This is a genomic window from Leclercia sp. W6 (assembly GCF_003336345.1).
Taxonomy (GTDB): Bacteria; Pseudomonadota; Gammaproteobacteria; order Enterobacterales; family Enterobacteriaceae; genus Enterobacter.
In genome coordinates this window covers 57,672-171,612 of sequence record NZ_CP031104.1, presented here as the reverse complement: position 1 = coordinate 171,612, position 113,941 = coordinate 57,672, and the positions used below count along the sequence as shown (strand labels likewise).

At 57.1% G+C, this 113,941-nt stretch carries 112 protein-coding genes and 2 pseudogenes (2 of these 114 only partly in view); 30 read left to right on the top strand and 84 right to left on the bottom strand.

Annotated elements, in window-relative coordinates:
- On the bottom strand, positions 1-2,240 hold the 5' portion of the coding sequence (locus tag DVA43_RS25015) for a head-binding protein (protein ID WP_246842257.1). Its footprint begins 358 nt before the window's first position; 2,240 of the gene's 2,598 nt are visible here — the first part of the coding sequence; the start codon lies at positions 2,238-2,240; its stop codon lies off the left edge, out of view.
- A gap of 195 nt (positions 2,241-2,435) precedes the next feature.
- On the opposite strand from DVA43_RS25015, the gene DVA43_RS00885 reads away from it, so the two are divergent.
- From DVA43_RS00885 to DVA43_RS00870, 3 genes are all read left to right on the top strand, one after another.
- The gene (locus tag DVA43_RS00885; RefSeq protein ID WP_114314285.1) at positions 2,436-2,696 is read left to right on the top strand and encodes a hypothetical protein; all 261 of its coding nucleotides are present in this window, start codon (positions 2,436-2,438) and stop codon (positions 2,694-2,696) included.
- Positions 2,697-3,012: 316 nt separating this feature from the next.
- A complete protein-coding gene (locus tag DVA43_RS00875; RefSeq protein WP_114314284.1) occupies positions 3,013-3,714 on the top strand; it encodes a BRO family protein in 702 nt (233 codons plus the stop codon).
- A gap of 147 nt (positions 3,715-3,861) precedes the next feature.
- The gene (locus tag DVA43_RS00870; protein WP_114314283.1) at positions 3,862-4,497 is read left to right on the top strand and encodes a hypothetical protein; all 636 of its coding nucleotides are present in this window, start codon (positions 3,862-3,864) and stop codon (positions 4,495-4,497) included.
- A gap of 83 nt (positions 4,498-4,580) precedes the next feature.
- On the opposite strand, the gene DVA43_RS00865 is transcribed toward DVA43_RS00870, so the two are convergent.
- From DVA43_RS00865 to DVA43_RS00790, 16 genes are all read right to left on the bottom strand, one after another.
- Complete coding sequence (locus tag DVA43_RS00865) at positions 4,581-4,937, bottom strand: Rap1a/Tai family immunity protein (protein WP_062677027.1); 357 nt, start codon at positions 4,935-4,937, stop codon at positions 4,581-4,583.
- Between the two features lie 2 nt (positions 4,938-4,939).
- Entirely contained in the window at positions 4,940-7,489 is a 2,550-nt protein-coding gene (locus DVA43_RS00860; protein ID WP_063959389.1) for a hypothetical protein, read from the bottom strand.
- Positions 7,489-9,186 carry a hypothetical protein gene (locus DVA43_RS00855; RefSeq protein WP_063959390.1) on the bottom strand — a complete coding sequence of 566 codons (1,698 nt, stop codon included), beginning with the start codon at positions 9,184-9,186 and terminating at the stop codon, positions 7,489-7,491. Before DVA43_RS00855 ends, DVA43_RS00860 begins: the two co-directional genes overlap by 1 nt.
- The gene (locus tag DVA43_RS00850) at positions 9,167-11,770 is read right to left on the bottom strand and encodes a transglycosylase SLT domain-containing protein (RefSeq protein ID WP_246842256.1); all 2,604 of its coding nucleotides are present in this window, start codon (positions 11,768-11,770) and stop codon (positions 9,167-9,169) included. Before DVA43_RS00850 ends, DVA43_RS00855 begins: the two co-directional genes overlap by 20 nt.
- A 62-nt stretch (positions 11,771-11,832) precedes the next feature.
- The gene (locus DVA43_RS00845; protein WP_114314281.1) at positions 11,833-12,399 is read right to left on the bottom strand and encodes a hypothetical protein; all 567 of its coding nucleotides are present in this window, start codon (positions 12,397-12,399) and stop codon (positions 11,833-11,835) included.
- Positions 12,399-12,863, bottom strand: coding sequence for a hypothetical protein (locus tag DVA43_RS00840; protein WP_114314280.1), 465 nt, complete (start codon positions 12,861-12,863; stop codon positions 12,399-12,401). Before DVA43_RS00840 ends, DVA43_RS00845 begins: the two co-directional genes overlap by 1 nt.
- Complete coding sequence (locus DVA43_RS00835; protein WP_114314279.1) at positions 12,863-15,340, bottom strand: hypothetical protein; 2,478 nt, start codon at positions 15,338-15,340, stop codon at positions 12,863-12,865. Before DVA43_RS00835 ends, DVA43_RS00840 begins: the two co-directional genes overlap by 1 nt.
- A complete protein-coding gene (locus DVA43_RS00830) occupies positions 15,340-15,945 on the bottom strand; it encodes a hypothetical protein (protein WP_114314278.1) in 606 nt (201 codons plus the stop codon). The genes DVA43_RS00835 and DVA43_RS00830 overlap by 1 nt, the downstream gene beginning before the upstream one ends.
- A complete protein-coding gene (gene gp10 / locus DVA43_RS00825; protein WP_114314277.1) occupies positions 15,945-16,268 on the bottom strand; it encodes a capsid staple protein in 324 nt (107 codons plus the stop codon). The genes DVA43_RS00830 and gp10 overlap by 1 nt, the downstream gene beginning before the upstream one ends.
- 52 nt (positions 16,269-16,320) lie before the next feature.
- Positions 16,321-16,665, bottom strand: a complete 345-nt coding sequence (locus DVA43_RS00820) for a hypothetical protein (protein WP_114314276.1) — start codon at positions 16,663-16,665, stop codon at positions 16,321-16,323.
- A gap of 10 nt (positions 16,666-16,675) precedes the next feature.
- A complete protein-coding gene (locus tag DVA43_RS00815; protein ID WP_114314275.1) occupies positions 16,676-17,116 on the bottom strand; it encodes a Bbp16 family capsid cement protein in 441 nt (146 codons plus the stop codon).
- A 53-nt stretch (positions 17,117-17,169) separates the two neighbouring features.
- Positions 17,170-18,156, bottom strand: coding sequence for a major capsid protein (locus tag DVA43_RS00810; RefSeq protein ID WP_114314274.1), 987 nt, complete (start codon positions 18,154-18,156; stop codon positions 17,170-17,172).
- A 13-nt stretch (positions 18,157-18,169) separates the two neighbouring features.
- On the bottom strand, positions 18,170-18,871 hold the full coding sequence (locus tag DVA43_RS00805) for a peptidase (RefSeq protein WP_114314273.1): 702 nt from the start codon (positions 18,869-18,871) through the stop codon (positions 18,170-18,172).
- Positions 18,872-18,873: 2 nt separating this feature from the next.
- Entirely contained in the window at positions 18,874-19,170 is a 297-nt protein-coding gene (locus DVA43_RS00800; RefSeq protein ID WP_114314272.1) for a hypothetical protein, read from the bottom strand.
- Positions 19,167-20,837 carry a portal protein gene (locus DVA43_RS00795; protein ID WP_114314271.1) on the bottom strand — a complete coding sequence of 557 codons (1,671 nt, stop codon included), beginning with the start codon at positions 20,835-20,837 and terminating at the stop codon, positions 19,167-19,169. Before DVA43_RS00795 ends, DVA43_RS00800 begins: the two co-directional genes overlap by 4 nt.
- Positions 20,838-20,851: 14 nt before the next feature.
- Positions 20,852-21,058 carry a hypothetical protein gene (locus DVA43_RS00790; RefSeq protein WP_114314270.1) on the bottom strand — a complete coding sequence of 69 codons (207 nt, stop codon included), beginning with the start codon at positions 21,056-21,058 and terminating at the stop codon, positions 20,852-20,854.
- 866 nt (positions 21,059-21,924) lie between these two features.
- Here DVA43_RS00790 and DVA43_RS00785 point away from each other — a divergent pair.
- A complete protein-coding gene (locus DVA43_RS00785; protein WP_114314269.1) occupies positions 21,925-22,344 on the top strand; it encodes a hypothetical protein in 420 nt (139 codons plus the stop codon).
- 88 nt (positions 22,345-22,432) lie between these two features.
- Here DVA43_RS00785 and DVA43_RS25010 read toward each other — a convergent pair.
- The 17 genes and pseudogenes from DVA43_RS25010 to DVA43_RS00705 all read right to left on the bottom strand — a co-directional run.
- Positions 22,433-23,659 (bottom strand): annotated as a pseudogene (locus DVA43_RS25010) (terminase); the annotation flags it as partial.
- Positions 23,660-23,881: 222 nt separating this feature from the next.
- Positions 23,882-24,322 (bottom strand): annotated as a pseudogene (locus tag DVA43_RS25005) (LAGLIDADG family homing endonuclease); the annotation flags it as partial.
- A 548-nt stretch (positions 24,323-24,870) separates the two neighbouring features.
- A complete protein-coding gene (locus DVA43_RS00770) occupies positions 24,871-25,470 on the bottom strand; it encodes a terminase small subunit (RefSeq protein WP_114314268.1) in 600 nt (199 codons plus the stop codon).
- A gap of 59 nt (positions 25,471-25,529) precedes the next feature.
- Positions 25,530-25,859 carry a hypothetical protein gene (locus DVA43_RS00765; RefSeq protein WP_114314267.1) on the bottom strand — a complete coding sequence of 110 codons (330 nt, stop codon included), beginning with the start codon at positions 25,857-25,859 and terminating at the stop codon, positions 25,530-25,532.
- Positions 25,860-25,936: 77 nt separating this feature from the next.
- On the bottom strand, positions 25,937-26,275 hold the full coding sequence (locus tag DVA43_RS00760; RefSeq protein WP_114314266.1) for a hypothetical protein: 339 nt from the start codon (positions 26,273-26,275) through the stop codon (positions 25,937-25,939).
- On the bottom strand, positions 26,268-26,495 hold the full coding sequence (locus DVA43_RS00755) for a hypothetical protein (protein WP_114314265.1): 228 nt from the start codon (positions 26,493-26,495) through the stop codon (positions 26,268-26,270). Before DVA43_RS00755 ends, DVA43_RS00760 begins: the two co-directional genes overlap by 8 nt.
- On the bottom strand, positions 26,495-26,761 hold the full coding sequence (locus DVA43_RS00750) for a hypothetical protein (RefSeq protein ID WP_210406693.1): 267 nt from the start codon (positions 26,759-26,761) through the stop codon (positions 26,495-26,497). The genes DVA43_RS00755 and DVA43_RS00750 overlap by 1 nt, the downstream gene beginning before the upstream one ends.
- Positions 26,751-26,891 carry a hypothetical protein gene (locus DVA43_RS24650; protein WP_168194631.1) on the bottom strand — a complete coding sequence of 47 codons (141 nt, stop codon included), beginning with the start codon at positions 26,889-26,891 and terminating at the stop codon, positions 26,751-26,753. Before DVA43_RS24650 ends, DVA43_RS00750 begins: the two co-directional genes overlap by 11 nt.
- Positions 26,888-27,619 carry a DUF551 domain-containing protein gene (locus tag DVA43_RS00745; protein WP_114314264.1) on the bottom strand — a complete coding sequence of 244 codons (732 nt, stop codon included), beginning with the start codon at positions 27,617-27,619 and terminating at the stop codon, positions 26,888-26,890. Before DVA43_RS00745 ends, DVA43_RS24650 begins: the two co-directional genes overlap by 4 nt.
- A complete protein-coding gene (locus DVA43_RS00740) occupies positions 27,616-27,885 on the bottom strand; it encodes a hypothetical protein (RefSeq protein ID WP_114314263.1) in 270 nt (89 codons plus the stop codon). Before DVA43_RS00740 ends, DVA43_RS00745 begins: the two co-directional genes overlap by 4 nt.
- A gap of 4 nt (positions 27,886-27,889) precedes the next feature.
- On the bottom strand, positions 27,890-28,204 hold the full coding sequence (locus tag DVA43_RS00735; RefSeq protein WP_210406692.1) for an ead/Ea22-like family protein: 315 nt from the start codon (positions 28,202-28,204) through the stop codon (positions 27,890-27,892).
- Positions 28,201-28,404 carry a hypothetical protein gene (locus DVA43_RS00730; protein ID WP_114314262.1) on the bottom strand — a complete coding sequence of 68 codons (204 nt, stop codon included), beginning with the start codon at positions 28,402-28,404 and terminating at the stop codon, positions 28,201-28,203. The genes DVA43_RS00735 and DVA43_RS00730 overlap by 4 nt, the downstream gene beginning before the upstream one ends.
- A gap of 107 nt (positions 28,405-28,511) precedes the next feature.
- A complete protein-coding gene (locus DVA43_RS00725) occupies positions 28,512-28,979 on the bottom strand; it encodes a crossover junction endodeoxyribonuclease RuvC (RefSeq protein ID WP_114314261.1) in 468 nt (155 codons plus the stop codon).
- Between the two features lie 118 nt (positions 28,980-29,097).
- Positions 29,098-29,883 (bottom strand): replication protein P, encoded by a 786-nt coding sequence (locus DVA43_RS00720; RefSeq protein WP_114314260.1) that lies wholly within the window; start codon positions 29,881-29,883, stop codon positions 29,098-29,100.
- Positions 29,880-30,650 (bottom strand): DnaT-like ssDNA-binding domain-containing protein, encoded by a 771-nt coding sequence (locus DVA43_RS00715; RefSeq protein WP_114314259.1) that lies wholly within the window; start codon positions 30,648-30,650, stop codon positions 29,880-29,882. The genes DVA43_RS00720 and DVA43_RS00715 overlap by 4 nt, the downstream gene beginning before the upstream one ends.
- Before the next feature lie 15 nt (positions 30,651-30,665).
- Positions 30,666-30,866: a hypothetical protein gene (locus tag DVA43_RS00710; RefSeq protein WP_114314258.1), complete on the bottom strand. Its 201-nt coding sequence runs from the start codon at positions 30,864-30,866 to the stop codon at positions 30,666-30,668.
- A gap of 149 nt (positions 30,867-31,015) precedes the next feature.
- Positions 31,016-31,246, bottom strand: a complete 231-nt coding sequence (locus DVA43_RS00705) for a hypothetical protein (RefSeq protein ID WP_114314257.1) — start codon at positions 31,244-31,246, stop codon at positions 31,016-31,018.
- A 154-nt stretch (positions 31,247-31,400) separates the two neighbouring features.
- On the opposite strand from DVA43_RS00705, the gene DVA43_RS00700 reads away from it, so the two are divergent.
- The 11 genes from DVA43_RS00700 to DVA43_RS00655 all read left to right on the top strand — a co-directional run bounded on the left by DVA43_RS00700 (position 31,401) and on the right by DVA43_RS00655 (position 37,223).
- Positions 31,401-31,985, top strand: coding sequence for a helix-turn-helix transcriptional regulator (locus tag DVA43_RS00700; protein ID WP_114314256.1), 585 nt, complete (start codon positions 31,401-31,403; stop codon positions 31,983-31,985).
- A 153-nt stretch (positions 31,986-32,138) separates the two neighbouring features.
- Positions 32,139-32,288 (top strand): hypothetical protein, encoded by a 150-nt coding sequence (locus DVA43_RS24645; protein WP_168194630.1) that lies wholly within the window; start codon positions 32,139-32,141, stop codon positions 32,286-32,288.
- Complete coding sequence (locus DVA43_RS00695; RefSeq protein WP_246842255.1) at positions 32,285-32,587, top strand: hypothetical protein; 303 nt, start codon at positions 32,285-32,287, stop codon at positions 32,585-32,587. Before DVA43_RS24645 ends, DVA43_RS00695 begins: the two co-directional genes overlap by 4 nt.
- Positions 32,584-33,483, top strand: a complete 900-nt coding sequence (locus DVA43_RS00690; protein ID WP_114314255.1) for a YqaJ viral recombinase family protein — start codon at positions 32,584-32,586, stop codon at positions 33,481-33,483. Before DVA43_RS00695 ends, DVA43_RS00690 begins: the two co-directional genes overlap by 4 nt.
- A 9-nt stretch (positions 33,484-33,492) precedes the next feature.
- The gene (gene recT, locus DVA43_RS00685) at positions 33,493-34,515 is read left to right on the top strand and encodes a recombination protein RecT (RefSeq protein WP_114314254.1); all 1,023 of its coding nucleotides are present in this window, start codon (positions 33,493-33,495) and stop codon (positions 34,513-34,515) included.
- A 48-nt stretch (positions 34,516-34,563) separates the two neighbouring features.
- Positions 34,564-34,812: an AlpA family transcriptional regulator gene (locus DVA43_RS00680; protein WP_114314253.1), complete on the top strand. Its 249-nt coding sequence runs from the start codon at positions 34,564-34,566 to the stop codon at positions 34,810-34,812.
- Between the two features lie 109 nt (positions 34,813-34,921).
- Complete coding sequence (locus DVA43_RS00675; RefSeq protein ID WP_114314252.1) at positions 34,922-35,221, top strand: PerC family transcriptional regulator; 300 nt, start codon at positions 34,922-34,924, stop codon at positions 35,219-35,221.
- Entirely contained in the window at positions 35,214-35,372 is a 159-nt protein-coding gene (locus DVA43_RS00670; RefSeq protein ID WP_114314251.1) for a DUF1317 family protein, read from the top strand. The genes DVA43_RS00675 and DVA43_RS00670 overlap by 8 nt, the downstream gene beginning before the upstream one ends.
- Positions 35,369-36,121, top strand: a complete 753-nt coding sequence (locus DVA43_RS00665) for a hypothetical protein (RefSeq protein WP_114314250.1) — start codon at positions 35,369-35,371, stop codon at positions 36,119-36,121. The genes DVA43_RS00670 and DVA43_RS00665 overlap by 4 nt, the downstream gene beginning before the upstream one ends.
- A gap of 5 nt (positions 36,122-36,126) precedes the next feature.
- Positions 36,127-36,840: an MT-A70 family methyltransferase gene (locus DVA43_RS00660; protein ID WP_114314249.1), complete on the top strand. Its 714-nt coding sequence runs from the start codon at positions 36,127-36,129 to the stop codon at positions 36,838-36,840.
- Entirely contained in the window at positions 36,837-37,223 is a 387-nt protein-coding gene (locus DVA43_RS00655) for a ParB/RepB/Spo0J family partition protein (RefSeq protein WP_114314248.1), read from the top strand. Before DVA43_RS00660 ends, DVA43_RS00655 begins: the two co-directional genes overlap by 4 nt.
- Here DVA43_RS00655 and DVA43_RS00650 read toward each other — a convergent pair whose 3' ends face one another.
- From DVA43_RS00650 to guaB, 3 genes are all read right to left on the bottom strand, one after another.
- Positions 37,224-38,477: a site-specific integrase gene (locus DVA43_RS00650; RefSeq protein ID WP_114314247.1), complete on the bottom strand. Its 1,254-nt coding sequence runs from the start codon at positions 38,475-38,477 to the stop codon at positions 37,224-37,226.
- A gap of 192 nt (positions 38,478-38,669) precedes the next feature.
- Positions 38,670-40,247 (bottom strand): glutamine-hydrolyzing GMP synthase, encoded by a 1,578-nt coding sequence (gene guaA, locus DVA43_RS00645; protein WP_114314246.1) that lies wholly within the window; start codon positions 40,245-40,247, stop codon positions 38,670-38,672.
- Between the two features lie 63 nt (positions 40,248-40,310).
- On the bottom strand, positions 40,311-41,777 hold the full coding sequence (gene guaB, locus DVA43_RS00640; protein WP_114314245.1) for an IMP dehydrogenase: 1,467 nt from the start codon (positions 41,775-41,777) through the stop codon (positions 40,311-40,313).
- A gap of 159 nt (positions 41,778-41,936) precedes the next feature.
- Between guaB and xseA the strand changes: the two genes are divergently transcribed.
- Complete coding sequence (gene xseA / locus DVA43_RS00635) at positions 41,937-43,310, top strand: exodeoxyribonuclease VII large subunit (protein ID WP_114314244.1); 1,374 nt, start codon at positions 41,937-41,939, stop codon at positions 43,308-43,310.
- Between the two features lie 5 nt (positions 43,311-43,315).
- On the opposite strand, the gene DVA43_RS00630 is transcribed toward xseA, so the two are convergent.
- A complete protein-coding gene (locus tag DVA43_RS00630) occupies positions 43,316-44,446 on the bottom strand; it encodes an MFS transporter (protein WP_114314243.1) in 1,131 nt (376 codons plus the stop codon).
- Positions 44,447-44,601: 155 nt separating this feature from the next.
- Between DVA43_RS00630 and DVA43_RS00625 the strand changes: the two genes are divergently transcribed.
- A complete protein-coding gene (locus DVA43_RS00625; RefSeq protein WP_103180701.1) occupies positions 44,602-45,621 on the top strand; it encodes a M4 family metallopeptidase in 1,020 nt (339 codons plus the stop codon).
- On the top strand, positions 45,622-45,972 hold the full coding sequence (locus DVA43_RS00620) for a protealysin inhibitor emfourin (RefSeq protein WP_103824635.1): 351 nt from the start codon (positions 45,622-45,624) through the stop codon (positions 45,970-45,972).
- Here the strand turns inward: DVA43_RS00620 and DVA43_RS00615 are convergent.
- The 13 genes from DVA43_RS00615 to DVA43_RS00555 all read right to left on the bottom strand — a co-directional run bounded on the left by DVA43_RS00615 (position 45,969) and on the right by DVA43_RS00555 (position 65,629).
- Positions 45,969-46,190, bottom strand: coding sequence for a zinc ribbon domain-containing protein (locus tag DVA43_RS00615; RefSeq protein WP_114314242.1), 222 nt, complete (start codon positions 46,188-46,190; stop codon positions 45,969-45,971). The genes DVA43_RS00620 and DVA43_RS00615 overlap by 4 nt on opposite strands.
- A 52-nt stretch (positions 46,191-46,242) precedes the next feature.
- Positions 46,243-47,277, bottom strand: coding sequence for a Gfo/Idh/MocA family oxidoreductase (locus DVA43_RS00610; RefSeq protein ID WP_114314241.1), 1,035 nt, complete (start codon positions 47,275-47,277; stop codon positions 46,243-46,245).
- Positions 47,278-47,338: 61 nt separating this feature from the next.
- The gene (locus tag DVA43_RS00605) at positions 47,339-48,892 is read right to left on the bottom strand and encodes a peptide MFS transporter (RefSeq protein ID WP_114314240.1); all 1,554 of its coding nucleotides are present in this window, start codon (positions 48,890-48,892) and stop codon (positions 47,339-47,341) included.
- A gap of 300 nt (positions 48,893-49,192) precedes the next feature.
- Positions 49,193-50,668, bottom strand: coding sequence for a ribosome biogenesis GTPase Der (gene der / locus DVA43_RS00600; RefSeq protein ID WP_103824707.1), 1,476 nt, complete (start codon positions 50,666-50,668; stop codon positions 49,193-49,195).
- A 110-nt stretch (positions 50,669-50,778) separates the two neighbouring features.
- Entirely contained in the window at positions 50,779-51,957 is a 1,179-nt protein-coding gene (gene bamB, locus DVA43_RS00595; protein WP_114314239.1) for an outer membrane protein assembly factor BamB, read from the bottom strand.
- Between the two features lie 10 nt (positions 51,958-51,967).
- A complete protein-coding gene (locus tag DVA43_RS00590) occupies positions 51,968-52,588 on the bottom strand; it encodes a YfgM family protein (RefSeq protein ID WP_114314238.1) in 621 nt (206 codons plus the stop codon).
- A gap of 13 nt (positions 52,589-52,601) precedes the next feature.
- The gene (gene hisS / locus DVA43_RS00585; protein ID WP_103824629.1) at positions 52,602-53,876 is read right to left on the bottom strand and encodes a histidine--tRNA ligase; all 1,275 of its coding nucleotides are present in this window, start codon (positions 53,874-53,876) and stop codon (positions 52,602-52,604) included.
- A gap of 91 nt (positions 53,877-53,967) precedes the next feature.
- Positions 53,968-55,086 carry a flavodoxin-dependent (E)-4-hydroxy-3-methylbut-2-enyl-diphosphate synthase gene (gene ispG / locus DVA43_RS00580; RefSeq protein WP_103824628.1) on the bottom strand — a complete coding sequence of 373 codons (1,119 nt, stop codon included), beginning with the start codon at positions 55,084-55,086 and terminating at the stop codon, positions 53,968-53,970.
- A gap of 30 nt (positions 55,087-55,116) precedes the next feature.
- Positions 55,117-56,130 carry a cytoskeleton protein RodZ gene (gene rodZ, locus DVA43_RS00575; protein ID WP_114314237.1) on the bottom strand — a complete coding sequence of 338 codons (1,014 nt, stop codon included), beginning with the start codon at positions 56,128-56,130 and terminating at the stop codon, positions 55,117-55,119.
- A gap of 291 nt (positions 56,131-56,421) precedes the next feature.
- Complete coding sequence (locus DVA43_RS00570; RefSeq protein ID WP_103180711.1) at positions 56,422-57,588, bottom strand: bifunctional tRNA (adenosine(37)-C2)-methyltransferase TrmG/ribosomal RNA large subunit methyltransferase RlmN; 1,167 nt, start codon at positions 57,586-57,588, stop codon at positions 56,422-56,424.
- Between the two features lie 169 nt (positions 57,589-57,757).
- Positions 57,758-58,189, bottom strand: a complete 432-nt coding sequence (gene ndk / locus DVA43_RS00565; RefSeq protein ID WP_114314236.1) for a nucleoside-diphosphate kinase — start codon at positions 58,187-58,189, stop codon at positions 57,758-57,760.
- 155 nt (positions 58,190-58,344) lie between these two features.
- Complete coding sequence (gene pbpC, locus DVA43_RS00560; RefSeq protein WP_114314235.1) at positions 58,345-60,669, bottom strand: peptidoglycan glycosyltransferase PbpC; 2,325 nt, start codon at positions 60,667-60,669, stop codon at positions 58,345-58,347.
- 1 nt (position 60,670) lies between these two features.
- Entirely contained in the window at positions 60,671-65,629 is a 4,959-nt protein-coding gene (locus DVA43_RS00555) for an alpha-2-macroglobulin (protein WP_114314234.1), read from the bottom strand.
- Positions 65,630-65,914: 285 nt separating this feature from the next.
- On the opposite strand from DVA43_RS00555, the gene DVA43_RS00550 reads away from it, so the two are divergent.
- From DVA43_RS00550 to DVA43_RS00535, 4 genes are all read left to right on the top strand, one after another.
- Positions 65,915-67,459: a PTS transporter subunit EIIC gene (locus tag DVA43_RS00550; protein ID WP_114314233.1), complete on the top strand. Its 1,545-nt coding sequence runs from the start codon at positions 65,915-65,917 to the stop codon at positions 67,457-67,459.
- 11 nt (positions 67,460-67,470) lie between these two features.
- Positions 67,471-68,838, top strand: coding sequence for a 6-phospho-alpha-glucosidase (locus DVA43_RS00545; protein WP_114314232.1), 1,368 nt, complete (start codon positions 67,471-67,473; stop codon positions 68,836-68,838).
- An 89-nt stretch (positions 68,839-68,927) separates the two neighbouring features.
- Positions 68,928-69,773, top strand: a complete 846-nt coding sequence (gene sseA, locus DVA43_RS00540) for a 3-mercaptopyruvate sulfurtransferase (protein WP_114314231.1) — start codon at positions 68,928-68,930, stop codon at positions 69,771-69,773.
- The gene (locus tag DVA43_RS00535) at positions 69,773-70,543 is read left to right on the top strand and encodes a MurR/RpiR family transcriptional regulator (RefSeq protein WP_114314230.1); all 771 of its coding nucleotides are present in this window, start codon (positions 69,773-69,775) and stop codon (positions 70,541-70,543) included. The genes sseA and DVA43_RS00535 overlap by 1 nt, the downstream gene beginning before the upstream one ends.
- A 19-nt stretch (positions 70,544-70,562) precedes the next feature.
- Here DVA43_RS00535 and sseB read toward each other — a convergent pair whose 3' ends face one another.
- From sseB to trmJ, 11 genes are all read right to left on the bottom strand, one after another.
- The gene (gene sseB / locus DVA43_RS00530) at positions 70,563-71,339 is read right to left on the bottom strand and encodes an enhanced serine sensitivity protein SseB (protein ID WP_114314229.1); all 777 of its coding nucleotides are present in this window, start codon (positions 71,337-71,339) and stop codon (positions 70,563-70,565) included.
- 94 nt (positions 71,340-71,433) lie between these two features.
- Positions 71,434-72,720 carry an aminopeptidase PepB gene (gene pepB, locus DVA43_RS00525; RefSeq protein ID WP_114314228.1) on the bottom strand — a complete coding sequence of 429 codons (1,287 nt, stop codon included), beginning with the start codon at positions 72,718-72,720 and terminating at the stop codon, positions 71,434-71,436.
- Positions 72,721-72,779: 59 nt separating this feature from the next.
- The gene (gene iscX / locus DVA43_RS00520; protein WP_032613119.1) at positions 72,780-72,980 is read right to left on the bottom strand and encodes a Fe-S cluster assembly protein IscX; all 201 of its coding nucleotides are present in this window, start codon (positions 72,978-72,980) and stop codon (positions 72,780-72,782) included.
- 1 nt (position 72,981) lies between these two features.
- Entirely contained in the window at positions 72,982-73,317 is a 336-nt protein-coding gene (gene fdx, locus DVA43_RS00515; protein WP_039029728.1) for an ISC system 2Fe-2S type ferredoxin, read from the bottom strand.
- A 1-nt stretch (position 73,318) separates the two neighbouring features.
- Positions 73,319-75,169 carry a Fe-S protein assembly chaperone HscA gene (gene hscA / locus DVA43_RS00510; RefSeq protein WP_114314227.1) on the bottom strand — a complete coding sequence of 617 codons (1,851 nt, stop codon included), beginning with the start codon at positions 75,167-75,169 and terminating at the stop codon, positions 73,319-73,321.
- A 14-nt stretch (positions 75,170-75,183) separates the two neighbouring features.
- On the bottom strand, positions 75,184-75,699 hold the full coding sequence (gene hscB, locus DVA43_RS00505; RefSeq protein ID WP_039029730.1) for a co-chaperone HscB: 516 nt from the start codon (positions 75,697-75,699) through the stop codon (positions 75,184-75,186).
- A 77-nt stretch (positions 75,700-75,776) separates the two neighbouring features.
- Positions 75,777-76,100 carry an iron-sulfur cluster assembly protein IscA gene (gene iscA / locus DVA43_RS00500; RefSeq protein ID WP_103180721.1) on the bottom strand — a complete coding sequence of 108 codons (324 nt, stop codon included), beginning with the start codon at positions 76,098-76,100 and terminating at the stop codon, positions 75,777-75,779.
- A gap of 15 nt (positions 76,101-76,115) precedes the next feature.
- Positions 76,116-76,502 carry a Fe-S cluster assembly scaffold IscU gene (gene iscU / locus DVA43_RS00495; protein ID WP_004866383.1) on the bottom strand — a complete coding sequence of 129 codons (387 nt, stop codon included), beginning with the start codon at positions 76,500-76,502 and terminating at the stop codon, positions 76,116-76,118.
- A gap of 23 nt (positions 76,503-76,525) precedes the next feature.
- Complete coding sequence (iscS, locus tag DVA43_RS00490; RefSeq protein ID WP_103180722.1) at positions 76,526-77,740, bottom strand: cysteine desulfurase; 1,215 nt, start codon at positions 77,738-77,740, stop codon at positions 76,526-76,528.
- A gap of 116 nt (positions 77,741-77,856) precedes the next feature.
- Positions 77,857-78,348: a Fe-S cluster assembly transcriptional regulator IscR gene (iscR, locus tag DVA43_RS00485; protein ID WP_103180723.1), complete on the bottom strand. Its 492-nt coding sequence runs from the start codon at positions 78,346-78,348 to the stop codon at positions 77,857-77,859.
- A 239-nt stretch (positions 78,349-78,587) separates the two neighbouring features.
- Entirely contained in the window at positions 78,588-79,316 is a 729-nt protein-coding gene (gene trmJ, locus DVA43_RS00480) for a tRNA (cytosine(32)/uridine(32)-2'-O)-methyltransferase TrmJ (RefSeq protein ID WP_114314226.1), read from the bottom strand.
- A gap of 124 nt (positions 79,317-79,440) precedes the next feature.
- Between trmJ and suhB the strand changes: the two genes are divergently transcribed.
- Positions 79,441-80,247: an inositol-1-monophosphatase gene (gene suhB / locus DVA43_RS00475; protein WP_103824616.1), complete on the top strand. Its 807-nt coding sequence runs from the start codon at positions 79,441-79,443 to the stop codon at positions 80,245-80,247.
- Positions 80,248-80,318: 71 nt separating this feature from the next.
- Here suhB and DVA43_RS00470 read toward each other — a convergent pair whose 3' ends face one another.
- From DVA43_RS00470 to DVA43_RS00460, 3 genes are all read right to left on the bottom strand, one after another.
- Positions 80,319-81,146 carry a hypothetical protein gene (locus DVA43_RS00470; protein WP_114314225.1) on the bottom strand — a complete coding sequence of 276 codons (828 nt, stop codon included), beginning with the start codon at positions 81,144-81,146 and terminating at the stop codon, positions 80,319-80,321.
- Positions 81,147-81,251: 105 nt separating this feature from the next.
- Positions 81,252-82,217, bottom strand: coding sequence for a nickel/cobalt transporter (locus DVA43_RS00465; protein ID WP_114314224.1), 966 nt, complete (start codon positions 82,215-82,217; stop codon positions 81,252-81,254).
- Positions 82,208-82,846 (bottom strand): DUF1007 family protein, encoded by a 639-nt coding sequence (locus DVA43_RS00460; RefSeq protein ID WP_114314223.1) that lies wholly within the window; start codon positions 82,844-82,846, stop codon positions 82,208-82,210. The genes DVA43_RS00465 and DVA43_RS00460 overlap by 10 nt, the downstream gene beginning before the upstream one ends.
- A 123-nt stretch (positions 82,847-82,969) precedes the next feature.
- Between DVA43_RS00460 and csiE the strand changes: the two genes are divergently transcribed.
- Positions 82,970-84,247, top strand: a complete 1,278-nt coding sequence (gene csiE, locus DVA43_RS00455; RefSeq protein ID WP_103824612.1) for a stationary phase inducible protein CsiE — start codon at positions 82,970-82,972, stop codon at positions 84,245-84,247.
- On the opposite strand, the gene DVA43_RS00450 is transcribed toward csiE, so the two are convergent.
- The 4 genes from DVA43_RS00450 to DVA43_RS00435 all read right to left on the bottom strand — a co-directional run bounded on the left by DVA43_RS00450 (position 84,244) and on the right by DVA43_RS00435 (position 91,084).
- Entirely contained in the window at positions 84,244-85,380 is a 1,137-nt protein-coding gene (locus tag DVA43_RS00450; protein ID WP_114314222.1) for a 3-phenylpropionate MFS transporter, read from the bottom strand. The genes csiE and DVA43_RS00450 overlap by 4 nt on opposite strands.
- Before the next feature lie 81 nt (positions 85,381-85,461).
- Positions 85,462-86,295 (bottom strand): aldose 1-epimerase, encoded by an 834-nt coding sequence (locus DVA43_RS00445; RefSeq protein WP_114314221.1) that lies wholly within the window; start codon positions 86,293-86,295, stop codon positions 85,462-85,464.
- The gene (locus DVA43_RS00440; RefSeq protein ID WP_114314220.1) at positions 86,295-87,737 is read right to left on the bottom strand and encodes a sugar porter family MFS transporter; all 1,443 of its coding nucleotides are present in this window, start codon (positions 87,735-87,737) and stop codon (positions 86,295-86,297) included. Before DVA43_RS00440 ends, DVA43_RS00445 begins: the two co-directional genes overlap by 1 nt.
- A gap of 71 nt (positions 87,738-87,808) precedes the next feature.
- A complete protein-coding gene (locus DVA43_RS00435; RefSeq protein WP_114314219.1) occupies positions 87,809-91,084 on the bottom strand; it encodes a DUF5107 domain-containing protein in 3,276 nt (1,091 codons plus the stop codon).
- Between the two features lie 114 nt (positions 91,085-91,198).
- On the opposite strand from DVA43_RS00435, the gene DVA43_RS00430 reads away from it, so the two are divergent.
- Together DVA43_RS00430 and DVA43_RS00425 are read left to right on the top strand one after the other, a co-directional pair.
- Complete coding sequence (locus tag DVA43_RS00430) at positions 91,199-92,395, top strand: ROK family protein (protein WP_114314218.1); 1,197 nt, start codon at positions 91,199-91,201, stop codon at positions 92,393-92,395.
- A gap of 127 nt (positions 92,396-92,522) precedes the next feature.
- Positions 92,523-92,945, top strand: coding sequence for a DoxX family protein (locus DVA43_RS00425; RefSeq protein WP_103180736.1), 423 nt, complete (start codon positions 92,523-92,525; stop codon positions 92,943-92,945).
- A gap of 48 nt (positions 92,946-92,993) precedes the next feature.
- Here the strand turns inward: DVA43_RS00425 and glyA are convergent, their stop codons facing one another.
- Positions 92,994-94,247, bottom strand: a complete 1,254-nt coding sequence (glyA, locus tag DVA43_RS00420) for a serine hydroxymethyltransferase (RefSeq protein WP_114314217.1) — start codon at positions 94,245-94,247, stop codon at positions 92,994-92,996.
- Between the two features lie 304 nt (positions 94,248-94,551).
- Here glyA and hmpA point away from each other — a divergent pair, with 304 nt between their 5' ends.
- The gene (gene hmpA / locus DVA43_RS00410; RefSeq protein WP_114314216.1) at positions 94,552-95,742 is read left to right on the top strand and encodes an NO-inducible flavohemoprotein; all 1,191 of its coding nucleotides are present in this window, start codon (positions 94,552-94,554) and stop codon (positions 95,740-95,742) included.
- 86 nt (positions 95,743-95,828) lie between these two features.
- Here the strand turns inward: hmpA and glnB are convergent, their stop codons facing one another.
- The 5 genes from glnB to purL all read right to left on the bottom strand — a co-directional run bounded on the left by glnB (position 95,829) and on the right by purL (position 104,252).
- A complete protein-coding gene (gene glnB / locus DVA43_RS00405) occupies positions 95,829-96,167 on the bottom strand; it encodes a nitrogen regulatory protein P-II (protein ID WP_053900797.1) in 339 nt (112 codons plus the stop codon).
- Between the two features lie 79 nt (positions 96,168-96,246).
- Positions 96,247-97,584 carry a two-component system response regulator GlrR gene (gene glrR, locus DVA43_RS00400; RefSeq protein WP_114314215.1) on the bottom strand — a complete coding sequence of 446 codons (1,338 nt, stop codon included), beginning with the start codon at positions 97,582-97,584 and terminating at the stop codon, positions 96,247-96,249.
- A complete protein-coding gene (qseG, locus tag DVA43_RS00395; RefSeq protein ID WP_103824605.1) occupies positions 97,581-98,357 on the bottom strand; it encodes a two-component system QseEF-associated lipoprotein QseG in 777 nt (258 codons plus the stop codon). The genes glrR and qseG overlap by 4 nt, the downstream gene beginning before the upstream one ends.
- The gene (qseE, locus tag DVA43_RS00390) at positions 98,354-99,787 is read right to left on the bottom strand and encodes a two component system sensor histidine kinase QseE/GlrK (RefSeq protein ID WP_114314214.1); all 1,434 of its coding nucleotides are present in this window, start codon (positions 99,785-99,787) and stop codon (positions 98,354-98,356) included. The genes qseG and qseE overlap by 4 nt, the downstream gene beginning before the upstream one ends.
- 577 nt (positions 99,788-100,364) lie before the next feature.
- A complete protein-coding gene (gene purL, locus DVA43_RS00385; RefSeq protein ID WP_114314213.1) occupies positions 100,365-104,252 on the bottom strand; it encodes a phosphoribosylformylglycinamidine synthase in 3,888 nt (1,295 codons plus the stop codon).
- A gap of 268 nt (positions 104,253-104,520) precedes the next feature.
- Here purL and mltF point away from each other — a divergent pair, with 268 nt between their 5' ends.
- A complete protein-coding gene (mltF, locus tag DVA43_RS00375; protein WP_103824602.1) occupies positions 104,521-106,071 on the top strand; it encodes a membrane-bound lytic murein transglycosylase MltF in 1,551 nt (516 codons plus the stop codon).
- Here mltF and tadA read toward each other — a convergent pair.
- From tadA to murQ, 4 genes are read right to left on the bottom strand one after another with little or no spacing between them, the layout of a single operon-like run.
- Entirely contained in the window at positions 105,959-106,498 is a 540-nt protein-coding gene (gene tadA, locus DVA43_RS00370) for a tRNA adenosine(34) deaminase TadA (protein WP_114314212.1), read from the bottom strand. The genes mltF and tadA overlap by 113 nt on opposite strands.
- A gap of 30 nt (positions 106,499-106,528) precedes the next feature.
- Positions 106,529-107,164, bottom strand: a complete 636-nt coding sequence (gene yfhb, locus DVA43_RS00365) for a phosphatidylglycerophosphatase C (RefSeq protein ID WP_114314211.1) — start codon at positions 107,162-107,164, stop codon at positions 106,529-106,531.
- 3 nt (positions 107,165-107,167) lie between these two features.
- Positions 107,168-108,520, bottom strand: a complete 1,353-nt coding sequence (locus DVA43_RS00360) for a PTS transporter subunit EIIC (RefSeq protein WP_114314210.1) — start codon at positions 108,518-108,520, stop codon at positions 107,168-107,170.
- 10 nt (positions 108,521-108,530) lie between these two features.
- Entirely contained in the window at positions 108,531-109,424 is an 894-nt protein-coding gene (gene murQ, locus DVA43_RS00355) for an N-acetylmuramic acid 6-phosphate etherase (RefSeq protein ID WP_114314209.1), read from the bottom strand.
- A 117-nt stretch (positions 109,425-109,541) separates the two neighbouring features.
- Between murQ and DVA43_RS00350 the strand changes: the two genes are divergently transcribed.
- Together DVA43_RS00350 and DVA43_RS00345 are read left to right on the top strand one after the other, a co-directional pair.
- Positions 109,542-110,390, top strand: coding sequence for a MurR/RpiR family transcriptional regulator (locus DVA43_RS00350; protein ID WP_114314208.1), 849 nt, complete (start codon positions 109,542-109,544; stop codon positions 110,388-110,390).
- 56 nt (positions 110,391-110,446) lie between these two features.
- Positions 110,447-110,707 (top strand): YfhL family 4Fe-4S dicluster ferredoxin, encoded by a 261-nt coding sequence (locus DVA43_RS00345; protein ID WP_103824596.1) that lies wholly within the window; start codon positions 110,447-110,449, stop codon positions 110,705-110,707.
- Here the strand turns inward: DVA43_RS00345 and acpS are convergent.
- The 5 genes in view from acpS to rnc are tightly spaced (at most 23 nt apart) and all read right to left on the bottom strand, a layout consistent with a single transcriptional unit that may run on beyond the window.
- Complete coding sequence (gene acpS, locus DVA43_RS00340; protein WP_114314207.1) at positions 110,704-111,084, bottom strand: holo-ACP synthase; 381 nt, start codon at positions 111,082-111,084, stop codon at positions 110,704-110,706. The genes DVA43_RS00345 and acpS overlap by 4 nt on opposite strands.
- Positions 111,084-111,815, bottom strand: coding sequence for a pyridoxine 5'-phosphate synthase (gene pdxJ, locus DVA43_RS00335; protein ID WP_103181123.1), 732 nt, complete (start codon positions 111,813-111,815; stop codon positions 111,084-111,086). Before pdxJ ends, acpS begins: the two co-directional genes overlap by 1 nt.
- A gap of 23 nt (positions 111,816-111,838) precedes the next feature.
- Positions 111,839-112,549: a DNA repair protein RecO gene (gene recO, locus DVA43_RS00330; protein WP_114314206.1), complete on the bottom strand. Its 711-nt coding sequence runs from the start codon at positions 112,547-112,549 to the stop codon at positions 111,839-111,841.
- 11 nt (positions 112,550-112,560) lie between these two features.
- The gene (gene era, locus DVA43_RS00325; RefSeq protein WP_103180752.1) at positions 112,561-113,466 is read right to left on the bottom strand and encodes a GTPase Era; all 906 of its coding nucleotides are present in this window, start codon (positions 113,464-113,466) and stop codon (positions 112,561-112,563) included.
- On the bottom strand, positions 113,463-113,941 hold the 3' portion of the coding sequence (gene rnc / locus DVA43_RS00320; RefSeq protein WP_103180753.1) for a ribonuclease III. The gene runs 202 nt beyond the window's last position; 479 of the gene's 681 nt are visible here — the last part of the coding sequence; the start codon falls outside the window, past its right edge; the stop codon is at positions 113,463-113,465. Before rnc ends, era begins: the two co-directional genes overlap by 4 nt.

Below are 113,941 nucleotides of genomic sequence, written 5' to 3'. Positions count from 1 at the left end.
CCGTCAGCCTGGCCAGTGACGGCGCGAAATTCCGTGCGCGAATTTCCTGGCGTGCGATCAACTCTCCATGTAGACGGCGCTGCGTTATCTGCCCCCGGACGGCTGTCGAAAATCTGGAGACCCTGCCCGGTGAAATTAAAGCCGTTGTAGTAAATTTGCAGCTGCTCAGAGAAATATCTCATCTGCCACGCAGTGCCAGCCCGACAGACAAAATCCGTTGCGTTACCGGCAGAGTTGAACTGCGCGCCCGGCGGCTGCATGGCGTTACCGGTTTGCAGTGAAACAAGATCAGCAGCACCAATATCACGGGTGATTGTCATCAGCACTTTTGCACGGCGGTTGTAATTGCCGGGCCCGCTGTACGCTGTCGTCGCGTTCCATGCCCCTATGGTGGCTGCTTTCGTTGTTTCAACCCATGCGGTGGAGCTGTCCGGTGAAACACCCGTGCTGTCAACCAGTGCTGCCCAGTTACGACCTGAATAACTGACGATGTCGCCGGGGACGCGCCAGGAATCAGCAAAAATCACATGAAGGTCGTCACCGTCAATGGCGATACCCTCTGGCTCCAGTTGTACCGGGATCCCGAGCGTGGCGTTATTTAGCATCTGCCCCAGGGTGTAGGTAGCCAGCACCCCGTCAAAGCGGTAGCGGTTCACTTCCTCGCCATCGAGCGTATAGGTCTGGATGGACTTCGCGCCGAATGGCTGTATATTCCCGCGGACAATGTGAATGAGCGTGCCATCACAGGCCGGGCCCTGGTTGGAGTTCAGCCCTTCTTCTGGCGGGTAAATGTGCGGGAACTGATACAGTGGTGAAACCTGTAATGGATCTGCAGCCGCCTCCACCTCCAGCCGGTCATAGACAAATACCGTCTGTCCAGAGTCATTGATTGCACCTCTCTTAGAATCATTGGCAGTGAGAACTAAAAGCCTGCCATCAATAGACACGCATGGAGTAGCAGTAAAGAAAGATTCAAAGCGATGACCGGAGCCAGCATATCCCCACAGCCGGACGGATTGCACATCTGCATCTGAAGTCGCTGCGCCGCGCCAGTGGATCTTTGTGAACCCCTTCCCGGCATCATTTCCCTCATGACCGGCCTCAGTGCGCATTGCGCTGTAGAAATACACCTCGCCATTCTCAACGATGCCACTGAACCCCTGGTGTCCAAGATGAAGCTCTTGGCTGAAAGCAACAGCGTTACCGATCGTACCGTCATCCTTAAAATTAAACTCAACGATGCGCATCACTTCCGCCGTCGTCCAGCTTGCGCCGCCTGGTCTCTGCAACACAAAGAGCTTTTTAACCCCACCTAAAGTCAGGACGGCCAGACCCTGTGGCGTAGCTCCTGCACCAGGATAGATCTCCGTATTGGTTGTTCCGTTATCAAAACCAAAAAACATCTCCATCGACTTACGCTGGGCTTTGCGATGTGCACCAGTCACTGGCAGTTTCGGCATCGTGTGACCGGTTCTGGTGTGCAGCCGACCGGGGCCAACAAAGTCGTTCGAATCGATCTGCGTCGAGTCGACAAGGTAATCACCCGCCGGGATGTATGGATGAGGTGAGACACCTCGCGCAGCTGTAAATGATGGGGTGCTGTCAGAGTCACCTGTCGGGTCTGAATTCACAAAATCGAGAACACTGACAGTATCGCGCATTTTTGACTGGAATGTACGCTGAATTGCGCCCGCCCCGGACTGGATAAACCAACCAAAACCACCGACCACACCAGCAATAGCCGCATCAACATAATTGCGCATTGTACGGTTGTTAACAGCGTCTTGATCAGCAGCAGCGTCGGCGAGATTAGATATTTTGTTCTGCTTTGCGTCGTAGTATTTAGCCAGAAAATTCGGCTTGAGCAACGCCAGACGCGCCCACCCAAAGCACTGCTGGATCAGCATCGTCAGGTAGTCAAACGCTCCTTCATGCGTTTCAGCAAAGAACTTACCCTGGTTGCGTAGGTCTGTTTCCTGAACGACAGGCAGCGAACGCTCAATGGAAATTGACCATGCGTTGGCCAGCGGCAGCGGCAGAACAACAGCCCCGCCTGAGTACGAACCCACGCCTGTAACCGTGTAATCGGTGTTCAGCATAAGGGTGCGTAGCGTGCCATTCGTATCGCTGGTCACCACCACCAAATCACTGGCTTTGAAAACCCTGAACGTATAGGGGAAGGATGTGGTAACACCGTTGCCTGTGTACTCATTATGGTTAACTTCGGTCGAGACCGTCATCGTCAATTCTCCAGATAAGCACCGCCCGGCGCGCTGCATCATCTGGTCATTTTATTACCCATTAATCCTTATATGAATTGAATGAATAACAAACTGGAAAGTTATTACCTTTTAGGTAATAACCAATGTGTGCTGGATAAGATGCCTCGCATCTGATACTGTTTATATATACAGTGATTGCATGGAGAAGAAGAGATGCAACGTCAGTATCATCACCCGCTGGAAAAAGGATTTGCAGAACGAATACACACGCCGGGAGGCGTCAGATCCCTGGTTGAAGACTCACACCTGATGACGCTGCTGCGCCAGTTGAATGAAGATGGCTTTAACGTTGATGGGCCGATGGCAGAGTTGTCAGCTCTGGTGAACTATGTCACCAGCTCGCAGATGTCGATGCGAGATCTGCAGTCGCATCTCGATTACTGTGCGGAGATTCTGAGGAAAGAAACCAGATAGGGTTTGTAATTACCTAAATTCCGTGCAATTATTACCTGATAGGTAAATTTACATCGCATAAAACTTGTGCCATAGTGATCAGGCACTGGCAAAATCCAGTGCCGGGATTGGTCTCCCGGATTACTAAGTGGCGCATACCACGCCAGACGTGGTTTTTTTATGCGCGTTGCACAGCCATATCCGAATTATGGTGGGCTGGGCGGGGGTCCGAAAGGACGCCGGTACCACTTAGGCCGGTAGACCAACTCTGTTCAGCTCACCACCACTGATTGGTCTCAGTGATGGTGATTAAAATCACTAAGTGGAGATCACCGCCATGGCTAATTCTCAAACAGCTGTATTCAAGTTCGAATCTGATAACCCTATCCGCTCCGTCATCATCGCTGGCGAACCTTGGTTTGTAGCCCAGGACGTTTGCACTGCTCTTCGCATCCAGAACGTCACCCAAGCACTCGAAAAACTTGATGATGATGAAAGGTCTATGTTCAACATAGGGCATGAGCATCGAGCAATTTTCGATAGCCGCGTGAAGGAAATCAATATCATTTCCGAGTCAGGACTCTACACTCTGATCCTGCGCTGCCGCGACGCGGTTACGCCGGGGACTATCCCCTACCGTTTCCGTAAATGGGTAACTTCTGAGGTGCTGCCGCAGATCCGCCGCACCGGGCGCTACGTTCGTGATGAGTTATCCCCAGCAGATAAAGCGCAGAAGGTCGTCGCCAGCTTCATGCCGGCGATACTCGAAGCGATGAAGTCGGAAGAGAAGCAGGAATACAGCTACCCGCTTAAACCAGGGTACCGCGAGCACATCCATTCACCGGAAGGCGTGGCTGGGCTAACGGAGCATTCTCTGCTGATGAACCTGCTGAACAAGATGCATGATGACGGGCATGATGTCTCTGGTGCCGCCGCCGAGTTCACCACCATGGTGAGTTACATCGTCGGTGTCACACAGTGTCTGAGCGAAATCCGTAGCCACGCGCAGTACATCAGCACGAACGCGGCCAAATTTTGAGGCGGCTGGCGCAGGGATGCGCCTTTGTTTAAAGGGGAATGCGTGTCTCAAATAATTCTGTACAGATTGCAGGCAGGCCAGCAATAGCGTAATATTACCTTACGGGTAAATCTCGTTTGATGAAGTTTCTATATTATGAGGTGATGTATGCCACAACAACTGCTGAATCCGGCAAAGGTAACTGAGGTTTTCGCTCATCTGAACGAAACTCCAGACAACCGTGCTCTGTATTCAGAGTTAGTGAACGGCAATGACGTCACATCTGATGTCAAAGGCGTTTCTCTGGCTCCTGGATACCGCGTTGTCCGTGTGGACGATCGCAAGAAAGGTGAGATACCACAGGCGCACTTTGAACTGGCATTGATAAACGACCTCACTGAAGAAGTAGTGTATTACAACCGTGTCATTATCCAGCCTGACAGCTATCTGAACTGCCGACCTGTCACGCAGATTCTGGTATGGAGAACACAGAAGCCTAAGCACCGTGCGGTGCTTCATGACTTCGCCGGCATCATTTTCATGAACTACCTTCTGGAGCGATACGATATCATCGTATCTGATCGTAACCAGACTCATGAAGGTATGTCATTCTGGCAGGCGCGTATGTATGACGCTCTGGAGCTTGGACTGCACCTTTATGGTTACGACATGATGACATGCGAACTGATAGAGATGCACAACGAAGCAGAACTTGAGAAGGGTGAAACTTGGTTGTGGGGCGACGCTGAGCATTACCAAGACAGATTAGCTATCATATCCAAGAACAAATTGCCGTTAGAATAACTAAGAAGCCCGCATAGCGGGCTTTTTTGTGGGCGTTAGTCGGGCTTTGTGACAGGTCACGCTAATTGTTGCGCATCTGATGGCTACTTGCACCGAAACGAATCCTGCATGGCGGCAATCACCAAACTTTCAGCTGAGTTAACTCTTTTATCAGGATTAGCATTTAGGTATTTATAAATTACATCGGCATAAGTTTGAATTTTCCCGTTTGGCTGGCAAAAGACCCGGGCCCCCTCAGTACCATAAGCATCGATCATTGATGCCGCATACCCTATGAAAACACCAGCCTGAAGTTGATTGTCTGGCGTTCTGCTGGAGGTCTGTTCGGCTTTTTTATATTCCTGGGCATATTGATATAACTGCTGGCCATCGTAGAATTTCGCTTCTGCTGGAACCAAAAACGAGCCGAAAAGAAAACAAGCAATATATTTAACATTCACTATTATTTCCCTAACATAAACTGTGACGGTGGGATCAGGAAGTCGTTACCCTGCTCACGCTCAACCCGGCGCTGATATCGCTCCAAAGAGCCAGGGTCAAGCGCATCCTGTATGCGGTTCAATATGAGACCGTTCATTGCTGTGCGCAGCCAGAATACGTTCAGGAACGGCGTATTGTCCAGAGAGGTACGATACCAGTCGCCCAAGTCTGCATCACCACGTGTTGTGCTCTGCAGTAGTGTGATTATGCTGTCGGCATTAGATGCCGCCGGGCCCATCAGGGAGGTAACCGGCCCTGCCCCCATACGGTTTACTTCGCCAAACATGAAATCACCCAGGATACCCAGACCACCTCCCTGAGCCGCAGCAGCGAGGAAAGTTTTGGCATCAGCCGGGCGCGGTGTCTGCCCCTTAAGCAGAAGCTTTGCCTGCATTGACGTATAACCAAACAGCGTCGCCCACACAAACAGGTTAGCAGCGCCAATGAATGCGCCACTGCCGTTCCGCATGAGCGCATTGGTCATCGATGTAGTTTTCGATTCGCCCAGCCCGGCGGGGGTATAGCCGCGGCCAAACACCTCACGGCCCAGCACGTTCTGCATGAAGCTGGCGGTAAAGGATTTGTACTGGCCGGCGAAACGGATCGCCTCCCCTGCTACTGTTCCCGGCACGGTGCCCATCTTCATAAATGCCTGCGTACGATCGCCAGGCTCTGACATGGCGATGTTCAGGCGATCGAGGATGTAGCCTCGCAGCTGCCCCTCCAACTGGTCACGGGCATCTGAGATGGCGCGCTCGGTTGGCTTCATCCCTTTGCTCTGCACATACCCGGAGATCACATCGTCCGGCACGCCACGGATACCGCTGGTCGTCATGAACTTCCGGCCCTCGCTGTCGGCCATATCCATATGACGGAATATCTCCCATTCACTATCTCTAATACCATGCAGGTCCAGCACCCGGCGCAAGTCCTCCGGTAGTCGAGCGTGCGCCTGGTCGGCGTTCTGCGCCAGCCAGTTGGTGATCATCATGGCGTTGCTGTTGCGCCCGCTCTCCGTCCAGAAGTTCATCAGGTTGTACTTGAAGAACAGCTGCTGGGCGCGGCCCATTTTCCCGGTCATGCTGTCATCGCCTGAGATACGACGGATGATCTCCTGCGTCATCGCATCGGAATAAACGCCGATCGATGAAAGAATTTCCTTTTGCTCAGCACTGGTATAGCGGGTAAAACGCCCTTTCATCGCGCCCAGCACTGCCTGCATGAAGTTCTGGCCCTGGTAACGCATCTCGGTAGCGGAGATAGGCACGTCGTTGAATGAGGAAATCACCGCGCCGCCGAGTTGACTCATACGCAGCCAGCCGCGCACGTTAGCTGAAGCATTGGCCCAGCCAACACTACCTGGTATGTTTAGAGAACCATCAACCTGTGGCATTACAGTACGGTTAATACGTTTTACTTTGGTATTAAAGTCAGCCAATGCAGCAGGATTTCCTGACTTTTTGATATCTTTTTCAATGGTGCTAGCCAGATAATTGAACATATTTTGCGGGTTAGTGCCCAGCACCCTCATCATACCCGTCGTGCGCGCCGCGCTGTTCAGGCCTCCGAATACTGCCTCGCGCAGGCTGCCAGTACCGAATTGCTCATTGTATTCGTGCCATGTCACGCCGTCTTTAAAGTGCAGCACGCGCTCCTGGCTGGCTCGTTTCGCCGCGTTCGCCGATCCCTTGAAGCCATTCATCCAGTCAGGCTTTTCAGAGGTCAGGTGCACACCAGATGCCAGTCCATCATAAACGTCACTCAAAAAACTTTCGCGGTCGGTGATCCCGTCAAAGGTGACATCATCCAGACGAGGGAGAATAGCATTGCGCCAGGACTCATACCCGGCGGCTCGGATTTTCAGGATGTCATGCGACTGCCGGACGATGTAGCCAGGCATCTTGCCGATCCAGGCGCCAGCGCGGTTTTCATCTACGCGAGCAGTTTCCTGCCACTTCATGATGATCTTCGCAGCGCTGACTGATTGCTGTGTCATACCGTCTGTTTTCTCCCCGCGCCCGATGCGCCACATAGCGTCGGCGATCTCGCGGTCGTTGCTGCCGCTGGCGATAAACTTCACCAGGTCAGCTCGGTCGAAATCGTAGTTGATCCCGGCATGGTACTTGCCGCGCAACTGGGCCACCTCGGAAGATACAGAGCGGCGGGAGCCGGTGCGGGCATCGTTACGCCCCACCAGCAGCGCTTCCAGACCGATATCAGGGCGGTCTTTCCATGTGGTTCGCAGTTCTCCCAAGCGCTGGGCAGCGATGCGGGTGTTGATAGCCTTGTTGCGGGCCTCTATCTGCTTCGCCAGCACGTCGGCGTTACTCAGCTCCTCTGCGGCCCGCAGCGCAGCCTCTTCAAGAGACAGCGCCTCGTTACCCGCCATAATCCGCTCAGTGGTATTGCGCATGTCGCGCACCAGCGTCTCCATTTCATCAGGTGACAGGTCACGCCCGGCGGCGGCGTTAACTGTGCGCTCACACTGCGTTAAAAAGTCATTGGCTGCCATCAGATCCCCCGGTTAATCATACAGGCGGCAAAGGCCCGGAAAGCGTTGCTCATGCTATTGTCGCTGGCCTCGGCCCGAATAGCGTTGAGGTTTTCGCGCATCGTGGCCGCAAGCTCCGGGTTGTCGACGGCGATATCGTCCAACAGCGCGTTGCTCAGGTTAAACTCGTTTTCGAGATCGGCAGCGGCGGCGGTGACCTCGTGGTCTGCCTGTTGGGTTTCGCGGTAAACACGATCAGCGGTTTCGCTGACCGGGCGCGCGGCTTCATCCATCTGGCGCACCGGGTTCTGTATGCGCTGAATGGCGCGCTCACGCAGCGCCGGAGTATGCAACTCATAGAACGGCTCAACGTCCGGGCTGCGACCTTCCATCATGTGCGCCAGCGCGGCGCGGTACGCCTGCTGGTTAACCGCCCAGTCAGCCTCGCGTATAGCTCCGGCTGCTGTACGTACAGCACCTGCCACGGGCGACATCTGCATGCCATCCCGGATCTGCTGCGCACGCTCAGCAATACGCACCTTCAGGTCGTCGGGGATCTCGCCCTTATTAACCTGAGACTGGCGGCCACGCGCCTGCTCGGCGGCGGCATTCTGCTCCAGCGTGCGGTTGATTTCATCGTTGCGCGAGGTGAATTTATCTTTTTCGGCCTGGACATCTTTCAGTGCCCGCGCCCGCGCATTCTTGAATTTCATCCGTTGAGACTGGTAGTCGATAGTGCGCTGCTGCACGGTAGCGTCCAGCTCGTCCGCCTGGCGCTGGTTGGCAGTAAGCTCGGTGCGCAGATCAGCCACGTTATTGATCTGCCCTGTCTGTAGCTCCCGCTGCTGCGCCATATACTCCGGCACAACATCATCATAGGCCCGGCTGTATGCGTAGTTCTCCGCGTCGCTGGAGATGGCAGCAGACAGATCTGAATTGGTACCGCGCTCCGGGATATTGACGCCTGCAGGGATGTTATCGGGGGTCAACACTGGTGTAGGCTGCGCGTCTGTGGCAGGCATCGCTGTTTCAGCTGCGGCAGGTTCAACTGCGCGCCGGGGGCGTACTACGTCGGCAATAAGCCCGCCGCCTGCGTGCATCAGGCCACCCGCCAGCGTGTTAAAAAACGTGCTCTCCAGTGCGTTGCCGTATGTGAAGTCATCGCCGTCAGCAGCGGCAGCCATTGCGGTAAACGGTACGGTAGCTACTGCCTGCGCAGCACCCAGGCGGGATCCGACAACAAAGCGTTCGCCAAGTCGCCCCAGCATGGAGGCCGCCCGCGCTTCACCAGCAAAAGGCACAAACGCCAGCGCCACGTTGCCGGGATCGGCCATTGACCCGGCTAGGCTGGCAGCGAAGTTAAGCGGGGTCGCTACCCAGCCAGAAGGTGCAGACGCGGCGATCTGCTGGCGCGCTAACGAGTCTTTGCGCTCAGCAACAACGTGGTCAAGAAATGCCTGGGTAACGCCTTTCTCCGGCACATTGATGCTCTTCACGCCGTATTGTTTCAAACGCTCGTCGGCATCAGCTTTGCTGACAACTGCAGAGTTTGGATCGTTCGCCAGCGCGTCGGCCTGCGCAAAGCGGTAGCCTGATATGACGGGTCCCTCCTCGAAACCTTGCTTAAGGGAAGACAGCAGCGATTCACCCATACCGGATGGAGCATTGCCGATTGGCTGGTTAATCCCCAGCCCAGGATCATCGGTATAAATTGGCATTTGCGTCCCTCATACCTTCGGCCATATTTGTCTGAGACGAAGAAGGCTGACGGCCCAACTCTTCAACAAATTGCCTGTTTCTTTCTTCTGATCGCTGCATTGATTCGCCAGGTGTATAGGTGTTAACTCTCGATAGGTCTTTGCTCAGATTATTGAAGTAGGAGCGATTAACCGCACCCAGCTTAGACAGGTCCTGGAACGAGACAGAAACAGGTCGACCATCTGAACCGTTAACGATCATACCGTTGAGCATCAGCGTCAGACCCGTCTCGTTGCTGTTCGTGACCCACTGGGCGCTTTCTTTGATGCGTGACAGGCTCTGATGGCGGTTCACGTCCTCGGGCAGTCTGGGATCGCCTATTAACGGCATGATCTGCTCAGCTGTCAGCGACTCAAGGTATTTGTCCGCCCCGTCGTTGACGTCGCGCAAATCCACCCCAGCCCGGTTAGGCAGCCGCCACGTGCCGCTGGTCTGGTACTGTTCGCCGAGAATGTCTTGGTATGCCTGTGTCGCCGCGACAGAGGCTGACATGCCGCGCTGCATGTTGATGTAGGTCAGGCGCTTGCCCTGCTCGTTGAAGTTATTCCAGACGGCAGTGCCGCCGGGCTGTACGACCATCGTGCTGGCAAAGCCTTTCGCCTTATCATTCCAGGATGAATCGGCACTATCGGCGTCGGTTTTTTCAAAGCTGCCTCGTAGGTCTGAGGTTTTAACACTTCGGCTCTGCCAGAGCGCATTGGCGGCGCGAGGATTCTCTGTGGCCATGATCACCTGCAGCGCCGGGTACGCATTTTTCTGGACCTGCTGCATGACCTGATCGGAGTATTTCCCAAACGACTGCGCCACCGCCTGAATAGCCGTAACGCTGGATTCTTGCGTGTTGTCGATGCGCTGCAACAGGCTGTCGATCATGGTATCTGGAAGCACTTTTTTGCTGTTAATGCCCAAACGGTCTTTCTCCGCCTGGATGCGCGATACCAGGTATTCCCCTGACTGCTGATTATTCTGGTACTCAGCAAACGCTGATTTAACCACTGGGGAGTTCAGCTGCAGCCAGTTGCCGGGATCGGCTTCGCGGGCTTTCTGCACCTGGTTTAATTTCGCTTGGGCAGATGAATAAAGTTCGGCTTTGTATTTGAAGTCAGGATCCGCCTCTTTCGGCATCATGGCCTGTACGGCTGCTATGCCCTGCTGGGCGCTGCCCTGCACAATGGTCTGGTAAACGGGTTGCAACGTCATCGCCTGCTGATACTGCTGGTAGGTTTTCTCCATCTGAAGACGTTCGGCGGGGGCAGCCTGCAGCGGCATCACCGCCGCCCACTCGCGGGCAGAGATCGGGTTCACCGGCTGGCCAGCTTCGAGCTTCGCGAGATCGTCCTGCATGCGGCCCTGAATTGCCACGCGACCGGCAGCGGCCTGCATGTCGTACAGACCGGCAACCTTACTCATCATCTGCGATTTTTTATCAGGACTCATGGCGTTCCAGAATGGCTGAGCGATGAGGTTTTCCATCGTCGCGGAACCAGGGATTGCTCCCGCGCTGCCAGTGATTTTTGCAACGTAGTTACGCGTCTCTTCGTAGGGGATAGCAGCGGCAAACTGGGCATTAGTGATTTCGCCGCTGCGCGGGTCGCCTATCTGTTTTATCCATCCATCAACCGCGCCAGGACCAGCGTTATACGCGGCCACCGCCAACACGGGATTATTGTCATATTTCTGCATCTGTGCGCCGAAATATGCCTGGCCCAGCTTCGCGTTGTAGCGAGGGTCGTTCAACCACTGATCCCGATCCCATGGTAGGCCAGCCAGTCGGGCAGCTTCAGGGCCGGTATCTTCCATCACCTGGGCAACGCCTACAGCACCTTTTGGTGACACAAGCGGGGTTCCATCTTTTCCGAACTGGTTCCCACCGCTTTCCTGCCAAATCATCGCGGAGAATAGTTGAGAAGCCGAAGGGGTATCGGTAACTTCAATCTTACCGTTTGGACCCATCATCTGCTGATAAGTAGGCGTGTACCAGGATTCACTTGCCCTGTTAGCAGCTTGTTCACGCCACTGCCCCCAGTTAGCCTCGATCTCTTCAGGGCTTTGTCCATGAGCCTGTCCAAACGCCATAATTGAGGCTCTGGCATTTAAAGAAGCTTGGTTGAATAGGGCTGGATTGGATATGGCTTGCTGGGCCTGTAATGACAGGTATCCTTTTTGCTGCCCAGTTTCATATTGCCTACGCTGACCTAACTCGTACCGTTCGGCCTGGGTAGCAAATTGCATTCGCTGCTGTTGGGCCTGCTTTAAAAATACGTTTCTTGCGGATTCAGGTAACGAGCCGGCAATACTTTGCACCTCGTTATCAAATTTCTGGATATATCCAGGAGCTTGGCCAATGGCATTTTTACCTTGGCGGGACAGCAGCCCTTCATTAGGATCATCCATCAATCCGCTTCCGACTGCATAAAGCTTTTGGGTTGCGTCTTGAGTTAATGCGAGATCGGCTTGTTGCTTGGCCTGACCGAAAACATCAATCGCTTTTGGCGCCACCTCCGAAATAGCATCGCCGATGTTTGGCTGATCAAAAGCCTGCATGCCCGGGGCCTGAACCCCACGACTCTCTACCTGACGACCGGATACGGTTGGTACTGTTGGCATCAGTAACCTCCAATTTTGAAGCGAGAGTCTGATCCCATCGCGCCAGATTGCAGCATTGGAGTTGTTCCCGTTTTAGTCTTAAACGGGTTCCATGTACCTCCGGCCATCTGATATGCACCGTACGCCTGTAGCGGGGTAGTCAGCAGCGTTGTCGCAGCACCCATATTTCCCTGTTTTCGTGCAGATACAGCCTGGGCGTCATAGTTCGCAGACTGCGCCTGATAGCCGTACGCTTCGCGCTGGGCATTGTTCACAGTCGTCAGCGCGTCGAGGGTTCCAAACTGGGCCGTATCTCCGAATACATCCAGCGCGCCACCAGTGGATAGATCCGCTCCGGTAGCACCCATGATTGCCGCCTGCGTGCCAGCCGCCTGACGATTCTGGCGACGAACTTGCTCAGCCTGGGCATTGCCCCGGTTGATTGAGTCCTGTGCCTGCGCTTCTGAAACGTCAGCATTCCGTTCTGCCACCGCTGCCGAATACTTGCCAGTCTGATACTGGTTGTAAGCGGATAGTGCGCCAGCGGCCAGGGTCGCTCCGGCTAAGATTGTGGTGGGTTCACACATTATTTTCTCTCCATGTGGAAGCGGTGAAACTGATGGCCGTGAATGCCGTATGGCTGCGGTTCTTCGATAGTGAAGCCAAGCCAGTGCAGCCATACGCGCGCGGTGTGGTTGCGGGCATCGACATAATTTTCAAGATACGGATAAACAGTCAGCATTGCATTGACCACTTTTCCGCAGCGGCGCAGGAACGTGCGCTGATATTTCACCAGCGCGTCGGTGCCTACCAGCCATGGGATCCCGCTGCCGCCGAGCATTGAGGCCGGGGCCACGCCGAAGATGGCGATCACCCTGCCGTTAACCAGCCCGGCACAGGCGAATGTCGAGGTGCGCAGGCCAACTTCCAGCACCCGGCGCGCATCCCAACCATTGGCAGCAAGAAACTCGTCAATGTCAGCCTGGCGCACCTGAGGCAGCATTTCTTCAATGTGGCTGGCGGTGGCCGGTACGATCTGAGCATCAATCATCAGAACCCCCCCACGGTCAGGCGAGGCAGTACAGCCAGCACAGATAGCGGTAGCGGGTCGAGCTGGCGGATCTTCACTCTCCCGTTCTTATCCCAGTTGCTGTCGAGCTTCACTTCCACCTTGCCGGTGGCGTCATCAACCGGGTCGTCATAGAACTCGAATTCGCGCTGCGGGTATTCGTACCAGGCACCGCCGGGGGTCGACGCCCAGATACCGCGGCTGGCATTAACGACCAGCGTTACGGTCGGGATCAGCTGCTTCTTATCCAGCAGCGTTTCCTGCCCGTTGATATTGATGTCCAGCGTCTCGAATTCTGCGGCTATTGGCAGGCCGATATGCACCACCGCGCCCGGTGATTCCAGCGCGACAGAGCCGCCAGTGACGACCTTCTGTGGTTCCACGTTGGCGTCAGAAAGGATGTTGACCGTCTGGCCTTCAAGATGAGAAAGACCGCTGAACGTCGACCTGGCCATCTGCCAGTTTGTGGTGGCCGCGTTGCGCAGAACAGGCGGGACGTTACGGTTAGCACGGATGACAACTGCGTTTGAGCTTGTCACTGAAACGATGTCGCAGCGCAGCTCCATTGCGACCGGTTTCCCGCTATCGGGATCCGTTCCTGTGTACGGGAACTGCAGCTGAGAACCGACATCTGCGCCGGTAAAGTACGCCCCGTCGCTGGCGGTGATGGTGTAATCGACGCGGTAATCCCAGCCTCCGGCGCCGCCGCTGATCGTCATGGTTCGCGATGACGTATTACGCCCGTCGTAGCTCAGGCCGCAGTCAACGAAAAAAGCATCCTCTTCGTTGGTGAACAGGCGGCTTGAAAGGCGCTCAATGTAGCGTTTCACCTGGCCATTGATCGTCCGGTTAACCACGAAGTACACCGCGTCCTCGCTGCCTTCGCTTATCGAGCAAGTGCTCTCATACTTGCCAGTGCTGGACTGCGGGGCCCAGGCGAACACCTGCTGCTCGCGCAGGTAGGTCATGACCAGCAGTTTCCCATCATCACGGATGCAGAACGCGCTGCTGTAGGGCACGATGCAGAATGACCAGTCGATGATGCTGCGCTTCTGAAAGAGGTGGTTTGCGAGGATAGTCAGGTCAGTGCCCTGATACCCGTCCACATCGAACGAATACGCCAGATCCCGGACGGCGCTCCCCTTCTCCTGGATAAACAGCGCAATGTTTGCCACGGCGATTGGCGGAACGTTGCTGGAGCCGCTATTTCCCTGCGAGCTGAACGAGAATGAGGCCGGATTTAGGACCTTATTCTGGTCCCCGGATATCGTATATTCCCCGCCAGATGTCAGCGCAATCAGGTTACCAACGTCTATCAGGTGGCGGATCTCGTTCACCTGGCGCCCGGCGTAGGTGTAGATGATGCGGTCATCATCCTGCAGCGGATTGCTCTTGCCGAAGTCCTTGTAATCGCCTGTGCGGCTGGCCCAGATGGTTTGCGGGTACGCTGTGGATGCGGCGAAATACAGGCGCTGCTGGTAGTACACGACAGTGCCAGGGTAGCCGTTGACGCTGTTCCAGGCGAAGCGTGCCCACTTGTAGCTGGCGTTGGCAGATCCGACAACCTGTGACGGAATGTAGCTGATCACCGTGGCTGTGGCGGTCAGGCCATCACTTGCAACAGCAGTAATGCGGACAATGCCGAACCCGCTGTGCAGGTATTCCCACTGGATCCCGGTGTCGTCATCGCCGGTGCCGCCCCATCCGTCCCACGACATCCCTTCGGTATGAGACGGGCGCAGGGTGCCTGTCTTCCCGGCAGTGTTGGCGCGGTAGTAGTTGCTGTCAGCGCGGCGTACATCGTCGATCACGGTGGTCTTGCTGGTTTCCCAGACCGGCACGGAATCGATCACTGGCTGCTCGAGGTAGAACAGCTTGCCTACCTGCTCAGCACCGAATATCGCAGAGCTGGCCGTCAGCGTAACGGTTCCGGTACTGGCGCTGGCGTAGACAGTGATCGCTTCGTCGATGTTGATATCTTCGAACGGCCCGTTTTTCGTTTCGACATCCACGATCTGCCAGTTGTCATGCGCGTAACGGCGCAACTCTTTTGGCGGATAAGCCGGGTGAACCAGCGTGAGAACGTCAGCGCTCTGAGTGAATTTGATGCGGAACAGATCGGAATCGGCATACGGCATCGCCAGTTCGTAAATCACGTTGCTGCTGTTCAGCACATACGCACCGTCTTTAATGACGCGCATATAGTTGTGGCCGAACTCCAGCGCATACGTCTGTATCGTGGAGAACTGGAACGGTATCAGCCTACACTTGCGGTCTGCGTATTTCGCCTCGCCGATAAAGCGCGTGCCCGGGCGGTTCTCCACCCCGCCGTACTGCCGGACGATAAAGTTATCGCACTTGCGCAGCGCCACCTGATACTTCGACATGTCGATGCGGCCATACAGTGATGGGCCGATCTCCCCGCCGGCAAAGCTCGGCTGTATCCAGCTAAATGCCATTACGACAACCTCGCTGCTGTGAATTCATCCATTGGCGGCTGCGGCTCCTGCGACTCGTTCAGGCTGTGCGATCCGGCACTGAGGATCACGCGGTTGTACATCGACAGGGCGTTATTGCCGAGGTCAGCACTACCGGTCAGTGGCATGTTGATGGCGGCAGCCAGACGCCAGGACAGCGCCTCGATGAAGATGGCATCGAACATGTTCACGTCGGTGACGCGCCCGACATACTTCAGCCAGGCCGCAGGCTGGTCTGTGTAAATCAGCTTCCCTGTTCCTGCCGCATCAGCGCCAGTCACATACGGAACGCGCATAGCCGCGGTTGGGTTGCGGATACCCGGCAGCATGATTTCAGTGATGCGCATACAGTCAGTTGGGTACTGATAGGCGTACTGCCAGTCCGGTGGCGGATTGTTGGTGTCTGCCAGCGCCACGCGTTTGGTGGCAAAGTTCCAGTCGAAGTCTGCCAGCGCGGCATCGCGGCACGCGTCGAAATGCAGGGAGCACTGCCCGGCTTCCTTGCTGGCTTCATCCAGGCTGTTAATGCTGCGGCTGTTGCCGATGTTGCTCAGCGCGCGGTTGCAGATCTCGATTACGGAAGCCATTACTCACCGCCGTTTCCGTAAAGGGTTTCAGCTGCGGTTTTCTGCGGTTCGCTGGAATCAGGAGCCACAGCCATGTCGGTGATTTGCAGTTCAGCGCGGCGGTAGGTGCCGTCGTCGTCCTGGCGCTCTGAGGTTGATTTAACAATCGCTTTGGCGGTGATCATCACCACTGAGCCAACGGCAGGCGTGCTGATGCCGAGCTTGGTGATGGTTTCGTTATCCAGGCTGATGCAAAGCCCCCACGGATAGTCGTCGCGCGTATGCGTTTCGCCCTTCTCATCCTGAAAGCTGTCGGTACCGGTTTTGAGGTTTACCATTTCCATGATGCACTCCTGCAAGAAAGGGGCCGAAGCCCCTCTGTTTGGTTAGCGAGGCTTACACGCCCAGTTCGGCACGCTTATCTGCGATTTTCTCGCGGAGCGTTTCGGCTTTAGCGTTGTGATGCGGCTTCTCGTTAAAGAGCAACTCATACTCTTCTCGGAGCTTATCCAGATCGTCATCGCCACCATTGCCGCCGTCGTTCAGCGGCTTAGGCTCAACAACAGCAGCCGTTTCACCCTTGTGCTTAGCCTTCTCTTTCGCCGCCTTTGCCGCGTCGTTCAGCGGCTCCAGCGCCGTGCCTGGCTCACCGTCATATTCAACCTCAGAGCCTTCCGGCCAGAGGTTGTTGTGAATATGGGATAAGCGAAGGACGCGGTATCGTGCTTTTTCACCTGACATCGCTATCCCCTTAGCCAGTCACTTTGGAACGAATCGGGTAATAAGGCGTGTTGTTGTCAACATCCAGATTAATGCCCGAGGTGAATGCGCCAGCAGTCAGCGGGCCGGTTCCCACCGAATAGTTGACGCGCAGATAGCGCTGAACTCCAGCCGGAACCTTCGCCGAGAACAGGCGCTTGCCAACTGTCAGAGCCGACAGAACCAGCGCGCCGCTGTCATAGATGGTGGTCCAGGTAGAATTATCCGGGCTGGTCTGCAGTTGGACGTTCAGGGTTGCCGCACCGGCCGCCGTGGCGGTGGTGTCAACAGTCGCCCAGAACTCCAGCGGGTAACCAACACCGATGTCGCGGCGCGTGCCGTCAATCGGGCCCAGGTCAATCACATCCGTTGAAGCAGCAGAAGCTGTAATCGCCTGCTTCTCGGAGAACATCAACAGCTTGTCGAGGATCATATTTGTCTCTCCAGTTAGCCACCCGTCACCGGGCAGCTGGTTTTAGTCAGGCGTTAAACAACGCGCGCTTCGGTTTCGAGAAGAGCGTCGGTTTCGCGGATTGGAACGCCGCGGAAGCTGGTCCACCATTCTCCTTCCGTCTCTTTCACGGAGATCGCAAGTGATGCTTTATCCAGAGACTGAGTATCGAGCGCCTGCGCCACGGTGCGGTTCATATAGAACACTGGTTTACCCATGCCACGATTAGGGATGCGATGTAATGCGCGGATCATGAGGTTGGCGATGTTAGCAGCACTGCCTGGCGCGCTGAGATCGCTCACGTCGATGTTCGCGATGCGAACGACGTAACGCCAGTCTCGCAAGGTCAGGCCAGCATCCCATTTGTAGTGAGTGCGATAACCCTCATAAGGGTTTCCGTTTGAATCCAGCAGCGTCTGCTGACCTTTATTTTCCATCTGCAGGCCTGCTTTCTGGCCTTTCGGGAAAATGCCGTGCACGGTGTTTTCACCCCACACGACCAGCCAGATTGAGGTGTTATCTGTACCGGTACCGCCAGCGTCGATAATGTTCTGGCCATTGCCGGCTGATTTCAGCGAATAACGGGATGACAGACCCATAAACTGCTGCGGGTTAACACCGGTATCGCCGTAGAACAGCGTCTGAGCCATGCGCTGGTTCATACCTTCTAGGAAGGCACGATCTTCAGACAGGCGGAACTCATTGGTATTGCCGTTCAGGTCAGCCAGAGATTTATCGATCTCGGCATAGGTTTCCAGCATCCCCATGGTGTCGGTGATCTGCACCGTGGTTGATTTACCCTTAGGCACACCAGAGTTAATCATTCGCCAGTAGGCGTCAGGTAGGCCGGTGCGGATTGTGGTGCGGTGCCCGGTTGGTGAATTACTTTCCATGAACGGCATATCGTCCAGGATTGGGTTGGTCTGGGAAAGCAGTTCGATAATCTTATCGACCTTCCCATTTGGATCGATGCGCTTACCCCAGTCAGCCAGCGTCAGCGCAGTTAAGCCTTTAACAGCCATGGTTTATTTCCTCTTAATTGCCATAGAGCACGTCGGCAGCGGAGCGCTGACCGGTTTCTTTCCCGGAAACCATGCCGTCTTCTGACATGGCCTTACCGATTTTCACGAACGTTTTCACCAGATCGGGGTGATTACCCAGCCCAGTGGTGTTCAGGTATTCTTTCAGTTCAGGCGTGCCGAACTGGTCCAGCGCACGCTGAGCAGCACTCAGGTTGCCAGTGAGCTTGTCGCCGCCGATCTCTTTATCCGCCTTCACATCAGCGGCCCACTGCTCAGTTGTTGCCTGCCAGGCATCCGCCTGACGCTGCTGCACACCGGCCAGAATTTTCGGGTACGCGTCGACCAGTTTCTGCGCCTGCTCATTGGTCAGGTTCAGTTCGCGGGCAACCGGCTCGAAGTCCTTCAGGGCTTCCGTATCCAGTTCGACGCCTTCAGCGGACTTAAACTCATACGCTTCTGGCGCACCTTCTGGCTTTTTGTCTTTGCCATCGCCCGGCTTATCGCCTTCTGCTGGTTTCTCTTCCTGTGGCTTCTCGCCTTCGTCGCCAGGCTGAGGCTGATCACCTTCCTGTTTTGCAGGTTCGCCAGCAGGTGCAGGTTGTTCGCCAGTGCCCGGCTGTGGCGCGGCTGGTTCAGATGGTGCAGGCGCTGCGCCACCGTCAGCAGGCTGCTCGTTGCAAAGGCGGCGATGCAGCAAACGGTCAAATAAATTCATGGTTACTCCTGTTCACTGGCCTCTGCGGCCATCTTCAGATACTGATCCGGGCAGTGCGCCATGACGCGCTGAAACAGTGCCAGCGCCAGATTGCGCTGCCCTTCGTTGAATGCAGTGATGTGCGGCTCTACGTTGAAGCAGGTGCCGAACACCTGACCTTTCTCCAGCACTGACCAGACAACGCGGCGGCCCTGCACGCTATCCATGACGAATTTGATATCGTCGATTTCGCGTTGGGCCAGAAGCTCCTGCTTTGCGGTCCGCTCGGATTTCAGGTTGTCGTCGTCAAAGTCGGTCATTGCTGCGGCGCTCCTGATGCGTTAGCGATAGCGGTCAGGAGGCTTGGATCGGTTGTCTGCGTCTCGCTGAGCGTCTTGGCACCCTGCGCTGCGGCCTGGCCCATCTGCATTGCCATAGCGGCCTGCTGCTGCTTGGCGCGTTCTTCGCGGATGCCCTGTACCTGCTCCTGAGGAACGATGACGGTCGGCGACACGCCGGACATTTCGGCGAATGCGTCGATAGCCTGATCCACGTCGAGTTTGTCCAGCGCTTCCGGCTTGGCCTGCGCCAGTTGACCGATGAATCCGACAGTCTGGGAAAGGCTGGTGAGGCCGATAGACTTCTGGGCCTGCGCCATCACGGAGATGTACTCGATGCGCAGCGGCATCCCCTGGAGAACGTCCGGCGGCGGCGGCAGCATGTTCTTGCGCACCATGATGGAGAACGTGCGGTCGATCAGCGGGTTCAGGCATTCGTCGTTCAGGCGTTCCAGCACTGGCCCCAGCATCAGGAGTTTTTCCTCCTTCATCTCGATCACCGCTTCCACCGGCATTGAGCGGGTGTTGATGTTCTGCAACATCATGAAGAGGTCGACGAAGTAGGAACTGTTGATGATCTGCCGGGTGTCCTGAATGTCGGCCAGCAGGTCAGCGGTGTTCGGATTAACCAGGTAGGCAGGCTTGAACCCGTCCTGCCCGGTCATAACGTCGAGATAGGTCACATCGCCTGGCAGCAGGGAAACGCGCTGGTTTTTGAGTGATGTCGGTCCAACCATCGGCGGGTTAGTGGCCTTGTCGATCAGCTGCGCTTTACGGCGCTGCTCAACCTGCAGGGCTTTAACCTGACCCAGCGCCAGCATGCCAGGGCAGGACGAGGCGTAAACGTCCTCGCCGTTCACTTCCCAGCGCGGCGCCATGATCGGGAATTCGTCGTAACCGGATTCGCGCAGCAACTTATCGTTGTCGCCGCCGGTCTCGAAGTAGACGGATTTGAACGGCTTGTTCTTGCTGTCCAGCTTCCCGGTGTCGCGGTTAATGTTCGGCATGATGCAGTGGTTAATCTCGATCCACTGCTCATAGGTGCCGTTCTCAAACATGCTCTTAACGGACGTGCTGACGTTCTCCAGACCAAACTCCTGCACCAGTTGGCGCACGGTCATCGAGAACTGGCGGAAGCTGGTATCGACGCTGCCGCGCGGGCTGTTCGCCAGGTAGTAGCAGCCAATCGGGAAAGGCATGGTGCGGATCACGTCCTGGTCATCGTCGAGCACTGCCATTGCAGCGGTGCCGTAGGTGCCGATGCTGCTGTACATGATCGGCAGTGACTGATACAGGTTCGATTTGTTGAACACTTCGTTCATGCGGCGCTGCACGACTTCCAGCCAGATCTTCACCGGGCCGTAATCCATCATGTCAGGGTCAGGCGTTGCCAGTTTGAACCACGGACGAGCCGGGCTGGTAATGCCTGACATCATACCGCTGGACAGAATGCGCTGCGCCAGCGACCCGGTCGGGTCAACAATTTTGGTATTGCGGCGATCGTCACGGTTAACGTCAGAGGTCAGAAAGCGGGAACCGCGCGGATTGATAAAGTCACTCAGGTCGCGCCAGTGCGGCTCGAAAGAAGTGCGCTCGTTCTTCAGCTGTGCGAGCTGCTTCAGCAGCCGCTCTTTTACGGTTTCCGCCATATCTGCCTGCTCCGTTACTGGCCGAGCAGCGTTTTACCGCTGGTATTGGCAGTGGAGGTGTCGCCCTGGGCGCCAGTCAGCAGCGTGGAGCTACGACCGGCAGCCTGGCGGCGTCGGCGCTCTTCATCATCACGCGCAGAAACAACCGCAGCATCCTGCTCCTGAGGTGCTGCCTGAACTTCCGGCGCTGCTGGTACAGATGGCTTGCTGCCCATACACATGGCGAATACTCCGTCGCGATTAAATTATTACCAATTTAACCATATACGGATTAATTTACGTAGTGTATTGACAGAATTGCGAGTTATTATTACCCTTCAGGTAACAATAAGTGCGGCATATGGCACATGTGTCGAAGCGGTCCGGGCGGGTTTGCTACTTCCCCAACCGGGTAGCCGGAATGTGCAAGTCAGCGTTTTCGGTATGCGTGACATAGCGACTCACCATCGTGGCGATCAGGTGTGACACCTCGGAAGAGACGAGGGTGCAGCGATGAGAGCATTGAGTGAACTGAGTTATATGGATTGCCAGATCTTCGGCCTGAGAAACTAAGGACACTGGCAAGACCTTCGTAAATACAATGCTCTCTTCACTGCAGGAAACAGCAGTGAGTGGGTAGGCATGTCTACAAACGGGTATACCCCGTATTGCTGAAGGATCTGAACAATCCAGACGCCACGGCAAGCAAGCCGTGTTACCGAATTGCTGACAGCCTGGAAAGACAGGCACACAACAGGTAAGAGCATTGACTACACCAGACAAGTCGATTGATGTAATGGTAAAGCCACGCAGTGCTCTCTCCGTTGTGGTGAATTGAAAAGGCAGAGGACGTGCTGTTAGGCGTAAGCCGGAATTAGCCACTGGCCACCACAACCCCATCACGCCTTAGGACCGTGATACCAGTAGTACCATTGCTGTGTTGTTTTGGCGGTATTAGAATCCCGAATCGTCGCTGGTACCGCCCCTTTTACAGCAGAGCGCCATTGCGATGACGCTGCGCTGTAAACCCTGTGACGACAGCCAAGGAAGGCACCCTCATTGCTTCCAGTTCGCCCACTTCGGTGGGCATTTTTTTAAGGTGATACCCATGAAGACTGTAGAGTTATTAGCTAAACATCTTAACGAGTGGCCGAAACGGTTTATTCGAATTGTCCAGGGTGGCGATTCGTCTTTCTACGGCGTTCTTGTCGCGAATGAACTTTGCTACGAGCAGATCGAAAATTACTCCATTGCTGGATTGCAACGTGCTGATGATGCTGGATTAGGGGTTACGCAACTTGAATGGATGGAAGCTCAAATGACGGCCAAGGAAAAAGGCATCGAACTTGATCCATCCCGCTGTGTTTTTGGCAAAGAGAAAAGCGATGAAGAATACCGGGAAGATCACTTGTACAGCATGAAATTACAATGCCTGCATGCGGCGCTTATTCAGGATGGTCGCTTCGATAAAACCAATGCGACCAATATCGCAGAAGCCATTAACGCTGGCTTTGACGCCATCAAGTAACATCGTGACCTGTCACAATCAGCCCGCCGATGTGCGGGCTTTGTTTTATCCCCTCCAGCGCATAATCCAGAATTATCCCCCGCGGCGGTTAAGCATAAGGATCATATTCCGTGATGGCCCTGCCCTGCTGGCTCTGCTGGCCGGGAATGTGGATACGCTTTGACACCGGGAAAGCGAAGGTCAGCAGCAGCGCGTCACCCTTGCCCGGGGAGCGGCCCAACCGGTCTTTGATATCTTCCTTCGGCTCTATGACGATCTTCCCGTCCACCCTGACTTTGTACTCTGCCGCCGACAGGTCGTCTGCTGTCTCCTGGTCATCCAGCGCGCCGCCCAGCTTCAGCCAGGTTTTGGCGCTGTTGAACATCTCCCCGCGCTTATTCAGCATCTGCGGGTCAGTCGATGCGCCACCGAACGGCACCAGTTGCCATGTGCGTCCCCAGCCGTCACCGATGGACTTCAGTCCGGTACCGTAACCAAAGTCGATAAACACCGCGTCAGCCTGGTACTGGTCCTCAAAGTCAGCTATGCGCTTCGCCATGATCAGGTCGTCGGTAGTCTTGCTGCCCGTCCAGAGAACTTTGCTGTGCAGGCCCTGGCGCATGTATATCACCGCGTCGTCTACGCCAGAGTATGCCGGGTCAACGCCGATAATCACCGGAGCGTGTGCTACCTGGGCGGCGGTCACCACCCTCTTCATCGCCTCATCGGTGAGGCCAGTCGGGATGAACTGGAGCTCTGAAGCATCCGGGAACACGCCACGCACACGGACTTTCACAAAGTCGCTGTCCTCGCCGTAGTCGTCCACCCACTTCTGCAGTTGCTGTTTGTTGGTGCCTTCCACCGTGCGGCTGTCGATCTGGGCGCACTTCCAGCGGTGTTTGTACTTGCGGAAGCATTCACGGAAACGCCCGGTGTTACGCGTCGGGTTCCCGAACGCCACCCAGATAATTTCCGTGTCCTCGTCCGTCAGCGCACCTTCGGCAACCTCCCAGACCAGATCGGCAATGTTGGACGCTTCGTCGAACACCACGATGATCCGCTTACGTTCGTTGTGAAGGCCGGCGAACGCCTCGGTGTTGTGCTCAGACCACGGAATAGCGTCAGCGCGCCAGCGCTTATCGTGCCCGGTGTCGTTGCTGTACAGGGCGGTGGCGGTGGGCGTGAACCAACTGGAGGTGATAGCCAGCGTTGACCACTTGATGATTTCCGGCCAGGTCTTGGTTCTCAGCTGGTTGTCGGTGTTGGCGGTGACCACCACTTTGCAGTCCTCACAGGTAGCCATGCCCCAGTTGATGAGCATCGAGATAAACGCACTGTTATGCGTGACGATATAATCTCTGGTCAGGAAAAGACCACCGTCAACCTCAAAGCAAATACCAGGCCCTTCCGCTGCCGGCTCAATACTTTCAATCCACTTTGTGGTGTACCGTTTCTCAGCGGCCACTAACTTTTGCTGCTTCCTGTCGATTCTAAATAACCGTGTTTCTCCATCCCAGGTGATATGAGTCGACCAACTGCCAGCAAATTTATTCGGCTTAAACTTTTCGTTTCGCGCGCGAAGTCCAAGTGATCGAGCGATTTCGATCACGTCTCTGGTGAGCTGCCTTGATGCAGACGCAAACGCAGCACCACCACACGCCTTTTCAACCCAGCCATCTGTATCGAGTAGCCCCTGAAGAACTTGCAGCCGCTGCTCAGACTCAATGTAGCGGCGATCAACGCTGGCGTTATATGTGGTGCATCCAAGCAGGCCAGCATTAACCAGATCCACCTTGAGGCCGATGGCTGTTCTGGTTTTCCCATCCACCCGTGTTGGATAAGCGATATTCTCCCATACCTCAGAATCGATATTGGTAATTCTTCCACAGGCCTTATCGCCATCACCAAGCCAGACTCCATAGGTATACGGATCAACTGGCAGCGCCCTGACCGGATAAATCACTCGAGGTGATGCAGGGATCTCCCATTGCCGCGCCATGGAAGTGCCATTTCGGCGCTTAACTCCACGCTCAAGAATGTCGATCGTCTCCACTACTTCCCATTCACCAGATCCGGTTCTTCTTGAGTTTCTTCCGCGGACCTTCCAGAGATGCCCAGATGACACGTCTACTGCGGTGCCATCAGAGAAGGTCACTCGATAAAATGGGCAGGCATCATAATGCCGGGTGCCAAGAACTTTAACGGCCTGCCCGCCCTCACCGAACAGGACATCGCCAGGCCTGATATCTGACACGCATCGCAACCCTTCCGGCGTAGGAACAACATCATCAGGCCTCAGAGCTTTCCCGATCCCGTGGCCGGATGCGCGCGCCAGCATCAACGGCTGATGACGGGTTGCCGGGTTCTGCAGGTGCTCACCTATTTCACGGAACGCGTCAGCCTGCCACTGGCGGGGTCCGCTGGCGTGCGAAAGCTCTGTTCCGGCCTCTCCCCAGGGGAATGCATACATCGCGAAGCCCAGCGGGTCGTGCGTGAACCCGGCGATATCCTCGACGAGCTGCTCTTCTGGCGACAGCACGACATCGGTCATTCGCCACCACCTGCCTGCTCTTTGACACGCTTACGGGCGGCGGCCATGCGGTCGGCTATGGTGATGCTGCCGGAAACCTCCAGTCGCTCTTTGAACGCCATTACGTCGACGTGCTTACCGATCAGTTCGAGGTTCTTCACCTTGTCCGGCCATTTGATTTTTTGCAACGTGGACTCGATATCTTCCTCGTCATCCTTCATCGCCATCCTGATGCGGTTTATGTCCACTGCGCTGATCGACGTTCGCCAGACTTTAGGCCACTGGCTGATCGGTTTCAGGCTGCCGTCATCGTTCAGGATATCCAGCACATCCATCTGGTCGATTTCAACCAGGCGCAGCAGCACGTAATCTGCGCTGACGCGCAGGCGCTTGTTGCGTTCCTCCATCAGCTCAGCAATCCGTTTCTGGATGCGTTCGTCGCGCATCATTACGCTGGCTTTGACGGCTGCAGTCTTAGGCGAAAATCCTGCGTTAATCGCGGCCTGAGTCTGATTTTCCGGACACTTAATCCATTCCTGTGCGTAAGCCTCCTGCATCGCTGTGAGGGGCTTATACTGCGTTGATTTGCGTTTATGCGGTTTTGCTGCTGCGGGCATAATTACCACCGGAGTAATTTAATTACCATGCAGGTAATACTATCACGCCCGCAGAGATGTTACATGACTGGCAGATCGTAAGATTCGGAGCCCGGCGCGCGGTTAATCAGGAAGGTCACCACCCCTATCACGTCGACTTCGTCCAGCGCCTCGCCCTCCACCGCTTCACCGTCGGAGACAATCAGCGCCTTTCCACGCTGCACGGCGAAATGCACGCGCCCGCAGAACGAGATGCACAGCACGCTGGTTTTGGTTGGCCGAATGGCGGTGTTGATGACGGCGAAGCCAGACGATGTTTCGATAACCCGGCAGTTGGCATCTACCTGGCAGATCGTGTCGACGGTGAGTCTGCTTTCTACATAGTCATTGGCGGGGGATGGAAAGCCCATACTGGAACCTCACATGAAAATACTGTATATATGAACAGTATAATCACATGAGGATTAAGTCAATCTATCGTGACATGTCACAGAGATAATTTTGTTTCGTGCCAGCCGTTTGACGCCCAGCACTGCGAATCTCCCTGGCACGGGCAGGAGTTCACCGGCAGGCTGTCGCCGCACTTTCCGCAGCGGTTTGCGCTGATGGCTTTGATGCGGCCGCGCACCCGCGCATCATCCTGACGGATAAGCATCGCGATGTATTCACCCATCTCATACGGCGCACGACCAGGGCGCCGGGCGGCGCAGTTCTGTTCGAGCATTGCCAGTTCCTGCGCGTCGAGCAGCACTTCCAGTTTGCGGTTACCGGATTCAGCCTGGCGTGCCCGCTGCGCTGCTTTGCGTTCTGCTGCGGATTTAGCCATTTCTATTAAGCACCTTTTCCCGATTCTCTTTCCACTTTCGCTCGCGTTCCAGGCGAAGGGTTTCACCGTGGATGAGCGCGTAGAGGCGGTTCTCCATATCGGCGTTGGCAGCCATGCAGATAACTGACCACTGCTCTGGCGTGAACGTGAAAACCTTTTCGCCATCTTTCATGACAACGCAGTTATCCGCTTCATTGCGGTATACGGCAATATCTGACATCACCCCACCTCCTTCTTCGCCAGTTCCTGCATGGTATCACCATAACGTTCGATCCCCCTGGCAAACGCCGCCTGCACGTTGATTTCTCGGATAATCTCTGCGGGAACCATCACCGGCATAGGCACTCTGATCACCGTGCGGCGCAGTTCGGCTATCTCGTCGGCCTGCTCCATGACGCGGGCGTACAGGTCGCTGGCTTCTGCTCGCCACCATTCGACATCGGCTTTAAGGCGGCGCACGCGCCGCTGTTTGAGTTTACTGGGCATGGCTGAATACTCCCTGAATCGTACCCCATGCAATTTCCAGTAGTGACGCCCAGGCTACGTACAGATGAATCCCCGCAGCGACGCCAAATCCAATAACCATGGCATACTTCAACGCTTCGGACTTGCTCACGGCGTCACCTGCTGCTGCGGTGCTGATGGAAGTGGCATCCAGTGGGTTACCCGGCCGCCATTTTCACTTTCAACCCACCACCGGCCGCCATTCCATGAGCAGTTCCACTGGTAGTGAGATTTGCCCAGGCAGTTCTGCTCTTCGACGTAGCACCAGTAGCGTCCAATTTCTTCCGGCATCCGCTCACTGCACGGAATCCAGCCCTGCACAGGCTCGTTCAGAGCATCTCGCTCTGCCTGAATCTTCCCGGCGTCGATTGGGCCCAGTTTGCGGATTGCTTCCAGGCCATCACGCAACGCGTAGGTCTGGCTTACAGGTTCGGCACCCTGAAGCATGGCGGCGCGGCAGGCTTCAAATACCGCATTGTTAAACCTAACACCTTCAAAAAAGATTTTCCCATTATGCTCAAACCAGAACTCGGACTTCTCAACATCGGGTAAGAGGCTTTTAAGCACACCCTCAGACGCTGATAACACAGCTGGCTGCGGTAACTGTGGCGCTGCGTAGAGCGGCTGAGCTGTTACGCTACCCCTCGTTTCCCTATTTTCTTCTGTGTATCGCCAACAACCTTCAGCATCGTCTGACCATCTCCAGCGCCACGCCACCGGCTCCTGCTCCATGCTGGCGAGCAACTGGCGGGCCATTTCCATCTGTTCGCCGCGAGTTAATCCGTACTCAAGCGGTTTGTTGATAAATAGTTCTAAACGCTCTTTGGTAAATTCCATCATTTAAATCCCTCCAGCAGTGGCAGGCGGTAGAGTGGCTTGATTTCCGCGCCGTCGTTTCTGTCTTTCACAGAAATCTGTGCGGTAGAAAAAGATAAAAATGCGCGATCTTGATAAAGCCGCCCATTGCATACCAAGTGCGCCACAGGCTCAGCCGTCAGCGCTGCCAGTGCAATTTCCATAAGGCGCTTTGTTTTTTCAGAGCAGAAGCAATGCTCAAGGTTGTAGCGCACCTCTGCAATCAACTGCTCTTTCGTAAATTCAGCCATATCCCTACTCCCCAACCTTAGTGATGATTCCAGCGGCTACCAGTCCCCGAGTTTCCAGCTCAGCGATGCGCTTCTCTGCGGCTTCCAGCTCATCCAGTAGCGCCAGCATGGTGTCCGGAGTCGATAACTCTGCGAGCCGAGCGTAATTCTCGTTCTCCGAGGAATATTCAGGGAATGAACTGTCGCGCAGAACGGTGAACACAATCCCACCACTGTTACGCAGGCACATTTTCCCGTGGTACTCGACAATCCTTAACGGTTCCTGCGCAGAGCATTGTTGTGCAACTTCACGCAGCTCCTGTTTGTTGATGTTGCTCATTGGGCTGCTCCCTGCTTCTGCTTGTTGTATACGGCCCAGCTCAGAGCATCGAGCTTGTTGCGGCCTGCCTTGTCGTACATGTGGATGCCGTCTTTGCAGGCGTGCTCCTGCTTCACCTGCTCCTCAAGCTCGTTGAGCTGTTCGAACGACAGGGTCGCCAGTTTCAGGCGATTCCAGCCGAAATTTCTTACCTTGCTCATACTTCTGCTCTCCCGCTCCTGACTGCTGCCAGGCGCTCGTTGAATAGTGTCCATATTTACCCCCGCTTACCCGTTTAAGTTATTGATTACTTTGATATCAAAAAGGATCATCGATTAACGCCAGCGCCGTGCCTTGCGATTAACAGCGCATCTGCGAGAGCCTGGCCTTTCGCTTTGGCATCCAGCGCCCGGAGTTCCGGGTAAAGCTGAATTGCCCGGCTGCGCGCCGCGTCTTTATCGCTACCGATCAGCCCGGCTGACTTCTTCCATGCCTGCGGCGTAACCAGCGTGTACGGGATGTTGAGCCCCTGGAGGATCCCCTCAGCTACGCCAGCTGCGTGCCCGAAGGTGAACATGCTGGCTGTGCCCTGCCCTGGCATTGCGCCGACCTGCTCCAGATATGCGTGGCTGATATGAAACTTCTTCAGCCATGCGGATATCGCTGCGCCGTTTACTCTGGACTTTGTACCTACCTTGATGGTTGGCATGTCCATGTGATCGATGTAAGTGCCTCGCGCTGTAATCATCACCAGCGCACCACTGCATCCTGGGTCAATCCCTAAAATCGATGACATAATTTACCTCTCAGGTAATTAAATCCCACATACGGATTAAAATCAATATTTATGCTCATATTTTGTTACCTGATAGGTAATTATACAGGCGTAAAAAAATGCGCTGTCGCGCCGGGTATTACTTGATGATTCCTGCCGCCTTCCCTCGCCTGTATTCCTCCATCAGCCACTGCGCCGGGGTTATCCCTCCCAGGGTGGCGGCGTTCGGCATACATCCGAAACTTCGCCCTGGCGGGTGGTAGGCGTTCCCGCCGGTGTCAGGTGGCGTGGTTATAGGCTCCGGCTTTGCCTGGATGCTCAGCACCGGGTCTGGGATCTGGTGACCGGCCGCCACCTTCGACGCCCATTCATCCAGGAGCTTTCGCGCGTGCTTCTCGACTTCTGCCTCGCTCAGCTGGCGCTGGTACATCGCGCGCCGGGTATCGCACACAATCCAGTACATGACCGGGTGGCGCCACGGGAAGTGTTCAGGTCCGCCTGGCTGCATGCTCTTCTCGCGGGCGTACCGGTGAAACTCCCCCATAACGTCCTCAAGGCTGATCCCCAGCACCATCTTGCTGTCCTTGCACCACTTGATGAACTGCCCGGGCGACGGCCAGAACGGTGATTCGCTGGCGCGTGCGTGGCGCATGCCTGCCGATACCTGCTCCCTGGTACGGATGCCACCCTCGGCGAACGCGGCGATCCACTGCTGCTTTGCGGCAGTCTCCTGCGCAGGCGTTTTCAGGTTGGTCTGTTCAGCTGCCGGGAAGAGCTGCTTGAGCTGCTTAAACAGCGCGTCTACAAGGCGCTCTGCTGTGATGTTAACCACGTTGTCATTGCCAGCATACTGGCGGTCAGAGCCGGTCAGGCGGGCTAATGCATCCCCGTCTCGGTTCTGGATGGCGCTAAAGACGTTATTCACAGGAATTCCTCCCACGCCTCTGGACTGTTCCAGTGCGGTACGTTGTTTTCAGGTGAGGTAAGTTTGTTCTGCCTGCTGACCTGCAGACGTCTGGCAAGTTTTTGCTCCCATTGGGCGTGGTGGAATGCCTTGCCCTCGGCCATCCAGTAAATTCTGAATTCAGCCAGTTCCTGAGGTGTCGGCTGGCAATCCAGGTGAATACCCTGCAGCGATGACACCCGGATAAAATCATCAGACGGGGACCACGACTCATGCATGCAAAATTTCCCGAACTGACCCAGCCCACCAGGAGGAGCAAAGTTATCGATCACGGCGTTGTTTGCGGCGGGTTCTGGAGGCATGAAAACCCCGGTTTCTACGCTGTTCTCCTTCTCTTGGTTATATGACTGGTTAACTGATAGGTTCTGCATCCCGTTTTTGGGATCATTCAACTTCCCGTTTTTGGGATCATTCAACTTCCCGTTTTTGGGTATATTCCCTTTTTCGGGAACATTACCGTTTTTGGGTATGTTTAAAGAGAAAACCCTGACCCTTCTGGTTGCCCCTTTTCTCTCCCCGGTGTCGGAAATAAGCCCTAAAGCAATGAGCGAGATCAGCCCGGCCTGAACGGTTTTTTTATTCAGGCTGGTATCTACTACGAGGCGTTCGATGCTTGGATAGCAGAGGTTGTATTCATCGGCCCGATCAGCCATAGAGAGCAGGATAAGTTTCAGTGATGAGCTGCCTGGGTTGGTTTTCCATGCCCACTCTGTAGCGTGTCTGCTCATGGTTAATACCCGTCGTCAGCTTGAGTGTTGCAGGCTGGCTTCGGCCATGAGCTGCTTAATTTCTGCCTGGCGGCGCAGGCTGCTATTGATGGCACATGTAACGCAGTGACCGTTATAAACGTAACGCTCGCTGTCATGACCATGTTTGCACTTTTTGCCGGTGTAATAACGCTTCAGTCCTGCCTTTGCAGCGTCAAGGCGAGTGATAATGTCCATTCCGTAACCTCATTAACGTTTACTATTACGGTGATTTTTAGTCAGGAACAAAAAAAGATCAACCATATATGGATAATAATTACCTGAGAGGTACGAATAGATATGAAAAGACCGCCAGGCGGCGGCCTAATGGGGTTTATGTAGGAGTGTCAGGAATGGAAGAAGATAACCAACTCAGGCTTAGTTCTGACCCACCCGCGCACTTTACACGCCTTAAATAGCTTTTCCATCAACACTTTACCCGGCATTTTTCGACGGCCAGTTAAGTGCGTCTGAATGTAATTACTTGTCGTTCCGGCCTCTTCCGCAAAGGCTTTACGCTCATCAGGGGTGAGATCAAGCCAGTGCTTCTTGAAATCAAACTTTTCGTTGTCGCTCATAACTATTGCCTGATATTAATTTCAGATAATAAATATTCACCCATCAGGTAACAAAAATCAAGGATTGTTACCCGTCAGGTGCATTTACCTGTGAGGTAATTTCGCTTTAAATTGAACCCATAAATGATTCTTATTTGGAGCGAATTACCACAGCATGAAAAGCATTCAGGAAATCCGCATAAACAATTTAAGTGAACTTATCAATCGTGAGTTCAACGGCGTGCAGACACGTCTTGCGGAAAGAATGGAGACCCCGGCCAATCTTGTTAACCGCTGGGTGCTGGGTAAAAAAGTTATTGGCGACCAGGTAGCAAGGAAAATAGAAGCTGCCGCGAACAAGCCAAGAAACTGGCTGGATATCGACCACTCTCTTTCACAAGAGGGGTATTCACCTGTAGGCCCGAGCGATATCGGTTTGCTGGCAGCTCAAAACCTTGAGCGCTGGATGAGGGAGAGCCGTGACCTGTCATCGCAGGGTAAGCTTCACCGGGCGTCAGGGATCGCCCAGGCCACAATCAACCGCATGCTGAATAACGAAGTCAGCGTATCTATTGCCACACTTGAAACGCTTGCCGCCGCGTTCGGCCGCCATGGTTACGAATTGCTTATCCATCCTCAGGATCCGGCAACCATACTCTATGACCGGGCAAAGTTTGCATCGTTACCTGAAAGCGAAAAAGAGAAGGTTCAGAGCTACATCCAGTTTGTGATTAATCAGAACGCAGAAAAACAAGACTAAATATCTAATATTTAACAACAAAGCCGCCATTGAGCGGCTTTTTTTATGGGCACAATAATTACCTGACAGGTAATTTTTTGCAATCATAGCTATTGACTTCAAACCATATACGGATAATCATTACCTCAACGGTAACACTGAGGTGAACAAATCATGCAGTGGAAAGTTATCAACGGTTGGTACTGCGTAACGGCGTGCGGGCTTATGAGCACCAAGGTACGCACCCTGGGCGAAGCCATTACCTGGGCCTTCGTGACCAAGCTGGCAGCAAAAACTGAAACGGATATGGGGGTGAGCAAGTGAACACAAATCAGGTGATGAACCTTAAAAAAATCATGGTCAACTTCGACCGCGATTTCTCCTTAAGTGAGCAGCTGTACGACCGTCACGTTGAGCTGATCGAAGCAACCAACGGCGCCGGGATGGATGAATCCTTCAACCGCGCTCTGATCCGCATGGGCGTCCGGGCTGATGTGCTGCGCGTTGCTCAGGAGAGTGAAGAGTTTGAAGAACTGATGGACAGCTTCAGACGCGAACTCACTGGCGTCATCGCCCGGATGGATCTGGCCGACAAAATCGACAGCGGCAGGGATGCGGCATGAATCAGAACGTTGGCAGCATGGACAGAACGAAATACCTCGGCGGCAGTGATGTCGCCGGGATCCTCGGCATAAGCCCATGGCGCACACCTCTTGAGGTTTATCTCGACAAAGTGCAGCCACGAGAAAAGCCGATCGATTTGACCAAGCAAAAGGTTTTCACCCGCGGTCAACGCATGGAGCCATACGTTATCGACTTGCTGGCTGAAGAGACTGGGCTGGAAATAATCCACCGCGGGAACCGTTACATCCACAGGGATTATGACTTCATCGCCGCCGAGATCGATGCAGAAGCTGTCAGCGGTGAAAACATTGAGATCAAGACTGTCAGCCCTTTTAAGGCGAAGGAATGGGGGGAGGTGCAGACGGATGAAATTCCTGTGCATTACACCGCCCAAGCCATGCACGGAATGATGGTGACAGGTAAGAAGGTGTGTGTGTTCGGCGTTCTCATCGGTGGTGATGACTTCCGTATCTACCGGGTCGAGCGCGACGAAGAAACCATACAGGCCATCCTGGAAAAAGAAGTCGCCTTCTGGGATCGCGTCGTCAACCTTAACCCGCCAGATGCAACCAGCGTCAGCGACATTTACATGATGTTCGATAAAGACGCGGGAACCAGCATAGAAGCTGATGGCAAGGCATTAACGCTCTTCAATGATCTGCGTGACATGAAATCACGATTCAAAGAACTGGAAGAGGAAATAGCTGTATCGGAAGAGAAGCTGAAGCTTTACATGCAGGAGCATTCAATTCTGACGCTGGATGGTAAGCCGATCTGCACATGGAAAACGCAGGTCAGTAATCGATTCGATCAGCAGTCCTTTCAGGTGGCGCACCCAGGACTATTCGAGAAATTTAAAACTGCGTCTAAATCGCGCGTATTCAGATTTAAGTAAGGAGAAATTATGTCTACCAACGCACTCAAAGCAGCGGCCACCGGCCAACAAGTAGCCCATCATGGAGAGAAACCAACCACACTGGCTGGCCTTCTTGCTGACCCAAAAATCAAAGCACAGATGGCCCTGGCGCTTCCAAAGCATATGACCGCTGATCGACTGGCGCGCATTGCAACCACTGAGATCCGCAAGGTACCAAAACTGGCAGCCTGCGACCAGGCCAGCTTCCTCGGCGCAATCATGCAGTGCGCTCAGCTTGGCCTCGAACCTGGTGGTGCGCTGGGTCACGCCTACCTGATCCCGTTCGATAAGCGCCAGAAAGTGAACGGCGCATGGAAAACAGTTTCGACTGAAGCACAACTGATTATCGGTTATCGCGGGATGATCGACCTTGCACGCCGTTCCGGCCAGATCCTGAGCATTTCGGCGCGTACCGTCCATGCAAACGACAAATTCAGCTACTCATACGGGCTTGAAGAAACGCTGGAACATGCGCCGTGTGAGACAGGGGATCGGGGAGAGTTGACCCATGTTTACTCAGTCGCCCGCCTGAAAGATGGCGGTGTCCAGTTTGAGGTCATGAGTCGCGCAGACGTCGAAAAAGTTAGGGCCCTGAGCAAGGCCGGCAGCAGCGGCCCATGGGTTGACCACTTTGACGAAATGGCAAAAAAGACGGTGATCCGCCGCCTCTTCAAATATTTGCCTGTCTCCATTGAGCTGCAAAAAGCCGTCGTTATGGATGAGCGTGCTGAAGCTGGCCTGAGCCAGGATAACGCCGCCGTTATCACCGGCGAGTATTCAGTCGTCGATGATGAACAGCAGAGCCTGGCAGTCGTTTCGGATTCCGATCGCGAAGAAGCGCGTGAGTATGTCAGCGCGATCCTTAATAGCCTGGATTCATCGTCAGCAGACGCCAAATTGATGTTCAAACGCGCTGAGGATGAGATCAACTCGATTGCAGAAAAGCTCGGTGAAGAATACCACCAGGGCTTCATGACGACCCTTAACGATATGCGTCCTGAGTTCGCATAACACCACCGTGGCGCTGCGGCGCCACACCTGTAACCAAGAGAGGTTTATATGAAAGGTGCATTAGGTAAGAAGGAACTCCTGGCGGTGGTGCCACTGTCATGGAGCACGATCGAACGCCTGGAAGCCGCTGGCGAGTTTCCAAAGCGCTGGTATATCACCGACCGCCGCTGCGCATGGACGCAGGAAGAGATTGAGCAGTGGCTCGACAAGCGCAAAGCGGAAAGCCCGGAGGTTTACACCGGAAAAAAGCCGCCGGTTGAACTGCGGAAATACCGCCCGGTGAGTAACGCCGCATGAAGCGGCTCAATAAGCACATCGCACGATGGGCAGATGTTTACCTGTGTCTTGCCGTTGTCGCCTACCTGATGTGGGTGGCGGCGGTAATCAGTTGAGAAGGCTGACTCAGATGAAAAAGTTAACCCGGCTTGAAAAGTACCACATGAACAAAGTTTCTCAGCGCAGCAATGGAAAGGTTGTCGCGATCACCCCGGAAGCAATGGAGATCGAGCAGCGCGCCATTGAGCGGGAGAAACGCGGCCATTACCGCGTCGCCGCCCGCCTCTGGCTCCAGTGCATGGATGTGGCCAGCGGTGAAGTTGAGCGTGCCCGTATCGCGATACGCCGCCAGCAGTGCATCACCTGGAGTAATCACACTCGCCAGGGGGAATACAGCGGGATCGGATGCCGTGGGGTGGTTTATGACTAACCCGCATGACGGCATCACCGTCGGCAGCGTCACACGGCGTTATTCAATGCTGCGCCGCGGGTGGCTGTCACCAGACGGGCAGGTTATCAAAAATCCATTAAAGGCTCAGCGCATTGCTGAGCACCTGAACAGCAAAAAGGTGGCGGCGTGATTCATTTCCATGGTGGACCCATAACCCCCGACACGTGTGCGCTGAAAGCATGGAAAGGCCGACACGCTTTCATCAGCTTCGCCAATCCCGGTCAACTCAAGCTTGCCAGCGAGGTCACTCAGTCTTTCGCGCTTGATAACGGCGCGTTCAGCTTCTGGACGAAAAACCGCGTGGTCAACTGGAGCGAATATTACGACTTTGTTGCCCAGTGGATGAATCACCCGCGCTTCGCCTTCGCTGTAATCCCGGACGTAATCGGCGGTACCAGTGAAGAAAACGACGCGTTAATCGCTGAATGGCCGCACGGAAAAGTAGTTGGCGCGCCGGTGTATCACTTCAACGAACCAGAGTCTCGCTTTATCCGCCTCTGCCATGAGTTCCCACGCGTATGCATTGGCTCAATGGGTGAGTATGACGCAAAAAGGCCAAAGGATTGTGCCGCTAAGTTGCGCGATATGATTCGCCATGTTGTTGACAGTAATGGCTATCCAATAACAAAACTGCATGGCCTCCGCATGCTGAACAAGGATCTCTTTATGCAGGTGCCGTTATCGTCAGCTGATAGTACAAACGTCGCCAGAAATATCGGCATTAACAAGGCGTGGGATAAATCAGCCTATGCGCCGGCCAGCAAAGAGACTCGCGCTGCAGTGCTGGTTGAACGCATTGAATCTTACAACTCCGCCAGTTCGCTGAACTACGACGCAGAGCGCGACCTGTTCACTCCGCAACTGGCTTTCGAGGTTTAATTTATATGACTGGAAAATACTCACTTATCTATGCAGATCCGCCTTGGTCTTACGGCAACACAGTCAGCAACGGCGCCGCAGAAAACCACTACGGAACCATGAAGTTGATCGATATTAAACGCCTGCCAGTCTGGGAACTGGCCGCTGAAAACGCCGTGCTGGCGATGTGGTACACCGGCACGCATAACGAAGAGGCCATCGAACTGGCCGAGGCGTGGGGCTTTACCGTGCGCACCATGAAGGGATTCACCTGGGTGAAGCTGAACCAACTGGCTGAGGGCCGCATCAACAAAGCGCTGGCAGAGGGTGAGGTGGCAGATTTTTACGACTTCCTCGACTTGCTTAACGCCGAGACACGAATGAACGGCGGGAACCACACCCGGGCGAACACAGAGGATCTGCTGATCGCCACCTGCGGCAACGGACTGGAGAGGCTAAACGCTGGCATCAAGCAGGTGGTATACAGTCCGCTCGGTGCCCACAGTGAAAAACCGTGGGAAGTCCGCCACCGCCTGGAGCTGCTTTACGGAGATGTCCCTCGAATCGAACTGTTCAGCCGCTGCGGCGCGCCAGGCTGGGATCACTGGGGGAATCAAAGTATTGGACCGGCGGTGCAGTTGCACCCTGGATATGCGGTGGAAATTAAAGGATTTAGCAATGCACTAAAAAGTGCACCGCTATCACCAACAGACAAACAGGGCCGGGAGCGTGCAGCATGATTCAGGGGAAATTGATAAGTAGCCAACGTTATCTTGATATGGAAGAAGTTAACGACAGAGCGATCAGATATAGACGTTTCATTGTTAACGTCTACCCGATTGTTCTGCGTGGCGTTCAGTACACAATCATAATGGATGGGCACCACAACTTTGCTGCCGCACGCTTAGCGGGTGTAGATCCAGACTTTCGACCCATAAGCAAAAAGGCAAAGAAAATACTGGATTCAATTCCCTCCCGAGAAAGAGAGGCGCTTCTTATAAATAACGTTACCGACAGTAATTATTACTATGTTGATAACGGTGAAGTTGTCACCAACTTATTATTGCCTGATACCAGTTGCAAATTTCAGGTCCATGCTGGTAATCAATGGGTACTTGGTTGACTAACTCTGACCTTCCATCCACCTCTCAAACTTCGAAGGGGAGAACGGCACCAGATCGGTGTGCTCCCCTGCTATCCAGGCATCAACCATATCGGCCCATTGCTGCAGCATGTAAGTACGCTGCCGGGCATACTCCGCCTTGTTGTACACCGCGCGCACACCCTTCTGCTCATGAGCCTGGGCTTTCTCTATCCAGTCGGAAGGATAATCGGCCTCATGCAGCAGGGTGCTGGCCGTCCGGCGCAGGTCGTGCACCGTGAAATCCTGAATCTTCTCACCATCCTTGTTAATTTCGGCCACAGTTCTGTCTATCAGAGAGTTCAGCGCGGCGTTCGATAAGGGCTTCCTGAAGCTGTAGCGACCTGGGACGAGGTATTCACTGCCGCCGGCGCACATCTGAAGGCCGACCAGAAGATCATGGGCCTGCCTGGACAGGTAAATGACGTGCTCCCGCCCGGCCTTCATCCTGTCTGCTGGTATCGTCCATGTAGATTTCTTGAAGTCCACCTCTGGCCATGTCGCGAGGGTGAATTCGCTTTTACGCACCAGGGTCAGCAGCACTAATTTCAGGGCCATCTTAAGAGTACCCATCGCGCTAAAGTCATTCAGTGCACGGAAGAACACGCCGATCTCTTCAGGGCTAAGCGTGCGTTCGCGCGGTTTGAAGATGGCGATCGAAGAAGGTTTGATGTCTGCCGCTGGATTAAACAGGCCATGTCCGCGGTCATTGGCGTAACGGTAGATGCTGCTGATTATCTCCCTGGCCTGCACCGCAGTAGAACGGCCGCCTCTTGCAACAATCCGATCGCACAGGTCCCGTACTACGCCTGTGGTGATCTCAGCCATCATTTTGTTTCCCAGCACCGGTAGAATATCCCGGTCAATAACTGACTGCTTCATTGCCCGGGTGCTGTCGGCCAGAGTGACGTGCTTCATGTAGGCGTCGGTATGTACCGCGAATGTCTCGGCCCCGCGGATCTTTTTAATACCGTCGCGTTTCGCCGCAGCTGGCGACTGGCCTGCCTTCAGGAGCTTTTTGGCGTTTATCAGTTCTTCGCGCGCTTCCGCCAGGCTTATACCGTCACGACCATACTGGCCGATCACCAGCGTTTCCCGGCGCCCGTTGATGCGGTAGTCGTACCGGAACGAGACAGAGCCTGACGTGAGCACGGCAACATACAGCCCGTCGCGGTCAGAAACTTTATAGAGTTTGTCCTGCGGCTTGAGGTTTTTTAGTTTGGTATCGGTAAGCACAATTCACCCGTAACGCGTCCATGATTTTATCGGTACGAGAGTATACCTTTCAGGTAATACCGTCATCCGTACCGACGAAAAATATGGTGTAGAGTGAATAGATATGAGTAGATATAAACAAAAACCCTCTGTAAAAACAGAGGGTTGATGATGATCCTGAATAGGTATGATGCGCTATGAATTAGCTATACATCATTCCCACTCAATCGTCGCTGGTGGCTTACCGCTGATGTCATACACCACGCGGGAAATACCGTTCACTTCGTTGATGATGCGGTTGGATACGCGGCCCAGGAAGTCATACGGCAGGTGCGCCCAGTGGGCAGTCATAAAGTCGATGGTCTCTACCGCACGCAGGGAGACAACCCAGTCGTACTTACGGCCATCGCCCATTACGCCGACAGAGCGAACCGGCAGGAAGACGGTGAACGCCTGGCTCACTTTGTTGTACAAATCAGCTTTGTGCAGCTCTTCGATGAAGATCGCATCGGCACGACGCAGCAGGTCGCAGTACTCTTTCTTCACTTCGCCCAGCACACGCACGCCCAGACCCGGACCCGGGAACGGGTGACGGTAGAGCATGTCGTACGGCAGACCCAGCTCCAGACCGATCTTACGCACTTCGTCTTTGAACAGCTCGCGCAGCGGTTCAACCAGACCCATCTTCATCTCTTTCGGCAGGCCGCCCACGTTGTGGTGAGATTTGATGACGTGTGCTTTACCGGTGGCGGATGCCGCGGATTCGATCACGTCAGGGTAGATGGTGCCCTGCGCCAGCCACTTCACGTCCTCCAGCTTCAGCGCTTCTTCGTCGAACACTTCCACGAAGACGCGGCCAATGATTTTACGTTTGGCTTCCGGATCGTTTTCACCCGCCAGCGCGTCGAGGAAGCGCTGCTCACCTTCCACGTGAACGATGTTCAGGCCGAAGTGGTCACCGAACATGTCCATCACCTGCTGGGCTTCGTTCAGGCGCAGCAGACCGTTGTCGACGAAGACACAGGTCAGGTTTTTACCGATAGCGCGGTGCAGCAGCATCGCGGTCACGGAGGAGTCAACGCCGCCGGACAGGCCGAGGATCACTTTGTCGTCACCTACCTGCTGGCGGATACGTTCCACGGCGTCATCGATGATTTTTGCTGGCGTCCACAGCGCTTCACACTGGCAGATATCGCGAACAAAGCGCTCCAGCATGCGCATACCCTGACGGGTGTGGGTCACTTCCGGGTGGAACTGCACGCCGTAGAAGCGCTTCTCTTCGTTCGCCATGATGGCAAACGGACAGCTCTCGGTGCTGGCAACGGTCACGAAGTCGGACGGGATAGCGGTGACTTTGTCGCCGTGGCTCATCCAGACGTCGAGCAGCGCTTTGCCGTCGGCGGTCAGGGAGTCTTCGATACCGCGGATCAGGGCGCTGTCGGTCTGTACTTCAACCTGTGCATAGCCGAACTCACGCTCGTTGGAGCCCTCTACATGGCCACCCAGCTGCATCGCCATGGTCTGCATGCCGTAGCAGACGCCGAATACCGGCACACCGGCTTCGAATACATACTGCGGCGCGCGCGGGCTGTTCTCTTCGGTGGTGCTTTCCGGGCCGCCGGAGAGAATGATACCGCTTGGGTTGAATTCGCGAATCTGTGCTTCCGTGACATCCCACGCCCACAGTTCACAGTAAACGCCCAGCTCACGTACGCGACGTGCCACCAGCTGAGTGTACTGCGAACCGAAATCCAGAATGAGAATGCGATGTTTATGAATATTTTCCGTCATTGACGCTAATTCCGAGGCAAGTGAAACAAAATCGCCCGGCTTATAGCCGGGCGTGGAAATTTATCAGGAGCCCATGCGGTAGTTCGGGGACTCTTTGGTGATGGTCACGTCGTGAACGTGACTTTCCTGGATACCCGCACCGCTGATACGCACAAATTCCGCTTTGGTACGTAACAGGTCGATAGTACCACAGCCGGTCAGGCCCATACAGGAGCGCAGGCCGCCCATCTGCTGGTGGATGATCTCTTTCAGGTAGCCTTTATAGGCCACGCGGCCTTCGATACCTTCCGGCACCAGTTTGTCGGCAGCGTTATCGGTCTGGAAGTAGCGGTCGGAGGAGCCTTTGGACATCGCGCCCAGAGAGCCCATCCCACGGTAAGATTTGTAAGAACGGCCCTGGAACAGTTCGATTTCGCCCGGGGACTCTTCGGTACCGGCCAGCATGGAGCCCACCATTACCGCTGCCGCACCGGCCGCGATCGCTTTCGCGATATCGCCAGAGAAACGGATACCGCCGTCAGCGATAACCGGAATACCAGTACCTTCCAGCGCTTCAACCGCGTCGGATACGGCGGTGATCTGCGGAACGCCCACGCCGGTGACGATACGGGTGGTACAGATGGAGCCTGGGCCGATACCCACTTTCACTGCGCTACAGCCAGCTTCAGCCAGGGCACGCGCGCCCGCGCCGGTTGCCACATTACCGCCGATGATCTGCAGGTCAGGGTATTTTGCACGGGTCTCACGAATACGCTGGAGCACGCCTTCGGAGTGGCCATGAGAGGAGTCGATCAGCAGCACATCAACGCCCGCCGCAACCAGTGCGTCAACACGCTCTTCGTTGCCCGCACCAGCGCCCACCGCCGCGCCAACGCGCAGACGGCCATGCTCGTCTTTACAGGCGTTCGGTTTACGTTCTGCTTTCTGGAAGTCTTTAACGGTGATCATGCCGCGCAGGTGGAAGCTGTCGTCCACAACCAGCGCTTTTTCAACGCGTTTTTCGTGCATTTTGGCGAAGACCACGTCGCGGGATTCGCCTTCACGCACGGTAACCAGACGCTCTTTCGGGGTCATATAAACGCTGACTGGCTGGTTCAGGTCGGTGACGAAACGCACGTCACGGCCAGTGATGATGCCCACCAGTTCGTTATCGGAGGTGACAACCGGATAGCCAGCAAAGCCGTTACGCTCGGTCAGCTCTTTCACTTCGCGCAGGGTGGTGGTTGGCAGAACGGTTTGTGGGTCGGTAACGATGCCAGATTCATGCTTCTTCACGCGGCGAACTTCTTCCGCCTGACGCTCGATAGACATGTTTTTATGAATAAAGCCAATGCCGCCTTCCTGAGCCAGGGCGATAGCCAGGCGCGCTTCAGTCACGGTGTCCATTGCCGCGGAGAGCATAGGAATGTTCAGGCGAATGGTCTTGGTTAACTGCGTGCTGAGGTCGGCAGTATTCGGCAGAACGGTGGAATGAGCGGGAACGAGGAGGACGTCGTCAAACGTCAGTGCTTCTTTAGCGATACGTAGCATGGGCAATATCTCTGACCTGGGTGGTTAAATATTGCCGTGGCATTATACAGAGCGTAACCGATTGCATCCACACTTTTTTATAAATAATGCTTGCGATTGCCTCTTATCAGGTTACTATCGACTGAATAACCTGCTGATTTAGAATTTGATCCCGCTCACATGTTATCCTCCCAATCCCCCTCAATTTATACCGTCAGCCGCCTGAATCAGACGGTCCGCTTGCTGCTTGAGCAGGAAATAGGCCAGGTGTGGATCAGCGGGGAGATCTCCAATTTCACCCAGCCGGCGTCCGGTCACTGGTACTTCACCCTGAAGGACAATACCGCCCAGGTGCGCTGCGCGATGTTCCGCAACAGCAACCGTCGGGTGACCTTCCGTCCGCAGCACGGGCAGCAGGTGCTGGTTCGCGCCAGTATCACGCTGTACGAGCCGCGCGGTGATTATCAGATTATCGTTGAGAGCATGCAGCCTGCGGGTGAAGGGCTTCTTCAGCAAAAATATGAGCAGCTGAAAGCCGCGCTTTCCGCTGAGGGTTTGTTCGATCAGCAGTACAAACAACCGCTCCCCTCGCCCGCCCACTGTGTGGGGGTGATCACCTCGAAAACCGGCGCCGCGCTGCATGACATTCTGCACGTCCTGAAACGCCGCGACCCTTCCCTGCCGGTCGTTATCTATCCGACCGCGGTGCAGGGCGACGATGCGCCGGGGCAGATTGTCCGCGCCATTGAGCTTGCTAACGCCCGTCAGGAGTGTGATGTGCTGATTGTCGGGCGCGGCGGTGGCTCTCTGGAAGATCTCTGGAGCTTTAACGACGAACGCGTGGCGCGGGCAATTTTTGCCAGCCGGATCCCGGTAGTGAGCGCCGTCGGACACGAAACCGACGTCACTATCGCCGATTTTGTCGCCGACCTGCGGGCACCGACGCCGTCCGCTGCGGCAGAGATGGTGAGCCGTAACCAGCTTGAGCTGCTGCGCCAGCTGCAAAACGGCCAGCAGCGCCTGGAGATGGCGATGGACTATTTCCTCGCCAACCGCACCCGCCGCTTTACCCAGCTTCATCATCGTCTGCAGCAGCAGCACCCGCAACTGCGTCTGGCGCGCCAGCAAACCGTGCTGGAGCGTCTGCGCCAGCGGATGAACGTGGCGGTAGAGAGTCAGCTTAAACGGGCGGTGCAGCGCCAGCAGCGCGTTACCCAGCGCCTGAACCAGCACAACCCGCAGCCGCGTATTTATCGCGCACAAACCCGCATTCAGCAGCTGGAGTATCGCCTTGCGGAGAATCTGCGTGCCCGCATGAGCAGCACCCGCGAACGTTTTGGTAACGCGGTCACCCACCTGGAAGCCGTCAGCCCGCTCTCAACTCTGGCGCGCGGCTACAGCGTCACCACCGTCACCGACGGCAAAGTGCTGAAGCAGACGAAACAGGTTAAAGCGGGGGATGTGCTTACTACCCGCCTGTCAGACGGCTGGGTGGAAAGCGAAGTGAAAGGCGTGACGCCAGCCAGGAAAACCCGCGCCCGCAAAAAGGCCTGACGCGATTAATTCCGGGCGTCGGGCATCACCGCCAGCATCGCCAGCGATAGCGCGGAGAAGGCCAGCAGCGCCCACGCCGCGCCGACAAATCCATACAGCTGGCCAAAGAGCACCGAGCCGATAATCTGCCCGACCGCCAGCATCAGAAAAGCAATGCTGACCCCGGCCGCAGGCGAAGGCTCCGCGACCCGCGCCCCCTGAACCAGCAGCACGCCGGATAAAATCACATAACCCGCCCCGCTCATCGCCACCACCGGCACCAGCCACCAGGCAAAGCCCTTGCTGAAGGCCAGGGCAATCAGCGACCCCGCCATAAAGATCTGCGATCCGCGATAAACCCCGCGCATGCCGATGCGTTTCGCCAGGCTGCCGGTAAACACGGCGGCCACCCCTGCCCCGCCGCTCACCAGCCACAGGATGTTGGTGGCGGCGTCATCCAGCCCGGTATGGCGCTGCAAAAGCTCAGGGCCAAAGCTCCACCAGGCGGCGCTGGCGATGCCGCTGACCAGCGCAATAGCGGAGAGCCGAATCATCCCCGGTTTATGCATCAGGCTGCGCCAGCCCGGTACCGCTTCGCCCGCCCTTCCCGCTTGGGGCAGATAGCGCCAGACGGGAAGAAGAGAGACTAATGCCAGCAGGGCAAAGATCGCGCAGGCAACCCGCCAGCCGCCCGGTACAAAAAACAGCACCGGCACCGACAGAATAATGCCGCCGCTGGTCCCGGCGTTGATAATGGTGTTCACCTGAGTTTGCCGCTCGGGGTTAACCCCGACGCTTACGGCCCCTGCCAGGGCGGGAGACGCCAGCCCCGAACTGAGGCCAGCAATGAACAGGCCCGCGGCCAGCACCGGCGGCGAAGGGGCGAACGCCAGAATCAGCAGCCCGGCCGCCGCCGATAAGGCCGCCAGAACCGCCGGCAAGCGCGGCCCGAAGCGCTCAGTGAGAGACGAGGCGAAAAAAACCGACAGGCAATAGGCCCCGTAGCTGCAGGCGGCAATCAGGCCCGCGGCCTGCGGCGAGAAAGGGATAGCCTGCCGGATATCCGGCAACATGATGCCCCATGAAAAGCGCGCCATCCCATAGGTGATAGCGATCAAGGTAAATCCTGTGATGGCCAGAGCCAGGTTTTTCTTCATGCCGTTCCTCGCGTTGGGTCGTTAAAACCTAAACCCTGTGCGCCGGGTGCGCCACTTTTTCGCCCCGAGATTTGTCCGACTTGCCTGTCATTTTGCCGCGATGGCATACACTTACGTTGTTGCTTTTTTCGGCATTGCCATAACAGGAGAGACGCATGACCCGAACCTATAGCGTGATCCCGCCCTATATCCTTCGCCGTATTATCGAGAGCGGCTCTGAGCCGCAGCAGCGCTGCGCCCGCCAGACCCTGACCCATGTCCAGACGCTGATGGCCCACATGCCGGGCAAACCCGTCGCGCCGCACGTAAACAGACCCGGGCAGCTGGAGCGGGACATTTACGACGCCAGGCAGACCCAGGAGCTGCCGGGCACCCAGGTGCGCTATGAGGGGCAGCGCTCTAACGGCGACGTGGCGGTGGACGAAGCCTACGATTATCTGGGCATCACCCATGATTTTTTCTGGAAGAACTATCAGCGTGACTCCCTCGATAACAAAGGGCTGATCCTCACCGGTACCGTGCATTATGGCCGGGAGTATCAGAACGCCTTCTGGAACGGGCAGCAGATGGTGTTTGGCGACGGGGACGGTGAGATTTTTAACCGCTTTACCATCGCCATCGACGTGGTCGCCCACGAACTGAGCCACGGCGTCACCGAGACGGAAGCCGGGCTTATCTACTTTGAACAGTCCGGGGCGCTGAACGAGTCGTTATCAGACGTGTTCGGCGCGCTGGTGAAGCAATATCACCTTAAGCAAACCGCCGATAAGGCCGACTGGCTGATTGGCGAAGGCCTGCTGGCAGAGGGCGTTAACGGCAAGGCTCTGCGCTCCATGTCCGAGCCGGGCAGCGCCTACGACGATCCGTTGCTGGGCAAAGATCCGCAGCCGGGGCATATGGATGATTTCATTAAAACCCGTGAGGACAATGGCGGCGTTCATCTGAACTCCGGCATCCCTAACCGGGCCTTTTACCTGGCGGCCACCGCCATTGGGGGCTATGCCTGGGAAAAGGCTGGCTACGCCTGGTACGATACGGTGTGCGATCGCAACCTGGCGCAGGACGCGGATTTTGCCGCCTTTGCACGGCTGACCATCTATCACGGAGAGAAACGCGCCGGTGGCGACGTGGCGGCAGCCATTGAACAGGCCTGGAAGAGCACAGGAGTACTATAAATGCAGATCCCGGAACTGACGGATGACGCTGTGGTTGAGCTGGCCCGCGAGGGCGGCGTCGCTTTTATTCCTAAGCTGAGCGGCCTGCGGCGTATCGCCCTCTCGGAACTGAACGAGCAGCAGCGCCAGCGGGTGGTAGCGATCCTCGACCAGGCGCTGAACCTCGGCCAGCCGCCTGGCCAGGCGTCATCGCCGGGGCGCGGGGATCAGCGCTATTTTCGCATCCAGATCATCTGGACCCGGCACAACCAGGCGCAGTATACCGACGTGATTCTGTTGGTGCCGGAACAGGAAGCCCCGCCCTCGCTGGTGGATTTGTGGCGTAAGGGCGAAGACTGCGTCTGCGATTAAGCGCCGGGCAGGACGAACTCAACGCGCTTTTTCGAGATCAGGCCGTGGCCGTTCTGACAGAAATAGTCCACCGCACCGCAGGCTTTTAACACCTCAAGCGGCTTATGGCACTCAGGACAGCGCGCTTCCAGAGCGATATCCTTGTGGCAATTCTCGCAATGCGCCACGCCGTTTTGCGGTTCAATCTCCGCATGGCAATCCGGGCAGGTAATCGACATGATGACTCCTTTGAAGGATATTCAGTACGGTGTTGATTTTAACACGATGCGCTCAGTGGGGGCCACGCAGCTGTTGCTGTAATGTCAGCAGGCATGTCACTTCCTCCAGCCTGCGCTGCGTTGTGCGGCTCACCTCCTGCGGGTCACGTTCAAACAGGCTCTGTTCCCCCAGAATATGCTCCGTCAGACAGCGCGCGTAAATCGTGCCGCCAAAACGCCAGGACTGAACCTTATCATCCTCGATCAGCTCCAGCACATCTTCCGCCCCGCGCCGGTCGTGACTGAGGATACGGCCGTCACGCAGATAGAGCCGCAGCCCTTTCTGCCCGCCGGACGGCCCGGCATACTTATTGAGCCAGATATCCACCGGCACGCCGCTAATCTGACCCTGCAGATGCGCCTCGCCTTCTGCGGTGGTCAGGTCGCCTTTAGCGATATCGCGCCCCAGCCGATCTCTGGCGGTCACCACCTGCAAGGCCAGATCGCCACTACCGCCCAGATAGCGCACCGTTTCGCGCATCATCGCCAGCACGTGCGTGCCAATATCGAGGATCACCCCATCCGGGTGGCGAAGCGTCCGGGTATCCGGCTCGCCGGTGGCAAAGTTAAGCGCGACAGGTTCCCCCGCCGCGTTAAACCCACTCGGCTCCTGCAAAAAGCCCTCGATCCTGACGATGTCAGAGAAGGAGCCGATCAGCCCCAGACGTACCAGATGAATGCGCGCCATCCAGTGATCGAGCGCCAGCACGCGGGAGGCCGCCTCCGGCCTCGCCAGCAGCGATGTCAGTTTTTCAGCCTGGGCAAGCGTGGCGACAATCGGTTTTTCGACCACAATCCTCGATATGGAGGAGGCCAGCGCCTGCTCAAGCACATCCAGATGGTGTAGTGATGAGGTCGTAATAAAAAGCGTATCGAGGGGGCGGGCAAGGAGGTCGTCGAGCGCAGGAGATCGCGTGATGCCAGCAAGGGTCTTTGCGGGCTGGATATCAAACCCCAGACAGCGGAGTGAATCACCAAAGGTATTTTGTAGTGCGGGCAGGTAGGCGGTTTCAACCACCGCGCCAAGCCCAACAAATCCAATCTGCATCTGCTACCTCTTTCGTTGCATTGCCGGGGCGAAACCCCGCCCCGGCCAGGAAAGGTCAGATTCAGGCGTTGGTTACGGGTTTCGGCTCACTTTTCGTTTGCGTATTTTCCAGCATACGACGCACCGGAACAATGAGCACCGTCAGAACGGCAGCACAAATCAGCAGGGCAATGGAGCAGCGCGCGAAGAGGTCCGGCAGCATATCCAGCTGGTCGGCCTTCACGTGCCCGCCAATCAGGCCCGCCGCCAGGTTACCCAGCGCACTGGCGCAGAACCACAGCCCCATCATCTGACCGCGCATTCTTTCCGGGGCCAGCAGGGTCATGGTCGCCAGACCAATCGGGCTCAGGCACAGTTCACCGAGGGTCAGCATCAGAATACTGCCCACCAGCCAGAACGGGGAGACACCCGCTCCACCGTTACTGAGGACGTTCTGCGCCGCCAGCATCATCAGGCCAAAGCCCCCTGCGGCGCACAGAATACCGATCACGAACTTGGTGATGCTGCTCGGGCGAATGTTATTTTTCGCAAGTTTAGGCCACGCCCAGCTAAAGACCGGCGCCAGCAGAATAATAAACAGGGCGTTAATTGACTGGAACCACACCGCCGGGATTTCAAAATCGCCGATCATGCGATTGGTGTAGTCATTGGCAAACAGGTTGAACGAGGTCGGCTTTTGCTCGAACGCAGACCAGAAGAAGGCCGCAGAGACCAGCAGAATAAAGCAGACCAGCAGTCTGGCGCGCTCTTTACGGTTCAGGCCGGCAAAGGCAAACAGCCAGATGAAGTAGAGCGCCACGGAGGCAGCAATCACATACACCAGCACGCTGGCCACGGCGACCGGGTTGATGACAATCACGCCCTGGGCAATCAGGGTGACGATAATTGCAATACCCACCGCCAGCGCCAGCAACCAGCCGCCGACACCCTTTTTCTTCGCTACCGGGCTGTTCCAGGTGGAGTCCAGCCCCACTTCGCTGTCGTAGCGCTTCATCGACGGCACAGCAAACAGGCGGAAGATGACCAGCGCCACCAGCATCCCGATGCCGCCGATACCAAAGCCCCAGTGCCAGCCGTGAGATTTAATCAACCAGCCGGAGATCAGCGGCGCGATAAACGACCCCATGTTGATGCCCATATAGAACAGCGAGAAGCCGCCGTCACGACGCGCATCGCCTTTCTTATACAGGGTGCCGACCATTACCGAGATACAGGTTTTGAACAGGCCCGAGCCAAGGACAATAAACATCAGGCCGATAAAGAACAGGTTGTTACCCATCACCGCCGACAGCGCAATCGACAGGTGGCCGAGCGCAATCAGAATCGAGCCGTACCAGACCGCTCTCTGCTGGCCAAGCCAGTTATCCGCCAGCCAGCCGCCCGGCAGCGCGGCCAGGTACATGGTTCCGGCAAAGATACCGACGATAGCGGAGGCATTCTCACGGGCCAGCCCCATGCCGCCGTCATAGACGGTGGCCGCCATAAACAGAATTAGCAGCGGACGGATACCGTAAAACGAGAAGCGCTCCCACATCTCCGTGAAGAAGAGCGCGCCGAGCGGATAAGGATGGCCGAAGAAAGTTCGGCTTTCGTTTTTATTAACAGAGGATTGCATAATTCTCCCGAGATGATGTGTCGTCGTACTTGTTAGCACCGGAAGTCAGCCGCCCCGTCAGCATTCGGGTGGCTTTTTTACATCCGGCGAAATGTTATTTAACCATTTGATAACCTGAAGCAACTTTTGTCCAGCCCCCACCCCACCCTCAAAAGATGAAAGTTCGACAATCGTCTTATTTCTTAGATTTTATGTTGGATAAACATGAATAGTGATTGACATCACATCAATATTTATTCGTCCCTGTCAGGCATAAAAAAACCCGCGACAGGCGCGGGTTTTTTGGCAGAGCAGCAAGGATTATTTGCTTTTCTTAATGTGTTTAATCAAACGCTTACGCTTACGCATCTGGTTCGGCGTCAGAGTGTTGCGTTTGTTAGCAAACGGGTTATCCCCTTCTTTGAACTGGATACGGATTGGCGTACCCATTACGTCCAGCGATTTGCGGAAGTAGTTCATCAGGTAACGTTTGTAGGAGTCCGGCAGATCCTTCACCTGGTTACCGTGGATAACCACGATCGGTGGGTTATAACCACCGGCGTGCGCATACTTCAGCTTCACGCGACGACCACGCACCAGCGGTGGCTGGTGGTCTTCTGCCGCCATGGTCATGATGCGGGTCAGCATCGCGGTACCGACGCGGCGGGTGGAGCTGTCGTAGGCTTCGCGTACGGATTCAAACAGGTTGCCGACGCCGCTACCGTGCAGGGCAGAGATGAAATGCACACGAGCAAAGTCGATAAAGCCCAGACGGAAGTCGAGGGTCTCTTTCACCTGCTCACGCACTTCATTGCTCAGGCCATCCCATTTGTTGACGACGATAACCAGTGAGCGCCCACTGTTGAGGATAAAGCCGAGCAGAGAGAGATCCTGATCGGAGATACCTTCACGGGCATCGATAACCAGCATCACCACGTTGGCGTCTTCAATCGCCTGCAGGGTTTTGATTACCGAGAATTTTTCCACCACATCGGTGATTTTGCCGCGCTTACGCACGCCCGCGGTGTCGATCAGCACATATTCACGCTCGTCGCGCTGCATCGGGATGTAGATGCTGTCACGGGTCGTGCCCGGCATGTCGTACACCACCACGCGGTCTTCACCGAGAATACGGTTAGTAAGCGTTGACTTACCGACGTTTGGACGACCGACGATGGCCAGCTTGATCGGCAGATCCTGCGGGTTGAAGTCGTCTTCAGGCTCTTCTTCTTCGCCCTCTTCGCCTTCTTCGAACTGCGCCCAGTATTCGGCGTCTTCGTCGACCTCTTCCGGCGGGTTGATCTCGTCAACGAACGGCAGCAGCGCGGTTTCCAGCAGGCTGGTCACGCCACGACCGTGAGAGGCGGCGATCGGGTAGATATCGCCCAGGCCTAATGACCAGAAATCGGCCATCGCCTGATCGGGATCGATACCGTCAGTTTTGTTCGCCACCAGGAAGGTGGCTTTTTCACGCGAGCGCAGGTGCTTAGCAATAGCCGAGTCGGCAGGCATCAGGCCCGCGCGCGCATCGACCATAAACAGCACGATGTCGGCCTCTTCGATCGCCAGCAGGGATTGCTCCGCCATGCGGGTTTCCACGCCGTCCTCTGTACCGTCGATACCACCGGTATCGATACAGATAAACTCACGACCTTCCACTTCTGCACGACCGTACTTACGGTCACGCGTGAGCCCCGGGAAATCCGCAACCAGCGCATCACGGGTGCGTGTTAAACGGTTAAAAAGAGTGGATTTTCCAACGTTCGGGCGCCCGACAAGCGCGACCACAGGTACCATGTTTAAAGCCTCATAAAATTCGATATCACGTCGCATTTGCGGCGTTTTTTAAAAAATCAAAACGGCCCCTGAAGCAACAGGAGCCGTTGAGTATACTACAACCGCGGTGATTAACGCGTGATCGCGTACAGCGTGCCGTCTTTTGCCTGGATCAGCAGTTTACCGTCAACCGATACCGGCTCGGTCAGGAAGCCGGAACTGTCGACCTTCGACTGCGCGACAAAACGACCGTTGCTCGGATCAATCCAGTGCATATAGCCTTCGCTATCACCCACCACCAGGCTGCCGTTATAGAGTGCTGGCGCGGTCAGCAGACGGTGCAGCAGATCGCTTTGCGTCCACAGCGTCACGCCGCCTTCGGTGCTCAGGGCCAGCACGCGATCGTTCTGATCGACCAGATAGATGCGGTTGCCGTCAACGATGAAATCGTTCACCGAGCCCAGCTCACGTTTCCACATGATCTGACCACTACGCAGATCCATCGCGGTCAGGTTGCCGTTATAGGCCAGCGCATACACAACGCCATTCACGATAACCGGCGTGGTATCGACGTCGCTCAGACGGTCGATTTCGGTCGGACCGGTAGCCTGAGAGATACGCTGCTGCCAGATCAGCTGACCTTGCTGCATCAGTACGGCGCTAACGCGACCGTTATCGCCGCCGACAATGGCAGCACCAAACGCGGTAGCCGGAGCCGATTCGCCGCGCAGGGAGAGCGCAGGCATATCCAGGTTCACGGTCCATTTCACCGCGCCGTCAGTTTCATTCAGCGCCTGCAGTTGACCGTTTGCGGTATGCACCAGCACCATCCCGTCGCTGACGACCGGACGAGAGAGCGTTTCGCCCGCCACACGGGTCTGCCAGGCAATGGAACCATCGCTGGCGTTAAGAGCATAGACCTGCGCCTTCTCGCTGCCGATATAGACATGGCCACCGGCAACCGTTACACCACCGGAGAGCAGCGCAGGCGTGCGTGACAGCCAGCCGCTTTTTTCTGCGAGGTTGACCGACCACACTTCTTTGCCGTCGTCGGCATTCAGGGCTTTAACCGTGCCTTTGCGGTCAGCCGCATAGACAATGCCATCCGCAGAAGCCGGATGCAGGTTAGAGTAGAAATCACCAATCCCGTCGCCCACGGAGGTGCTCCAGGCGGTAGAAGGTTCAAACTGGTTTTCAACCGTCGGCAGTGGCGACATGGTCACGACATCTTCTTCACCGCTGAACAGTGAACAGCCGCTCAATAACGTAACGGAAAGCAGTCCTGGCAGAAGTAATTTACGCAATTGCATCGGGTCCCTCTCAGACGGACAAATTATTTATTTTCATCTGCATCATTTCGCTCAGCGCTGGCGAGGCGTTGCTTTTCACACCCGCTTCCCACGCGCTGCGCGCGCCCTGTTTGTCACCTTTGCTCAGCAATGCTTCGCCACGCAGGTCGGCAACAATGGCGGCGTAACCTTCACCTTTAACGCTGTCCAGCGTTTTCAACGCGTCGTCAGTTTTCTTCTGCTGAACCTGAATACGGGCGAGACGCAGGTTGATAACCGCTTTCAGATTATCGTCGCTTGCTGATGCCAGACCCTGCTGCAGCTGGGCTGCCGCTTTGTCCAGTTCATTTTTATCAACAAACTGCTGAGCCACTTCCAGGGAAGCCAGCGCACCGTAGGTGTTTTTGTTGTCTGCGGCAAATTTCTCTGCCGCTGCCAGCGTTTGTGGCTGATCGGCGCGGATTGCGCTCACGGTATTTTCATACTGTAAGGAAGAACCACGGGCAGAGTCGACCTGATGATTGTTCCAGTAACGCCAGCCCACCAGCGCGCCTATACCTAAAATAACCCCAACAGCCAGGGCTTTGCCGTTTTCAGCAAAGAAGCGTTTAAGTGCATCAACCTGGTCGTTTTCGTTCTCGTAAATTTCCACGCAGTCCTTCTCCTTAGCCCAGTAGAGTGCGCAAGTGCGCCGCAACGCCGTCCTGCGTTACCGTTGTTTGCTCACCAGAGCGCAGATCTTTCACTACCACTTCGCCGTTAGCCACTTCTGACTCGCCAAGTACCAGTGCGATACGCGCGCCCCACTTATCAGCACGGGCGAACTGTTTTTTAAAGTTGCCGCCGCCGTGGTTGGTCATCAGCTTAGCCTCCGGGAGCGCATCGCGCACGCGTTCGGCAAGCTGCATTGCCGCAGGCTGCGTTTCCGCGCCTGAGGCTACCAGGTATATATCGACAACAGGATCGGCTTTAAATTCCGGATTAACTGCCTGAACTAACAAAACAAGTCGCTCAAGGCCCATGGCGAAGCCAACGGCAGGTGCTGGGCGACCGCCTAACTGCTCAACCAGACCGTCATAACGACCGCCGGCACAGACAGTCCCCTGGGAACCCAGGCTGGTGGTGACCCACTCAAAGACGGTGCGGTTATAGTAGTCCAGGCCACGTACCAGGCGCTGGTTGACCGTATAGGTAATACCGGCAGCTTCCAGCAGTTTGCACAGACCGGCAAAGTGTTCGCGGGAGTCGTCATCCAGGTAATCACCCAGCGCAGGCGCATCGTTCAGCAGCGCCTGTACGTCCGGGTTCTTGGAGTCCAGCACGCGCAGCGGGTTGCTGTACATACGACGCTTGCAGTCTTCGTCCAGCTTCTCTTTGTGCAGTTCCAGGAACGCCACCAGCGCATCGCGGTAGTTAGCGCGCGCTTCAAGAGAACCGATAGAGTTCAGCTCCAGCGTAACGTGTTCAGCGATGCCCAGCGCACGCCACCAGCGCGCGGTAAGCATGATCAGCTCAGCGTCGATATCCGGCCCCTGCAGGCCAAAGGCTTCGACACCCAGCTGGTTAAACTGGCGGTAGCGGCCCTTCTGCGGACGTTCGTGGCGGAACATTGGGCCGATATACCACAGGCGCTGCTCCTGATTGTACAGGAGACCATGCTCGATGCCGGCGCGAACACAGCCCGCCGTACCTTCCGGACGTAAAGTCAGGCTGTCGCCGTTACGATCCTCAAAGGTGTACATCTCTTTTTCAACCACATCGGTCACTTCGCCGATAGCGCGTTTGAATAACGGGGTCTGCTCTACAATCGGCAAACGGATTTCGCTGTAACCGTAGCTGCCGAGCACCTGCTTCAGGGTGCCTTCAATGCGCTGCCAGATGGCTGTCTCGGCAGGCAGATAATCGTTCATGCCGCGAATGGCTTGAATATTCTTTGCCACGTTTGTTCTCTTTCTATAGACAAAAATGAACCCTGGGGTTCATAACCGAAGGGTTCAATCATACACAGGAAGCATACCGCTTCCCATCACGTTATTTTTCGACCTGGTGCACGCTGATGCGCTGCGCTTCATCAAGCATGGTCGCTTTGGCGCGAATTCGGGCTTCAAGCTGATCGATCATGTCACTATTATCCAGACGATCTTTGCGAACGCCATCTTCATAGAGACCACTTTTCTTGTTGCCGCCCGTTACGCCAAGCGTTGACACCAGCGCTTCACCCGGACCGTTTACCACACAGCCGATAATCGAGACGTCCATTGGGGTGATGATATCTTCCAGACGCTGCTCAAGGGCATTCACGGTACCGATGACATCGAACTCCTGACGCGAACAGGTCGGGCAGGCGATAAAGTTGATGCCACGGGAACGGATACGCAGGGATTTCAGAATATCGAAACCGACTTTGATCTCTTCAACCGGATCGGCGGCCAGCGAGACGCGCAGGGTATCGCCAATGCCTTCGTTCAGCAGCAGGCCGAGGCCAATGGCTGACTTCACCGCCCCACTGCGCGCGCCGCCTGCTTCGGTGATCCCCAGGTGCAGCGGCTGATCGATCTGCTTCGCCAGCAGACGATAGGATTCAACGGCAAGGAAAACGTCAGAGGCTTTCACGCTGACTTTGAACTGATCGAAGTTCAGGCGATCGAGATGATCCACATGACGCATGGCCGATTCCAGCAGCGCCTGCGGCGTCGGTTCGCCATACTTTTCCTGCAGATCTTTTTCCAGAGAACCGGCGTTCACGCCGATACGGATGGGGATGTTTTTATCGCGGGCGCAGTCCACCACCGCACGAATACGCTCTTCGCTGCCGATATTGCCAGGGTTGATACGCAGACAATCGACACCGTATTCCGCCACTTTCAGCGCGATGCGGTAATCGAAGTGAATATCGGCAACCAGCGGAACAGAGACCTGCTGCTTGATGAGTTTGAATGCTTCTGCCGCATCCATCGTTGGCACGGAAACGCGAACAATGTCCGCGCCTACGCGTTCTAACGCTTTGATCTGATTGACCGTCGCTTCCACATCCGTGGTGCGGGTGTTGGTCATCGACTGAACGGCGATGGGCGCACCATCACCGATTGGCACATTCCCGACGTAAATACGTTTCGATTTTCTACGTGGAATAGGAGCCTGGTTATGCATGAAAAATCTCCCGCGTTGCCTGTCCGTTACTTACTGTGCTGCTGATTGTTCGGCATTTACGGTCAGACGCGCAACCTGGTTAGTTCTGATAAAACTGCTCAGATCGACAGGTTTACCCTGGAACTGGATCTGGACCGCAGCCGGAGCACCAATCTTGAGTTTGTACGGCGCCTGGCCTGTCAGGTTTAAATTACCGTCTTTACGCTGCAGACCGCTGAACAGCTTTTTGCCCGTCGCATCGGTCACTTCCAGCCAGCAGTCGGCGGTGAAGTTCATCACCAGCGCGTTCGGGTCAACAGGTGCTGCCGACACGCCTGCCGGATCGGCAGGTAAGGTCTGAGTGGCATCCGCCGTTGCTGCAGGTGCGGTTGCAGGTGCAGGTGCAGTCTCGACGTTAGCCTGAGAAGGCGACACCACCGCATTGTCTGCCGGTGCCTGCGCCGTCTGATCCGCGGCTGGCGCAGCAGTTTGCGCCGTTGCCATATCCTGAGTGCCGGTCGCTGGCGTCTGTGAATCGCTGGCGCTTGCAGAGGCATCGGTATTCAGAGGAATGCTCTGGGCACCGTCGCCCGCTGAGTTATTGAGTTCGGCGGAAGTTTGATCGGCCATAGTGGTGATCTCTTCCTGCTGCGCTTTGTGGTTCTGCCACCACCACGCGCCTGTCAGGCCGATGACCACAAACAGCACCAGCCAGGTGAAACTCATCAGCCAGCCATCACGTTTTTTACGGCGTTTGCCCAGCGAAAAACTCTGCATCGGCGCGACTTTCGCCGCTCTGACCGGTGCCTGTTTTTCCATCATTGGCAGCAGTTCGTTTTCAGGGATATGAACCAGTTTCGCATAGGAGCGGATATAACCACGCAGAAACGTTGAAGCAAGATCGGCAGGAGCCTTATCTTCTTCAATATCGCGGACCGTGGAAACCTTCAGACATAAGCGCTCCGCAACAGCTTGCTGGCTTAGTCCGAGTTGTTCACGGGCGTTACGAAGACGTACGCCAGTGGAAAGTGCTGCATTTTGGTCGTGAGTGGCTTCAGTATTCATTCGCTACAACTACTGGTACGTGAAAAGTGAGGATCCTGGCGCCGGTGAGTCACAATGCCACCCGCACCGCGAAACTTCTGGTCAGTTAACCTAATGACCCCGCCCAACGCTGTCAGGTTATCGTTGACAGAGGCGGCCTGGCAGTGAGGCTAAACTGTTGTTGCGTCGTTACATACTGCCTCAAAGTCATATAAAACGCACCGTAATTATTACCCATATGCCGGCGCAATGACTGTTTATTCGCATCCGTAGCCGCCACGGCGCAATTCCTGCGCCGTGACTGCATAATAATTACACGGACTTGATCGCGATGGCGTCGCCCTGCATGCGTTTACGCAGTGTACGCTTGGTGCGGTCGATAACGTCACCAGCCAGCTGGCCACAGGCGGCATCGATATCATCACCGCGGGTTTTACGCACAATAGTGGTAAAGCCATACTCCATCAGAACCTTGGAGAAACGGTCGATACGGCTGTTTGAGCTACGGCCATACGGCGCGCCCGGGAACGGGTTCCATGGGATCAGGTTGATCTTACACGGCGTGTCTTTCAACAGTGCCGCCAGCTCGTGGGCGTGCTCGGTACCGTCGTTGACATGATCCAGCATGACGTACTCAATAGTGACGCGACCCTGGTTGGCGTTGGACTTCGAAATGTAGCCACGAACCGAGTTCAGGAAGGTCTCAATGTTGTACTTCTTGTTGATGGGCACGATCTCATCGCGGATGGTATCGTTTGGCGCGTGCAGCGAAATCGCCAGCGCCACGTCAATCATATCGCCGAGCTTATCCAGCGCAGGAACAACGCCTGAGGTAGAGAGCGTAACGCGACGTTTGGAGAGGCCAAAACCGAAGTCGTCGAGCATGATTTCCATCGCCGGAACCACGTTGGTCAGGTTCAGCAGCGGCTCGCCCATCCCCATCATCACCACGTTGGTGATTGGACGGGTGCCGGTGATTTTTGCCGCACCGACGATTTTCGCCGCACGCCACACCTGGCCGATGATCTCTGACACGCGCAGGTTACGGTTAAAGCCCTGCTGCGCCGTGGAGCAGAATTTACACTCCAGCGCACAACCCACCTGGGAGGAGACGCAGAGGGTAGCGCGATCGTCTTCCGGGATGTAAACCGTTTCAACACGCTGATCGCCAACCGCAATGGCCCATTTGATGGTGCCGTCAGCGGAACGCTGCTCTTCCACCACTTCCGGCGCGCGGATTTCGGCCACTTCTTTCAGCTTGTTGCGCAGCACTTTGTTGATGTCGGTCATCTCATCAAAGTTGTCGCTGCAATAGTGGTACATCCATTTCATGACCTGGTCGGCACGAAACGGCTTCTCGCCCATCTCTTTGAAGAACTCGCGCATCTGCTGACGGTTCAAATCCAGCAGGTTGATTTTTCCATTTTTATTCGGAACCGCAGGAATGGCGACTTCGGAGGTGTTAACTAATTCAGACATAATATATTCCGGCCTCGTTGTTACACGTTATGGCCCGTGGAGGGTTGAAAAGAAACGCCCCGGAAAGCGGTCTGCTCATCCGGGGCGTTACATTGTACAAAGTCTGGTGCAGGGATGCCACGTTTGCACGCGGCATTTACGAAAATAATGTGTAAACGAAACCGTTATATTAACGGGTACGTGGACACACTTCGCCTTCCGCGAAGAAGTAGGCGATTTCGCGTTTAGCAGATTCTACGGAGTCGGAACCGTGGGTGCCGTTCTCGGTGAAGCTGTCAGCGTAGTCTGCACGCAGCGTACCTGCCAGCGCGTTGTCCGGGTTAGTGGCACCCAGCAGATCGCGGTGACGCTGAACGGCATTTTCGCCTTCCAGAACGGAAACCACGATTGGGCCAGAGGTCATGAACTCAACCAGGCCGTCGAAGAATGGGCGACCTTCGTGCTCAGCATAGAAACCGCGAGCCTGCTCAACGGTCAGATGCAGCATTTTGGTACCAACAATTTTGAACCCTGCCGCTTCAAAGCGCGCAAAGATGTTGCCAATAACGTTTTTTGCCACCGCGTTTGGCTTGATGATGGAAAAAGTACGTTCAATAGCCATGATTACCTCTGTGATTTGTTCTGTTGTTATGCATTCATGCGTAATATGTGGCGCGGATTATAATGAGCATTAGCGCCATTGCCTATGGATGCATGTAACATTTTTTTAAAATAAGACGAGTATTAACAACAGATCCTCTTCAAAATGCCTTTTATCTATTGCAGCGTGAAATCCACGGTCGCCACCTGCCCCGCTTCATCCATTACCAGTAGCTGATAATCTCCTGCATTTTCAAGCTGCAACGTATACATTCGCCCCTGGACGTTCAGCGGTTCGCCGTTAAGAAACCACCAGCGCGGTCCGTCACTGCCGCTGACCTGCAGAGGTAACGAGACGCGCGACTCGCCCGGCAAACGCTTAATCACTGCCCCCTGACGAATGCCGGAGAGCAACAGCGGCGCCGGGAAGGTCTGACCGAGCGGTGGACAGGTTGCAGACGCGGGCGGGATGCGGGCAGATCGCCGCTCTGCCTGAGGCAGCCACGGCTCCAGCGGCAGCGGCCAGACGTCGACGCTTTTTTCCTGCGCCTGCGGGCAGTCTGCCGCCACCCGCTTACCGCTGTTATCCAGCCAGATCGGAAAATGAATGCCGCGGATGCTCTCCTGCTCCGGCAGCAACAGCGTCGGCGGCTGGCTCCCTTCGAGCAGCCACGTCGCGAGTCGACGGCGGCAGTTGCTGTCCCCGTCTGGCAGCGACTGCCCGCCCGGCCAGCAAATCACCCCGCGGCTAACGGAGGCCGGGCGCGGATCGCGCGGCAGACGCGCCTCATCCAGCGCCGATCGCGACTGCAGCAGGTTATTAACCTGATTCAACACCGGAACGGCGCTGGCAAAACCAAACTGCCCGGCGACCGGGGTGCCGTCCGGCCTGCCGGTCCAGACCCCGATAACGTAGCGCGCATTCAGCCCAATCGCCCACGCATCGCGATAGCCGTAGCTGGTGCCGGTTTTTATTGCCAGCGGTACCACCTGAGCAAGCGCGCTGTCGGGTAACGGCTGCGCCTCATTGGCAAGAATGCGTCGGATGATCCACGCGGACCCAGGCGAGAGTAAAGGCCGTTCCAGCAGCGGGTCGTCGGGTTTCAGGCGCAGCTTCCCTGCCCGACCCTGACGGGCAAACGCGCTGTATGCCGCGGCGATATCCGCCAGACGTGCCCCGGCGCCCCCGAGAATCAGGGACAGATTCGGCTGAGCCCCCGCAGGCAGGAGAAGCGGTAATCCGGCGTTACGCAGCATTCCGGCAAACTTCTTCGGCCCGTAGGCCTCCAGCACCTGCACGGCGGGCAGGTTCAGGGATCGCACCAGCGCTTCGCTCATGCTGATCGGACCGTGAAAACCGCTGTCAAAGTTACCCGGACGGTAATCGCCGGTGCGTCGCGGAACATCCTGCAACAGCGAGGCGGGATGGATCAGCCCCTCATCCATCGCCAGGCCATAGACAAACGGCTTCAGCACCGATCCCGGGGATCGGATCGCGCTGATCATGTCTACATGACTGAAGCGGCTGTCGTCATTGATGTCGACCGACCCCACCCAGCCGCGCACCTTCATATCGGTATGATCCAGGACGATCATCGCCAGTGAGCTGCGGGGCGGCAGGCGGGATTTCCAGTTCAGGGCCAACTCCTCCAGCTGACGCTGCAACGTAGCATCCAGCGTCGTCACCACTTTGGTGTCGCGGCTTTTGCCCAGCATCATGCGCGAGAACAGCGGCGCCAGCTGCGGCATCTGGCGTGGCGCCAGCCAGACGGGCTCTTCCTGGGACTCTTTGACCTGGGGCGCCGACCAGACACCCTGGGATGCCATGCGTTTGAGGACTTTGTTACGTGCCGCCTCCGCACGCTGCGGCCAGCGATCCGGTCGCAAACGGCTCGGCGCCTGCGGCAGAACGGCAAGCAGGGCGGCTTCAGAGTAGCTCAGCTGTGCAGGGGCTTTTCCCAGATAGGCCCAGCTGGCAGCCCCCACGCCCTGCAGCGTGCCGCCAAAGGGGGCGCGGTTCAGATAGAGGGTCAGGATTTCACGTTTCGAGAGGTGCCACTCCAGCTGGAGCGCCCGCCAGAGCTGGCGCACTTTACCCCCCAGCGTGCGGGAGTGCGGATCCAGCAGGCGCGCTACCTGCATCGTCAGCGTGCTGCCGCCCGAGATCACCTTTCCGGCCAGCAGATCCTGCCAGGCGGCACGCAGCACCGAGAAGGGATTGACGCCCGGATGATCCCAGAACCATCGATCTTCATACTGGATCAGCGCCTCGAGATAGCGCGGTGAAACCTCTTCAATGGTGACCGGATAGCGCCAGATCCCGTCGCGATCGGCAAATCGCCACAACGGAATGCCCTTTTCATCCACCACCACCCGGGCAGGATTGACCTCGTGTAACGGCAACGGCCACAGGCGATCGGCGGCAATGACGCCGCCCCACAGCAGAAGTATCGCCCCCACCAGCCACAGCCAGCGGGAGCGTATCCATTTCCGACTTCGCACGTTACGGAACGACGATCAGCGGGCCGCTGGCCGCACCAGTTGCCCGCCACTGCGGGACGTACATCGACTCCACCAGCGGAACGGGTACCGTATAGGTCCCCGGCGTGACCGCACGGGCCAGATAGACCAGCGTCACCGGCTGGCCTTCATTTACCGGCACGGCAGCAACAAAGCGATCGTCACGGAACTCCATATGCTGAATATCCGCCTGCTGCATCTGGTTGAGCAGGTTTTGTACCTCGCTGCCGCTCTCCTGCAGGCTGGCGCTACTGCTGGCAAGGTTCTGGTTTTCCAGCTCCAGCCCCGCAGGCAACAGGTCTACTACCAGCGCATCCGGCACGCTCTGGCTGGCGGTAACGTTCAGCCAGACCAGCACCAGCTCACCGCTCTTCAGGGAAGAGAGCGATTTGCTGCTGCCATCGGTTGCCAGAATCTGACGTTCGATTTTCAGCACGTTCGAAGCGGGCTGCGGCGCATATTGCGGATAGCCGCTGCTGTCCAGACGCACCCACAACGGTGCAGTGCCGGTATTGGTCACCTGCAGGGCGGCCAGTTGATCGGCATTGAGATTCTGCACCTGCGGTTTGTCTCCCTTGACGTTGCCTTCCGCCAGCGATGTCGTGGCCTGCCACGCCCCGGAGAGGTTCTGCAGGGAGCGCCCGGCCAGGAACAGGGCATTGCTCTCCTGGGTTGAGAGCCAACGCTGGCTGAACGCCTGCTGAGACAGCACGTTCAGCAGCTTGTTCTGCGCATCCGGCAGCAGGTTGTACTCTTCCAGCAGGCTGAGCATCATTGCGTTATCGCGAAGCGGGCTGCCGTAATCGGCCAGCCAGCTTTGCGTTTCGCTGCGCGGCGTTTTGATTGCCAGATCCAGCGCCTGCTGGCTGCGCGGCGCATCGCCCATCAGCTTCAGCGCCAGGCCAAGCTGCATCAGCGGCAGGCCCGATTTGGCCTGACCATGACGATCCCAGATTTCACGCAGCGCCCCCAGCGGCGCTTTTTGCTGACGAGCCAGCACCAGCGCGGCATAGGCCTGGATGGCAAATTTGCTGGCGGTGGTGTTCTCGCTGTAGCGGACAGACATCATGCCCGGGTCCTGCAGATAGCGCAGCAGGCGGTTGTTGGCGTTGGTAATAGCCTCAGCCGGGACGCTGTAACCCTGCTCGCCCGCTCGCACCAGGAAATCAGTGACGTAGGCGGTAAGCCAGTACTCTTCCTCGCCGTTTTTATCCCACAGGGCAAAGCCACCGTTGTCACGCTGCATCTGCAGCAGGCGGGAGATACCGATCTCAATGGCCGTGCGACGTTTCTCGTCGCTGTCACCCTTGATCCCTAACGCGCTCAGCTGGGCGGCATTGGTATACAGAGACGGGAAGAGACCGCTGGTGGTCTGTTCCAGACAGCCATACGGATAGGCCTGCAGCTCACGAATGTAGCGAGCCAGGTTGAGCGGCGGCTTGCCGCTGAGCAGAAGCTGCCCCTGTAAGGTCACCGGCGAGAAATTTGCCAGATGCTGTTCCGGCGCATGCCAGCTTTCACCCGGATTGAGCATGGTACCAGTGTTCACCGTCTGCGCCGGGAACGCCGGGCGCACGCCGATTTTCCAGCTCTTCTGCTGCGGGGCAAAGGTTTCGCCGGGCAGCGTCAGGCCGCTTACCTGCGCGACGATTTCGCCCTCGCCGTAGCCCTCCAGCGCCCGCACCGGAATAAACAGCGTCGAGCGTTCACCCGCGGCCAGTGTAACCGGCTGCGGCTGGGCCCCTTCCAGCGCCAGATTACCGCCAGCGGTCAGGGCGACGTTCAGGGTCTGCGGACGATCGGTGAGGTTAGTCAGATCCAGCGTCAGCCTGGCGTTATCGCCACTGGCAAGGAAGCGCGGCGTATTCAACTCGGTGATCACCGGTGCGGCAACGATGATTTTGCTCTCGCTGCTGCCAAAATCATCGTCGGTCCAGGCCTGGGCCATCAGACGCAGTTCGCCGTTAAAGTCGCCGATAGGTAATGAAACAGTGCCCTCCCCGTTGGCGTCCAGCTCTACCGGCTGCGCCTGCTGGGCGATAATGGTGACATGGTTAACCGGCGGTTTACCGCCGCGCTTGAGCTCATCGCCGTCGCCGCCAAAGCGCAGCGACGCCAGCCGCCCCTGGCCTTCAATGACCTGCCCGTAGATGTCGTAGATGTCCGCGCCATAGCGCTTCTGACCAAAGAACGCCTGCCACGGATCCGGAGTGACGTAATCGGTAATGTTGAGTACGCCGCTGTCCACCGCAGAAACCAGCACGTTAACTTTCTGCGGGGTCGTCCCCTCTTTCACGCTGGCTTTCACTTTCACCGCCAGCGTCTGATTCGGACGCATTTTGGGCGGATTTTCCAGGGCGATGCTCAGGCGACGGTTCTCATCGCCCATCGGCAGATGCAGCAAGCCTACAGCCCGTTTTGGCGTAGCCGATTTGGATTTATCGCCGGGGCGAACCACCAGCGTGGAGAGGTAAAGATCGTGGCGTTTCCAGGCTTTATCTACCGGGATCGTCATATCCAGCCCTTCAGCCGGGACGTCGATCTCTTTCCACCACAGCGGCCCTTCGCTGGATTCAATCATCGCATAGCCTTTACCTGCCGCCGGGGCGGCAATGTGCAGCTTGATGGTATCCCCAGGCTGATAGGCCGGTTTGTCCAGCTTCAGGGTGACGCGATCCGGTCGCGCTGCGCCGGAGCCGTCGCTGTTATCCTGCCAGCTGTAGCCCGCCCAGAAGCGCACGCTGCTCACCGCATCATCCGGGGCTTTAACCTCCAGACGGTAGGAGCCCCACTCCACCGGGAAGCTCACTTTTCCGGTCTCGTCGGCGGCCAGATCCAGCGCCTGCTCGCCTTCGATCAGATCTTTTTGATCAAACTGCGACTGCCAGCCGTCGCTTTCCGACCAGGTCCAGGCATAGTCCCGACGTTCGCGGATCAGGCGAACCTGCAGGCCAGAAACGGCTTTCTTCGCCCCGCTGGCATCAGCATAAACAATGTCGAACCCGGCCTGACTGTTCTCCTCCACAATCGGCTGGTTGACGGTGGTATCGGTGCGGTAGTCATAGACCGATTTGCTGGCGAACTGCGGACGGATGCCCGGCAGGGTGGCCGCAGGCCAGATAGCCTGTTCCGCCCGGCGGGTCACCGGACGTCCGCCGGACTCCAGCAGGCTGGCCTGCAAAATAACCTGCAGCGGAGAGTGCGTCTCTTTCCACTGGCTTTCGCTGGTCACCTGACCCCGCCCTTGTTCGTCCAGGGTCAGCTGCACTTCGTCGAGGCTGCGGCTCAGGTTCTCTTCGGCGATATCGCCAAACTGGAAGCCCGGCAGTGCGGCCACGGCGTCACGCAGCGGGCGTAAAAAGAGCTGCCCTTGCAGGCTGTTGCCGTTGGCGGGAGCGCCGTACAGGTAATACCCCGTCACGTCGAACGCGACATCATCCTGCGGCGCAACCGGCGTTTTTTGCCCGGCAATATTGAGCGCCATGCGCTCTGGCATAAAGTCTTCGACGTGGAAATCCCACATCCGCTGCTGGTTATCGCCGGTACTGGCGCGCACATGCCACATACCGGTCTGCGCCCCGCTATCAAGGGGATAGTTAAAGCGATAGAGACCGTTTTCCGGCTGGCTGACCACGGTACGAGCTACCTGGCCGTCCGGGCGTAATACCTCCAGCTTCACCGGCTGGTCGGGCAGCGGTTTGCCGTCGCTGTCGCGCAGCAGGCCGTTGAGGATCAGCGTTTCGCCCGGGCGGTAGAGATCGCGCGGACCAAACATAAAGAACTGCTTGTTCAGGCCTGGCGCACCGGAGATGGCAAACTCCGCCAGATCCAGCGCCGGAAGGGTGAGATCCAAAAGCGTGGTCTGCCCATCTTTACGGGCGAGAAGCAGCGCGGCCGCTTTATCTGTTTGCAACGTCGCGTGACCGTCGGCATCGCTGGACGCCTGAGCCAGCGTCTGCCCTTTATCGTTGAGCAGCAGCACCTCAATGCCCGACTGCGCCGCGCCGTTCTCCAGGCTCTGGGTAAAGATATCCAGTCGGTTATGGTAGCGGTGGGCGGAGAGACCAATATCGCTAAGGGTGAAAAGCGTGGCGGCGTTGCTGTAGTTATAGTGCCCGGCCTGATTCATCACCGCGATGTAGACCCCCGCCTGCTGTAGCGGCTTGATATCCGCCAGCGGCAGCAGCAGTTTCTCGCGGGTATTGCGCGCCGGGTTAAGGTCGAAGCGGCCGGTATAGACCAGATCGGCCATCTTCAGCAGATTGTCAGATTCCCAGTTGGTGAGCGAACTGCGGTACTCCCACTGGCTGACGAACGCGGCCAGGGATTCGGGTTTGACCCGGTAGAAATTCACATCGACGTTGTTTACGTTCAGCGCCATTACCGGCAACCCTTCCACCACCTTGCCCGGCAGCAGCGAGCCGCGGCTGGCGAAGCCCACGGTTGGCTCAATATCGCGGGTGGTGATGGTTTTTTCGATATCGCTGCCCAGCGTGGCTTTATTCAGCCCAAGCAGCGCGCCCTCGACGGTGACCACCAGATTCCGGTTTGGCTCCAGATGGCGCAGGCGCAGCTCCTTCAGATTAGGCGCCAGCTCCCATGCCCCATCGACCTTGCCGCTTTTTTTGTCCACCACGTGCACGGTACGGGCAAAATCCTGGGCGGGATCGAGGGGAACCGAGAAGGTCAGCACCAGGGCTGCCGCGCCGTCGAGCTGGAGCTCTGAAGCATCCAGCAGGGTCAGCGCCTTGCCCTGGCTCTGCGCTGCCAGTTTTTCCAGCGTGGCGCCGTCAGGCTTCGCCGGGACAGTCGGTTGCGTGGTGGATGCAGCCGCCGCAGCGGGCGCCTGGGGTTTGGGCTTATCGTCACTGTTGTCACAGCCGACAAGCGCCAGCGAAGTGAGCAGCGCTAATGAAAGTGCGGCGAAGCGAAACGGTTTCATCCTTTATCCCTGGCCTCTCGGGCCTGTTGGTCGTCGTCGGGGTAAGTATTATCCGCAAGTTTCATTAATACAAAAGCACTCAATCCAATTACGGACAGCGCCTCGCAAAATAATTATCAGCATCAAAAATTCCGCTGCTACGGCGATCACAGCGCATAAGGTTACATGTAACCTTTAACGTCATTTGTTTTTAAAACAAGAAGATATATGGATGAACAGGCGTTCCCACTGCTAGTTTTACTCTCAGACGCACCTTGAGTGCGCGGTTCAATAAGAGAGAACATGATGAAACGAGCCGTGAACGCCCTACAAAATTTCGGAAAATCATTATATGGACCGGTACTTATCCTGCCGATTGTCGGTCTGTTTATTGCCTTTGGAAACGTGCTGGGTAACGGTGGTCTTGCCGGCTACCTGCCATTCCTCGGCCATCCGCTGATCCAGAGCATCGGCCAGCTGATTTCAAAATCCGCCGTCTCGGTGCTGGTTAACCTCGCGCTGGTGTTCGCCGTGGGGATCCCCATTGGTCTGGCAACACGTGACAAAGGTTACGCGGCGCTGATTGGTCTGGTCACCTTTGTGGTGTTTATCAACGCCATGAACGTGACCATGAATCTTCAGGGCGCGCTGGCGCCAGCGGAGCAGATGAAAGCCGCCGGACAGAGCATGGTGCTGGGCGTACAGGTGCTGGAGATGGGCGTATTTGCCGGGATCCTCACCGGGGCGCTGTCGGGCTACCTGTATAACAAATACTCCGGGGTACAGTTTAACGGCGCGATGGCGATCTACTCCGGGCACTGCTTTGTCGCCATCATTATGCTGCCGGTCTCAATGCTGCTGGGGGTGGTGATGAGCGAGCTGTGGCCGTTTGCTCAGCACGGGATCAGCACGATGGCCTTAGCCATTAAAGGTTCCGGACCGTTTGGGGTGGCGATTTATGGCTTCCTTGAGCGCATCCTGGTGCCGACCGGCCTGCACCATCTGGTCTATACCCCCTTCCTCTATACCGAACTGGGCGGTACCCAGGAGGTCTGCGGCGCTACCTACCAGGGCGCGCGTAATATCTACTTCGCCGAGATGGCCTGCCCGGACGTGAAACAACTCAGCAGCACCGTGGTCTGGGATGCTCGCGGTATCAGCAAGATGTTTGGCCTGCCTGCCGCCGCGCTGGCGATGTATGTCACCGCGAAACCGGAGCGTAAAGCCGCGGCGAAAGCGATTCTGATCCCGGCGGCACTGACCTCCCTGCTGGTAGGGGTGACCGAGCCTATCGAGTTCTCCTTCCTGTTTGTCGCCCCGCTGCTGTTTGTGGTGCACGCGGTGCTGACCGGGATCGGCATGATGCTCTTCTCCCTGTTCGGCGTTCACGCCATCGGGGCCAACGGCATCATCGATTTCATTCTTTATAACCTGCCGCTGGGCACGGAAAAGTCCAACTGGCCGATGTACATCCTGGTCGGGCTGATCATGTTCACCGTCTACTTCGTTGTCTTCCGCTTCCTGATCCTGCATTTCCGCATGAAAACGCCGGGACGCGAAGAAGAGGATCAGGAGACCCGTCTGTACAGCAAGCAGGAGTATCAGGCGAAAGGCAGCAATGACGGCTTAGGCGAGGCGATCATCGTCGGCCTCGGCGGACGCGACAATATTGATGTGGTGGACAACTGCTACACCCGCCTGCGCGTCACGGTGAAAGATGTCGCCGTCATCGACGAGCCGCGGCTCAAGGCGACGGGCGCGAAAGGCATTATCAAACAAGGTAACAACGTTCAGGTGGTCTACGGGCTGCATGTCAAAAAAATGCGAGAAGCGGTCGAGACGGTTCTCTGAAGGAGATAAACATGATTACACCCCCATTCATTCTCTCTATCGCCGGTGGCGGCAGCACCTATACGCCCGGGATTGTGAAAAGCCTGATGGTGCAGCTGGACAAATTCCCGCTGGCGGAAATTCGCCTCTACGACATCGATGAAGCGCGGCAGAATACCATCGCGCCGGTTGTGGAGAAGGTGATTCGCGATCACAGCCAGAGTATCAAATTTACCGTTACCAGCGACCCGGAAGTGGCCTTCAGCGGCGCCCATTTTGTCTTCGCCCAGATGCGCGTGGGTCAGTACAAAATGCGCGAGCAGGATGAGAAGATCCCGCTGCGTCACGGCGTGGTCGGTCAGGAGACCTGCGGCCCGGGCGGGCTGGCGTACGGCTTGCGCACGATCCTGCCGATGGTTGAACTGATCGATATGGTCGAGCGCTATGCGCATGAAAAAGCGTGGATCGTCAACTACTCCAACCCGGCGGCCATCGTCGCAGAGGGTGTGCGCCGCCTGCGTCCGGACGCCCGGGTGCTGAACATCTGCGATATGCCAGTCGCAGCGATGCGCAATATGGGGGCCATTCTGGGCGTGGATCGCCACAAGCTGGAGGCGGATTACTTCGGTCTGAACCACTTCGGCTGGTTTACCCGCGTGCTGGTGGATGGCGAGGACAAACTGCCGGAGCTGCGTCGCCATGTCGCCAGATTTGGCCTGCTGACGGAAGATGCGGCTAAAACCGACCCGCAGCACTCCGATCCATCCTGGGTGAAAACCTGGCGCAACATCAAGCCGATCATGGATAACTTCCCGGAGTATCTGCCGAACCCCTATCTGCAGTACTACCTGATGCCAAACCAGATTGTGGAGCACCAGAACCCGGACTATACCCGCGCCAACGAAGTGATGAACGGTCGCGAGAAAAAGCTGTTTGCGGCCGCGGAAGAGTATAAACAGACCGGGATCCTGCCAGATGCGTTCCACGTAGGGGTGCACGGCGAGTTTATCGTGGATGTGGCCCGCTCACTGGCGTTTAACCTGCGCCAGCGCCATCTGGTAATGGTAGAAAACCGCGGGGCGATTACTAACCTGCCGTATGACGCCATGGTTGAAGTGCCGGCCTATATCACAAGCGTTGGGCCAGAGCCGATCCGCATCGGCCAGGTACCGCTGTTCCACCAGACCCTGCTGCAACAACAGCTGGCCTCGGAGCAGCTGCTGGTAGAGGCCACCATCGAAGGCAGCTACGAGAAAGCGTTGCAGGCGTTCACCCTGAACCGCACCGTGCCGACCATGGAGCATGCCAAAGCTATTCTGGACGAGATGATCGAAGCTAACCGTGAATACTGGCCTGCATTACAGAAAGCGTGGCAGGACGGAGAAGCGGTGAAAAAATAAGGGCTTGCTCGCGAGTTGAACGTGGTTCCCTTGTCGGTGTCAGAAAAAACACCGACAATCCATTATTGGATTCATTTATGGAGGCAACCATGTCCACCTCATATTTTGTCGCAGCCGACTGGCTGATTGAGCACAGTGACGATCCTGAAGTCCAGATCCTCGACGCGCGCATGGCGCCGCCAGGGCAGGAGCATCGTGACATTCCCGCGGAATACCGCGCCGGGCATCTGCCGGGGGCGGTATTTTTTGATATTGAAGCCCTCTCCGATCACACCTCTCCCCTGCCGCACATGATGCCGCGCCCGGAAGCCTTTGCGGTCGCCATGCGCGAGCTGGGCGTCAGCCACGACAAGCATCTGGTGATTTACGACGAAGGGAATCTCTTCTCCGCCCCACGGGCGTGGTGGATGCTGAAAACCTTCGGCGTGGAAAAGGTGTCGATTCTGGCGGGCGGGCTTGCGGGCTGGCAGCGGGCGGAGCTCCCGCTCCAGCAGGGGGATGTTTCCCTGCCGGACAGCGACTTTGAAGCCACCTTCGACGCCGGAGCGATCAAGCGCGTCACCGACGTGCTGCTGGCCAGCCACGAACAGACCGCGCAGATTGTCGATGCCCGCCCTGCCCCGCGCTTTAACGCCGAGGCCGACGAGCCGCGCCCTGGCCTTAAGCGCGGCCATATCCCTGGCGCACGTAACGTGCCGTGGGGCGATCTGGTGTTTGAAGGCGAGCTGAAAACCACCGATGAGCTACGTGAGATTTTTGCCCGTCAGGGTGTGGATCTGCATCAGCCAGTCGTCGCCAGCTGCGGCTCGGGCGTCACCGCCTGTGTGGTGATCCTGGCGCTGGCGACCCTCGGCAAAACCGACGTGACACTCTACGACGGGGCGTGGAGTGAATGGGGTGCCCGGGACGATCTGCCGGTTGAACCGGCGCAGTAATGGATAACCGCCTGGCGACATTGTTATCGCGCGGGGAGACCCTGACCCGCGCGGAATATCGCGTGCTGGCCCATCTGACCGGGCATCCACTGCTGGTGGGCCAGATCACGGTGCGGGAGCTGGCGCAGGCGACCTTTGTCTCGACCGCCACCATTATGCGTCTGTGCCGCAAGCTGGGGTTTAGCGGCTTTAGCGAGTTCATCTGGCACTGCAAGCAGCTGTTGAGCGACACGCCGCACATTGCCGCCGAAAGCCGTCAGCCTGCGGAGCTGCCCGCGCTATTCAATCAGTTTATCGCCAACTATCAGCAGACCTTTCAGTGGGCGACGGTGGAAAAACGCCGCCATTTTGCCGAACTGCTGCGGGAAAAAGAGAGCTTCTTTCTCTACGGGGCGGGCTTTTCCTATCTTTTTGCCGAGTACCTGACCAAAAAATTGCAGGTGCTGGGCAAGACGGCCTTTATCTCCGGCCCGGGCGACAGCCGTAATATCTTTCTCAGCAACGCCTCGCGCTATCAGGTCTTCATCGCGGTCTCGCGCAGTGGGGAAACGGAACAGGTGCTGGATAAAGCGCGCATTGCGCAGAACGTGGGGATGACGGTGGTGGCTTTTACCCGCGCGTCGGCGAATAGCCTGGCGGGGATGGCGGATCTGCATTTTGCTTTGTACGACGAAGCGGTGCATTTCGCCGCCGAAGCCGCAGGGGTAACGTCGTTTGAGTCGAACCTGGTGCTGCTGATGGATTTACTGCTGCTGGAAGCAACGGGGTGAGAACCCACCCCGTACGGGCTCAGATAATACGGTTGTTTTTGAAATCGCGCAGGAAGCCACCCCAGCGGCGCTCATAGAATGGCGTGATGTGCTCGGTGATAAAGTGGCTGATGCCCTTCTCCCCCGCCACTACCCGGCAAATATCGATCGGCTCGTCGCCCGGCAGGGTGTCGGTCGCCACGCTGCCCGCGGCCTGAATGATGTCGTCGATCTCGCCATCCGCCTCGATACCAATCAGCAGTACCGGCTGTTCGTCAGCCTGCTCTTTGATGGCGCAGAGAAACGCGCGCTTGACCGGCTTGAGGGTCTGGAAAAGGGTGGTCAGGGAGTCGATCATCTGCGCCGGTGGCTCGGCCACTTCCGACAGCAGCAGCGACTCGCCGCCCTCCAGCACCTCCTGGGTGCTAAGCGGGTTGCCCTCTTCGCCAATCAGATGGCTGATTTCACGCGGGGTGAACTCTTTTCCGGTCGGCAGTTTGGCGTTCAGAAACAGGGTTTCGCCCAGCGTCATCTCAAACAGGGTGCGCACCGGCATCACCACGAACGCCTGCTCATCTTCAACGGCTTGCTGTAAGGCCTCAAGGGAGGAGAAGAACGGGATCACCGAGGTGCCGTCGTCTTTTTCCCAGTGCAGCAGATCCAGGGCGCTGTCCTCAACAACCTGCTCGCCTTCCGCCGCCGTACCGGGCACCCAGACGGTGGACTCCAGCAAGGTGCGGAAGAATGCCGGACGATGGGCAGGCTCGGTGGCCGCTTTCTCCAGCAGGGTTTCTAATTCGTTTTTGGTTTCTGACATAGTTTCACTACTTCAAAATTGCCGGGTGGCGCTACGCTTACCCGGCCTACAAGCCCCGTAGGCCCGTACAAGCGCAGCGCCGCCGGGCAAATAGTTACTCTGCGGTTAACAGGTTCGCGATGGTACGCACACCCAGACCGGTTGCCCCCGCGGACCACTGTTCAACCGCCGCTTTACGGTAGGTCGCGGAGCAGTCAATGTGCAGCCAGCCTTCGCGATAGTTCTCGACAAAGTGCGACAGGAAACCGGCGGCGGTGCTCGCCCCCGCCGGGTAGGCCGCGCTGGCGGTATTGTTCAGTTCGGCAAAGTTCGACGGCAGCTGGCTGCGGTGGAACTCGGCCAGCGGCAGACGCCAGAACGGTTCGTTCTCGGCGGCAGCGCTCGCCAGCAGGCGGTTTGCCAGCTTATCGTCGAAGCTGAACAGCGCGTGGTAGTCGTTGCCCAGCGCGGTTTTCGCCGCCCCGGTCAGGGTCGCCATGTCGATAATCAGCTCTGGTTTTTGCGCCGAGGCATCGATCAGCCCATCCGCCAGCACCAGACGGCCTTCGGCGTCAGTATTCATCACTTCGACGTTTTTGCCGTTGCGGTAGCGAATAATGTCGCCGAGCTTAAAGGCGTTACCGCTGACCATGTTGTCGGCGCAGCAGAGCCAGAGCTTCACGCGTTTGTTCAGGCCACGGGTAATGGCAAAGGCCAGCGCACCGGTGATGGTCGCCGCGCCGCCCATATCCGACTTCATGGAGTCCATGAACGCGCTCTGCTTCAGGCTGTAGCCGCCGGTGTCAAAGGTAATGCCCTTCCCGACCAGACAGGCGAATACCGGGGCCGCTTTATCGCCGGTTGGGTTGTAGTCCAGCGCCAGCAGCACCGGCGGGCGCTCAGAGCCGCGACCCACGGTGTGGATGCCCATATAGTTCTGTTCGCGCAGGTCTTCGCCTTTGGTGATGCGGTAAGAGACGTTGTCGCCCGCCACCTTGCTCAGCAGATCGACGGCACGCTGCGCCAGCTGCTCCGGACCCAGCTCTTCCGCCGGGGCGTTAATGGTGTCGCGCACCCAGTCGATAATGGTCAGACGGCTTTCCAGCTCGCGCTTGCCGGCGTCGTCGAGATTAGCCCACTCGATTTTACGGCTGCCTTTTGGCCCTTTATAACCGGCCCAGAAGGCCCAGCTGCGGTCGGTATCCCAGCCTTCGCCGTCGAGTAACACATGTTTAATGCCCAGGCCGTCAATTTTACGCGCCGCGCGCTGGATCAGGCCTAAATCGTCGCTGCCGTTCAGGTGCAGGGTAATACCGTCGTTGTTGATGCTGTAAGTGGCTTTTTCACCCCAGCGCGCATCGGCAGGCTGAGTAGAGAGCGTAATCTTCATCGCTTCGGTCATTTTATTTTTCCTTATTAGCAACAAGCAAACGGGCCGCCTGAAGGCAGCCCGTTACGTTTTTATTCTGCTTCGTCCAGCCAGACTAACAGAATCGCCTCCAGAATTTTTTCATTGGATGCGTTGGGATCGTCGTCAAACTCTTCCAGATCGCAAATCCACTGATGCATATCGGTGAAGCGTACGGTCTTCGGATCGAGATCCGGGTTGGCGTCGTACAGCGCCTCGCCGATTTCACGGCTGTCTGTCCACTTCAGTCCCATATTAATGCTCGCGTGCGTGGTTAAGCGTATAACGCGGAAGTTCGACCACCAGATCTTCATCGGTGACACGCGCCTGACAGCTCAGGCGGCTTTCCGGCTCCAGACCCCATGCTTTATCGAGCATGTCGTCTTCATCCTCTGTGCTCTCCGCCAGGGAGTCAAACCCCTCGCGGACGATGCAGTGGCAGGTTGTGCAGGCACAGGATTTTTCACAGGCGTGTTCCACTTCAATACCGTTACGCAGGGCAACGTTAAGGATGGTTTCGCCGGTCTCAGCTTCCAGAACTGCGCCATCCGGACAGAGGTCCGCATGTGGCAGAAAAACAATCTTTGGCATATTAAACCTCGTCCACGGAGTGGCCTTTCAGCGCAGTACGGACAGACTGGTCCATACGACGAGCGGCAAACTCCTGGGTTTGTTTATCAACGTTTTTAATCGCTTGTTCTATGGCGTCAGCGTCATTGCCTTCGGCCACCGCAATCAACTGTGCGACGGCATCGTCAATGGCCTGACGTTCAGCGGCGCTTAGCAGCGCGGCATCAGCAGTGAGTGCGCTGTTCAGGCTTTCCAGCACGCGTGCGGCTTCGACTTTCTGTTCGGCCAGCATACGCGCCTTCACATCCTGCTCAGCAAAACTCATTGAGTCCTGAATCATGGTGGCGATCTCATTATCGGTCAGACCGTAGGACGGTTTCACCTGAATGGAGGATTCGACACCGGTCGATTTTTCCATCGCCGTGACGCTCAGCAGGCCGTCCGCATCTACCTGGAAGGTGACGCGGATATGCGCCCCGCCCGCTGGCAGCGCCGGAATGCCGCGCAGGGCGAAACGCGCCAGCGAACGGCAGTCCTGAACCAGCTCGCGCTCACCCTGCAGCACGTGGATCGACATTGCAGTCTGGCCATCCTTGAAGGTGGTGAACTCCTGCGCGCGGGCCACCGGAATGGTGGTGTTACGCGGGATCACTTTCTCCACCAGGCCACCCATGGTTTCTAACCCGAGGGAGAGCGGGATGACATCCAGCAGCAGCATTTCGCTGTCCGGCTTGTTGCCGACCAGAATATCGGCCTGAATAGCGGCGCCGATAGCGACCACTTTATCCGGATCGATAGAGGTTAATGGCGTGCGGCCAAAGAACTCGCCCACGCGCTCACGCACCAGCGGCACACGGGTTGAACCACCGACCATCACCACCTCCAGCACCTCTTCGGCTTCCACGCCCGCATCTTTCAGCGCGCGGCGGCAGGCCAGCAGAGTGCGTTTCACCAGCGGGGCAATCAGTTCATTGAACTGCTCGCGGCTGATGTCGCCTTTCCAGCCTGCCACCTCAACGGTCACGGAGGAGGCATCGCTGAGGGCGATTTTGGCGGCAATGGCCGCATCCAGCAGCTCGCGCTGGACGCGCAGGTCGCTGCGATCGGCAATCCCCGCCTGCTCGCGGATGTGATCCGCCAGCAGATGGTCGAAGTCGTCACCGCCGAGGGCAGAGTCGCCGCCGGTCGCCAGCACTTCAAACACCCCGCGGCTCAGGCGCAGAATGGAGATATCAAAAGTTCCGCCGCCGAGATCGAATACCGCGATCACCCCTTCCTGGCCGGAGTCCAGACCATAGGCAATGGCGGCCGCGGTCGGCTCGTTGAGCAGGCGCAGCACGTGCAGGCCCGCCAGACGCGCGGCATCTTTGGTGCCCTGACGCTGGGCGTCATCGAAATAGGCTGGAACGGTGATCACCACGCCATCCAGCTCGCCTGAAAGGGTCGCGGTCGCGCGGGTGGCCAGCGCCTTGAGGATATCGGCAGAGACGCGGATCGGGTTCAGTAACCCTGCGGCAGTGGCGATCATCGGCAGGCCATTTTCACTTGCCTGCAGCTGATACGGCAGATGGGGATAACGGTTCTGGATATCCGCCAGCGAGCGGCCCATCATGCGTTTTACCGAGCTGATGGTATTGGCAGGATCCTGCGCGGCATTGGCGCGGGCATCAAAGCCCACGCTGTGGCCCTGAGGCTGATAGTGGACCACAGAAGGCAACAGATGTTGACCCTGCGCATCCGCCAGCGTCTCAGCCTGGCCGCTGCGCACGGTCGCCACCAGCGAGTTTGTGGTGCCTAAGTCGATGCCCACCGCCAGACGACGCTGGTGCGGTGCGGCACTTAAACCTGGCTCACTAATTTGTAATAAGGCCATAATCGCTTCCGAAATTAAAAATCGAGCAGCTTTTCTTCGAGTTGTTCAGCACTGCTTCGCAGTTTATCGAGAAAACGCAGCTTGCGAACGCTGTCCGCTGCCACGTCCCACGTCTCGTTATTCAATTGGTCAACCATCTGCTGATGGCGGGTATCGAACATCCCTTTTACGCGCTTGATAAAGCGCTCCAGACGGGCTTCATCTTTGGCCTGTTCAATCTCATCCAGCTCTTCACGCAGCTCCAGCTGTTCCATCAGGAACGCGGTATCGCGGACGGTGTGTTGCTCACTAGAGAGATCAAACCCGTGACGCGAAAGCAGATATTCTGCCCGGCTCAGCGGATTGCGCAGGGTTTGCCACGCCTGATTGATGGTCGCAGAGTGCTGCACCGCCGCCAGTTGTTCCGCCTGCGTGCCGCTGGCGAATTTATCCGGGTGATACTGACGTTGCAGATCCTGGAAACGGGCCGCCAGCGCCTGAGTATCAATTTCATACCCGGCTGGTAACCCAAAGAGGGTAAAGTAATCCATAACAATCTCAGGGTTAGCTGATTAAAGCAAACCCCACACACAGCCTGGCTGCGGTGGGGTTAACAGGTGATGCGCAATTATACGTGGAAGCTTTCGCCGCAGCCGCACTCGTCTTTCACGTTCGGGTTGGTGAATTTAAACCCTTCGTTAAGACCTTCTTTAACAAAGTCCAGCTGAGTGCCGTTCAGGAACTGCAGGCTTTTACCATCGACCACCACCTTCACGCCTTTGTCTTCGAACACGGTATCTTCTGCCGCAGGTTCGTCAACAAATTCCAGTACATACGCCATACCGGAACAACCGGAGGTGCGTACACCCAGTCGCAGGCCAAAGCCTTTGCCACGGTTTGCCAGGAAGGCGCTTACTCGCGCGGCAGCGCTGTCGCTAAGGGTAATCGACATAACAACCTCAACTAATTATTTTGCTTCACGTTTGCTTTTGTAATCCGCAATTGCGGCTTTGATCGCATCTTCCGCCAGGATAGAGCAGTGGATTTTCACCGGCGGCAGTTCGAGTTCGTCAGCAATATCGGTATTTTTAATCGCCTGCGCTTCGTCCAGAGACTTGCCCTTCACCCACTCGGTGACCAGGGAGCTGGACGCGATTGCGGAACCGCAACCGTAGGTCTTGAAGCGCGCGTCTTCAATGATACCTTCATTGTTGACTTTAATCTGCAACTTCATCACGTCGCCACACGCTGGTGCACCCACCATGCCGCTGCCCACGCTGTCGTCGCTGTTGTCGAAGGAGCCCACGTTACGTGGATTCTCGTAATGATCGATAACTTTTTCGCTGTATGCCATGCTGAATTCTCCTTACAAACCGATTAGTGATGTGACCATTCAATGCTGTTCAGATCCACGCCTTCTTTGTACATTTCCCACAGTGGAGAAAGGTCACGCAGACGGCCAATGGAGTTGCGAACCAGTTGGATGGTGTAGTCAATCTCTTCATCGGTAGTAAAACGACCTAAAGAGAAGCGGATAGAGCTGTGTGCCAGCTCGTCGGTCATGCCCAGCGCACGCAGTACGTAGGACGGCTCCAGGCTTGCAGAAGTACACGCAGAACCGGAAGAGACGGCCAGGTCTTTCAGGGCCATGATCAGCGACTCGCCTTCAACATAGTTGAAGCTGACGTTGAGGATGTTCGGTGCGCCCTGCTCGAGATCGCCGTTCAGGTAGACCTCTTCCATATCTTTCACGCCTTCCCACAGACGGTTGCGCAGCGTACGCAGGCGCGCCATCTCGGTTTCCATCTCTTCTTTGGCGATACGGTAAGCTTCACCCATGCCCACGATCTGGTGAACAGGCAGCGTACCGGAACGCATGCCGCGCTCGTGACCACCGCCGTGCATCTGGGATTCGATGCGGATACGTGGCTTACGACGCACGTACAGCGCGCCGATACCTTTCGGGCCATAGATTTTGTGGCCGGAGAAGGACATCAGGTCTACTTTCAGCTGGCTCAGATCGATAGGCAGTTTGCCCACGCTCTGGGTCGCATCCACGTGATAGATAATGCCGCGCGCACGGCACAGCTCGCCGATTGTCGCGATATCCTGCACCACGCCGATTTCGTTGTTAACGTGCATGATGGAGACCAGAATGGTGTCGTCACGCATTGCCGCTTCGAGCTCTTTCAGGTCGATGATACCGTTGCGCTGCGGGGCGAGGTAGGTTACTTCAAACCCTTCACGCTCCAGCTGACGGCAGGTATCCAGCACGGCTTTGTGTTCAGTTTTGCTGGTGATGATGTGCTTGCCTTTTTTCTGGTAGAAATTAGCCGCACCTTTAATCGCCAGGTTATCGGATTCGGTTGCGCCAGAGGTGAAAACAATTTCACGCGGGTCGGCACCAACCAGCTCGGCAATCTGATTACGGGCGATATCTACCGCCTCTTCAGCATGCCAGCCAAAACGGTGTGAACGGGAAGCTGGGTTACCAAAGTTTCCGTCCAGGGTCAGACACTGCATCATTTTCTCGGCAACACGCGGGTCCACCGGCGTGGTTGCGGAGTAGTCGAGATAAATCGGTAATTTCATTGCTCTATAAACTCCGTACATCGCTTCAATGCAAGGAATCAGGCAACCGGCTGGATGTACGACCGAGTACACGGGGCGTTACGCCCCGGCCTGATTCTGAAATACTTATCTTTTTATTACGCGCGTAATTTGACGTCGATAGCGTCCTGCGCGCGGGTATTACGATGGGAATCGTGGCTGTGCTGACGGCCTGATACGTCCAGAACTTCCTGGTTATTTACCAGCTCACCGAGGGTGATATTGTTCAGGAAACCGGTCAGACGGTCGCTCAGATCGCGCCACAGCGCATGCGTCAGGCATTTGTCGCCGCCCTGACAGCCGCCTTTACCCTGGCAACGGGTCGCGTCGACGGATTCGTCAACTGCGCTAATCACTTCACCAACCGCAATACTGCCCGCGTCTTTACCTAACAGATAACCACCGCCAGGACCGCGAACGCTGGAAACCAGGCCATTTTTACGCAGTCGGGAAAAAAGCTGTTCCAGATAAGAGAGGGAGATTCCCTGACGTTCAGAAATATCAGCCAATGGAACCGGGCCCGCTTCGGAGTTGAGCGCAACGTCCAGCATCGCGGTCACGGCATAACGCCCTTTAGATGTCAGTCTCATGTCTTACTTAACCTCAAACTCGCCCCTGCCCGGGGTTTTTTATTGTAAAGTGGGGGTATTGCATAGCAGGGCCAAGTCTGACATTCCTGACTAAAATGGTCAACTATTTACTTGACTGATTTAGTCAGGTATTTAACCTTCTGTGCGTTCATCTGTTTTTGCCGGGTGGCGCTTCGCTTGTATGGGCCTGCGGGTTTCGTAGGCCGGGTAAGCGCAGCGCCACCCGGCGCCACACCGCACTACTCTTTATTCTTCTGCTCAATCGACGCCAGAATACCGCGCAGGATGTTCAGCTCCTGGCTCTCCGGACGGGCGCGAGTAAAGAGGCGGCGCAGACGGTTCATCACCTGACCCGGATGACCTGCGCGGATAAAGCCAGTAGCGAGCAGGGTCTGCTCCAGATGGCCGTAGAACCGCTCCAGATCGTCCACCAGCGGATAAGGCGTCTCTTCCTGCGTAGCCGGAACATCTTTTTCCTGGGTTGCCAGCCAGGCCATACGCACCTCATAGGCGATAACCTGCACAGCCATCGCCAGGTTCAGCGAGCTGTACTCCGGGTTGGCGGCAATGGCAACGTGATAGTGGCACTTCTGCAGCTCATCGTTGGTTAGCCCCACGCGCTCGCGGCCAAACACCAGCGCCACCGGCGCATGCTGGCCTTCGCTGATGCTTTTCAGCCCGCATTCACGCGGATCGAGCATCGGCCACGGCAGGGTGCGGGAACGCGCGCTGGTGCCCACCACCAGGCTACAACCCGCTAAGGCTTCATCCAGGGTGTCGACGATCTGGGCATTGCCAATCACGTCGCTGGCGCCTGCCGCGAGGGCAATGGCCTGAGAGTCGGGTTTGACCAGCGGGTTAACCAGCCAGAGATTGGTTAAGCCCATGGTTTTCATAGCGCGGGCCACGGAGCCCATGTTGCCGGTATGCGATGTTTCGACCAGCACGATTCGGATATTTTGCAGCATAATTTTTCTGAGTATGGAGAATATTCGATGATGTTATCATAAACGGAAGACATATGCCGATCCCGCTGCTATACTCTGCGCCGTTTTCGTTTCCCCGTTCTTTAACATCCAGTGAGAGTAACCGATGCAACATCCAATGTTGACCATCGCCGTGCGCGCAGCGCGCAAGGCGGGTAATGTAATTGCCAAACACTACGAAACACCTGATTCCGTAGAAACCAGCCAGAAAGGCAGCAATGACTTTGTGACCAACGTTGATAAAGCGGCAGAAGCTGTAATTATCGACACCATTCGCAAATCTTACCCGCAGCACACCATCATCACCGAAGAAAGCGGTGAGCATGCAGGCGAAGATCAGGATGTTCAATGGGTTATCGATCCACTGGATGGCACCACCAACTTCGTTAAACGTCTCCCACACTTCGCTGTTTCTATCGCCGTACGCATCAAAGGCCGTACCGAAGTGGCCGTGGTTTATGATCCAATGCGTAACGAACTCTTCACCGCCACCCGCGGTCAGGGCGCACAGCTGAACGGCTACCGTCTGCGCGGCACCAATGCTCGCGACCTCGACGGCACTATCCTGGCGACCGGGTTCCCGTTCAAAGCCAAACAGCACGCCCCTGCGTACATGAAAATTCTGGGCAAACTGTTCACCGAGTGCGCCGACTTCCGCCGCACCGGTTCCGCTGCGCTGGACCTGGCCTACGTTGCCGCTGGCCGCGTTGATGGTTACTTCGAGATTGGCCTCAAGCCGTGGGACTTCGCCGCTGGCGAACTGATCGCGCGTGAAGCGGGCGCGCTGGTGTGCGATTTCACCGGTGGGCACAACTACATGCTGTCCGGCAACATCGTTGCGGGTAACCCACGCGTTGTGAAAGCGATGCTGGCGAACATGCGTGACGAACTGAGCGAAGCGCTGAAGCGTTAATCTCAGCGGGCGGGTGAAGATCCTTCACCCGCCTCTTTTCCTACCCTGCCCCGCCCTCAGGCCATTAACGATTACTTCAGCAGTGACAGCAGAATACGAATGAAGGTATTGGTGACCATCACCAGCACCACCATGCCGTTAAACAGCGCAAAATACCGCCACCCTTTTTGACACCGCGCCTCCCCCAGCCACTGATGCAGCAAACAGGCGATACCGCCCGTCGCCAGTCTGGCTAACAGCACGCCAATCATGACAGGCACAAACAGCAGCCATCCTGTCAGGATCAAATCATACTCCCGCGCCCCCAGCAGTAGCCATACGATCTGTGACGGCATATAGAAGCTCAGCGCGAAAATAAGCGGCAGGCGAATATTGCTTCGCGGACTTTCAGCGCTTTTCCGCCAGCACAGGGCATCGCGCACCAGTAACACGCCCAGTACCAGCGTGGCGAAATAGCAGACGTAGTTGAACGCTGCGGCAAAGCGCAGCAATGCCTCGTGGGAGAGATTCTGCGTAAATCCGATGCGCCAGAAAACGATGACAAAAAACCCGCACTGCAGGACCCAACTGCGCACTATCCAGTCAAGAAATTGCCTGGCCGAAGGCTGGTTATGCAGCATCCAGGCGACGAGTGGTATTTTGCTGTAGCCGGGATGCAGAAACGCCAGCACAAAACCGGCCACCAGCAGCTTGCCGTACATCGCGAGCGGAAGCGTGTCGATGCTGGTTTGCCCCATACCGATAAGAAAATAGAGGATGGAATAGATGCGGGGAAGATCTTCAGGCCACCAGCTTGCCAGTTCGGGCCAGAAGAAGACGATAACCAGGCCGAGCAGCAGGCCGGACCCGGCGGCGAACCAGAGATAGCGTGTTGAAAGAGAAGCATTATGATCGGTCATCGTGACTCCTTGTCATGACCCGAAAGCAAAGCTGCAAACTAAAACATCCCTGTCGAAGCGGCAATCATGTCCCGCCATTTTGGGATTTTTGCCCGGCAGGGACGATTAAAACGGCCTCAGCCCCCTGCCCACCGGCACCGCGCTCAGCCACATGATGACCGCCGCCACCAGCAACACCACACCGCCCGCTAATGCCAGCGTCGTCCATCCGACCTGTCGCCACAGCACCGGCGTTTTATTGCCGCTGAGCCTGACCGCCAGATGACGAAAGCCGTGCACCAGCAGTGCCAGCGAAGAGATGGTTAACCCCGTTCCTGCCGCCATCGCCAGCGCCGAGGCCACACCCCAGCTGAATACGCCGATCACCTTACTGAACAGCAGCACCATAATAGCCCCGGAACAGGGCCGCATCCCCATCGACAGAATAATCATCAGCCGCGCCCGCCAGTCATCCGCGCCCTGCATCTGCCCCGGCGTAGGCAGATGTTGATGGCCGCAGCCGCAGTTTGCGTCGTGGACGTGGTGTGGGGTAAAGGCTTTGAAGGTCGGTTTGCGCAGCAAGGCACGCAGTTTTTTCAGCGCCCGCCAGCAGAGCATAATCCCCAGCACGCCCACCAGGGCGTAGCTGCCCTTCTCCAGCCAGAAGCTGCTCATATGCAGATCCCGCGCCGGGAGCCGCAACAACATTAATACCCCCACCACCAGGGCGATCGCCACGCCCCCCTGTAATAAAGAGGAGGCCAGGGTTAAGCCGATGCTCGATTTCAGTTTTGAGGGGTGGGTGGCAAGCCAGGTGGTGATCACAATTTTGCCATGCCCCGGCCCCAGCGCGTGCAGCACGCCATAGAGGAAGCTGAAGATCAGCAGTGTTCCGCCTGCTGCCGTCGGGTTGTCGGCCACCGCTTTCAGCAAACCGCTCATCTGCTGGTTGACATCCCGCTGCCAGAGAATGCTCTGACGCATCACCTGCGGCCACGCCAGCCATAACCACACGGCCCCCGCCGCTGCCACAACGAGGAACAGCCCCAGCGGCCAGAGATCCCACCCACGTCGCGCGCGCATTACTGACATTGTAAGGTCACCGTCTGGGCAAACTGTTTGCCGAGATTCATATCTTCCGGCGGGGCATCATCTTTATCCAGCGAGCTGGCAAAGTTGAGCGTCTCGTCGCTGGGCTCCGGGGTATCGATAGTCAGGGCGCATTGACTTTTCAGGCCGTCAGGCAGCGTCACGTCATTATCCTCGGCATAGCTCATGTCGACATAATAAGAGGGATCGAAGGTCGAGAAGGTGTACTTTTGTCCGGCCAGCGGCTGGGGCTCCGCCAGCGGCAGAATAAAGGTCAGCACCGCCTGGTGATCCACGCGGCTCATACCGTACTGAGTGGGGCGATTAAGAAATTTCACCTTTTCCCCGTTATGCCAGAACTCGGTAAAGTAGTGCTGGCCGAGCACGTTAGCCATGACCTCCGCCGCCAGTTTTTTCCAGATTTCATCCCCGGGCTTTGCGTTCCCGGCATCATAAAGCAGATCGGCGGATGTTAGCTCGTCCATCACCCAGCGCATTTTCAGGCCGGTGACCTGCTCATCCTTCACCATGATTTGCGTTTTCAGGGTGATAAAGCTGTGAGGGTGCGCGACGGCGGAAAAAGACAAAACCGCCAAAAAAAGCGCAGTTGCGCTGCGTTTAACTATTTGCATCTCATCCTCACGTCAAAAATTCTGTGATGTTCACCCGCATTCCTGAAGGAAAGCCCGGCATCCCGTGCTATGGCGTACATCCTTTAGCTATTCTTATCAAACACCCTAACTGGAACCCGACAGATGATGACGACTCTCGAAATGCCATCTGCACTTTCCAGTTCGCAGCGCCGTTGCCAGGTTCTGTTGATGCTCTATGTGCCAGGCTTTCGCGCCACTCTGCAAAGCATCGGTGAAATCAATGGTGTCGATGATGCCCTCTGCCGGCAGGATATCGACGAGATGCGCATGGAGATCCAGCGCTATCACCAGCTCGACATTGCGACACAGCATGATGGCTGCTACCTGCTGGAAGGTAGCCACCTTAATCAACGCTTATGCCTGCTGCACTGGTTGCGCCGGGCGTTACGCCTCTGCCCCCACTTCATCGCGCAGCAGTTTACCCCATCTCTGAAGATCGCGCTAAAGCAGCTCGGCATCGCCCGCACGTTATATGACGACACTAACCTGCAGGCGCTGGTCAATTTCTGCTCCCGCCGCCTGCAACGGCAGTTTGAATGCCGTGACGCGCAGTTTTTACAGCTCTACCTGCAATACTGCCTGCTCCAGCACCATCTGGGCCAGACGCCGCAGTTTACTGTGGTTCAGCGTAACTGGACCCAGTCGCGTAACGAATATCTGATGGCGCAGGAGATTGTACGCCACTGGCAGCGCCGCGTGGTACAGGTTCCCCACGCGGATGAACAGCTGTTTCTGGCTCTGCTGTTTATGATGTTGCGTACCCCCGATCCGCTGCGCGATGCGCACCAGGAAGATGAGCGCCTGCGCCGCGCCATTACCCGGATGATCGACCGCTTCCGCGGGCAAACGGGAATGCATTTCAGTGACGAGCAGGGACTGACCGCTCAGCTCTATATCCACCTTGCCCAGGCGCTGGACCGCTCGCTGTTTGGCATTGGCATCGACAACAGCCTGCCGGAGGAGATCCACCGCCTCTATCCGCGCCTGATGCGTACCACCCGGGAGGTGCTGTTTGAGCTGGAGTCCGAATTCGGCCTGCGTTTCTCCGAGGAAGAGGCGAGCCTGGTGGCGGTGATCTTTGGCGCCTGGCTGATGCAGGAGACCGATCTGCATGAAAAGCAGGTGGTGTTGCTGACCGGTGAGGATAAAGCCTGCGAGGAGCTGATTGAACAGCAGCTCCGGGAACTGACCCTGCTGCCGCTGAACATTCGCTATGTGACGTTACAGTCTTTTCAAAAGGATGGTGCCCCGCGCGAAGCGGCCCTGGTGGTCACACCTTACACCACCGCCCTGCCGCTGTTCTCGCCGCCGCTCATCCATGCCGTCGAGGCGTTGAATGCGCAGCAGCAGGAACATATTCGCGCCATGCTGGAAACTTAGTGCGCTGCCACGCGCGGACGCAGGAGAACCGCGGGCAGCGCCACCAGCGCCATCACCCAGAAGACCCCGTGACCCAGATGCTGGTAAAGGAAACCGGCAAACACGGTCATGATGGCAATACTGCCCCCCATCGCCACGGCGGAGTAGACCGCCTGCAGGCGGATCACGTCGCTGCCTTCGCGCGCCGCGATATAGCGCATCGCCGCCAGGTGGCACACCGTAAAGGTGCCGCAGTGCAGGATCTGCGCCAAAATCAGCCACGGTAGCTCCGTGGTCCAGCCCATCAGACCCCAGCGTACAATCCCGCAGACAGCCGATAACAGCAGCAGGTCCCGGGCGCTAAAGCGGCGAAACAGTTTGTTGCTGAGGGCGAAGATGATCACTTCCGCCACCACGCCCAGCGACCAGAGATAGCCGACAGCGGAGGCCGAATACCCAGCTCCCTGCCAGTAGATAGCGCTGAAGCCATAGTAGGCGGCGTGCGCCCCCTGCAGCAGACAGACGCAGGCCAGAAAACGCCAGCTCTGGGTGACAAGCGATCGCCAGGCGGGCCAGCCTGCGCTCTCCTGCTGACGGCTCTCCCCCTGCGGCATCACCGACGGGCGTAACAGCATGCCGAGCAGCATCGACAGGATCCCCACGCTCAGCAGCGCCAGAATCGCGCGATAATCGTAGAGGCTCACCAGTTTGCCCACCAGCGCCGAGCCAATCACAAAGGCAATCGAGCCCCACAGCCGCACCCGGCCATAGTCCATAGTGATCTGCTTTTGCCAGGTATTGGCGAGAGCGTCGGTCAGCGGAACCAGCGGCGAGAAGAAGAGGTTAAAGCCCACCATCACCACCATCAGCCAGGCAAACTGCTGGCTTACCCAGAAGCCGGCCATAAACACCAGGGTGAGCAGTGCCAGCACGCGTACGGCTTTGATTAACAGGGAGGGATCGCTGACGCGCGGCGCAATAAGCAGGCTACCGAGAAAACGGGCCACCAGCCCCGAGCCCAGCAGAAGGCCAATCATCTCCGGCGTAAGGCCAATTCCCTTGAGCCAGACGCTCCAGAAAGGCAGAAAAATACCGTAGCTAAAAAAGTAGGTGAAGTAGCTGAGCGCCAGCCAGCGTGTGGAATGCAAAACCATGAATCCCTCCCGTTTTGGAGGCGATAGTCTGGCGGCAAAAACGGGCTGGCGCAAGGGAGTATTAACCGCGGTTTAACAGTTTCAGAGCGCCTTTTCGACGGCGATTTCCATCGCAAAATGGCTGCTTTCTCCCCGGCCTAACGCCACCAGGCCAGGCTGCCCGGCCATATGGTGGGCATTGACCGGATGGCTCTGGGGCTCAAGGCATAAGAACGATTGCCCCGACATTCTGAACAGCATCAGCCACGGAGTTTGCGCTGTAATTGTGATATTCATCACATCATGTTCCAGCGTCGCCACCCCGTTCCAGCCGGAATAGCCGACGTTCAGCCAGCGATCGCTGCCATGGCGTGGCGTGCTGAAATCGATATCCGCCGGGATATCGCTCTGCCAGACTTGCGGTAAATGGTGTTCACCTTCTGGCCAGTAGCCGCTGGCGGAGAAGCGCAGGCGGCTTTGCGCATCAAAACAGAACCACGGGTGAAAGCCCAGGCCGTACAACATTGGCGCCTGACCAAGATGGGTGAGCGTCAGCTCCGCCCGCAGAACGTTCCCGCACAACTGGTAGCGCAGCCCGGCCTGATAATCAAAACCGCACTGATGCTGGCTGCGCAAGGTGAGGACGCACGCCGTGTCGGAATGCGAAGCTATCTGCCAGCGCGACTGCCAGCCGTCACCGTGCAGGAAAAAGCGCTCATCAACCGGACTTTGCGGCAGCACCACCTCCCGCCCCTGAAACCGGAAGCGATTCCCCGCCACCCGGTTTGCCAGCGGCACCATCGGAAACAGCGCGCTGTCGCCGCCGTCCCATAACACCGGCTGCCCGCAGGTCAGGGAAAAGAGTTCCTGTAACCCGCCGCCCTGCGGGTTGACGCGCATCCGTAGATGCGCGTTTTCAATCAACAACGTTTCCATTAGTGCACGCGCTCAGCATGATTTGCGGAGGCAACCTTGCCGTGCTGTTTTTCCAGCTGTGCCTCAAGCGCCTCCAGCGTCACGCCTTTGGTCTCCGGCACTTTACGCAGAATGTAGAGATAGCCCGCCGCGCAAATCACACCGTAGAGCAGGAAGCTCCCCGCCGCACCCAGCCCGGCATTGAGCAGTGGGAAGGTGTAGGTTAACAGGAAGCAGGCGATCCACAGCGCCAGCGTGCCCACGGACATCGCCAGGCCGCGCACGCGGTTGGGGAAGATCTCCGACAGCAGCACCCAGGTGACCGGCGCCAGCGTCACGGCGTAGATGGCAATCGCCGCCAGCACCAGCAGCAGCACCGGCCAGCCCATGATGTTCATGGCGTAGGCGCTGGCAATCAGCACGTAGATAATGGTTAAGCCTGAGGCGCCGAGCAGCATCAGCTTGCGGCGGCCAATCTTATCCACCAGCGGCAGCGCGGCGAGGGTAAAGACCAGATTAATGATGCCGGTCGCCACGATCGATTTCAGGGTGTCGTTGATATCAAACCCGGCGGAGGCGAAGATCTCCTGGGCATAGTTGAAGATCACGTTGATCCCGCACCACTGCTGGAACATCGCCAGCACGATGCCGATGATGACAATCGGTTTGACCTGCGGTTGCAGGAGCGTGGAGAACGCCACCTTCTGGGTGTCTTTCTCCAGGGTGTGGGCGATCTCTTTTAAGGTTTGACTGGCGTACGCCGGGGTGCCAATACGCTCCAGCATGGCGCGGGCACGCTCTGGCTTGCCCGCCTTCATCAGCCAGCGCGGCGATTCCGGGACAAAGAACATCAGCACCAGGAATGCCAGGGCCGGCACCAGCTCAGCGCCAAACATCCAGCGCCAGCCGGTCTGCCCGTTCCAGGTCTGAACGATGGCCTCCTGGGTGGCACCTGCCGCTACCGGCTCGGCAATCATCAGGTTAATCAGCTGTGCGGCCAGCACGCCCACCACGATGGTCAGTTGGTTAATGGCTACGAAGCGACCGCGCTTTTCCGCCGGGCTGACTTCAGCGATATAGAGTGGACTGAGGGCGGAGGCCAGGCCAATGCCGAGGCCGCCGACGATGCGCCAGACCACAAACATATCAAAACTTCCCGCCACCGCCGTGCCCCACGCTGAGGCGCTGAACAGCACCGCCGAGAGGATAAGCGGACGCTTGCGGCCAAATTTATCGGCACACCAGCCGGAGATCAACGCCCCGAAGATACAGCCCACCAGGGCGGAACTCATCGCCCAGCCAGACTGCGACGGGTCGGTAATGGAGAACCAGGCTTCATAGAAGGGTTTGGCCCCGCCAATCACCACCCAGTCGTAGCCAAACAGGAGGCCGCCGCAGGCGGCGACCAGACAGATAGTCCAGACGTAGCCCATTTTCAGTTGTGTCTGCGCGCTATTATTCATGTTGATTCCTCTTTAAGGGAAACGCAGGGTACAGAGGGTTAACAGGTGGGTTTCCCCACCTGCGAGGTCAGTTAATGGAAAATGCCCGTGGCCTGCGCATGCTGAATCAGATGCGCTTTGTCGTGGGCCGGGTTCAGCGCCAGTAAGTTCCCCAACAGGCGTTTGCAGGCCGCGAGATCGCCCAGCCCTGCATAGCCCAGCGCCTCAATGAACAGGCAATGCTGCTGGTGCTGATGACCCGCTGGCGTATCCAGTACCACCAGATCCGGGAGCGAAACTGCAAAGAAATCCGCTTCGGGCAGGTCGTCGCGATGGGCCTGCACCCACGCCAGGAATCCCTGGAAGTGGCGCTCCGCCGCGGCGGGATCGCCCAACTGGCGCAGCGCCATTCCCTGCCAGAACAGATAGTCCGCCGGCTGATCGTTGTAGTAGCGTCCGGCATCGAGAGTGGAGCCGCCCTGTGCCGCCCGGGCAAAACAGCGTTGCGCGTCGGCATGTGCGCCACTTTGCGCATGGCAGTACCCCAGCAGATACCAGATATCGTTATCGGTTTGCCCCGGCAGACGCCCCTCCCCCAGATTGTGCGGATAGTGCAATGCCGCCTGCAGCAGAGCCATCGCCTCCTGGAATTCCCCGCGGCTTATGTGCTGCAGGGCACGATGCTGCTGGTTCAGCAGATACTGCCCAGTCACTTTGCCTTCCCCCCCTTCCCACGGATGGAACTGCCGCTCCTGAAGTACCTGCGCCGCAGCATCGTAGCGCCCGGAACCGTTCCACAGACTCAGTAGTTCTGCGGTGAGGTCATCGCGCTTCAGCGCCACGCGCTCCCGCTCGGTGAGCATGGCGAGGCGTTTCGCCACCGGCTGCCCGGTGAGCTTATTGAGATAATCAAGCTCAAACAGGAAACGCGGATTGTCCGGCTCCAGGGCCACGGCGCGCTGCAGATACTGCTCCGCCAGCGCCAGGTTGTGCTGTTTATTCCAAGCGTAAATCCCCAGCAGGCGGTGGGCAGGGGCAAACTCCGGCTCCTGCGCCAGCGTGGTCTGCCAGCATTTCACCGCATCGTCATAGCGGCGTTTGCTGTACCAGAAGCAGCCCAGCAGATAGCAGGCATACGGGTCGTCGTGCAGGGTTTGCAGCATTTGCACTTCATCAAGAGCATTCGGGAAACGCACCCGGTTGGCCTCGCAGCGCCGCGCCGCGGCAATATAGCGGGCACGGGAAGCAGGATCGTCGCTTAAGGCGGCCCGCCACAGCTGGGGCAACGTCTCCTGGCTGTCGAGCAGATCTAGCATCTCCCGGGCGGCGTCGCGCATGCCCATCGAGATCAACCAGCCCGCCAGCAGGCAGGCATTGGCCCCGCGACGACCGGTCACCTGCAACAGCTGGTCACGGGCAGCATCATCCCGGCTGATTGCCCAGCGGACATAGTGCAGGGCGTAGCTCAGAGGATGGGTTTGCAGGCAGCGCTGAATGTAGTCCAGCGCTGCGCCTTCGCCCTGAACCTCTGCCAGCGCGAGGGCTTTCAGCCCCATCGCCAGGTTGTTGCTGGCGTTGACGCTAAGGCTGATATCAACTTTTTCCAGCGCGTCGGCACAGTTGCCACGTTTCATCGCCAGCCGCGCCAGGGATAAGAAAGCCGCATCACGGCAGTTTCCGCTCCACGAGGCTTTGTAGTAGTGATCCCATGCGGCGTCGTCCTGCCCCTGCCGCTCCAGCGCCGTCGCCAGCAGTTGGCTGGCTTCGCCGTCGCGGGGGTTTTTATTCAGACGATGGGCGCGAACCAGCGCGGCTTCGGCGCAGCGTTGCGCCAGCGCCCAGTCGGCACGGTTGAGCGCCAGTGTGCCCAGCGCCACGTTATTACGATAGTCGTTAGCATCCAGCGCCAGCGCCCGGCGATAGTAATCTTCCGCATAGCGGCTGGCATGGTTGTACTGCTCCAGATGCTGCCCGATAAAATAGAGCTCGTCGCTGTTGCTGATCTCTTCCGGCAGCGCGGGCGCGGTGGCCGGATCCGGCAGCGGCGTCTCCTGGGGAATATGCTCCAGATAGTGGAGCAGCGTGCGGCCCGAGGCCTCTTTCACTCTCAGCGTTAAGCGCTGCGGCCAGGTATCCGGCAGCGCCTGCTGCCAGCTTTCGCCCGGCATCAGGGTCAGGTGCGTCTCCCAGACCGGTTTTTCGTCGGCGGTCAGCTCAAGCCGCACATCATGCAGCGGTGCGATGGCGTAGAGGCCGAGGTGAAGCTGCTGCTCACACCGTTCCAGCTTAAGCGCCAGCTGCGTGTTGGCGTTCTGCACCTGTCCCAGTTCGCTATAGGGCAGGAAGTTCTGCACGAAGATCTTCTCTTCGTAGGGTGCAAGCCAGGTGAAATCGGGCTGGTTATCGGTAAATACCCCGGTCATCAGCTCGATATAGGGGCCGTTTTCATCGGTCAGATTGCGATCCCAGGCACGGCCAAAATCGTCATGACCCCATGTCCACTGCTTTTTCCCCGGCGACACGTGGTGGTCGGCCACGTGCAGCAAGCCGCCGCGCTCGCCGTGATGGTATGCCCCGACGAAATCGTAGTCCGATTTTTCCGCCATGTAGGAGGTTGGCACCGGCACGTTTTTGTAGCGGGAGATATCCACGCCCGCCGAGTAATCGACTTTATAGTAGGTGCCGGTGGCGATCGGGAAGGCGGAGACGGCGCGCTTGCCATGGTCAAATACCGCCGTGACGTCCGGCGGGAAAACGCTCTGGTGATCGTCCCCACCCTTCACCGCCGGGTTTGCCCACCACAGGAAGTGGCGCGGCGTGGCGTTGCCGTTGAAGACTTTACCGGTGATCTCAATCAATGCCCGGTCAGGGTAAAGGGTAAACCCGGTCATCACCTGCAGGCCGCGCATCGGCTCGGCCTCGCCCAGCCAGACGGTTTGCGCCCCGTTAGCCTGCTCCTGAATAGTGACGTCGACAGGCATAAAGGTGGTTGGGCGATGGTGCTGCGGCCAGTTAAACTCGATGCCGCCAGAGATCCAGGGCCCCAGCAGCCCCACCAGCGCCGGTTTCACCACTTCGTTGTAGTAGACGAAATCACGCTGCTGGACTTTGTCATACGCGCGATGAATACGTCCCCCCAGCTCCGGCAGCAGCATAATGCGGATGAAGTCGTTTTCCATCCAGACGGCCTGGTAATCGCGGGTTTCGCGAACGCCGGTCAGGGTATCAGTCACGCCGTAGGGATAGACCGCGCCAGAGGAGCCCTGATAGACGCGCTTTTCCAGGAACATCGGGTTGGTATCTTCTGCGCCAGTGGTCCACGTCGGTAATGCCACGGTCTCCCGCCAGACCTTCACTGCTCCAGACATATTCACTCTCCAGTAAACAAATAACAGTAAAAAGCGATAAGATGGCAGTGTAGAGAGGAATTCAGCGCGCTGATTGCGTAATGCTCACGCAATATAATTAACGGAGTTTAGTGAATGCAGCTATCCGGTCTGAACAATCACAGGGTACGACAGCATAACCGCCGCACGATCATGTCCCTGGTCTGGCGCTACAAGCGCCTGAGCAAATCCCAGCTGGCCCAGCACACCGGGCTCTCTATTCCGGCGGTAAGCAAGATCCTGGATGAGCTGGTGGCGGACAAAAAGCTGGGGCATTCCAGTGAAAACCTCAGCACCCGGGGAATGAACAGCGGCCATTATCAGATCCCCGATGAGGGGCCATTAATACTCTGCATGAATGTCAGCCCCACCAGCATTGAGAGCCAGCTGATCGACGCCCGCATGTCGCCGTTAGGCGAGTTTCGCTGGACTGACGTGAACGCACAGACGCCCGAAGCGTTGTTGCAGGCCATTGAGAATCTGTGGCAGCAGCAGCGCAAACAGTGGCCGGGGCAGCGCATCAATCTGGCGCTGGGGATCCACGGCCAGGTCGATACCGCCACCGGGGTATCGCAGATGATGCCCCAGGCGCCGTGGAAAAAACCGATTGAGATTAAGTATCTGCTGGAAGAAAAACTGGGCATCACGGTGAAGGTGGATAACGACTGCGTGATGCTGGCGCTGGCGGAGAAGTGGCAAAACCCGGCCAACCGGGACGATTTTTGCGTGATTAATGTCGATTACGGTATCGGCTCCTCGTTTGTGATTAACGGCCAGGTCTATCGCGGGACGCTTAACGGCAGCGGGCAGATCGGCCACACCATTTTCGATCGCGACGGCGTGGCCTGCGCCTGCGGACGTTACGGCTGCCTGGAGACGGTCGCCTCCCTGTCGGCCCTTAAAAAACAGGCGCGTTTATGGCTGAAATCCCAGCCCGGCACCCTCGGGCTTGACCCGGATAGCCTCACCAGCCTGCAGCTGATTGAGGCCTGGCGTCAGGGGAACGCGTCAATTCAGCGCTGGGCTGACGAGGCCGCCAACGCCATCGGGCTGACGCTCTACAACCTGCTCAACATCCTTAATATCAACCAAATCTGGTTCTATGGCCGCAGCTGCGCCTTTGGCGAACGCTGGCTGCAGACCATCAATCGCCAGATTGGATTTACCCCCTTCGATCATGGCGATGCGGTGCGTAACCGGCAAACGGAAATCGCCTTTGGCGGCTTAACCCGGCAGCAGCAGATTATCGGCATTGGCTTTCTGTTCGTTGAGGACGCGCTGGCGGAAGGCTAGCGGAGAACATGCTGAAATGGGGGGAATTTAAATCATCCTGATGGCTGATTTATGGCGAAAAGCGGAATGGCGGGGCGGCAATTTGTGTATTAGCTTTAAGATAAATCCCACCCCAAACGAGCCTGCCATGAACACACTACGGTATTTCGATTTTGGTCAGTCCCGGGCGCTGATCCTGTTGATTGCCCGTCTCGCCCTTATCCTTCTGTTCATTATTTTCGGCGTGCCTAAAATGTTCGGTTTTGACGGCACGGTGCAGTATATGGTGAAGCTGGGCGCTCCAATGCCAATGCTGGCGGCCATTGTGGCGGTGATCATGGAAGTGCCCGCCGCCATTCTTATCGTGCTCGGCTTTTTTACCCGTCCACTGGCGGTGCTGTTTGTCTTTTATACGCTGGGAACAGCGTTGATTGGGCACCACTACTGGGATATGAGTGGCGATGCGGTGATGCCGAACATGATTAACTTCTTCAAGAACATCAGCATCGCTGGCGGATTCCTGCTGCTGGCGGTGGCAGGGCCGGGCGCTATCTCCATCGACCGGCGTTAGCCATAAAAAAAGGCCGCTTGCGCGGCCTTTTTGTTCTGCGAGGCAGACTTATGCGTAAACCGGGAAGCGGGCGCAGATTTCCAGCACTTTCGCTTTCACGCGTTCGATAACCGCTTCGTCGTTGATGTTGTCCAGCACGTCGCACATCCAGCCCGCCAGCTCTTTTACTTCCGCTTCTTTAAAGCCGCGGCGAGTGACAGCCGGAGAACCGATACGGATACCGGAGGTCACGAACGGGCTCTTCGGATCGTTTGGTACGCTGTTTTTGTTGACGGTGATGTTGGCGCGGCCCAGGGCAGCGTCAGCTTCTTTACCGGTCAGGTTTTTATCAACCAGATCCAGCAGGAACAGGTGGTTTTCAGTCCCGCCGGAAACCACTTTGTAACCGCGGTTCAGGAAGACTTCCACCATCGCTTTGGCGTTCTTAGCAACCTGCTGCTGGTAAACCTTGAACTCTGGCTCCATCGCCTCTTTCAGCGCCACGGCTTTTGCCGCGATAACGTGCATCAGCGGGCCGCCCTGCGCGCTTGGGAAGACGGCAGAGTTCAGTTTTTTGTACAGCTCTTCGTCGCCACTTTTCGCCAGGATCAGGCCGCCACGCGGACCGGCCAGGGTTTTGTGGGTAGTGGTGGTGACAACGTGGGCGTGTGGAACCGGGTTCGGGTAGACGCCTGCGGCGATCAGACCGGCAACGTGTGCCATGTCGACAAACAGGTATGCGCCGATGCTGTCTGCGATTTCACGCATTTTTGCCCAGTCAACAACACCGGAGTAGGCAGAGAAGCCACCGATGATCATCTTCGGTTTGTGCTCTTTGGCCTGCTTCTCCATGTCGGCGTAGTCAATTTTACCGGACTCATCGATACCGTAAGGGATGATGTTGTACAGTTTGCCGGAGAAGTTAACCGGGGAGCCGTGAGTCAGGTGGCCGCCCTGCGCCAGGTTCATACCCAGAACGGTATCGCCCGGCTGCAGCAGTGCGGTATAGACCGCGAAGTTAGCCTGAGAGCCAGAGTGCGGCTGCACGTTAGCGTAATCAGCGCCAAACAGCTCTTTAGCACGGTCGATTGCCAGCTGTTCAACCACATCGACATACTCGCAACCGCCGTAGTAGCGCTTGCCCGGGTAACCTTCAGCGTATTTGTTGGTCAGCTGAGAGCCCTGCGCCTGCATCACGCGCGGGCTGGTGTAGTTTTCGGAGGCGATCAGTTCGATGTGCTCTTCCTGACGTACTTTTTCCTGCTCCATAGCCTGCCACAGTTCGGCATCATAATCGGCAATGTTCATTTCACGCTTTAACATCCGCATCTCCTGACTCAGCTAACAAGTAAATTTTGGCCTGAAAAGGCAGTCCTGATGGACGACGGGCAACAGTATAACTGATTAGCAGAGTGATAACAGGTCTTGACAAAGGATTTTACGCAAACGTTTACCTACCCGCCACGCAAGGGTTTGAGGAATAGCGTCCTCGCCCTGCAAAAGGGAATTCTTTTCAGGTTTGTGATGCAGTTAATTCATGTTGCAAAGAACCATTTACAAAGCAGGGTTATTTTTTATAAGATGCATTCAAAATACACTATTAAAGTAACATTTGAAGGAAGCTGCTATGTTAGATGCCCAAACCATCGCTACCGTAAAAGCCACGATTCCTCTGCTGGTCGAAACGGGTCCTAAACTTACCGCCCATTTTTACGATCGTATGTTCGCGCATAACCCGGAGCTCAAAGAGATTTTTAACATGAGCAACCAGCGTAACGGCGATCAGCGCGAAGCGTTATTCAACGCCATCGCCGCCTACGCCAGCAACATCGAGAACCTGCCGGCCCTGCTGCCAGCAGTGGAAAAAATCGCTCAGAAACATACCAGCTTCCAGATCAAACCTGAGCAGTACAATATTGTTGGCACCCACCTGCTGGCGACCCTGGACGAAATGTTCAGCCCGGGCCAGGAAGTGCTGGACGCCTGGGGCAAAGCCTACGGCGTGCTGGCGAATGTGTTCATCAACCGTGAAGCGCAGATCTACAGCGAAAACGCCAGTAAGACCGGCGGCTGGGAAGGTACCCGCGCCTTCCGTATCGTGGAAAAAACCCCGCGCAGCCAGCTTATCACCAGCTTTGAATTTGAACCCGTCGACGGCCAGCCGGTTGCCGATTACCAGCCGGGCCAGTACCTGGGCGTGTGGCTGAAGCCTGAAGGCTTCCCGCATCAGGAGATCCGCCAGTACTCCCTGACCCGCAAGCCAAACGGCAAAAGCTATCGCATTGCGGTAAAACGCGAGGAAGGCGGTCAGGTTTCGACGTGGCTGCACAACGAAGCCCGCGTGGGTGATGTGGTGCATCTGGCCGCGCCTGCAGGCGATTTCTTTATGGCCGTTGAGAGCAATACCCCGGTAACGCTGATCTCCGCCGGTGTCGGCCAGACTCCGATGCTGGCGATGCTGGACACCCTGGCGAAAGCGCAGCATAAGGCGCAGGTAAACTGGTTCCACGCCGCAGAGAATGGCGAAGTGCATGCGTTTTCTGATGAAGTGAAAAGCCTGGCTGCCGGTCTGCCGCACTTTACTGCCCATACCTGGTATCGCCTGCCGTCGGAGGACGACCGTGCCGCTGCCCGCTTCGACAGCGAAGGCCTGATGGCGTTAAGCCAGCATAAAGAACAGTTCCACGCCCCGGAGATGCAGTTCTACGTCTGTGGCCCGGTGGCCTTTATGCAGTATGCCGCCGCGCAGCTCCTGGAGCTGGGGGTGAATAAAGAGAACATTCACTACGAATGCTTCGGCCCGCATAAGGTGCTGTAATGCAAAAAGCCCCTCAGTAGAGGGGCTTTTTTTTGCCCGGCGGCGCTGCGCTTGCACGGGCCTACGGGATGTCAAACAACGGGTAATTAAATCGCTGCGTCGTCTTCTTCGCCGGTACGGATACGGATCACGCGCGCCACGTCAAAGACGAAGATTTTGCCATCACCAATTTTGCCGGTCTGCGCGGTGCGGATAATGGTATCCACGCAGATATCCACGATGTCATCCGACACCACGATTTCAATCTTCACCTTTGGCAGGAAATCGACCATGTATTCCGCGCCACGGTAGAGTTCGGTGTGGCCCTTCTGACGACCAAAGCCTTTCACCTCTGTCACCGTCATGCCGGTAATGCCGACTTCTGCCAGCGCTTCGCGTACATCATCCAGTTTGAAAGGTTTAATAATCGCATCAATCTTTTTCATGGTGGTCCTTAAACTTATGCCTGTCAGCTGCCTCGTAATCGGTTGCTCACAGTATCATATTCAGGCGGAATTTAGCGCATCACTCTTTAAAATCGTTTGCTTCCAGCTCATGGCGCGAGAGCAGCTTATAAAACTCGGTGCGGTTACGCCCCGCCATGCGCGCCGCATGGGTGACGTTGCCTTTGGTGATCTGCAGTAACTTACGCAGATAGTTAAGCTCAAACTGGTTGCGGGCTTCAACGAAGGTCGGCAGGGCGGTGTTTTCGCCCTCCAGCGCCTGCTCCACCAGCGCATCGCTGATCACCGGCGAGGAGGTGAGCGCCACACACTGCTCAATCACGTTCACCAGCTGACGCACGTTACCGGGCCAGCTGGCGGTCATCAGCCGCTTCATGGCGTCGGTGGAGAAGGCCCGGACAAACGGCTTGTGCCGCTCGGCGGCCTGGCGCAGCAGCTGGGTGGCGAGCAACGGAATATCTTCTGCCCGCTCCGCCAGCGCCGGGATCTTCAGGTTAACGACGTTGAGGCGATAGAAGAGATCTTCACGGAACTCGTTGCGCGCCATCGCCTTGGGCAGATCCCGGTGGGTGGCGGAGATGATGCGTACGTTGATGTCGATATCACGGTTGCTGCCGAGCGGCCTCACTTTGCGCTCCTGTAGCACGCGCAGCAGTTTGACCTGCAAGGGGGCTGGCATATCGCCTATTTCATCGAGGAACAGCGTACCGCCTTCCGCGGCCTGGAAGAGGCCTTCCCGGCTGCTGACCGCGCCGGTGAAGGCGCCGCGCGCATGGCCAAACAACTCCGACTCCAGCAGCTGCTCGGGCAGCGCCCCGCAGTTGATGGCGATAAAGGCATTGTTGCCGCGCGGGCTGGCGTTGTGGATCGCCTGGGCGAGGATCTCTTTCCCGGTGCCGCTCTGGCCGTTAATCAGCACGCTGACATCGGACTGCGCTACCATCCGTGCCTGCTCCAGCAGACGCAGCATAATTGGGCTGCGGGTGACAATCGCCTCCCGCCAGGTGTCGTCGCCCGAAGGGGCGGCGTGCTCAAGCGCGTCATCGATGGCTTTATAGAGCGCGTCTTTGTCCACCGGCTTGGTGAGGAAGCTAAAGACCCCCTGCTGGGTGGCGGCCACCGCATCCGGGATGGAGCCGTGGGCGGTAAGAATAATCACCGGCATGCCGGGCTGGAGCTTCTGGATCTCGGTGAAGAGCTGCATGCCGTCCATTTCGTCCATCCGCAGATCGCTTATCACCAGATCGATCTTCTCGCGGCCCAACACTTTCAGCCCCTCCTGACCACTTTCGGCGGTCACGACGCTGTAACCCTCGCTCACCAGTCGCATCCCCAGCAGCTTCAGCAAACCGGGATCGTCATCCACCAGCAAAAGATGCGCAGGTTTTCGGCTTGTCATGGCTTTACCTCCTCCTGTTTCGGGGCATCGCTTTTCGGCTCGGTCGCATCACCCTCGGTGCCAGCGGGCGACGCGGCACTCTTCGGCGCGTCCGGCAGATAGTTACTGACCGGCTTACGGGTGGAGAGCTGCCGTTCAATATCGGTCAGGTTTTCCAGCTTGCGGGTTGTGGTGTCCAGCTGCGCGCGCAGGTATTGCTGCTGCTGGCGCAGGGTATCCAGTTCACCGTCGGTCGTCTGCTGCAGCTTACCGTAGCGGAAACGCTCCTCCGCCAGCTGCAGTTGCAGCACCTGACCGTGTCGCCACAGCTGATAGAGCGGGCGTACCTGGGCCGGGATTTGCGGGCTCAGCGCATCCAGACGGGTGGTCAACTGGCGCCGCTCTACCGGGTTAATTTTGGCATTGGCCAGCAGGATCCCGCGTTTAAAACTCTCCTGCCAGGTATCATCATCCCATCCCCTCGCCTCTGCACGCGCGGCGGCGGGTGAGAGGCGATCTGCGCAGTCCATGCCGCGCAGCCAGTAAAGCGGGTTGCTGTCGGTCTCCTGACCGTGCAGCTGCCAGATATTATTGCAGTCGGTAGACAGGAAGTCCGCCAGCTGATGCTCAGGCAATTTTTCACCCTGCTTGTCGCTGATGGCACTGGTCGGCGTACTGGTAACGCACCCGGCCAGCAGCAGGCAGGGAAGGCTCAGAAAGAGAGAGTGACCGGAAAATACCGCGTTAATGGCGCGGGAAAAGACGTGTGACATACTCACCAGATTTAGATTCATTTTAGTGGTTTTTCCGACTCAAGCGGCAGTTCGATGCGAAAGCACACATCGGTATGGTCGTCAGTGACAAGGTTAAGCTCTCCCTGCATACGACGAATACAGTCGCGGGCGATACTCAGCCCCAGGCCGCTTCCCTTCACCGCCCCTTTTCGTTGATGACTCCCCTGATAAAAGGGCTCAAAGATCATCGCTTTTTCATCGTCGGGGATCGGGCTTCCGGTGTTGGCGACATCGATACAGACTCGCGAGCCGCGCGTAAAACTGCGAACATAAATGGTACCGGATTCAATACCATAGTGCACCGCATTGGAATAAAGATTATCCAGCACGCTCATCAGCAGCATCGGCTCGGCTAAACAGGCGGGTGTCGCCAGCGCCAGTTCAGTATGCATCATTTTAGCGCGTGCAGGCAGGCTGTGAGCAGACAGCACCATGTCCACCAGCGGCGCGAGCTCTACGCGCTCAAGCTCCGGGATGCCGTCGGCCAGTTTACGGTTGTAGTCGAGCAGCTGTTCAATCAGCTTTTGCAGGTTGCGGCTGCTGGCATCGAGGATCTCAACAATCTCTCTTTGCTCCGGGGTCAGCGGCCCGGCAACCTCATCTGCCAGCAGTTCGGTACCCTCACGCATGCTGGCGAGGGGTGTTTTCAGTTCATGGGAAATATGGCGTAAAAACTGGTGGCGTTGGGATTCGAGCCACGACAGCCGCTCCGACAGCCAGATGATACGTTGCCCGACCGAACGCAGCTCGCGTGGGCCGGTAAAGGCCACGGTATTGCCCAGCGAGCGCCCCTCCCCCAGCCGGTTGATCATCCGCTCAATGCCCTTAACCGGGCCGATGATCATCCGGGTGAAGAGCAGCACTAACAGCAGGCTGAGCAGAAAAAGCACCAGCGCCTGCCAGCCAAAGAACTGGCCGCGCTCGGCAATCTCCTGCTGGAGCTGCTGCCCGCGGGAGAAGATCACCGACCGGGTCGCCTGAACCATCTCGGTATTGGCATTCGCAAAGGCCTCCAGCCGCATAGCGGCCTGGGCATCAGGCCCGCTGTTAATGCACTGCAGCTGGGACAGAGCGTTAAGATCCTGGCGCAACGTCTGATAGAGCTTATCGTCGGGCAGTACACCGGCATGGGCGTCGAGCATATCGCTGTAGCGCTTACGCTGATCCTGGTATACCCGCGCCAGCGTTCTGTCGTCGAGCACGCAATACTGCCGGTAGCTGCGCTCCATCTCCAGGGCAGCATTGGTCATCGCCTCGCTGCGGCGGGCATCAATCAGGGTGGTTCTGTTGGTGAGCGCCGCCTGCGCGCTAAGCGCGTTCAGGCTCTGCCACGCCTGCCAAGCCAGCACCAGCAAAGGCAGCAGGATTAGCAGGAAGGCCATCATGACTAACTGTCGTAAGGAGCGAGGGAAAACTGGCCAGCGTTTCAACGCATTACTCTCTGTCGCGAGGGGGTAAGGGGATGCTAGCCGGACATGCGTTCAGATACAACAAAGCCGGGTTAAAAACCCGGCTTTGTTGTGGAATGAGGCGGTGCCTAACTCGACGTTTCGCCCTGGGTCTGATAAAGCAACGCTATGATCAGTAGTTGGACGGCAGGCACCTTTTTGTGCGTCATTCGAAGTTTATGTAGCACGTCCCGAAGGGGCTGACATAAGAAGGTGAATGAGCCACTGGTTACTATTATGCAACAGATGTGCCAAAATGCAAATAAAAATATTAATATATTGAAAAGTATGAACTTATAGGGTTTCAGGGATTCATTTAGCCTGTGACGATTTTCAGGCTATCTGTCGCTAATCGGCAACACCCTGACAGGATTCTTGTTACCCCTATAAAAATCAAAAACTTAAGTGTCGCTTTTTGGCGACACCGCAGAATGTGAGTTGTCGCACATTTGCGACACTGGGGAATCGCCGGGCGGCACTGCGTTTGCCCGGCCTACAAAATTTATCCGGCCTTTGGAGGCCCGGTAAGCGAAGCGCCACCGGGCACAACAACGATCTCTTAACCTAACTGCTTACGCGCGTTGCGGAAGATACGCATCCACGGGCTGTCCTCGCCCCAGTTTTCCGGGTGCCAGGAGTTGCTGACGGTGCGGAACACGCGCTCAGGGTGCGGCATCATCACCGTGACGCGACCACTTTCGCTGGTCACCGCGGTGATCCCGTTGGCAGAGCCGTTCGGGTTTGCCGGGTAGTTTTGCGTTACCTTGCCGAAGTTATCGACAAAGCGCAGCGCCACCAGACCTTTGCTCTCCAGCTCCGCCAGATGCGCGGCATCACGCAGTTCAACCTGCCCTTCACCGTGGGAGACAGCGATCGGCATCTGCGACCCCACCATTCCCTGCAGCAGCAGAGACGGGCTCTGGGTCACTTCCACCAGGCTGAAACGCGCTTCGAAGCGATCGGACTGGTTACGCACAAAGCGCGGCCAGGCTTCGCTGCCCGGAATCAGCTCACGCAGGTTCGACATCATCTGGCAGCCGTTACAGACGCCCAACGCCAGGGTCTGTGGACGATGGAAGAAGGTTTCGAACTCATCGCGGACGCGTTCGTTGAAGAGGATGGATTTTGCCCAGCCCTCGCCCGCGCCCAGCACGTCACCGTAGGAGAAGCCGCCGCAAGCCACCAGCGCCTGGAAATCAGCCAGACCGGTACGCCCTGCAAGCAGGTCGCTCATGTGAACGTCGATGGCATCGAAGCCTGCACGGTGGAAGGCGGCCGCCATCTCAACGTGAGAGTTCACGCCCTGCTCACGCAGGACAGCCACTTTCGGACGCGCACCCTTCGCAATGTACGGCGCGGCGATGTCTTCATTGATGTCGAACGACAGCTTCACGTTCAGGCCTGGATCGTTGTCGTTGGCTTTCGCCTCGTGCTCCTGATCGGCGCACGCCGGGTTATCACGCAGACGCTGCATCTGCCAGGTGGTTTCCGCCCACCACATACGCAGCGTGGAGCGGCTTTCGGCAAAGACTGTCTGGCCATTCGCGTCGATAACAAAACGATCGCCGCTCACCGCTTTACCCAGATAATGTACGCAGTCGCCGAGACCGTGCTGCGCCAGCAGCGCTTCCACCGCCTCGCGATCGGCCGCCCGTACCTGAATGACGGCGCCCAGCTCTTCGTTGAACAGCGCAGCCAGATTATCGTTACCCAGAGAGGCAATATTCACTTCCACGCCGCAGTGGCCGGTGAAGGCCATTTCCGCCAGGGTGACCAGCAGGCCGCCGTCGGAACGGTCATGGTAGGCCAGCAGTTTACGCTGCGCCACCAGCTCCTGAATGGCGTCGTAGAAGCCTTTCAGCTGCGCCACATCGCGCACGTCTGCCGCTTTGTCGCCCAGTTGGCGATAAACCTGCGCCAGCGCGGTGGCACCCAGCGCGTTATGACCTTTACCCAGGTCAATCAACAGCAGGGCGTTGTCTTCGGTAGAGAGCTGCGGCGTGATGGTGTGACGCACGTCTTCCACGCGGGCAAACGCAGTGATCACCAGCGACAGCGGAGAGGTCATCTCACGCTGTTCGTTGCCTTCCTGCCAGCGGGTTTTCATCGACATGGAGTCTTTACCCACCGGAATGGTCAGGCCCAGCGCCGGGCAGAGCTCTTCACCCACCGCTTTAACCGCTTCGTACAGCCCGGCGTCTTCACCCGGGTGACCGGCTGCGGCCATCCAGTTGGCGGAGAGCTTGATGCGTTTGATGTCGCCAATCTGGGTGGCGGCAATGTTAGTCAGCGCTTCACCCACCGCCAGACGGGCAGAAGCGGCAAAGTCCAGCAGCGCCACCGGGGAGCGTTCGCCCAGCGCCATCGCTTCACCGTAGTAGCTGTCGAGGCTGGCGGTGGTCACCGCGCAGTTCGCTACCGGCACCTGCCACGGGCCAACCATCTGGTCACGGGCGACCATGCCGGTCACGGTACGGTCACCGATGGTGACAAGGAAGGTTTTCTCCGCCACCGCTGGCAGATGCAGAACACGGTTAACCGCCTCGGCAACGGTCACACCCTGCAGGTCGAGGGCTTTACCGCTGGCTTTGCGGGATTCAACGTCGCGGGTCATCTTCGGCGTTTTACCCAGCAGCACGTCCAGCGGCAGATCGATCGGCTGGTTATCGAAGTGGGTATCGCTCAAGGAGAGGTGCATCTCTTCGGTGGCCTCACCGATCACCGCATACGGGGCGCGCTCGCGACGGCAGAGCTCGTCAAACAGCGGCAGCTGATCCGGGGCAACGGCCAGCACGTAGCGCTCCTGGGATTCGTTACACCAGATCTCCAGCGGGCTCATGCCGGGTTCATCACTCAGGATGTCGCGCAGGTTGAAGCGGCCCCCGCGGTTGCCGTCGCTCACCAGCTCCGGCATGGCGTTGGAGAGACCACCCGCGCCCACGTCATGAATAAAGAGGATCGGGTTGGCGTCGCCCAGCTGCCAGCAGCGGTCGATCACCTCCTGGCAACGGCGCTCCATCTCCGGGTTGTCGCGCTGTACGGAAGCGAAGTCGAGATCCGCATCAGACTGGCCGGATGCCATAGAGGAGGCTGCCCCGCCGCCCAGACCGATATTCATCGCCGGGCCGCCCAGCACGATCAGCTTGGCACCCACGACGATCTCGCCCTTCTGCACGTGATCGGCGCGAATGTTGCCGATCCCGCCTGCCAGCATGATCGGCTTATGGTAGCCGCGCAGCTCTTCGCCGTTGTGGCTGTCCACCTTCTCTTCGTAGGTACGGAAGTAACCGTTCAGTGCCGGACGACCAAATTCGTTGTTAAACGCTGCGCCGCCCAGCGGGCCGTCGGTCATGATATCCAGCGCGGTAACAATACGCTCTGGTTTGCCAAAATCTTCTTCCCACGGCTGTTCAAAGCCCGGGATACGCAGGTTGGAGACGGAGAAACCCACCAGACCCGCTTTTGGTTTTGCCCCACGGCCGGTTGCGCCTTCGTCGCGGATTTCACCGCCGGAGCCGGTGGCAGCACCCGGCCACGGCGAGATCGCCGTCGGGTGGTTGTGGGTTTCGACCTTCATCAGGATATGCGCCGGCTCCTGATGGAAGTCATAGCGCCCCGCTTCGCGATCGGCGAAGAAGCGGCCCACCTCGGAACCTTCCATGACTGCGGCGTTGTCTTTATAGGCCGACAGCACGTGATCAGGGGTTTGCTCGAAGGTGTTTTTGATCATTTTGAACAGCGACTTTGGCTGTTGCTCGCCGTCGATAATCCAGTCGGCGTTGAAAATCTTGTGGCGGCAGTGTTCTGAGTTGGCCTGCGCGAACATATAGAGTTCGATGTCGTTCGGGTTGCGGTTCAGCTTAATGAACGCGTCCTGCAGATAGTCGATTTCATCTTCGGCCAGCGCCAGACCCAGACGCAGGTTGGCGTCAATCAGCGCCTGACGGCCTTCACCCAGCAGGTCCACGCTCTGCACGGGCGCAGGCTGATGGTGAGAGAAAAGCTGCTGCGCGTCGTCGAGAGAAGCGAACACGCTCTCCATCATGCGGTCGTGCAGCTCGGCTGCCACAACGGCCCACTGGGCGTCGGTCAGGGTGGAGGCTTCAACGTAATAGGCCACGCCGCGCTCCAGACGGTTAATCTGGCTCAGACCACAGTTGCGGGCGATGTCGGTTGCTTTAGAAGACCAGGGGGAGATGGTGCCCGGACGAGGCGTAACCAGCAGAAGTTTACCGTTCGGGGTATGGCTGCTCAGGCTTGGGCCGTACTTCAGCAGGCGCTCAAGCCGGACTAAATCCTCTGACGTTAAGGGAGCATTCAGGTCAGCAAAATGGACATACTCAGCGTAAATATTGCTTACCGGAAGGTCGGCCGCCTGAAAACGTGCCAGCAGTTTGTTGATACGGAAGGCAGACAGTGCAGGCGAACCACGCAGAATTTCCATCATAAGTCTCTCGTCTTCGAAGCGCCGGAGGCGCTTACAGTGTGCGCAAGGGGGGAAAACGGGCGCCATTATAGTGGATCCTGCGCGCCGACGAAACCGTTTGCGTCGTAATAAAATCGTCGTTGTCATTTAACCATTGGTGTTGCCTTTCCCGCTAATAAGTTGCCAAGTGGCGTAACTTTACGCAAAATGCCGCGAAATCTTTGGTAATACTTGTTTTTACTGTGACGACTACAAACCAAAATAATACACAGCTCATAGAATCAACTTATTGAAAAAATTAAAGATTAATTATCTGTTCATCGGCATCGTGACCCTGCTGCTGGCAGCGGCCCTGTGGCCTTCAATCCCCTGGTTCGGTAAAGCCGAAAATCGCATCGCCGCCATTCAGGCGCGGGGGGAGCTGCGCGTCAGTACTGTGGCCTCTCCCCTCACCTACAGTGCGATCAACGATAAAGTCATTGGGCTGGATTACGAGCTGGCGCAGCATTTTGCTGACTATCTGGGCGTAAAGCTTAAGATTACGGTACGGCAGAACATCAGCCAGCTGTTTGACGACCTGGACAATGACAAGGCTGACATGCTGGCTGCTGGCCTGGTCTATAACAGCGAGCGCAGCAAAAACTATCAGCCAGGCCCAACCTACTACTCTGTCTCGCAGCAGCTGGTCTATCGCGTAGGCAGCCTGCGACCACGCACGCTTGCCGGGCTCACCGCCGAGCAGCTCACCGTTGCCCCGGGCCATGTCGTCATTGACGACCTTCGGGCGCTGAAAGAAAAAAAGTACCCTGAACTTAGCTGGAAGGTTGATAAGAAGCTCGGCACCACGGCGCTGCTGGAACAGGTGACGGACGGGAAACTGCCCTACACCATCGCCGACTCGGTTGCCATTAGCCTGTTTCAGCGCGTTCACCCGGAGCTGGCCGTGGCGCTGGACGTCACTGACGAGCAGCCTGTCACCTGGTTCAGCCCTCTCGACGCCGACCAGACGCTCTCCGCCGCCATGCTCGATTTCTTTAACAGAATGAATGAAGACGGTACGCTGGCGCGTCTGGAGGAGAAGTACCTCGGTCACGGGGATGGCTTCGACTATGTCGATACCCGCAGCTTCCTGCGGGCGGTGGATAATGTCCTGCCGACGCTGAAGCCGCTGTTTGTGAAGTATGCCCAGGAGATTGACTGGCGACTGCTGGCCGCCATCTCGTACCAGGAGTCTCACTGGGACGCGCTGGCCACCTCGCCAACCGGGGTACGCGGCCTGATGATGCTGACCAAAAATACCGCCCAGAGCCTGGGCCTGACCGATCGTACCGATGCTGAGCAGAGCATCAGCGGCGGCGCGCGCTATCTGCAGGCGATGATGGACAGAGTACCGGAGAGCGTCCCGGAAGAGGAGCGGATCTGGTTTGCGCTGGCGGCCTATAACATGGGCTATGCCCACATGATCGACGCCCGCGCCCTGACCGCGAAAACCAAAGGTAACCCCGACAGCTGGTCAGATGTAAAACAGCGTCTGCCGCTACTGAGCCAGAAGCCGTATTACAGCAAGTTGACCTATGGCTACGCGCGCGGCCACGAGGCGTACGCCTACGTGGAAAATATCCGTAAATACCAGATAAGCCTGGTGGGGTATCTGATGGAGAAAGAGAAAGAGGCGCAGGCAGCCCAGCAGCTGGCCCAGGCCTATCCGGTGGTGGCACCGGATGAGCTTACTCACCCGATAACTTCGATTCTGCCTTTTGCTGCTTTTTCTGCTGACGCCGCATTCGAAAGAAGTCACTTAGCATCGCCGAACACGCTGGTGCCAGCACCTCTCCAATAACCTTGACCTGATGGTTCATGCCGGGGTGACTGAGCACGTCCAGCAGCGAACCTGCCGCACCGGTTTTTTCATCCCGCGCGCCATACACCACCGTACCGATCCGGCTGTGGATCATGGCGCCGGAGCACATGACGCAAGGTTCAAGAGTGACATACAGGGTGGTGTCCAGCAGGCGGTAGTTTTGCAGCACCAGCCCGCCCTGGCGCAGGGCCATAATTTCGGCATGGGCGGTGGGATCGTGGCGACCAATCGGGCGATTCCAGCCTTCGCCGATCACCTGATTATTGTGTACCAGCACGGCACCGACCGGGACTTCGCCTTCATCCCAGGCACGTTGGGCAAGCTGGAGCGCATGGCGCATCCAGTATTCATGATTAAGTTCAGGGTCGGACAACGCAGCATACTCCAGTCTGAAAAGCGGGCGCATTATACACACCCGCTATGCATAATCACAAAATCATTCCAGTTGCTGAAGTTCGCCCAGCGGCGTGACGCGCCAGCGGTGCTGGCAGAAGTAGAGCAGCGGGTTATCCTGTTTGCTGTCGCTGTAGCCGCTGTAGAGCCGCAGCGGGGTGCCAATTTTCTTCTCCAGCTGTGCCACCTTCTCATGCCCAAGACAGCGCATGGTCAGCACCCAGCCGCCGTAGGCGCGGCCAATCTGGGTGGCGATCAGGTTAACGCGCGGCAACCAAGGGGTATCAAAATAGACCTGTTCCACCAGCGGCTGCGGCGAGCCGGTGATGAGCCAGATGTCGGCATCGTTGGCGTCCAGGTAGTTTGTCAGCCGATCCTGCACCACCGGAAAGGCGGTGACATGGTCGCGAAACCAGCTGACAAATTCTTTCTCCAGCTGTTTAAGCCGGGCTTCGCTGTGGCCGAAGGTGCACCCCCACAGCAGCAGGCTCATCGGCCAGCGAGCGGCGCGCCCCTTCACCAGCAACACGCCGCCAATGATCGGCAGCAGGGGCAATACGAGCAGGGCATTCAGGGGCTGTCGGCGCAGTAAATAGCGCATAAAGGTGCCGAACATATCCTGCTGATGCAGCGTTCCGTCCAGATCAAAAAAGACTACGCGACGCTCGTTATTTGCCAAACCTTACTCCTCTGGATCGTTAAACCCTAACAGCCAGGTAAACAGGAACCCGGCGATCACCGCTACCAAATAGCCTAACAGATAGAGCATGACTTTTCCGGTCACGATGGTTAATGCCAGCGGTAATCCGGAAATACCAAAGGTGATGACGGTCGCCACTTTCCAGTAACCGATCAGCGCCCCACCGACCGCGCCGCCCAGACAGGCCCCGATAAACGGCTTGCCGAGCGGGAGAGTGACACCAAAAATCAGCGGCTCGCCGATGCCCAGCAGCCCGACCGGCAGCGCCCCTTTGATCACCTTTTTCAGGCGTGCATTGCGGGTTTTCATCAGCACCGCGATGGCCGCGCCGATCTGTCCGACCCCGGCCATTGCCAGGATAGGCAGCAGGGCGTTGTAGCCGTGCGCCTGCACCAGCTCAACGTGGATCGGCACCAGCCCCTGATGTAAACCGGTCAACACCAGCGGCAGGAAGGTGCCCGACAGCACCGCCCCTACCAGGAATCCACCGCGATCGATAGCCCAGGAGGCACCGTGGGCGATGGACTCCGAGATCCAGCCTCCCAGCGGCTGCAGGGCGATGATGGCAATACTGCCGGTGATAAGCGTGGTCAGCAGCGGGTTGAGGATCAGCTCCAGGGAGCCTGGCAGGATATTACGCAGCTTTTTCTCAAGCCAGCACATCAGCATCACTACCAGCAGCACGGCGATCACCCCGCCACGCCCCGGCTGCAGCGCTTCGCCGAACAGGGTGATTTGCGCCAGCTGCGGGCTGGAGAGAATGCCGGCCATCACCCCGCCTAACGCCTGCGAGCCGCCAAACACTTTGGCGGTATTCACCCCCACCAGAATGTGCATGATGGCAAAGACCGCGCTGCCGAAAATGCCGAGGATCCCGAGCAGGTTTGGATATTGGGTCGCAAAATCCCCGACAATGTCCGGGCGTTTCAGGATATTGATAATGCCGGTGATGAGCCCTGAAGCAATAAAGGCTGGAATGAGCGGAATAAAGACATTTGCCAGCATGCGTAGCGCATCGCTCATCGGGGCTTTATATTTGGCTTTTGCCTGCGCTTTGGTGCGCTCGGCATCATCAATCACCGCCCCGCCCATCAGGGAGCGCATGGCATCCACCACCTGCGCGGCCTTACCAGGCCCGACGATGAGCTGGTGCTGCTCCCCCTGCTTTACGTACCCGCTGACGCCAGGCAGTTTTTTCAGGGTGGCCGGATCGAGCTTGTCGTCATCCTGAACTTCTACCCTCACCCGCGTCATACAGTTTTCCAGACGCCGTATATTTTTTTCCCCGCCGATCCCCGCAAGAATACCGCTGGCGAGCGCTACTGTTTTTTCCATGTACGCCTCTTTAGTTTTCTAATGCCGCACGTAAGAATCCCTGATGCGCGTCAAGCCTGGCGCGCGCCGCAGCGGCATCCAGCCCGCTTAAAATCATCAGAATGGCCGGTTTGACGTCATACCCGGTCTGCTGCAGTACCTTTTCCGCCTCTTCGCGGGAGGCGCCGGTGGCTTCGACCACCATGCGGCACGCCCGATCAATGAGCTTCACGTTGGTCGCTTTCATGTCCACCATCAGGTTCTGGTAGACCTTACCGAACTTCACCATTGCCCCGGTGGAGATCATATTCAGCACCAGCTTTTGCGCCGTGCCGGATTTCAGGCGGGTGGAGCCGGTCAGCGCTTCCGGGCCGACAACCGGCGAGATGGCGATCGTCGCCACCTGGGCAATGGGTGAGCCTGGATTGCAGGAGATGGCCACGGTAGTGCAGCCGGTCTGGTTCGCATACTCCAGCCCGCCAATCACGTACGGCGTGCGCCCGGAGGCCGCCAGCCCGACCACCAGATCCTGCGCGGTCAGATTAAGTGCTTTGAGATCGTCTTCACCGAGCTGCTTGCTGTCCTCTGCCCCTTCCACCGCTTTCAGCAGTGCCCCCGGCCCACCGGCGATGAGGCCGATGACCAGGCCATGTGGTACGCCGAAGGTGGGTGGGCACTCTGAAGCATCCAGCACCCCCAGCCGTCCGCTGGTGCCTGCCCCCATATAGATAATGCGTCCCCCCGCTTTCAGCGCGTCTGCCGCGGCATCCACCGCTTTAGCTACCTCGGGCAATGTTTCTTTCACTGCCTGCGCGACCAGCGTATCCTGTTGGTTGAAGCGATGAACAAGGTCAAGCGTGGAGAGTGCATCCAGGTCGAGGGTTTGTGGGTTGCGTGATTCTGATACCAGTGAGCCGAGATTCATTTTTTGTGCCTCAAGAATTTTTAATTCATAATAAGCGCATTATCATGGAATATAAAATTCATTCAGGCGAGCAGAATTCGCAATTGCTGCAGTCATCACATTTCGCCAGGAGTCCCTATGAACTGTCTAATTCGCATCCGCCAGCGATACGCGGGTTTTGCCCAGAGCGATAAAAAGCTGGCGGATTTTTTACTCTCGCAGCCCGATCGTGCCCGCCATTTAAGCTCTCAGCAGCTTGCCAGCGAGGCGGGCGTGAGCCAGTCAAGCGTGGTGAAATTCGCGCAAAAGATTGGTTTCAAAGGTTTTCCCGCCCTGAAACTGGCGCTCAGCGAGGCGCTGGCCAGCAACCCGAATCCGCAATCCATGCCGGTTCATAACCAGATCCGCGGCGACGATCCGATGCGCCTGGTGGGTGAAAAGCTGATCAAAGAGAACATCGCTGCGATGCACGCCACGCTGGACGTCAATAGCGAAGAGAAGCTGCTGGAGAGCGTGGCCATGCTGCGGGCGGCAAGACGGGTGATCCTAACCGGCATCGGCGCCTCGGGGCTGGTGGCGCGTAACTTCGGCTGGAAGCTGAATAAAATCGGCGTGATTGCCATTGTCGAACAGGACATGCATGCCCTGCTGGCTACCGTACAGGCGATGGAGCCTGACGATCTGCTGTTGGCCCTCTCCTATTCCGGCGAACGCCGCGAGATTAATCTGGCCGCCGATGAAGTGCTGCGCGTGGGGGGCAAAATTCTGGCGATCACCGGCTTTACCCCCAATGCCCTGCAGCAGCGGGCCACACGCTGTCTGTATACCATTGCCGAAGAGCAGGCCACCCGCAGCGCGGCGATCTCGTCCACCAGCGCGCAGATGATGCTGACCGATCTGCTGTTTATGGCGCTGGTTCAGCAGGATCTGGAGCATGCCCCGGAACGTATTCGCCATAGCGAGGCATTGGTAAAAAAACTGGTTTGAACAGACAATGAGCGTATAATGCCCGCCCTGTTTGTGTTGTTTCTGAGAATTTCCTGATGGCGCTGTTAATCACCAAAAAATGCATCAATTGCGATATGTGCGAACCCGAATGCCCTAACCAGGCAATTTCAATGGGAGAGAGCATTTACGAGATTAACAGCGACCGCTGCACCGAGTGCGTGGGTCATTATGAGACGCCAACCTGCCAGAAGGTGTGCCCGATCCCCAATACTATCCTGAAAGATCCGGCACATCCTGAATCGGAAGAGCAGCTGTGGGACAAGTTCGTTCTGATGCACCACGCCGATAAGATTTAACTTTCGATAATCACCGTGGCGCAAGCGTAATGGCGCTCATCCGCCAGCGTCACGTGCATGTGCGCCACACCCAGCTTTTCCGCCAGCCTTAGCGCCTCGCCCCACAGCCTGAGGCGCGGTTTGCCCAGCTCATCGTTAAAGACTTCGAACTGATTGAACGCCAGACCGTTGCGGATCCCGGTGCCGAAGGCTTTTGCCGCCGCCTCCTTCACCGCAAAACGTTTGGCAAGAAAACGCACCGGTTGCTGGTGCGCTTCCCAGATGGCCCACTCGTTATCGCTGAGCACCCGACGGGCAAGGCGATCGCCGCTGCGGGCAATCACCGCTTCGATGCGGGCGATCTCAACGATATCCGTGCCTAAGCCGAGGATAGCCATTACTTGCGGGCTTCCAGCATCAGACGCTTCATCTCTGACACCGCCTCTTTCAGGCCGCTCATCACCGCGCGCCCGATAATCGCATGGCCGATGTTCAGCTCGTGCATCTCCGGGATCGCCGCAATGGCCTTGACGTTATGGTAGGTCAGACCGTGACCGGCATTGACCTTCAGGCCCAGACCCGCCGCGTAGGTTGCCGCTTTGGCGATGCGATCGAGCTCTTTCGCCTGGGTCGCTTCGTCTTCGGCATCGGCGTAGCAGCCGGTGTGGATCTCAATGAACGGCGCGCCAACGTCGGCGGCGGCTTTGATCTGCGCTTCATCGGCATCGATAAACAGGGATACTAGAATCCCGGCATCGGCCAGACGTTTGCAGGCATCACGCATCTTATCCAGCTGACCGGCCACATCCAGCCCGCCTTCGGTGGTCACTTCCTGGCGCTTCTCCGGCACCAGGCAGCAGAAGTGCGGTTTGGTCTCAACGGCAATTGCCAGCATCTCTTCGGTGACGGCCATCTCCAGATTCATGCGGGTGTCCAGGGTCTGGCGCAGGATACGCACATCGCGGTCGGTAATATGGCGACGGTCCTCGCGCAGATGTACGGTAATACCGTCGGCACCCGCCTGCTCGGCGATAAAGGCCGCCTGGACCGGGTCAGGATAGGCGGTTCCGCGCGCATTGCGCAGCGTGGCAATATGGTCAATGTTGACGCCTAACAGTAATTCAGCCATGACAATCCTCGGTTTCTCGTTGTTCATTTACGCTTTGGCATAAACTGCCTGAATAATTCGCGGCTCTTTAAGGGCTTGCCACCAAGATACGGCTTGAGCGCAATACGGGTAAAGCGTTTTGCCGCCCGCAGAGTGCTGGCATCCGGAAATTCGCGTTCCGCCAGCGCCCGCAGATCCCGCCCGGTAAAGGTACTGTTGTCGATAACCACGCTGGCGATAAAGCCCTTCTCCTCACGATAGCGGTAGGTCATGGTGTCCTCTACCGGCTCGCCGCTGCCCGCGCAGTGCAGAAAATCGACCCCATACCCCAGGTGCCCAAGCAACGCCAGCTCAAAGCGGCGCAGCGTCGGTTCCGGCGAACCGGTGGTACCCGCCAGGGCCTGAAGACAGTGCAGATAATCGAAAAAGAGTTCAGAGAAGCGGGTCTCATGTTCAAGCACGCGCGTAATAAGCTCGTTCACATACAGACCGCTGTAGAGCGTAATACCAGAGAGAGGGAGCGCCAGAGAGACGGCTTCAGCACTGCGCAGGGTTTTCACTTCCCCGCGTCCGCCAAAGCGCACCAGCAGCGGTGTGAAGGGCTGCAGAGCGCCTTTCAGGTTAGAACGTTTGGAACGTGCGCCTTTGGCAACAAGGCGCACGCGGCCTGACTCTTCCGTGAAGACGTCCAGCATCAGGCTGGTTTCGCTCCAGGGACGACTATGCAGTACAAAAGCGCGCTGCCAGCCTTCCACGTTTTAGTGGCTTATACGTCGTCGCCGTAACCAAGACTGCGCAGTGCGCGCTCGTCATCGGCCCAGCCAGATTTCACTTTCACCCACAGCTCCAGGTGAACCGGCGCTTCAAACATCTCCTGCATATCCTTACGGGCTTCAATACCGATGGTTTTAATTTTGGCGCCTTTGTTGCCAATCACCATCTTCTTCTGCCCTTCGCGCTCAACGAGGATCAGCCCGTTGATGTCGTATCCGCCGCGCTCGTTAGTCTGGAAACGTTCGATTTCAACGGTGACAGAGTACGGCAGTTCCGCGCCGAGGAAACGCATCAGCTTCTCACGGATGATTTCAGAGGCCATAAAACGCTGAGAACGGTCAGTGATATACTCTTCCGGGAAGTGATGAATCGCTTCCGGCAGGTGCTTACGCACGATGCCCGCGATGGTGTCGACGTTCAGACCGGTCTCGGCAGAGAGCGGGACGATATCGAGGAAGTTCATCTGGCTACCCAGCCACTGCAGATGCGGCAGCAGGTCGGCTTTTTCCTGTACGTTATCCACCTTGTTGACCGCAAGGATAACCGGCGTTTTACCGTCACGCAGTTTGTTCAGCACCATCTCGTCGTCCGGGGTCCAGCGGGTGCCTTCAACAACGAAAATGACCAGCTCAACGTCGCCGATAGAGCTGCTCGCCGCCTTGTTCATCAGACGGTTAATGGCACGCTTCTCTTCCATATGCAGACCGGGGGTATCGACATAAATCGCCTGATACGCCCCTTCGGTATGGATACCGACAATGCGGTGACGCGTGGTCTGCGCCTTGCGGGAGGTAATAGAGATCTTTTGCCCCAGCAGATTATTCAGCAGGGTTGATTTGCCTACGTTCGGACGTCCAACGATGGCAATAAATCCACAATAACTTTTTTCTTCGCTCATTCCAGCTCCAGCATTTTCAGCGCCTGTTCGGCGGCAGCCTGTTCCGCCTTACGACGGCTTGAACCTGTGCCAACCACCGGTTCACTCAGGCCACTGACCTGGCAATGGATGGTAAACTCCTGATCGTGTGCTTCGCCACGAACCTGCACCACCAGATAAGATGGCAGCGGCAGATGGCGACCCTGCAAATACTCCTGCAAACGGGTTTTTGGATCTTTCTGTTTATCACCCGGGCTGATCTCATCCAGACGCGTCTGATACCAGTTCAGGATCAGCTGCTCCACCGTCTGGATATCGCTGTCGAGGAAAACACCACCGATTAACGCTTCGACCGTATCCGCGAGAATAGATTCACGACGGAAGCCGCCGCTTTTCAGTTCGCCAGGCCCGAGTCGCAGGCATTCACCCAGTTCAAATTCACGGGCAATTTCGGCAAGCGTATTGCCACGTACCAGCGTTGCACGCATACGGCTCA

Bases quoted from the DNA above. Each gene is read 5' to 3' on its own strand.
- DVA43_RS00885 (WP_114314285.1), top strand. From the start codon at position 2,436: ATGCAACGTCAGTATCATCACCCGCTGGAAAAAGGATTTGCAGAACGA.
- DVA43_RS00875 (WP_114314284.1), top strand. From the start codon at position 3,013: ATGGCTAATTCTCAAACAGCTGTATTCAAGTTCGAATCTGATAACCCT.
- DVA43_RS00870 (WP_114314283.1), top strand. From the start codon at position 3,862: ATGCCACAACAACTGCTGAATCCGGCAAAGGTAACTGAGGTTTTCGCT.
- DVA43_RS00860 (WP_063959389.1), bottom strand. From the start codon at position 7,489: ATGGCAGCCAATGACTTTTTAACGCAGTGTGAGCGCACAGTTAACGCC.
- DVA43_RS00855 (WP_063959390.1), bottom strand. From the start codon at position 9,186: ATGCCAATTTATACCGATGATCCTGGGCTGGGGATTAACCAGCCAATC.
- DVA43_RS00850 (WP_246842256.1), bottom strand. From the start codon at position 11,770: ATGCAGGCTTTTGATCAGCCAAACATCGGCGATGCTATTTCGGAGGTG.
- DVA43_RS00845 (WP_114314281.1), bottom strand. From the start codon at position 12,399: ATGTGTGAACCCACCACAATCTTAGCCGGAGCGACCCTGGCCGCTGGC.
- DVA43_RS00840 (WP_114314280.1), bottom strand. From the start codon at position 12,863: ATGATTGATGCTCAGATCGTACCGGCCACCGCCAGCCACATTGAAGAA.
- DVA43_RS00835 (WP_114314279.1), bottom strand. From the start codon at position 15,340: ATGGCATTTAGCTGGATACAGCCGAGCTTTGCCGGCGGGGAGATCGGC.
- DVA43_RS00830 (WP_114314278.1), bottom strand. From the start codon at position 15,945: ATGGCTTCCGTAATCGAGATCTGCAACCGCGCGCTGAGCAACATCGGC.
- gp10 (WP_114314277.1), bottom strand. From the start codon at position 16,268: ATGGAAATGGTAAACCTCAAAACCGGTACCGACAGCTTTCAGGATGAG.
- DVA43_RS00820 (WP_114314276.1), bottom strand. From the start codon at position 16,665: ATGTCAGGTGAAAAAGCACGATACCGCGTCCTTCGCTTATCCCATATT.
- DVA43_RS00815 (WP_114314275.1), bottom strand. From the start codon at position 17,116: ATGATCCTCGACAAGCTGTTGATGTTCTCCGAGAAGCAGGCGATTACA.
- DVA43_RS00810 (WP_114314274.1), bottom strand. From the start codon at position 18,156: ATGGCTGTTAAAGGCTTAACTGCGCTGACGCTGGCTGACTGGGGTAAG.
- DVA43_RS00805 (WP_114314273.1), bottom strand. From the start codon at position 18,871: ATGAATTTATTTGACCGTTTGCTGCATCGCCGCCTTTGCAACGAGCAG.
- DVA43_RS00800 (WP_114314272.1), bottom strand. From the start codon at position 19,170: ATGACCGACTTTGACGACGACAACCTGAAATCCGAGCGGACCGCAAAG.
- DVA43_RS00795 (WP_114314271.1), bottom strand. From the start codon at position 20,837: ATGGCGGAAACCGTAAAAGAGCGGCTGCTGAAGCAGCTCGCACAGCTG.
- DVA43_RS00790 (WP_114314270.1), bottom strand. From the start codon at position 21,058: ATGTGTATGGGCAGCAAGCCATCTGTACCAGCAGCGCCGGAAGTTCAG.
- DVA43_RS00785 (WP_114314269.1), top strand. From the start codon at position 21,925: ATGAAGACTGTAGAGTTATTAGCTAAACATCTTAACGAGTGGCCGAAA.
- DVA43_RS00770 (WP_114314268.1), bottom strand. From the start codon at position 25,470: ATGCCCGCAGCAGCAAAACCGCATAAACGCAAATCAACGCAGTATAAG.
- DVA43_RS00765 (WP_114314267.1), bottom strand. From the start codon at position 25,859: ATGGGCTTTCCATCCCCCGCCAATGACTATGTAGAAAGCAGACTCACC.
- DVA43_RS00760 (WP_114314266.1), bottom strand. From the start codon at position 26,275: ATGGCTAAATCCGCAGCAGAACGCAAAGCAGCGCAGCGGGCACGCCAG.
- DVA43_RS00755 (WP_114314265.1), bottom strand. From the start codon at position 26,495: ATGTCAGATATTGCCGTATACCGCAATGAAGCGGATAACTGCGTTGTC.
- DVA43_RS00750 (WP_210406693.1), bottom strand. From the start codon at position 26,761: ATGCCCAGTAAACTCAAACAGCGGCGCGTGCGCCGCCTTAAAGCCGAT.
- DVA43_RS00745 (WP_114314264.1), bottom strand. From the start codon at position 27,619: ATGATGGAATTTACCAAAGAGCGTTTAGAACTATTTATCAACAAACCG.
- DVA43_RS00740 (WP_114314263.1), bottom strand. From the start codon at position 27,885: ATGGCTGAATTTACGAAAGAGCAGTTGATTGCAGAGGTGCGCTACAAC.
- DVA43_RS00735 (WP_210406692.1), bottom strand. From the start codon at position 28,204: ATGAGCAACATCAACAAACAGGAGCTGCGTGAAGTTGCACAACAATGC.
- DVA43_RS00730 (WP_114314262.1), bottom strand. From the start codon at position 28,404: ATGAGCAAGGTAAGAAATTTCGGCTGGAATCGCCTGAAACTGGCGACC.
- DVA43_RS00725 (WP_114314261.1), bottom strand. From the start codon at position 28,979: ATGTCATCGATTTTAGGGATTGACCCAGGATGCAGTGGTGCGCTGGTG.
- DVA43_RS00715 (WP_114314259.1), bottom strand. From the start codon at position 30,650: ATGAGCAGACACGCTACAGAGTGGGCATGGAAAACCAACCCAGGCAGC.
- DVA43_RS00710 (WP_114314258.1), bottom strand. From the start codon at position 30,866: ATGGACATTATCACTCGCCTTGACGCTGCAAAGGCAGGACTGAAGCGT.
- DVA43_RS00705 (WP_114314257.1), bottom strand. From the start codon at position 31,246: ATGAGCGACAACGAAAAGTTTGATTTCAAGAAGCACTGGCTTGATCTC.
- DVA43_RS00700 (WP_114314256.1), top strand. From the start codon at position 31,401: ATGAAAAGCATTCAGGAAATCCGCATAAACAATTTAAGTGAACTTATC.
- DVA43_RS24645 (WP_168194630.1), top strand. From the start codon at position 32,139: ATGCAGTGGAAAGTTATCAACGGTTGGTACTGCGTAACGGCGTGCGGG.
- DVA43_RS00690 (WP_114314255.1), top strand. From the start codon at position 32,584: ATGAATCAGAACGTTGGCAGCATGGACAGAACGAAATACCTCGGCGGC.
- recT (WP_114314254.1), top strand. From the start codon at position 33,493: ATGTCTACCAACGCACTCAAAGCAGCGGCCACCGGCCAACAAGTAGCC.
- DVA43_RS00680 (WP_114314253.1), top strand. From the start codon at position 34,564: ATGAAAGGTGCATTAGGTAAGAAGGAACTCCTGGCGGTGGTGCCACTG.
- DVA43_RS00675 (WP_114314252.1), top strand. From the start codon at position 34,922: ATGAAAAAGTTAACCCGGCTTGAAAAGTACCACATGAACAAAGTTTCT.
- DVA43_RS00670 (WP_114314251.1), top strand. From the start codon at position 35,214: ATGACTAACCCGCATGACGGCATCACCGTCGGCAGCGTCACACGGCGT.
- DVA43_RS00660 (WP_114314249.1), top strand. From the start codon at position 36,127: ATGACTGGAAAATACTCACTTATCTATGCAGATCCGCCTTGGTCTTAC.
- DVA43_RS00655 (WP_114314248.1), top strand. From the start codon at position 36,837: ATGATTCAGGGGAAATTGATAAGTAGCCAACGTTATCTTGATATGGAA.
- guaA (WP_114314246.1), bottom strand. From the start codon at position 40,247: ATGACGGAAAATATTCATAAACATCGCATTCTCATTCTGGATTTCGGT.
- guaB (WP_114314245.1), bottom strand. From the start codon at position 41,777: ATGCTACGTATCGCTAAAGAAGCACTGACGTTTGACGACGTCCTCCTC.
- xseA (WP_114314244.1), top strand. From the start codon at position 41,937: ATGTTATCCTCCCAATCCCCCTCAATTTATACCGTCAGCCGCCTGAAT.
- DVA43_RS00630 (WP_114314243.1), bottom strand. From the start codon at position 44,446: ATGAAGAAAAACCTGGCTCTGGCCATCACAGGATTTACCTTGATCGCT.
- DVA43_RS00625 (WP_103180701.1), top strand. From the start codon at position 44,602: ATGACCCGAACCTATAGCGTGATCCCGCCCTATATCCTTCGCCGTATT.
- DVA43_RS00620 (WP_103824635.1), top strand. From the start codon at position 45,622: ATGCAGATCCCGGAACTGACGGATGACGCTGTGGTTGAGCTGGCCCGC.
- DVA43_RS00615 (WP_114314242.1), bottom strand. From the start codon at position 46,190: ATGTCGATTACCTGCCCGGATTGCCATGCGGAGATTGAACCGCAAAAC.
- DVA43_RS00610 (WP_114314241.1), bottom strand. From the start codon at position 47,277: ATGCAGATTGGATTTGTTGGGCTTGGCGCGGTGGTTGAAACCGCCTAC.
- DVA43_RS00605 (WP_114314240.1), bottom strand. From the start codon at position 48,892: ATGCAATCCTCTGTTAATAAAAACGAAAGCCGAACTTTCTTCGGCCAT.
- der (WP_103824707.1), bottom strand. From the start codon at position 50,668: ATGGTACCTGTGGTCGCGCTTGTCGGGCGCCCGAACGTTGGAAAATCC.
- bamB (WP_114314239.1), bottom strand. From the start codon at position 51,957: ATGCAATTGCGTAAATTACTTCTGCCAGGACTGCTTTCCGTTACGTTA.
- ispG (WP_103824628.1), bottom strand. From the start codon at position 55,086: ATGCATAACCAGGCTCCTATTCCACGTAGAAAATCGAAACGTATTTAC.
- rodZ (WP_114314237.1), bottom strand. From the start codon at position 56,130: ATGAATACTGAAGCCACTCACGACCAAAATGCAGCACTTTCCACTGGC.
- DVA43_RS00570 (WP_103180711.1), bottom strand. From the start codon at position 57,588: ATGTCTGAATTAGTTAACACCTCCGAAGTCGCCATTCCTGCGGTTCCG.
- ndk (WP_114314236.1), bottom strand. From the start codon at position 58,189: ATGGCTATTGAACGTACTTTTTCCATCATCAAGCCAAACGCGGTGGCA.
- DVA43_RS00555 (WP_114314234.1), bottom strand. From the start codon at position 65,629: ATGAAACCGTTTCGCTTCGCCGCACTTTCATTAGCGCTGCTCACTTCG.
- DVA43_RS00550 (WP_114314233.1), top strand. From the start codon at position 65,915: ATGAAACGAGCCGTGAACGCCCTACAAAATTTCGGAAAATCATTATAT.
- DVA43_RS00545 (WP_114314232.1), top strand. From the start codon at position 67,471: ATGATTACACCCCCATTCATTCTCTCTATCGCCGGTGGCGGCAGCACC.
- sseA (WP_114314231.1), top strand. From the start codon at position 68,928: ATGTCCACCTCATATTTTGTCGCAGCCGACTGGCTGATTGAGCACAGT.
- DVA43_RS00535 (WP_114314230.1), top strand. From the start codon at position 69,773: ATGGATAACCGCCTGGCGACATTGTTATCGCGCGGGGAGACCCTGACC.
- sseB (WP_114314229.1), bottom strand. From the start codon at position 71,339: ATGTCAGAAACCAAAAACGAATTAGAAACCCTGCTGGAGAAAGCGGCC.
- pepB (WP_114314228.1), bottom strand. From the start codon at position 72,720: ATGACCGAAGCGATGAAGATTACGCTCTCTACTCAGCCTGCCGATGCG.
- iscX (WP_032613119.1), bottom strand. From the start codon at position 72,980: ATGGGACTGAAGTGGACAGACAGCCGTGAAATCGGCGAGGCGCTGTAC.
- fdx (WP_039029728.1), bottom strand. From the start codon at position 73,317: ATGCCAAAGATTGTTTTTCTGCCACATGCGGACCTCTGTCCGGATGGC.
- hscA (WP_114314227.1), bottom strand. From the start codon at position 75,169: ATGGCCTTATTACAAATTAGTGAGCCAGGTTTAAGTGCCGCACCGCAC.
- hscB (WP_039029730.1), bottom strand. From the start codon at position 75,699: ATGGATTACTTTACCCTCTTTGGGTTACCAGCCGGGTATGAAATTGAT.
- iscA (WP_103180721.1), bottom strand. From the start codon at position 76,100: ATGTCGATTACCCTTAGCGACAGCGCTGCCGCGCGAGTAAGCGCCTTC.
- iscU (WP_004866383.1), bottom strand. From the start codon at position 76,502: ATGGCATACAGCGAAAAAGTTATCGATCATTACGAGAATCCACGTAAC.
- iscS (WP_103180722.1), bottom strand. From the start codon at position 77,740: ATGAAATTACCGATTTATCTCGACTACTCCGCAACCACGCCGGTGGAC.
- iscR (WP_103180723.1), bottom strand. From the start codon at position 78,348: ATGAGACTGACATCTAAAGGGCGTTATGCCGTGACCGCGATGCTGGAC.
- trmJ (WP_114314226.1), bottom strand. From the start codon at position 79,316: ATGCTGCAAAATATCCGAATCGTGCTGGTCGAAACATCGCATACCGGC.
- suhB (WP_103824616.1), top strand. From the start codon at position 79,441: ATGCAACATCCAATGTTGACCATCGCCGTGCGCGCAGCGCGCAAGGCG.
- DVA43_RS00470 (WP_114314225.1), bottom strand. From the start codon at position 81,146: ATGACCGATCATAATGCTTCTCTTTCAACACGCTATCTCTGGTTCGCC.
- DVA43_RS00465 (WP_114314224.1), bottom strand. From the start codon at position 82,217: ATGTCAGTAATGCGCGCGCGACGTGGGTGGGATCTCTGGCCGCTGGGG.
- DVA43_RS00460 (WP_114314223.1), bottom strand. From the start codon at position 82,846: ATGCAAATAGTTAAACGCAGCGCAACTGCGCTTTTTTTGGCGGTTTTG.
- csiE (WP_103824612.1), top strand. From the start codon at position 82,970: ATGATGACGACTCTCGAAATGCCATCTGCACTTTCCAGTTCGCAGCGC.
- DVA43_RS00450 (WP_114314222.1), bottom strand. From the start codon at position 85,380: ATGGTTTTGCATTCCACACGCTGGCTGGCGCTCAGCTACTTCACCTAC.
- DVA43_RS00445 (WP_114314221.1), bottom strand. From the start codon at position 86,295: ATGGAAACGTTGTTGATTGAAAACGCGCATCTACGGATGCGCGTCAAC.
- DVA43_RS00440 (WP_114314220.1), bottom strand. From the start codon at position 87,737: ATGAATAATAGCGCGCAGACACAACTGAAAATGGGCTACGTCTGGACT.
- DVA43_RS00435 (WP_114314219.1), bottom strand. From the start codon at position 91,084: ATGTCTGGAGCAGTGAAGGTCTGGCGGGAGACCGTGGCATTACCGACG.
- DVA43_RS00430 (WP_114314218.1), top strand. From the start codon at position 91,199: ATGCAGCTATCCGGTCTGAACAATCACAGGGTACGACAGCATAACCGC.
- DVA43_RS00425 (WP_103180736.1), top strand. From the start codon at position 92,523: ATGAACACACTACGGTATTTCGATTTTGGTCAGTCCCGGGCGCTGATC.
- glyA (WP_114314217.1), bottom strand. From the start codon at position 94,247: ATGTTAAAGCGTGAAATGAACATTGCCGATTATGATGCCGAACTGTGG.
- hmpA (WP_114314216.1), top strand. From the start codon at position 94,552: ATGTTAGATGCCCAAACCATCGCTACCGTAAAAGCCACGATTCCTCTG.
- glnB (WP_053900797.1), bottom strand. From the start codon at position 96,167: ATGAAAAAGATTGATGCGATTATTAAACCTTTCAAACTGGATGATGTA.
- glrR (WP_114314215.1), bottom strand. From the start codon at position 97,584: ATGACAAGCCGAAAACCTGCGCATCTTTTGCTGGTGGATGACGATCCC.
- qseG (WP_103824605.1), bottom strand. From the start codon at position 98,357: ATGAATCTAAATCTGGTGAGTATGTCACACGTCTTTTCCCGCGCCATT.
- purL (WP_114314213.1), bottom strand. From the start codon at position 104,252: ATGATGGAAATTCTGCGTGGTTCGCCTGCACTGTCTGCCTTCCGTATC.
- tadA (WP_114314212.1), bottom strand. From the start codon at position 106,498: ATGCGCCCGCTTTTCAGACTGGAGTATGCTGCGTTGTCCGACCCTGAA.
- DVA43_RS00360 (WP_114314210.1), bottom strand. From the start codon at position 108,520: ATGGAAAAAACAGTAGCGCTCGCCAGCGGTATTCTTGCGGGGATCGGC.
- murQ (WP_114314209.1), bottom strand. From the start codon at position 109,424: ATGAATCTCGGCTCACTGGTATCAGAATCACGCAACCCACAAACCCTC.
- DVA43_RS00350 (WP_114314208.1), top strand. From the start codon at position 109,542: ATGAACTGTCTAATTCGCATCCGCCAGCGATACGCGGGTTTTGCCCAG.
- DVA43_RS00345 (WP_103824596.1), top strand. From the start codon at position 110,447: ATGGCGCTGTTAATCACCAAAAAATGCATCAATTGCGATATGTGCGAA.
- acpS (WP_114314207.1), bottom strand. From the start codon at position 111,084: ATGGCTATCCTCGGCTTAGGCACGGATATCGTTGAGATCGCCCGCATC.
- pdxJ (WP_103181123.1), bottom strand. From the start codon at position 111,815: ATGGCTGAATTACTGTTAGGCGTCAACATTGACCATATTGCCACGCTG.
- era (WP_103180752.1), bottom strand. From the start codon at position 113,466: ATGAGCGAAGAAAAAAGTTATTGTGGATTTATTGCCATCGTTGGACGT.